Annotated in this window: 98 protein-coding genes, 4 tRNA genes and 1 rRNA gene (1 of these 103 running past the window's edge); 59 read left to right on the top strand and 44 right to left on the bottom strand. The window is 49.3% G+C overall.

Going from position 1 to position 115,343, the window contains the following annotated elements; translation table 11 throughout:
• Window positions 1-87 (top strand): 5S ribosomal RNA (gene rrf / locus KRX19_10330); the annotation flags it as partial.
• A gap of 81 nt (window positions 88-168) precedes the next feature.
• Here rrf and KRX19_10335 read toward each other — a convergent pair.
• The gene (locus KRX19_10335) at window positions 169-450 is read right to left on the bottom strand and encodes a helix-hairpin-helix domain-containing protein (GenBank protein ID MBV7435422.1); all 282 of its coding nucleotides are present in this window, start codon (window positions 448-450) and stop codon (window positions 169-171) included.
• Window positions 451-658: 208 nt separating this feature from the next.
• On the opposite strand from KRX19_10335, the gene acnA reads away from it, so the two are divergent.
• Window positions 659-3,298, top strand: coding sequence for an aconitate hydratase AcnA (acnA, locus tag KRX19_10340; protein ID MBV7435423.1), 2,640 nt, complete (start codon window positions 659-661; stop codon window positions 3,296-3,298).
• Window positions 3,299-3,447: 149 nt separating this feature from the next.
• Window positions 3,448-3,798: an iron-sulfur cluster insertion protein ErpA gene (erpA, locus tag KRX19_10345; protein ID MBV7435424.1), complete on the top strand. Its 351-nt coding sequence runs from the start codon at window positions 3,448-3,450 to the stop codon at window positions 3,796-3,798.
• A 33-nt stretch (window positions 3,799-3,831) separates the two neighbouring features.
• Here erpA and KRX19_10350 read toward each other — a convergent pair whose 3' ends face one another.
• Window positions 3,832-4,506 (bottom strand): recombination protein O N-terminal domain-containing protein, encoded by a 675-nt coding sequence (locus tag KRX19_10350; GenBank protein ID MBV7435425.1) that lies wholly within the window; start codon window positions 4,504-4,506, stop codon window positions 3,832-3,834.
• A gap of 167 nt (window positions 4,507-4,673) precedes the next feature.
• On the opposite strand from KRX19_10350, the gene pilB reads away from it, so the two are divergent.
• The 4 genes from pilB to coaE are packed head-to-tail and all read left to right on the top strand — an operon-like array spanning window position 4,674 to window position 9,090.
• Window positions 4,674-6,365 (top strand): type IV-A pilus assembly ATPase PilB, encoded by a 1,692-nt coding sequence (gene pilB / locus KRX19_10355; GenBank protein ID MBV7435426.1) that lies wholly within the window; start codon window positions 4,674-4,676, stop codon window positions 6,363-6,365.
• A 12-nt stretch (window positions 6,366-6,377) separates the two neighbouring features.
• A complete protein-coding gene (locus tag KRX19_10360; GenBank protein ID MBV7435427.1) occupies window positions 6,378-7,598 on the top strand; it encodes a type II secretion system F family protein in 1,221 nt (406 codons plus the stop codon).
• Window positions 7,598-8,455 (top strand): A24 family peptidase, encoded by an 858-nt coding sequence (locus tag KRX19_10365; protein ID MBV7435428.1) that lies wholly within the window; start codon window positions 7,598-7,600, stop codon window positions 8,453-8,455. Before KRX19_10360 ends, KRX19_10365 begins: the two co-directional genes overlap by 1 nt.
• Window positions 8,455-9,090, top strand: a complete 636-nt coding sequence (gene coaE / locus KRX19_10370; GenBank protein MBV7435429.1) for a dephospho-CoA kinase — start codon at window positions 8,455-8,457, stop codon at window positions 9,088-9,090. Before KRX19_10365 ends, coaE begins: the two co-directional genes overlap by 1 nt.
• 73 nt (window positions 9,091-9,163) lie before the next feature.
• On the opposite strand, the gene KRX19_10375 is transcribed toward coaE, so the two are convergent.
• Window positions 9,164-10,081, bottom strand: coding sequence for a helix-turn-helix transcriptional regulator (locus tag KRX19_10375; GenBank protein MBV7435430.1), 918 nt, complete (start codon window positions 10,079-10,081; stop codon window positions 9,164-9,166).
• A gap of 100 nt (window positions 10,082-10,181) precedes the next feature.
• Between KRX19_10375 and KRX19_10380 the strand changes: the two genes are divergently transcribed.
• The 8 genes from KRX19_10380 (at window position 10,182) to KRX19_10415 (ending at window position 18,775) form a co-directional block, all read left to right on the top strand.
• Window positions 10,182-12,302, top strand: coding sequence for a TonB-dependent siderophore receptor (locus tag KRX19_10380; protein MBV7435431.1), 2,121 nt, complete (start codon window positions 10,182-10,184; stop codon window positions 12,300-12,302).
• Between the two features lies 1 nt (window position 12,303).
• The gene (locus tag KRX19_10385) at window positions 12,304-13,194 is read left to right on the top strand and encodes a hypothetical protein (protein ID MBV7435432.1); all 891 of its coding nucleotides are present in this window, start codon (window positions 12,304-12,306) and stop codon (window positions 13,192-13,194) included.
• Window positions 13,195-13,353: 159 nt separating this feature from the next.
• Window positions 13,354-13,692, top strand: coding sequence for a 50S ribosomal protein L21 (rplU, locus tag KRX19_10390; GenBank protein ID MBV7435433.1), 339 nt, complete (start codon window positions 13,354-13,356; stop codon window positions 13,690-13,692).
• 12 nt (window positions 13,693-13,704) lie between these two features.
• The gene (gene rpmA / locus KRX19_10395; GenBank protein MBV7435434.1) at window positions 13,705-13,968 is read left to right on the top strand and encodes a 50S ribosomal protein L27; all 264 of its coding nucleotides are present in this window, start codon (window positions 13,705-13,707) and stop codon (window positions 13,966-13,968) included.
• 248 nt (window positions 13,969-14,216) lie between these two features.
• Complete coding sequence (gene obgE / locus KRX19_10400; GenBank protein MBV7435435.1) at window positions 14,217-15,245, top strand: GTPase ObgE; 1,029 nt, start codon at window positions 14,217-14,219, stop codon at window positions 15,243-15,245.
• The gene (proB, locus tag KRX19_10405; GenBank protein ID MBV7435436.1) at window positions 15,226-16,353 is read left to right on the top strand and encodes a glutamate 5-kinase; all 1,128 of its coding nucleotides are present in this window, start codon (window positions 15,226-15,228) and stop codon (window positions 16,351-16,353) included. Before obgE ends, proB begins: the two co-directional genes overlap by 20 nt.
• Window positions 16,354-16,510: 157 nt before the next feature.
• Window positions 16,511-17,449 carry a DoxX family membrane protein gene (locus KRX19_10410; GenBank protein MBV7435437.1) on the top strand — a complete coding sequence of 313 codons (939 nt, stop codon included), beginning with the start codon at window positions 16,511-16,513 and terminating at the stop codon, window positions 17,447-17,449.
• Window positions 17,450-17,620: 171 nt separating this feature from the next.
• Window positions 17,621-18,775, top strand: a complete 1,155-nt coding sequence (locus KRX19_10415; protein MBV7435438.1) for an NnrS family protein — start codon at window positions 17,621-17,623, stop codon at window positions 18,773-18,775.
• 5 nt (window positions 18,776-18,780) lie between these two features.
• On the opposite strand, the gene KRX19_10420 is transcribed toward KRX19_10415, so the two are convergent.
• A complete protein-coding gene (locus KRX19_10420) occupies window positions 18,781-19,656 on the bottom strand; it encodes an EamA/RhaT family transporter (GenBank protein ID MBV7435439.1) in 876 nt (291 codons plus the stop codon).
• Window positions 19,657-19,816: 160 nt separating this feature from the next.
• Between KRX19_10420 and KRX19_10425 the strand changes: the two genes are divergently transcribed.
• From KRX19_10425 to KRX19_10445, 5 genes are all read left to right on the top strand, one after another.
• The gene (locus KRX19_10425; protein MBV7435440.1) at window positions 19,817-21,370 is read left to right on the top strand and encodes a bifunctional GNAT family N-acetyltransferase/carbon-nitrogen hydrolase family protein; all 1,554 of its coding nucleotides are present in this window, start codon (window positions 19,817-19,819) and stop codon (window positions 21,368-21,370) included.
• A 38-nt stretch (window positions 21,371-21,408) separates the two neighbouring features.
• Complete coding sequence (locus KRX19_10430) at window positions 21,409-23,244, top strand: NAD(P)-binding protein (GenBank protein MBV7435441.1); 1,836 nt, start codon at window positions 21,409-21,411, stop codon at window positions 23,242-23,244.
• A gap of 170 nt (window positions 23,245-23,414) precedes the next feature.
• The gene (glk, locus tag KRX19_10435) at window positions 23,415-24,380 is read left to right on the top strand and encodes a glucokinase (protein ID MBV7435442.1); all 966 of its coding nucleotides are present in this window, start codon (window positions 23,415-23,417) and stop codon (window positions 24,378-24,380) included.
• On the top strand, window positions 24,377-25,264 hold the full coding sequence (locus KRX19_10440; GenBank protein MBV7435443.1) for a cation diffusion facilitator family transporter: 888 nt from the start codon (window positions 24,377-24,379) through the stop codon (window positions 25,262-25,264). Before glk ends, KRX19_10440 begins: the two co-directional genes overlap by 4 nt.
• Before the next feature lie 366 nt (window positions 25,265-25,630).
• Entirely contained in the window at window positions 25,631-26,209 is a 579-nt protein-coding gene (locus tag KRX19_10445) for a DNA-3-methyladenine glycosylase I (protein ID MBV7435444.1), read from the top strand.
• Between the two features lie 237 nt (window positions 26,210-26,446).
• Here KRX19_10445 and KRX19_10450 read toward each other — a convergent pair whose 3' ends face one another.
• From KRX19_10450 to KRX19_10470, 5 genes are all read right to left on the bottom strand, one after another.
• On the bottom strand, window positions 26,447-28,036 hold the full coding sequence (locus KRX19_10450; protein MBV7435445.1) for a YdgA family protein: 1,590 nt from the start codon (window positions 28,034-28,036) through the stop codon (window positions 26,447-26,449).
• A 73-nt stretch (window positions 28,037-28,109) separates the two neighbouring features.
• The gene (locus KRX19_10455; GenBank protein MBV7435446.1) at window positions 28,110-28,739 is read right to left on the bottom strand and encodes a bifunctional tRNA pseudouridine(32) synthase/ribosomal large subunit pseudouridine synthase RluA; all 630 of its coding nucleotides are present in this window, start codon (window positions 28,737-28,739) and stop codon (window positions 28,110-28,112) included.
• Window positions 28,732-29,727 carry an NAD(P)-dependent glycerol-3-phosphate dehydrogenase gene (locus KRX19_10460; protein MBV7435447.1) on the bottom strand — a complete coding sequence of 332 codons (996 nt, stop codon included), beginning with the start codon at window positions 29,725-29,727 and terminating at the stop codon, window positions 28,732-28,734. Before KRX19_10460 ends, KRX19_10455 begins: the two co-directional genes overlap by 8 nt.
• Before the next feature lie 2 nt (window positions 29,728-29,729).
• Complete coding sequence (gene secB / locus KRX19_10465) at window positions 29,730-30,209, bottom strand: protein-export chaperone SecB (GenBank protein ID MBV7435448.1); 480 nt, start codon at window positions 30,207-30,209, stop codon at window positions 29,730-29,732.
• A 59-nt stretch (window positions 30,210-30,268) separates the two neighbouring features.
• Window positions 30,269-31,072, bottom strand: coding sequence for an undecaprenyl-diphosphate phosphatase (locus KRX19_10470; protein ID MBV7435449.1), 804 nt, complete (start codon window positions 31,070-31,072; stop codon window positions 30,269-30,271).
• Between the two features lie 45 nt (window positions 31,073-31,117).
• Between KRX19_10470 and KRX19_10475 the strand changes: the two genes are divergently transcribed.
• The 3 genes from KRX19_10475 (at window position 31,118) to hemN (ending at window position 33,661) form a co-directional block, all read left to right on the top strand.
• A complete protein-coding gene (locus tag KRX19_10475; protein ID MBV7435450.1) occupies window positions 31,118-31,372 on the top strand; it encodes a glutaredoxin family protein in 255 nt (84 codons plus the stop codon).
• A gap of 243 nt (window positions 31,373-31,615) precedes the next feature.
• Complete coding sequence (locus KRX19_10480; protein MBV7435451.1) at window positions 31,616-32,164, top strand: hypothetical protein; 549 nt, start codon at window positions 31,616-31,618, stop codon at window positions 32,162-32,164.
• Between the two features lie 120 nt (window positions 32,165-32,284).
• On the top strand, window positions 32,285-33,661 hold the full coding sequence (gene hemN, locus KRX19_10485; protein ID MBV7435452.1) for an oxygen-independent coproporphyrinogen III oxidase: 1,377 nt from the start codon (window positions 32,285-32,287) through the stop codon (window positions 33,659-33,661).
• Window positions 33,662-33,721: 60 nt separating this feature from the next.
• Here the strand turns inward: hemN and KRX19_10490 are convergent, their stop codons facing one another.
• From KRX19_10490 to KRX19_10520, 7 genes are all read right to left on the bottom strand, one after another.
• Entirely contained in the window at window positions 33,722-35,668 is a 1,947-nt protein-coding gene (locus KRX19_10490) for a hypothetical protein (GenBank protein MBV7435453.1), read from the bottom strand.
• Window positions 35,578-36,240 carry a response regulator transcription factor gene (locus KRX19_10495; GenBank protein ID MBV7435454.1) on the bottom strand — a complete coding sequence of 221 codons (663 nt, stop codon included), beginning with the start codon at window positions 36,238-36,240 and terminating at the stop codon, window positions 35,578-35,580. Before KRX19_10495 ends, KRX19_10490 begins: the two co-directional genes overlap by 91 nt.
• A gap of 441 nt (window positions 36,241-36,681) precedes the next feature.
• Window positions 36,682-37,224, bottom strand: a complete 543-nt coding sequence (locus tag KRX19_10500; GenBank protein MBV7435455.1) for a YcnI family protein — start codon at window positions 37,222-37,224, stop codon at window positions 36,682-36,684.
• 112 nt (window positions 37,225-37,336) lie between these two features.
• A complete protein-coding gene (locus KRX19_10505) occupies window positions 37,337-38,527 on the bottom strand; it encodes an acetyl-CoA C-acyltransferase (GenBank protein MBV7435456.1) in 1,191 nt (396 codons plus the stop codon).
• 78 nt (window positions 38,528-38,605) lie between these two features.
• Window positions 38,606-40,981 carry a 3-hydroxyacyl-CoA dehydrogenase/enoyl-CoA hydratase family protein gene (locus tag KRX19_10510; GenBank protein MBV7435457.1) on the bottom strand — a complete coding sequence of 792 codons (2,376 nt, stop codon included), beginning with the start codon at window positions 40,979-40,981 and terminating at the stop codon, window positions 38,606-38,608.
• A 125-nt stretch (window positions 40,982-41,106) separates the two neighbouring features.
• Window positions 41,107-43,575, bottom strand: a complete 2,469-nt coding sequence (locus KRX19_10515; GenBank protein MBV7435458.1) for an acyl-CoA dehydrogenase — start codon at window positions 43,573-43,575, stop codon at window positions 41,107-41,109.
• 16 nt (window positions 43,576-43,591) lie between these two features.
• Window positions 43,592-44,242, bottom strand: a complete 651-nt coding sequence (locus tag KRX19_10520; GenBank protein MBV7435459.1) for a TetR family transcriptional regulator — start codon at window positions 44,240-44,242, stop codon at window positions 43,592-43,594.
• A 375-nt stretch (window positions 44,243-44,617) separates the two neighbouring features.
• Between KRX19_10520 and KRX19_10525 the strand changes: the two genes are divergently transcribed.
• Window positions 44,618-46,069, top strand: coding sequence for a hypothetical protein (locus KRX19_10525; protein ID MBV7435460.1), 1,452 nt, complete (start codon window positions 44,618-44,620; stop codon window positions 46,067-46,069).
• Complete coding sequence (locus tag KRX19_10530; protein ID MBV7435461.1) at window positions 46,056-47,411, top strand: DUF459 domain-containing protein; 1,356 nt, start codon at window positions 46,056-46,058, stop codon at window positions 47,409-47,411. Before KRX19_10525 ends, KRX19_10530 begins: the two co-directional genes overlap by 14 nt.
• Window positions 47,412-47,417: 6 nt before the next feature.
• Here the strand turns inward: KRX19_10530 and mvaD are convergent, their stop codons facing one another.
• From mvaD to rplM, 10 genes are all read right to left on the bottom strand, one after another.
• Window positions 47,418-48,407, bottom strand: a complete 990-nt coding sequence (gene mvaD, locus KRX19_10535) for a diphosphomevalonate decarboxylase (GenBank protein MBV7435462.1) — start codon at window positions 48,405-48,407, stop codon at window positions 47,418-47,420.
• Window positions 48,400-49,275 carry a mevalonate kinase gene (locus KRX19_10540; GenBank protein ID MBV7435463.1) on the bottom strand — a complete coding sequence of 292 codons (876 nt, stop codon included), beginning with the start codon at window positions 49,273-49,275 and terminating at the stop codon, window positions 48,400-48,402. Before KRX19_10540 ends, mvaD begins: the two co-directional genes overlap by 8 nt.
• A gap of 35 nt (window positions 49,276-49,310) precedes the next feature.
• Window positions 49,311-50,342, bottom strand: a complete 1,032-nt coding sequence (locus KRX19_10545) for a hypothetical protein (GenBank protein MBV7435464.1) — start codon at window positions 50,340-50,342, stop codon at window positions 49,311-49,313.
• 18 nt (window positions 50,343-50,360) lie between these two features.
• The gene (locus KRX19_10550) at window positions 50,361-51,410 is read right to left on the bottom strand and encodes a GHMP kinase (GenBank protein MBV7435465.1); all 1,050 of its coding nucleotides are present in this window, start codon (window positions 51,408-51,410) and stop codon (window positions 50,361-50,363) included.
• A gap of 2 nt (window positions 51,411-51,412) precedes the next feature.
• On the bottom strand, window positions 51,413-52,573 hold the full coding sequence (locus KRX19_10555; protein ID MBV7435466.1) for a hydroxymethylglutaryl-CoA synthase: 1,161 nt from the start codon (window positions 52,571-52,573) through the stop codon (window positions 51,413-51,415).
• Between the two features lie 2 nt (window positions 52,574-52,575).
• Window positions 52,576-53,604 (bottom strand): type 2 isopentenyl-diphosphate Delta-isomerase, encoded by a 1,029-nt coding sequence (gene fni, locus KRX19_10560; protein MBV7435467.1) that lies wholly within the window; start codon window positions 53,602-53,604, stop codon window positions 52,576-52,578.
• Entirely contained in the window at window positions 53,601-54,644 is a 1,044-nt protein-coding gene (locus KRX19_10565) for a hydroxymethylglutaryl-CoA reductase (protein ID MBV7435468.1), read from the bottom strand. The genes fni and KRX19_10565 overlap by 4 nt, the downstream gene beginning before the upstream one ends.
• A gap of 134 nt (window positions 54,645-54,778) precedes the next feature.
• A tRNA-Ser gene (locus KRX19_10570) sits at window positions 54,779-54,868 on the bottom strand.
• A 353-nt stretch (window positions 54,869-55,221) separates the two neighbouring features.
• Window positions 55,222-55,611 (bottom strand): 30S ribosomal protein S9, encoded by a 390-nt coding sequence (gene rpsI, locus KRX19_10575; protein ID MBV7435469.1) that lies wholly within the window; start codon window positions 55,609-55,611, stop codon window positions 55,222-55,224.
• 9 nt (window positions 55,612-55,620) lie between these two features.
• Window positions 55,621-56,052 carry a 50S ribosomal protein L13 gene (gene rplM, locus KRX19_10580; protein ID MBV7435470.1) on the bottom strand — a complete coding sequence of 144 codons (432 nt, stop codon included), beginning with the start codon at window positions 56,050-56,052 and terminating at the stop codon, window positions 55,621-55,623.
• Between the two features lie 274 nt (window positions 56,053-56,326).
• On the opposite strand from rplM, the gene KRX19_10585 reads away from it, so the two are divergent.
• From KRX19_10585 to KRX19_10610, 6 genes are all read left to right on the top strand, one after another.
• Window positions 56,327-56,887 carry a septation protein IspZ gene (locus KRX19_10585; GenBank protein MBV7435471.1) on the top strand — a complete coding sequence of 187 codons (561 nt, stop codon included), beginning with the start codon at window positions 56,327-56,329 and terminating at the stop codon, window positions 56,885-56,887.
• Window positions 56,887-57,501 carry an NAD(P)H-dependent oxidoreductase gene (locus KRX19_10590; protein MBV7435472.1) on the top strand — a complete coding sequence of 205 codons (615 nt, stop codon included), beginning with the start codon at window positions 56,887-56,889 and terminating at the stop codon, window positions 57,499-57,501. The genes KRX19_10585 and KRX19_10590 overlap by 1 nt, the downstream gene beginning before the upstream one ends.
• Window positions 57,494-59,542, top strand: a complete 2,049-nt coding sequence (locus KRX19_10595) for a monovalent cation:proton antiporter-2 (CPA2) family protein (protein ID MBV7435473.1) — start codon at window positions 57,494-57,496, stop codon at window positions 59,540-59,542. Before KRX19_10590 ends, KRX19_10595 begins: the two co-directional genes overlap by 8 nt.
• 72 nt (window positions 59,543-59,614) lie before the next feature.
• Window positions 59,615-59,689, top strand: a tRNA-Gly gene (locus KRX19_10600).
• A gap of 49 nt (window positions 59,690-59,738) precedes the next feature.
• Window positions 59,739-59,813 (top strand) — tRNA-Cys (locus KRX19_10605).
• 4 nt (window positions 59,814-59,817) lie between these two features.
• Window positions 59,818-59,892 (top strand) — tRNA-Gly (locus tag KRX19_10610).
• Between the two features lie 153 nt (window positions 59,893-60,045).
• Here KRX19_10610 and KRX19_10615 read toward each other — a convergent pair.
• The 3 genes from KRX19_10615 to KRX19_10625 form a co-directional block, all read right to left on the bottom strand.
• Window positions 60,046-63,744, bottom strand: coding sequence for an AAA family ATPase (locus KRX19_10615; GenBank protein MBV7435474.1), 3,699 nt, complete (start codon window positions 63,742-63,744; stop codon window positions 60,046-60,048).
• Window positions 63,745-63,747: 3 nt separating this feature from the next.
• Entirely contained in the window at window positions 63,748-64,977 is a 1,230-nt protein-coding gene (locus KRX19_10620; GenBank protein MBV7435475.1) for an exonuclease SbcCD subunit D C-terminal domain-containing protein, read from the bottom strand.
• Window positions 64,978-65,112: 135 nt separating this feature from the next.
• Window positions 65,113-66,366 carry an acetyl-CoA C-acyltransferase gene (locus KRX19_10625; protein ID MBV7435476.1) on the bottom strand — a complete coding sequence of 418 codons (1,254 nt, stop codon included), beginning with the start codon at window positions 66,364-66,366 and terminating at the stop codon, window positions 65,113-65,115.
• A 200-nt stretch (window positions 66,367-66,566) separates the two neighbouring features.
• On the opposite strand from KRX19_10625, the gene aroG reads away from it, so the two are divergent.
• From aroG to KRX19_10660, 7 genes are all read left to right on the top strand, one after another.
• Window positions 66,567-67,613 carry a 3-deoxy-7-phosphoheptulonate synthase AroG gene (gene aroG / locus KRX19_10630; GenBank protein ID MBV7435477.1) on the top strand — a complete coding sequence of 349 codons (1,047 nt, stop codon included), beginning with the start codon at window positions 66,567-66,569 and terminating at the stop codon, window positions 67,611-67,613.
• A gap of 84 nt (window positions 67,614-67,697) precedes the next feature.
• Complete coding sequence (locus KRX19_10635) at window positions 67,698-68,192, top strand: flavodoxin (protein ID MBV7435478.1); 495 nt, start codon at window positions 67,698-67,700, stop codon at window positions 68,190-68,192.
• Between the two features lie 74 nt (window positions 68,193-68,266).
• Window positions 68,267-69,430, top strand: a complete 1,164-nt coding sequence (locus tag KRX19_10640) for an MFS transporter (GenBank protein MBV7435479.1) — start codon at window positions 68,267-68,269, stop codon at window positions 69,428-69,430.
• Window positions 69,431-69,440: 10 nt separating this feature from the next.
• Window positions 69,441-69,830 carry a hypothetical protein gene (locus KRX19_10645; protein MBV7435480.1) on the top strand — a complete coding sequence of 130 codons (390 nt, stop codon included), beginning with the start codon at window positions 69,441-69,443 and terminating at the stop codon, window positions 69,828-69,830.
• A gap of 3 nt (window positions 69,831-69,833) precedes the next feature.
• Window positions 69,834-70,547, top strand: a complete 714-nt coding sequence (locus KRX19_10650; GenBank protein ID MBV7435481.1) for a YafY family transcriptional regulator — start codon at window positions 69,834-69,836, stop codon at window positions 70,545-70,547.
• 45 nt (window positions 70,548-70,592) lie between these two features.
• Window positions 70,593-71,225 (top strand): glutathione S-transferase family protein, encoded by a 633-nt coding sequence (locus KRX19_10655; protein ID MBV7435482.1) that lies wholly within the window; start codon window positions 70,593-70,595, stop codon window positions 71,223-71,225.
• A complete protein-coding gene (locus KRX19_10660; GenBank protein MBV7435483.1) occupies window positions 71,225-71,644 on the top strand; it encodes an EVE domain-containing protein in 420 nt (139 codons plus the stop codon). Before KRX19_10655 ends, KRX19_10660 begins: the two co-directional genes overlap by 1 nt.
• Before the next feature lie 9 nt (window positions 71,645-71,653).
• Here the strand turns inward: KRX19_10660 and KRX19_10665 are convergent, their stop codons facing one another.
• The 7 genes from KRX19_10665 to KRX19_10695 form a co-directional block, all read right to left on the bottom strand.
• Window positions 71,654-71,854 (bottom strand): hypothetical protein, encoded by a 201-nt coding sequence (locus KRX19_10665; protein ID MBV7435484.1) that lies wholly within the window; start codon window positions 71,852-71,854, stop codon window positions 71,654-71,656.
• Between the two features lie 18 nt (window positions 71,855-71,872).
• Window positions 71,873-72,460: a sigma-70 family RNA polymerase sigma factor gene (locus KRX19_10670; protein MBV7435485.1), complete on the bottom strand. Its 588-nt coding sequence runs from the start codon at window positions 72,458-72,460 to the stop codon at window positions 71,873-71,875.
• Window positions 72,461-72,471: 11 nt separating this feature from the next.
• Window positions 72,472-73,113 carry a DoxX family protein gene (locus KRX19_10675; GenBank protein MBV7435486.1) on the bottom strand — a complete coding sequence of 214 codons (642 nt, stop codon included), beginning with the start codon at window positions 73,111-73,113 and terminating at the stop codon, window positions 72,472-72,474.
• Between the two features lie 18 nt (window positions 73,114-73,131).
• Window positions 73,132-73,938 (bottom strand): putative DNA-binding domain-containing protein, encoded by an 807-nt coding sequence (locus tag KRX19_10680; protein MBV7435487.1) that lies wholly within the window; start codon window positions 73,936-73,938, stop codon window positions 73,132-73,134.
• Window positions 73,935-74,831, bottom strand: coding sequence for a DUF692 domain-containing protein (locus KRX19_10685; GenBank protein MBV7435488.1), 897 nt, complete (start codon window positions 74,829-74,831; stop codon window positions 73,935-73,937). The genes KRX19_10680 and KRX19_10685 overlap by 4 nt, the downstream gene beginning before the upstream one ends.
• A gap of 120 nt (window positions 74,832-74,951) precedes the next feature.
• On the bottom strand, window positions 74,952-75,419 hold the full coding sequence (locus KRX19_10690; GenBank protein MBV7435489.1) for a hypothetical protein: 468 nt from the start codon (window positions 75,417-75,419) through the stop codon (window positions 74,952-74,954).
• 233 nt (window positions 75,420-75,652) lie between these two features.
• Window positions 75,653-76,297 carry a histidine phosphatase family protein gene (locus tag KRX19_10695; GenBank protein ID MBV7435490.1) on the bottom strand — a complete coding sequence of 215 codons (645 nt, stop codon included), beginning with the start codon at window positions 76,295-76,297 and terminating at the stop codon, window positions 75,653-75,655.
• A gap of 174 nt (window positions 76,298-76,471) precedes the next feature.
• Between KRX19_10695 and groES the strand changes: the two genes are divergently transcribed.
• The 3 genes from groES to KRX19_10710 all read left to right on the top strand — a co-directional run bounded on the left by groES (window position 76,472) and on the right by KRX19_10710 (window position 79,576).
• Window positions 76,472-76,759 carry a co-chaperone GroES gene (gene groES, locus KRX19_10700; protein ID MBV7435491.1) on the top strand — a complete coding sequence of 96 codons (288 nt, stop codon included), beginning with the start codon at window positions 76,472-76,474 and terminating at the stop codon, window positions 76,757-76,759.
• Window positions 76,760-76,806: 47 nt separating this feature from the next.
• A complete protein-coding gene (gene groL / locus KRX19_10705; GenBank protein ID MBV7435492.1) occupies window positions 76,807-78,447 on the top strand; it encodes a chaperonin GroEL in 1,641 nt (546 codons plus the stop codon).
• Between the two features lie 175 nt (window positions 78,448-78,622).
• Entirely contained in the window at window positions 78,623-79,576 is a 954-nt protein-coding gene (locus tag KRX19_10710) for a TAXI family TRAP transporter solute-binding subunit (protein MBV7435493.1), read from the top strand.
• A gap of 152 nt (window positions 79,577-79,728) precedes the next feature.
• On the opposite strand, the gene KRX19_10715 is transcribed toward KRX19_10710, so the two are convergent.
• Entirely contained in the window at window positions 79,729-80,529 is an 801-nt protein-coding gene (locus KRX19_10715; protein MBV7435494.1) for a Cof-type HAD-IIB family hydrolase, read from the bottom strand.
• Window positions 80,530-80,807: 278 nt separating this feature from the next.
• Here KRX19_10715 and KRX19_10720 point away from each other — a divergent pair, with 278 nt between their 5' ends.
• The 6 genes from KRX19_10720 to KRX19_10745 all read left to right on the top strand — a co-directional run bounded on the left by KRX19_10720 (window position 80,808) and on the right by KRX19_10745 (window position 87,724).
• Entirely contained in the window at window positions 80,808-81,836 is a 1,029-nt protein-coding gene (locus KRX19_10720; GenBank protein MBV7435495.1) for an ABC transporter substrate-binding protein, read from the top strand.
• 346 nt (window positions 81,837-82,182) lie between these two features.
• A complete protein-coding gene (locus KRX19_10725; GenBank protein ID MBV7435496.1) occupies window positions 82,183-83,055 on the top strand; it encodes a proline/glycine betaine ABC transporter permease in 873 nt (290 codons plus the stop codon).
• Window position 83,056: 1 nt separating this feature from the next.
• On the top strand, window positions 83,057-84,229 hold the full coding sequence (locus KRX19_10730) for a glycine betaine/L-proline ABC transporter ATP-binding protein (protein MBV7435497.1): 1,173 nt from the start codon (window positions 83,057-83,059) through the stop codon (window positions 84,227-84,229).
• A gap of 81 nt (window positions 84,230-84,310) precedes the next feature.
• Entirely contained in the window at window positions 84,311-85,300 is a 990-nt protein-coding gene (locus KRX19_10735) for a YeiH family protein (GenBank protein MBV7435498.1), read from the top strand.
• Window positions 85,301-85,307: 7 nt separating this feature from the next.
• Window positions 85,308-86,258, top strand: a complete 951-nt coding sequence (locus KRX19_10740) for an AEC family transporter (GenBank protein MBV7435499.1) — start codon at window positions 85,308-85,310, stop codon at window positions 86,256-86,258.
• Window positions 86,259-86,491: 233 nt separating this feature from the next.
• Window positions 86,492-87,724 carry a dicarboxylate/amino acid:cation symporter gene (locus KRX19_10745; GenBank protein MBV7435500.1) on the top strand — a complete coding sequence of 411 codons (1,233 nt, stop codon included), beginning with the start codon at window positions 86,492-86,494 and terminating at the stop codon, window positions 87,722-87,724.
• 167 nt (window positions 87,725-87,891) lie between these two features.
• Here the strand turns inward: KRX19_10745 and ppc are convergent, their stop codons facing one another.
• The gene (gene ppc, locus KRX19_10750; protein ID MBV7435501.1) at window positions 87,892-90,672 is read right to left on the bottom strand and encodes a phosphoenolpyruvate carboxylase; all 2,781 of its coding nucleotides are present in this window, start codon (window positions 90,670-90,672) and stop codon (window positions 87,892-87,894) included.
• A 308-nt stretch (window positions 90,673-90,980) separates the two neighbouring features.
• On the opposite strand from ppc, the gene KRX19_10755 reads away from it, so the two are divergent.
• Together KRX19_10755 and KRX19_10760 are read left to right on the top strand one after the other, a co-directional pair.
• Window positions 90,981-91,814: an FTR1 family protein gene (locus KRX19_10755; protein ID MBV7435502.1), complete on the top strand. Its 834-nt coding sequence runs from the start codon at window positions 90,981-90,983 to the stop codon at window positions 91,812-91,814.
• 100 nt (window positions 91,815-91,914) lie between these two features.
• Window positions 91,915-92,757 carry a GIY-YIG nuclease family protein gene (locus KRX19_10760; protein MBV7435503.1) on the top strand — a complete coding sequence of 281 codons (843 nt, stop codon included), beginning with the start codon at window positions 91,915-91,917 and terminating at the stop codon, window positions 92,755-92,757.
• Between the two features lie 26 nt (window positions 92,758-92,783).
• On the opposite strand, the gene KRX19_10765 is transcribed toward KRX19_10760, so the two are convergent.
• Window positions 92,784-93,803 (bottom strand): hypothetical protein, encoded by a 1,020-nt coding sequence (locus tag KRX19_10765; protein MBV7435504.1) that lies wholly within the window; start codon window positions 93,801-93,803, stop codon window positions 92,784-92,786.
• A gap of 177 nt (window positions 93,804-93,980) precedes the next feature.
• On the opposite strand from KRX19_10765, the gene KRX19_10770 reads away from it, so the two are divergent.
• From KRX19_10770 to KRX19_10815, 10 genes are all read left to right on the top strand, one after another.
• On the top strand, window positions 93,981-96,290 hold the full coding sequence (locus KRX19_10770) for an NADP-dependent malic enzyme (protein ID MBV7435505.1): 2,310 nt from the start codon (window positions 93,981-93,983) through the stop codon (window positions 96,288-96,290).
• On the top strand, window positions 96,287-98,896 hold the full coding sequence (gene pepN / locus KRX19_10775) for an aminopeptidase N (GenBank protein ID MBV7435506.1): 2,610 nt from the start codon (window positions 96,287-96,289) through the stop codon (window positions 98,894-98,896). Before KRX19_10770 ends, pepN begins: the two co-directional genes overlap by 4 nt.
• A complete protein-coding gene (locus KRX19_10780) occupies window positions 98,893-101,052 on the top strand; it encodes a bifunctional (p)ppGpp synthetase/guanosine-3',5'-bis(diphosphate) 3'-pyrophosphohydrolase (GenBank protein MBV7435507.1) in 2,160 nt (719 codons plus the stop codon). Before pepN ends, KRX19_10780 begins: the two co-directional genes overlap by 4 nt.
• 335 nt (window positions 101,053-101,387) lie before the next feature.
• On the top strand, window positions 101,388-106,022 hold the full coding sequence (locus tag KRX19_10785) for an autotransporter outer membrane beta-barrel domain-containing protein (GenBank protein ID MBV7435508.1): 4,635 nt from the start codon (window positions 101,388-101,390) through the stop codon (window positions 106,020-106,022).
• Window positions 106,023-106,103: 81 nt separating this feature from the next.
• Window positions 106,104-107,054, top strand: a complete 951-nt coding sequence (locus tag KRX19_10790) for an FAD:protein FMN transferase (protein ID MBV7435509.1) — start codon at window positions 106,104-106,106, stop codon at window positions 107,052-107,054.
• Window positions 107,055-107,221: 167 nt separating this feature from the next.
• Window positions 107,222-109,258: a M3 family metallopeptidase gene (locus KRX19_10795; protein ID MBV7435510.1), complete on the top strand. Its 2,037-nt coding sequence runs from the start codon at window positions 107,222-107,224 to the stop codon at window positions 109,256-109,258.
• Window positions 109,255-110,355, top strand: a complete 1,101-nt coding sequence (locus KRX19_10800) for a hypothetical protein (protein MBV7435511.1) — start codon at window positions 109,255-109,257, stop codon at window positions 110,353-110,355. Before KRX19_10795 ends, KRX19_10800 begins: the two co-directional genes overlap by 4 nt.
• A 6-nt stretch (window positions 110,356-110,361) precedes the next feature.
• Window positions 110,362-110,583 carry an HIT domain-containing protein gene (locus tag KRX19_10805; GenBank protein MBV7435512.1) on the top strand — a complete coding sequence of 74 codons (222 nt, stop codon included), beginning with the start codon at window positions 110,362-110,364 and terminating at the stop codon, window positions 110,581-110,583.
• Window positions 110,584-110,601: 18 nt separating this feature from the next.
• On the top strand, window positions 110,602-110,748 hold the full coding sequence (locus KRX19_10810) for a hypothetical protein (protein ID MBV7435513.1): 147 nt from the start codon (window positions 110,602-110,604) through the stop codon (window positions 110,746-110,748).
• Between the two features lie 44 nt (window positions 110,749-110,792).
• Window positions 110,793-111,371: a DJ-1/PfpI family protein gene (locus tag KRX19_10815; protein ID MBV7435514.1), complete on the top strand. Its 579-nt coding sequence runs from the start codon at window positions 110,793-110,795 to the stop codon at window positions 111,369-111,371.
• A gap of 182 nt (window positions 111,372-111,553) precedes the next feature.
• Here KRX19_10815 and KRX19_10820 read toward each other — a convergent pair whose 3' ends face one another.
• The 5 genes from KRX19_10820 to mltG form a co-directional block, all read right to left on the bottom strand.
• A complete protein-coding gene (locus tag KRX19_10820) occupies window positions 111,554-112,588 on the bottom strand; it encodes a DUF475 domain-containing protein (GenBank protein ID MBV7435515.1) in 1,035 nt (344 codons plus the stop codon).
• Between the two features lie 170 nt (window positions 112,589-112,758).
• Window positions 112,759-113,121, bottom strand: a complete 363-nt coding sequence (locus KRX19_10825) for a PilZ domain-containing protein (protein ID MBV7435516.1) — start codon at window positions 113,119-113,121, stop codon at window positions 112,759-112,761.
• A 7-nt stretch (window positions 113,122-113,128) separates the two neighbouring features.
• Window positions 113,129-114,082 carry a DNA polymerase III subunit delta' gene (locus tag KRX19_10830; GenBank protein MBV7435517.1) on the bottom strand — a complete coding sequence of 318 codons (954 nt, stop codon included), beginning with the start codon at window positions 114,080-114,082 and terminating at the stop codon, window positions 113,129-113,131.
• Entirely contained in the window at window positions 114,079-114,693 is a 615-nt protein-coding gene (gene tmk / locus KRX19_10835) for a dTMP kinase (protein ID MBV7435518.1), read from the bottom strand. Before tmk ends, KRX19_10830 begins: the two co-directional genes overlap by 4 nt.
• Window positions 114,690-115,343: the 3' portion of an endolytic transglycosylase MltG gene (mltG, locus tag KRX19_10840; protein MBV7435519.1), read on the bottom strand. It continues 378 nt past the right edge of the window; only the last 654 of its 1,032 coding nucleotides appear in the window; its start codon lies beyond the right edge, outside the window; the stop codon is at window positions 114,690-114,692. The genes tmk and mltG overlap by 4 nt, the downstream gene beginning before the upstream one ends.

Below are 115,343 nucleotides of genomic sequence, written 5' to 3' on the forward strand. Positions count from 1 at the left end.
TGATCCCATGCCGAACTCAGAAGTGAAACGCAGTATCGCCGATGGTAGTGTGGGGTCTCCCCATGTGAGAGTAGGTCACCGTCAGGGCTTTACACAGCCCCTTAGCTAGCGCTAAGGGGCTTTTTTAATGCAAAAAATAAATAGACCCAAAAGCTCAAAAACTCCCGCTTACTGGCCAACGTCCGATAAATCCGTCTCGCCTTTAAGCTTGATATCTGCTTTTATTTTATTGACCGTGGAATCTCCTATTCCTTTGATATTCGTCAGTTCTTCAATACTTTTGAACTCGCCGTGTTCAGTCCGGTATTTGATGATGGCTTCTGCTTTGACTTCGCCGATACCTTTAAGTGCAGAGAGTTCATCTACATTGGCAGTATTGATGTTTACTTTTGCGAATGATGTGGACGCTAGAAGGATGGTTGTAACAATAATTGACTTGAAAAGTTTCATATTCTTTCTCCTTATTATTTTGCCATATTGGCTCAATCATAATAATCAAAATCAATAGTATTTGCACATTATCTCTTTATTTTTCTTAAATAGCAATTGATTTCATTTGCTTACGGGTGAAGGGGCTTGTATTTTTTTTGTGTTTATACTCTGCTTAACGTAAAATGTCGCCTCTAAAAAACATGTTTTTCTAATTTCGCGAGGCAATATGACTAATAATTCTGATGTGCAAAATTTGAAGGTTGGGGATAAAGAATACCTTTACTACCCTCTTACGTCAGTAGCGTCCGAAGAGCATTTGGCAAAGCTGCCTTATTCAATTAAAATTCTTTTGGAAAACTTGCTGCGTTTTCAAGATGGTGAGTCGGTTAAAGCAGATGATGTCGAGGCCTTGGCAACATGGGCGCCTGGAAGTGTCATTGATAAAGAGATTGCATTTACGCCTAGTCGTGTTGTTTTACAGGACTTCACAGGAGTTCCCGCTGTCGTCGATTTGGCTGCGATGCGAGATGCGATGACGCAGTTGGGTAGTGATCCTCAGCAAATTAATCCTTTGGTTCCTGTAGATCTAGTTATTGACCACTCAGTAATGGTTGATCATTTTGGAACTGATAGCGCTTTGGAGCAAAATGCGGAATTAGAGTTTGAGCGTAACAATGAGCGCTATAAGTTCTTGCGCTGGGGGCAGAAAGCTTTTGATCAATTCCGTGTAGTACCACCAGATACAGGTATTGTTCATCAGGTTAACCTTGAGTTTCTTGCTCATGTTGTTTTCCGTCGTGAAGAAGGCGATAAGACGGTTATTTACCCAGATACTTTGGTGGGGACAGATAGCCATACCACAATGATTAATGGCTTGGGTGTGTTAGGCTGGGGTGTCGGTGGTATCGAAGCAGAAGCTGCTATGTTGGGTCAGCCGATTACAATGCTTGTCCCTGAAGTAGTTGGTTTTGAATTGACCGGGAAATTGCAACCAGGTGTTACCGCGACAGACTTGGTTTTGACAGTTACGCAAATGCTGCGTGAACATGGCGTTGTAGGTAAGTTTGTTGAGTTCTTTGGTGATGGTCTTGCTGATTTGCCTTTGGCTGACCGCGCTACGATTGCCAATATGGCACCTGAGTATGGTGCGACATGCGGTATTTTCCCGATTGATGAAGAAACATTGAATTACATGCGCCTTTCAGGCCGTGATGATGACCTGATTGAGCTGACGCGTGAATATGCTAAAGCACAGCATATGTTCCGTGAAGAAGGTGCTCGTCCTCAATACAATGCAACTTTGACTTTGGATATGGGCGAAGTAGTTCCTTCAGTTGCAGGGCCTAAGCGTCCACAAGACCGTATTATCCTTGATGAGTTGAGCGCAAAAGTACAAGACTTAATTCCTGATGAGCCGAAGTCGGCGGAAGTTACACTGGATGGTGAGACGTTTACACTTGAAGACGGTGATGTTGTGATCAATGCAATCACGAGCTGCACCAATACTTCAAACCCATCGGTTATGCTTGCAGCAGGTTTGGTTGCTAAAAAAGCTGTCGAGCTAGGCATTACTCGTAAACCTTGGTGTAAAACATCTTTGGCACCTGGCTCACAGGTGGTCACCGAGTACTTGGAGAAAGCAGGACTTTTGCCGTACTTGGATCAGATTGGTTTCAACGTTGTTGGTTACGGCTGTACAACTTGTATCGGTAACTCAGGACCTTTGCCAGATGAAATTGGTAAAGCAATTGATGAGAACGACCTAACTGTAGCTTCTGTACTCTCAGGTAACCGTAACTTCGAAGGTCGTGTACATGCCAAAGTAAAAATGAACTTTTTGGCTTCGCCTCCTTTGGTTGTTGCATATTCTATTTTGGGTAGCGTGCGTAAAGACATTACCAAAGATCCGATTGCAACAGATAAGAATGGTAATGACGTTTATCTGAAGGATATTTGGCCGACATTTGACGAGGTACAGCAGCAGCTTAAAGCCATTGAACGTGAGATGTATGTTACTGGCTATGAGGATGTCTTCAAAGGTCCTCAGATGTGGCAGGATATTCAGGTCGAAGCTTCAGAGACTTATTCTTGGGATGAGGAGTCAACTTACATTAAGAATCCACCATATTTCGTGGGTATGCCTAAAGAAGCTCCAGATCATCTTGAGTCAATTACAGGTGCACGTGTATTAGCTCGCCTTGGCGACAGTATTACAACTGACCACATCTCACCAGCAGGTTCTATTGGTGAAGATACTCCAGCTGGTAAATACCTTAAGTCTCGCGGTGTTTCGGTCAAGGACTTCAACTCCTATGGCTCCCGTCGTGGTAACGATGATGTGATGGTTCGCGGAACATTTGCCAATATTCGACTGCGTAATGAGTTGGCACCTGGTACTGAGGGTGGCTTTACTACTCACTATCCTAGTAATGAAGTGACGACGATCTATGAAGCGTCACAGCAGTATCAGAAAGACAATGTTCCTTTGGTTGTACTTGCTGGTAAAGAGTACGGTACTGGTTCTTCTCGTGACTGGGCCGCTAAAGGTACTTTGTTGTTAGGCGTTAAGGCTGTCATTGCTGAAAGCTATGAGCGTATCCACCGTTCCAACCTTGTTGGTATGGGGGTGTTGCCTCTGCAGTTTGATGATGGCGAATCTCGTGAAACACTAGGGCTGAAAGGTGATGAAATTTTCGATTTCGAGCCTATCGAGAAAGGTGCGAAGCGCTTGAAAGTTACCGCTAAGAGTGAAGATGGAGACGAAAAACACTTTACTGCTATTGTGCGTATTGATACGCCAAAAGAGTGGGCTTATTATCAGCATGGCGGTATCCTGCAATATGTATTACGTCAGCTAGATAAGTAAATCAGGGTATTTTGATGAGAAAAAGCAGGCTCTGGTCTGCTTTTTCTTTTTGGGTGCAATTGATATGATGCTTTATCTTTGATGTCCTAGGTGGGCGAGTTTTCTACAAGTGATTAGATCGCAGTTACCTTTTAAGAGATTTTTATATAATGAGTGCTATTGAGACATTTATTGCAGAAGTGAACTTTACGGATGCCGCTGCAGAAAAAGTATTCGATTTAATTGAAGAAGAGGGTAACAATGATCTGAAATTAAGGGTTTTTGTTACAGGAGGCGGCTGCTCCGGATTTCAGTATGGCTTTACTTTTGATGAGGCTATTCAGGATGGAGATGCTGTTGTTGAAAAAAATGGCGTGACACTACTTATTGATAGTATCAGCTATCCGTATTTGGAAAATGCAGAAATTGACTATAAAGAAGATCTTAGTGGTGCCCAGTTTATTATCCGTAACCCTAATGCGCAGACGACTTGTGGGTGTGGTTCTTCGTTTTCTCCATAGGATGAAATGACTGCTTTGTAAGTACTTTCTATTTTACTTGGACCTGGTAGATAGCTGGTGTAGTTCGCGCGAGATATTCCGGGTTTTATGCGATAGAGGGCATTGGTGATGGAGGATTTGCTGGAAGAGGGATTTCGTCTGTATGTGGCTTCCTAATAGGTCAGTATTTTTGCGCTTAATTGCCTCAATTAACTTTCCGTCAAATCCACGGTTTGATACATTCAAAATAGGCATTGAGTGCTCAAAAGACAATAAATAGTAGTCACCATCTCCATTAATTTGAGGCACTAGCCCAAGGTGTTCTATAAGTTGGAATTCTAGCAGGCGATATGAATGCCTAGAGGGCTCTGTTAACGCAGAAATATAAGCCTGATATATTTCTGGTGCTGGGTCGTCAGCAGGTAAGTAACCCAGCAGTAGCTCATTAAGATAATAAGCTGCTAGGTGTTGTGCTTTGGCTAAGGGGAAGTTGCGATAAGGTTCACCTCTCCATACACTTGCCAGATCAGATTTTCGATGCCCATCAATCAATATTTCTTGAAATAGTGCCCATTGATCTGTGAATCTATAGGAAGCAGTTTTTGCTATTCGGGCACTTGCTCTAAATCGACCTAACTCAGAATGAAATAGATCGAGTAAATAGTGTTGTTCACGATAAAAGGTGCGCTTTAAGACAAAAGTCCGGTCATTATTGAAACTGATAGCCATGGTCGCGCATATTTTGGTGGTATGATGGAGACAGTGTACTTTTCATGATACCACCTAATAATATAGCTGTTTGCATTGTACGTTAAGAGCTTATATGCGTTCTTTTCTTTATTTAATGACTAGCATATTATGGATTGTATTTTAAATATAGGGTTAAGGCATAACGAATGAGCCAATATGATTTGCTTGTTTCTTATATGGTGCAACATAAAATTTGCACTGCAGAGCAGTTACGTGAAGCACAAAATAGCGCACAAAAAAAACGAGCCCCTTTTATTCACCAACTATTGAGTGATGGTTTGTTGGATGCTTCTCGTCTTTCTGAGGTTAATCGTGCGGTTTACAACTTGCCTGTAGTGGCACTACGGGAAATGGATATTCGCCGTGAGCTTACTGCGCAATTTAAAGAAGAAGTTGTCCGTAAACATCAGGCTATCCCAGTCTATGTTCTGGGTGGGCGGCTATACTTGGCAACGTATGATCCTAGTAATCGTATGATGTTTGACGAATTCAAGTATCAGGGTAATTACAATGCTGTGGAGCCGATTATAGCCAATATTGATGCTATTGAAGCGATGATCGAGGATCATTATTCAGGTAGCATTAATATGGATGATTTATTGGCCGAAGAGAATCAAGATATAGATCTTGATGCTATTGGTGATGCGATTGGTTCAATTGCTGGAGAAGAAGAAGCACCTGTCGTACGATTTGTCACTGGTATTTTGCTTGATGCTATCCGCAGCGGTGCTTCAGATTTGCATTTTGAACCCTATGAAAATACATACCGTATTCGCTTTAGGCGGGATGGTGTTCTACAGGAAGTTGCGACGCCACCACCAAGTATTGCAAATCGTATTACTGCAAGACTAAAGGTTATGGCAGATCTGGATATTGCCGAAAAACGGGTTCCCCAAGATGGTCGTATAAAACTTCAAGTATCTGAAAGTAAAGCGATAGATTTTCGTGTAAACTCTCTTCCGACGCTATTTGGTGAAAAAATTGTATTGCGTATACTAGATAGCTCAGCAGCGAAATTAAATATTGATGTCTTGGGTTTTGAGCCAGAGCAGAAGAAAAATTATCTAGATGCTCTTGCGAAACCGCAGGGATTGATTTTGGTTACAGGACCGACCGGGTCGGGGAAAACAGTTTCGCTGTATACTGGGCTAAATTTGCTTAATAAGCCGACCGTAAATATTTCTACTGCTGAGGATCCAGTAGAGATAAATCTCCCTGGTATTAATCAGGTTAATGTAAATCCAAAAACAGGGCTGGATTTTGCAGCGGCATTGAAGGCATTTTTACGTCAGGATCCAGATATTATTATGGTTGGTGAGATTCGAGATATTACAACCGGTGAGATTGCTGTCAAAGCTGCACAGACTGGTCACTTGGTATTATCTACGCTGCATACTAATGATGTGCCTCAGACTATTGCACGCTTGGTGAATATTGGTATTCCTACATATAATATTGCGGCGAGTGTTAATTTAATTATGGCACAACGTTTGGCACGTAGATTATGTAATCATTGTAAAGTCCGTGATCGTAAGCACCACCATGAAGAGCTTGTTGCGTTAGGTTTTGATGAAGAGGAAATAGATGATCTGCGTATCTATACCGCTAAAGGATGTGAAAGATGCAGTTATCAAGGCTATCGAGGGCGCGCAGGTATCTACCAAGTGGTGCCTATTTCAGAGGATGTAGCTGATTTAATTCTTCGCAATGCTTCAGCGGCTGATATTGAGGAGCAATGTCGTAAAGAGGGGCATTGGGATCTGCGACAGTCAGCATTGAATAAAGTGCGTCAGGGTATGACGAGTATTGAAGAAGTATTGCGAGTGACGAGTGAATAAAGGAGTTTGTTCATGGCAGAAGTAAAAAAGAAGCTTAAGACGTACCAATGGAAGGGCGTTAATAAGCAGGGAAAGCAAATTAAGGGCGAGAATGATGCGCAAAGTGATGCTATGCTCAAAGCCTTTCTGGTCAAACAGGGTCTACGCAATATTGTCGTAAAAGAAAAGCCAAAGGATATTTTTGAGAGTAAAGGGCGTATTAAAAGTAAGGATATTTTATTTTTTACTCGACAAATGGCGACGATGCTTCGTGCTGGTATGCCAGTTATGCGCTCTCTAGACTTGGTAGGGCAGAGTATCGAAAAACCTTTACGTATGCGTGAGTTGGTTTTTGACCTATATGATCGTATTCAAAATGGAGCATCATTTGCCGAAGCGCTTGCTGCGCATCCGCTGCAATTTGATCACCTTTATACCAGCTTAGTTGCAGCTGGTGAAGATGCGGGTATGCTTGAAAGTACCATGGATAATATTGCAGTGAATATGGAAAAAGGTGAAGCGACTAAGAAAAAAGTGAAAAAAGCGCTGACTTACCCAGCTATTGTTATGGTATTTGCCGTAGTTGTGACAGCAATCTTGTTGATTAAAGTGGTTCCAGTTTTTGCGGAATTCTTTGAGTCAAATGGTGGTGAATTACCAGCGATTACACAAATGGTCGTGACCATTTCTGATTTTATGGTTAATACCGGTGTTTATCTTCTGGTTGGGCTGGTGTTATTTATTATTGGCTTTGTCTTTTTTAAAAAGCGTAATCGTAAACTTCAGGAAGCGTCGAATAAATTTGCGTTTAAAGTGCCTATTATTGGCGGTATTTTGAAATGTGGTGCTAATGCCCGCTTTGCACGTACGATGTCAACTTTATTCAACGCTGGTGTGCCCCTTATGCGTGGATTGACAGCTACTGCACCAGCAACGGGCAGTCCGATCTATGAAGAGGCGGTGATCGATATTCGAGACAACGTGCAAAATGGTCAGCAGTTGAGTTTTGCGATGAAAAATACCCAGCTTTTCCCAACTATTGCTGTGCAGATGACAGCTATTGGTGAGGAGTCTGGTAACCTAGGAGAAATGCTGGGACGAGTAGCAAATTTTTATGAAGAAGAGCTCGACTGGCGAATTGATAATTTAACTGCGATGATCGAGCCTTTTATTATGGCTTTTCTTGCGGTAGTCGTTGGTGGCTTGCTGATCGCCATGTATATGCCAATCTTTAATCTGGGGCAAATGTTCTAATGTTTGATGTTGCTTTTTTTCAAAGCATTCCAGGTATTGTGTTAGTTGCAATTCTGGGACTGCTCGTGGGCAGTTTTTTAAATGTGGTTATTTATCGTTTGCCCAAAATGATGGAACAAAGTGACCAGTTTTATTGTCGTTCTTTGCTTGCTGGAGAGGAAATTACAGAAATTGAGAGTGCAAAGTTTAATTTGCTCTATCCTCCTTCAGCATGTCCTCATTGTGGGCAGCGTATTCGCTTTTGGCAAAATATCCCAGTACTGAGTTATATGCTTCAGCGCGGGCGTTGTGCCAGCTGCCATGAAAAAATATCAGCCCGCTATTGGATGGTGGAGATGTTGACGATGATCGTCAGTGTGTTGGTGGTTTTAAACTATCCTGACCCAATACAGCTTGGCTTTGCACTGATATTAAGCTGGGGATTAATAGCACTTATTTTTATCGATGCAGAAACGCAGCTGCTGCCAGATATTATTACGTTACCACTTATGTGGTTAGGCTTTATTGCTGGCTTTATGGGCTTGTTTGTCTCACTGGAAGCCAGTGTAAGCGGTGCGATGATTGGCTATATGAGTCTGTGGTTGGTCTTCTGGGCGTTTAAACTGATCATGGGTAAAGAAGGCATGGGTTATGGTGACTTTAAGTTGCTCGCTGCCTTGTGTGCTTTTCAGGGCGCCTTTATGTTGCCGATTATTTTGTTTATGGCTTCAATCGTTGGCTTGCTAGTCGCAGTGTTCAATCGCATTGGCTTTGGTGTTGCAATGGCATTCGGGCCTTACTTGGCAATCGCAGGGTGGATCACCTTCATGTATGGTGGTGCCATTGCCGCTTATTTAGGTTGGGGTGTGGTGTATTAATGATTGTCGGGCTTACTGGTGGTATAGCCAGCGGTAAAACATTTTGCACTGACTATTTGTCATCAACGTACGCTATCCATATAGTCGATGCTGACTTGTTGGCACGAGAGGTGGTGCAGATAGGCAGTGAGGGGCTGGCTCAAATTCGTGCAGAATTTGGTGATATTGTCATCACTGATGATGGTAGCCTTAACCGCGCAAAAATGCGTGAAATTATGATAGCGGATGCTCAAGCCCGACAAAAGTTAAATGAGATTACCCATCCGCGAGTTAGGCAATTAATGCGGGATCGGTTGGCACAATATACATACGATGAGGCTAACTACCAAATCATGAGCGTACCGCTTTTATTGGAAAATAAACTGGAGCGTTATGCTGACGTGGTTGTGGTCATAGATGTGGATAGAGATACCCAGATTAAGCGCCTGCACTCCCGAGATGGTAGTGATGCAACGGTGGCCAGTAAGATGCTGGCGGCGCAAACGAGCCGCGAAGGGCGTATCACACGGGCGAATTATGTGATTGACAACAGCCGTGGAAAAAGTGAAACCACTCAGCAGTTAGATAGCTTGCATCAAATACTGTGTGGCTTAGGCGCAGTTAGGTGTGGCACGAGATCATCTTTTGAGGTGTAATCTGGTCGTCAACTTGGTATTTGCTAAAAGTCTTCTTGCATTTATGTCGTCATTGCAAGTCAGTTGATCAGTCCTAGTGAAGATGGCTGAAATGCTGTTGGCTATGCTTTTGAATTACGGTTGCAGGGGTAATTCCAAAATGCTGTTTGAATGCATGGATGAAATTTGATGGATGACGATAGCCAATATGGTAGGCGACTTCGCCAATTGTCATTTCCCCGCTAGCAAGGTACTCCATAGCCTGCTGCATTTTTGTAGCTAACAGCCATTGTTGTAGAGGAATACCCAGCGCATCTTGTACTCGGCGTTGTAGCGTACGCCGGCTGATGTGCAGTGCATCAGCAATATCATCAATATTGCTGGCACCGTTGGCATAGACTCGCTCAAGCTCATCAATTAAGCCCAACTCTTTAATACGTATTTTTGTGGGGCAAGTACTCTCATCGCGGTCTAACTCCTGACGATATGTTTCCCAGCAGGTGTTTAGAATCTGTAGTGCATGCGTGTTGCCAGCGAGATCATTAGTAAAAGGCTGGCTGACCCATTGCTTGGCAAGCCGTTTAAGTGTCGGAGAGAGTGCCCAGTGTTGGACTGCATTGCTCGGTAAATTTGCAGTATTTTTAGGCAGCCACTGTTCCAAGCCATTGAGCGTCAACTTTGTCAGTTTTTCTCCTTGGCTCAGGAAGCGTGTAAATAGCGCTTCTTTGCTAAGGTTGATGAGGACTGCTTGACCTTGCCCTTGTGCGGATATTTCATGGTAATCAGATCCGATGCCGAAGCGCAAAGTGCCTTCGATAAGTAAGACAAAAGCAATATAAGGCTTGGCCATCCGTCGGCAAGTAACGTTGCTGCGTGCGCGTAGAGAGCCGCCATGTATGTGAATGCCACATTGCAATTGGTAAAAATGATAGTCCCCATCGTAAAGATCTGTCTGATGACGACTAGCCTGAATCATTTGCTCACTGGTCAGTGGTAGCGCTGCTCTGTCCATTTATCACTACAGTTTGGCGTTTAATCAATGCCAATTTAGGTATTTAAAAAGAAACGACATTATAAAATAAAATCATTGTTATTACGTTTTGGAGCATATCATGATTCGTCGAGTCTTAAGTGTTGCAGTTTCTTTAGCTATTTTAAATACAGTGGCCCAAGAAGCGGCTCAAAGTGTAAGTCCGGAAAAGCCAATTCGACTGGAAATGATCACGGTTGAGGGTAATCAGCTATACAGTGTACTACCTAGTGAGAGTAGCAGAGATTATACAATGGAGGCTGCGACGGTTGGCACAAAAATCCCAGCGTCATTGAGAGATATTCCTCAATCAGTCAGTATCGTGACGCAGCAGGCGATTAAAGAGCGCAATGTTCAAACCTTTGACCAGCTCGCAGCCAAAACGCCCGGGTTACGTGTATTGGCAAATGATGATGGACGTTCATCTGTATACGCGCGTGGCTATGAGTACGATGAATACAACATTGATGGTCTACCGGCACAAATGCAAAGTATCAATGGCACGTTGCCGAATTTGGCTGCCTTTGATCGTGTTGAAATCATGCGTGGACCTTCAGGGTTGTTTGACAGTTCGGGAGAAATGGGCGGTATTGTAAACTTTGTCCGTAAGCGTCCAAGCGATGTGTTTAAAGGCAGTGCTTCTGTCGGTGTGGGAACACTGAAGCAATATCATCTGGGGACTGATGTTGGTGGACCATTAAATAGCGACGCTTCCATCCGTGGTCGTGCGTTAATTGATGCTAACGGTAAAACACCAAAGGTATCAGATAAAAATAATCGCTCTGAAGTACTGTATGGGGCGCTGGATTTTGATCTAGGTGAGCAGACGATATTAGGTGCCGGTTATCTTTTCCAGCAACGCCATTTAAAGCCTGATAACGGCTTACCAACACTAGGTGCAAATAAAACATTGCCAAGCCTGCCCGATAATACATTTTATGGCGCGAACTGGAATAAATTTGCCATGCAGAGTAATGATGTATTTGCCGACCTAAAGCATGAGTTCAATAATGGTGGATATGGTCAGGTGGGTATGCGTTACTCCGATCGTGATAGTGACATGAACTATGCATTTAGCCGTAGTGCCGTTAAGGGAGATGGTACTTTTGATGGTGCCGGGTTGGGCGCTAATGTTAAACAAAAAGCTTTTGCGCTTGACGCAAGTTATAGCCAACCATTTGAAGCTTGGGGTAATGTCAGCGAATACGTTGTTGGGGCTGATTTTAATCATATGACAACCCGTACCCAGCGTGGCCGGGCAATGTTTAAGGGGCTAACTGTATCTAAGCTAAATAACTTGCCGTATCGTGATTTATTATCTGCGGCAAAGCAGAATGGCAAGGGTTTTTCAGACCAAGAAACCGAGCTAAATGATTTTGGCATATATGGAAAGCTGACTTTGCGTCCCATTCAGCCTTTAGCGGTTATTGCCGGTGGGCGTTTGAGTAATTGGTCTATTGAGGCAAAAAACAACGTCAATGGTCAAAGCAACAGTCGTGATGAAAAAGCACGCTTTACCGGTTATGGCGGTGTGGTCTTTGATCTTGATGACAATCACAGTATTTATGCCAGTTATTCCTCTCTTTATGCACCACAGGATGATATTGGTAGTGACGGGAATCTGCTTAAAGCACGGCAAGGGCAGCAGTACGAGGCTGGTATTAAAGGCAGCTACTATGGTGATAAGTTACAAACTCGCCTGTCTGTCTTCCGACTTGATGACAAAAATGCAGCTGCACCAGTCGTCAGCCAGAATTATTCTGCAGCTATTGGTAAGCGTAAAGTCAAAGGCATTGAAGCTGAGATTAATGGTGAAGTCGCACCAAACTGGCAAGTTAGTGCTGGCTATACCTATATGAAAACAGATATTGACCGTGAAAAGGATAGCCAGGAAACCTTTTTCTTGTTGATGCCCAAGCATATTGGTACTTTGTGGAGCAGCTATCGTGAGAATGACCACTTGACCGTGGGCGGTGGCATCAATGCTATGAGTGGTTTTGAGTCTATCCAAGGCGTCAAAGCTTCCGGTTATGCTACAGTGGATGCGATGGTCAGCTATGATATCAATGACAATCTGCACGCGCAGTTCAACGTCAATAACTTACTGGATCGAGATTACTACAAGCGTGTCGGTAGCCCGGGAACCTTTAACATGCCAGGAGAAGAGCGCACCTTTAATGCGTCACTGCGTTATGATTTCTAAAATGAAAAAATACATCTTGGGGCTTATGATTGCATGTGCATCATCTTGCGTACTGGCTGCCGATTGGCAGCCAGCTTTATTAAAGCCTGTCGAGGAGACGGCTATCTATTCGCCACTGACTGATCAGACCTACCGTATCCAAGTAGCTGCACTGGGTGAGCCGGATGCGCAAGGCTATCCGGTGCTTTATTTGCTTGATGGTGATGCGATGATGCCGATGGCGTTATCAATGGCTCAAGGCCTGATGGCTGGCCCTAACGCATCGCGGAAAGGCGTTGTATTGGTTGCAGTCGGTTATCCTGATGCTGACCCACTTGACCTCGCCGCGAGGGCACGTGATTATACGCCGCTATCGCCAAGTAATAATGACCCCAAATACGGCGGTGCAGAAAAGTTTCATCAATTTTTCATCGATACACTAAAGCCGATGATTGCTGAGCAGTATTCATTGAACGAAGCCCGGCAAGGTATTTATGGTCATTCATTTGGTGGGCTTTATGCGCTCTATAGTCTATTTAATTACCCAGAGGATTTTCAGTATTATCTGATTTCCAGCCCGTCAATATGGTGGGGGAAAGAAGCGGTGCTTGGCGATGAAGACAAGCTAACTACAGCACCACACGGGCTTTGGCTCAGTGTTGGCTCAAAAGAGCAACCTCGCGACCAAAATGAGGCTGACTCAGCCCGTGCAAAAAAGCAAGCATCGCGTAAAATGGTCGATAATGTTGTTGATCTTTCCTCGCGGCTTAAGCAACGTTTTCCTGAACAATTCATCGACGTGCAAGTCTATGAAGGAGAGACACACGGCTCTGTTATTCACCGTGCACTGTATACCGGAATAGCGAGTTGGTTAGATGCCGTTGCACCTGTTACCAAGCAGGAAGCCCAATAGCTTTTCCGTGATGCGGGCAGCGAATGTACTTGGTGTATAACGTATTTTTATATTTGCGTTGCACAGTTTTGCTTGCGTTCATTCATGCTTTTATGTATGATGCAGCGCCTTTATGGATTCGTGGCGTGGCAAGCGCGCCGATACTTTTGGAGAATAATCATGTTTGCAGTTATTGAAACTGGCGGTAAGCAGTATAAGGTCAAGCCCGGCCAGCGTTTGCGCGTAGAAAGCCTCAAAGGCGAAGCGGGTGACAGTATTTCTTTTGACAAGGTTCTGCTGATTGCAGCGGGCGACGACGATGTCAGCTTTGGTGCGCCATACCTCGACGGCAAGACCGTCGGCGCAACAATTGTCGGCCACGGTCGTGGTGAGAAAGTTAAAATCATCAAGTTCCGTCGTCGTAAGCATTCTATGAAGCAGCAAGGTCACCGTCAGAACTACACTGAAGTCGTTATTGACGCGATTGACGGTCAAAGCAAAGAAAAGAAAGAAGCATAAGGAGCGTAAACAATGGCACACAAAAAAGCAGGCGGTTCCAGCCGCAACGGACGCGATTCAGAGTCTAAACGCCTAGGCGTCAAGCGCTTCGGTGGTCAGGAAGTCACAGCAGGCAGCATCATTGTTCGCCAGCGTGGTACCCCTTTCAATGCTGGCGAAAACGTCGGCGTTGGTCGTGACCACACACTGTTTGCAAAAGCAGATGGTAAAGTTGTTTTCAGTATCCGTGGCCCTAAAAAGCGCAAGTACGTCAGTATTGAAACAGCTGAAGCTTAAGCACTGCTTAACGCATCGCTATAGACCCCGCGTTCACCGCGGGGTTTTTTATTTATGGGCAATGAACTGCGCGTCTTGCGCAGATTTTTTGCAGTATTCATGGCAAAATAACCGTTTGCCTCGGTTGAATTGCTGGGCTTTTAGCAAATAAGACCATAAACTGGCTGAAAGTGGCGTGGTCATGGATGAAGGCCCATTCAATTGTGAACTAATACGGCATTATGCCTGTAACTGGCTCGGAGAGAGAAATGAAATTTGTAGATGAAGCAGTGATTTACGTGCGTGCCGGCAAAGGTGGTAATGGCGTAGTCAGTTTCCGACGGGAAAAGTATATTGAATTTGGCGGCCCTGATGGCGGTGATGGCGGTGATGGCGGCAGTGTGTATCTGCGCGCGATCAATGGCGCCAATACGCTGGCAGATTTCCGCTTCGAGCGCAGCTTTCAGGCCGAAAGTGGTCAGCCTGGAGAGGGGCGCAACAAGCGCGGGAAAAGTGGTGAAGATTTGTATATCGACGTGCCAATTGGTACGCAGGTATTCGTTGATGAAACCGATGAATTGCTCGGTGACTTAACCGAAGACGGTGAGACATTGCTAGTTGCGCAGGGCGGTTTTCACGGTTTGGGCAATACCCGCTACAAAAGTTCGACCAACCGTGCGCCGCGACAAAGCAAGCCGGGTACAATGGGTGAGGAATACCACTTGCGACTTGAGCTAAAACTGCTCGCTGATGTCGGTTTGTTGGGTATGCCGAATGCCGGTAAATCAACTTTGATTAGCCGCGTCTCGGCGGCAAAGCCGAAAATTGCCAATTATCCTTTTACCACTTTGTACCCCAACTTGGGAGTGGTGCGCGTTGGTGCGTTGCAAAGCTTTGTTATGGCTGATATTCCCGGCTTGATCGAAGGTGCAGCAGAAGGTGCGGGTCTGGGGCATCAATTCCTCAAGCATCTTTCACGTACGCGCTTGCTCTTGCACCTTATCGATTGCTCGGGCTACAGCGATTCTGGTGATCCGGTTGCTGATTTCAATCAGGTCAGTGCTGAGCTGGAAAAATACGACAGTGTCTTTGCCGATATGCCACGCTGGCTGGTGCTCAATAAGATGGACATGATGGACGCTGAGGCGCAGAAAGCGTGTGAGCAAGAAATTGTCGAGGCGATCAATTGGACGGGACCGGTATACGCGATTTCTGCTGAAACCGGCCAAGGTACAGAAGCCTTATGCCAAGACATCATGCAGGCATTGGAGCAAATGGATGACGACGCTGATTTCTGAGCGCAGTCAGCTTGCTGATGTTGAGCGCTGGGTGGTAAAAATTGGCAGTGCGATGCTCACAGGCGGCGTTGGTATTGATAAAGCGGCACTCGCTGATTGGACGGCACAAATGGCTGCGCTGCAACGTGCTGGTAAGCAGGTCGTGGTGGTCTCATCTGGCGCAATTGCAGTCGGTATCCAGGAACTTGGCTGGACGAGCCGCCCCAGTGAATTGAGCCGCTTACAAACCGCAGCCGCAGTTGGGCAGATGCGTCTCACTTATGCATGGCAGGAAGCATTTGCGCGTCATGGCGTGCAAGTTGCACAAGTCTTGCTTACCCATGATGACGCGGCTGATCGCAAGCGCTATCTCAATGCCCGCTCAACTTTGCAAACCATGTGCCAACTCGGCATCGTACCGGTGATTAATGAAAATGACACCGTGTCGTATGACGAGATTCGCTTTGGCGATAACGATAACCTTGGTGCGATGGTCGCCAATATTACCGCCGCTGGTGCCTATATCATCCTTACCGATCAGCAGGGCATGTACAACAAAAACCCTGCTGAATACAGCGATGCGCAATTGATTGAACAGGCTGACGCTAATGATCATAGCTTGCTTGATATGGCGGGTAAGCGCGGTGGGGCACTGGGTTCTGGTGGTATGTTTACCAAGGTATTGGCGGCGCAAAAAGCCGCGCGCTCAGGTACGCATACTTTGCTCGCCTTTGGTCGAGAACCTGATGTCATCGCGCGCCTCGCTGCTGGTGAATCGTTGGGTACATGGTTTGTTGCCGGGAATGATGCGCAGCATGCGCGCAAGCAATGGCTTGGCAGTCAGTTGCAGGTGCAGGGGCGTTTGGTGCTTGATGCCGGTGCGGTAAGCGCGCTGACTCAAGCAGGGAAAAGCTTGCTTGCCGTTGGCGTTACCGCAGTTGAAGGCAGTTTTGCGCGTGGTGCGTTGCTTGAGTGCGTCAGCCAAAGTGGTGAAGCTGTTGCGCGCGGTCTGACCAATTACAGCAGCGAAGATTGTCGTGAACTGCTCGGTAAGCACAGCGATGAAGCCGCAGAACTACTGATTCATGGGCAGGCGCTTATTCACCGCGATAACCTTGTTTTAGCCTGAGTAAAACCTAGTTAGGTTGTTGTTAAAAAAATAAAATAAGACTATTTTTGTATTAAATTAACTTTATGTTATAAACTGTAGTTTTTATAAAAATCGATTGTTTGCTCCAGTGCTTATTGATACATTGACATTTGTCAATTTAAGCGAGGGTAGCATCATGACACATAAAACATTAGGCACAACATTGAGCACGACCATGCAGACGTTAGCTGTTCGTGCTATTTCCATTTCTATGGGCTTTGTCTTTTTTACAGGCGGTTGGCGCCGTTTTTACAATGCACCGGCAAAGCACGATATTGAAAGCCCGGCACACTTGGCGAACAAGCTGGTCGCAGCGGCACCTGGTTCACCGATTGAGGGCTCGGTGCATTGGGTGCTGTACAATCCGTGGGCGGCAGAATGGTCAACCTACATGATGTCGACAGCAGAAATCGCGGTTGGTGCTTGTCTGATGCTCGGTTTACTGACGCGGTTAGCAGCAGTTGGCTCAGCCATAATCAACATCTGTCTGATGCTCATTTTTGGCTGGATGGGCTATGAATGCCTTGATGAGTGGACGATGGCGGCATTGGGTTTTGCCATCTCGGTAACCATCATGCTGACCGGTAGTGGTACTTGCTCAATCGACTCTGCCATGGGGCGCGATTGGTTTGCGCGTTTCTTTAGGCCATTACCCGTGCAAGCGACATTGGTCGTTGCTTCTGTGCTGATGACGGTCGGGTTCTATAGCTATTACTTTGGCTTCTTTAATTTCCAGAAGCGTACCAGTACCCATCAATACAGTATCGTCGCTGAGCCGGTCTCAGGCATGAATGACCGGATTACGCTGTACGTCAATGCCGGTGGTTCATCTACTGCTGCATACGTCAGAGAAATCACCTTTGACTTGCTAAATGGTGAACAGGTCGTTCAACAGCCGGATGAAATTCAGGTACTGCGCAGCCACTTTGCGCCGTGGTCACATTCCGGTAAAGTCGTTGACGGTACACTCAAGCTGCGCCTTGGCTCTAAAACCGATATCGCCATCCCTGAAGGTGCTGTTGGTGCAACGGTAGACATTATTGATGCGAAAAAAGATCCGGTATTGAGTTGGTAACATGCGTGGATATATCGGGTGTTAACCTGAATCCATAAAACCAATACTTTCTACTATGGTTATTTGGAAGCCCCGCCTACGCGGGGTTTTCTATTACTGTGTGATTTGATATAAGTCATGGGTTATATACTTAGAGCCTGCTAGGCTACGCTTTTTCATCCGGAGGCACTCATGAACAACGCGCTGTTTGCGCTGGGATTCCGCATTTTCTTTGCCAGTTCGGCGGTATTTGCCGTACTGACGATGACGTGGTGGATGGGCATTTTCGGATTTGGTATTGGTGCGGGCAAGCTGAATATGGCACCATTGTATTGGCATGGTCATGAGATGGTCTTTGGTTACAGCATGGCTGTTGTGGCTGGATTCCTGCTTACCGCAGTGCAGAATTGGACCAAGCAACCGATGCCGCACGGGCGTGCGCTGTTTGTCATATGGCTACCGTGGCTATTGGCGCGACTGTTGTTTGCCTTTGGCACATGGATTGGCTTGGCGATGGCGCTTGATGTGCTATTTGGCTGCTTGCTGGTCTATGCGGTAGGTAAGCCGGTCTTTGCGGTCAAGCAGTGGCGGCAAATGGGTATATTGTCGAAGCTGGTGTTAATGGTGATCGCGAACTTGCTATTTATTGCTGGCACCTATCGCTGGTTGGCTTTGGGGCAGCACTGGGGACTGTATCTCGGTGTATTTGTCATCCTCGCGCTGCTGTTGACCATTGGACGGCGCGTTACGCCATTTTTTATTCAAAATGCGACTGGTGCGACACTGCGTAATAGTGCTTTGGTTGACCGCTTGAGCCTGTTCAGCTTCTTCGCTTTCTTTGTTTTGGAAGTGTTTACACCGTGGCACACGCTGGCTTCATGGTGTGCGCTCGCTGCAGCGTTGGCAAATGGTTATCGCTTGATCGGCTGGCATACGCCAAAATTGTGGCGCATACCGCTGTTGTGGAGTATGTATTTGTCGCTGTGGGCGGTGGTTGCCGGATTCCTGATGTATTTCCTGCGCCTGTGGTTGCCGATTGCACCATCTCTGGCGATGCATATGCTCGCGCTCGGCGGCATTGGCATCATGACCTTTTCGATGATCGGGCGGGTTAGCCTCGGGCATACCGGGCGCAATATTCACGCACCGCCGAAGCGCTTGGTGATTGGTTTTTATCTGCTGCTGTTAGCATTGCTGTTCCGCGTGATCATGCCATTGTTCTTGCCGTCTCAATATTTGGTGTGGATGATCCACGCACAAGCATTGTGGATCATCGCATTCATATTAATGGTCACGGCTTATGCGCGGATTTGGGCGACGCCACGTCCTGACGGTCGCCCCGGTTAAAAGGCTCAATTGAAGGCTGAGAGTAGCGTCTGTCCGTAGAACAATACGACGATAGCGGCAATAGCCAAAGCAATGCCGATTGCGTTAATCGCGCGTACGCGCTCACGGAATAGTACTGCACCGACCAAAGTACCAAGGCAGATAACGCCAAGGTTCATGCCGGCAAAGACCAGTGAAGGGTCTTCTTTCATCGCCTGATGTGCGCGGATGTAAAACAGAATATTGGCGAAATTCAGTCCGCCGAGAATGATGCCGGCGATGAGATCGCGTGCAGACCAGCGTTGCCCTTTAATTGCGAGGTAAATGAACATGCAGATACCGGCAAGCACAAAGCTGACAAACAGTATTGCGGAAAAACCAGCACCGGTTTTGGCCATTTGCTTGAACAAAATATCAATCACGCCATAGCCAGTCCACACGCCGAACAGCAGTAATGCACTACGCAGCAGGTTTGTGCCGCTGCCACTACCAGACTTTCCTCCATAAACTAGTGCGCAAAGGGCGATAAAGGCGAGCACGATACCGGTTAATTTGATACCAGTCAGCGGTTCACCAAACAAGGTAAATGCCGCAAGAATTGGCAGGAACAATGACAGGCGCTGCGCTGCGTCGGATTTAACGATTCCCACGTTCGCGACCGCTTTGCCCATGATGATGAATACGCTGGGCAGTAATACGCCAAGTGTGGCAAAGATTGGCCAATTCGCTACCAGCACTTCACTGTTGGCAAAAGACGGGCGCAGGAACAGCCAGCAGCAAACTGTCGCAACAACATAGTTGATCGCGATGGCGTGGCTAATGGCGAAGCCTTGGCGGCGGGCAACTTTGAGCAATATCGAGACGCTGACGCTGGCGAGTACCGCAAGAATGAGAAACTGCATGGTGAATATAATCCCAAAAACGCGTGAGCATAAATCGTTTTGATGGTATTGACAAACATTATCAATAAGGGAATTGGATTGCCAAGTGGATAAGATCATGGATTTTATTGATTAAAGTTTTACAATGCGCACTTTGCGCAATTCAAACACAGAGGCAAAAATGATTGAAGATCTTCATCTTAAGATACGCGAAATCAAGCACGAGGATTATCCGCAGATTAAATCGTTGATGGACCGTGTTTATTACGACATTGGCGGTGCATGGCCGCAGCACACCATCGAGCAACTGGTTGATGAGTTCCCGGAAGGGCAGATTGCGCTGTTTGACCATGAGCGCCTAATCGGCATGGTGCTGTCGGTGCAAGTAGACTATAAGACGTTTTCTAACCCGCATACTTATGACGACTTGGTCGATCAGCGTGAACGTGTGCGCAATAATCCTGAAGGTGATGCGATTTACGGACTCGATGCACTGATTGACCCGGATTACCGCGGTTATCGCTTGGGTCGTCGCTTGTATGACGCGCGCAAAGAGCTTTGCCGTCAGCATAACTTCCGCGCGATCCTGACTGGCGGACGGATGCCGAACTATCATCAAGAGAGCGAGATGACGCCCGCTGAGTACATCGAAGCGGTCAGTAGCCGTGAGATTTACGATCCGGCGCTGTCATTCCAGCTGGCCAACGATTTTATCGTCAAGCGCGTCTTGCACAAATACTTACCGGAAGACGACAAGTCCAAAGGTTTTGCGACTTTGCTTGAGTGGAACAACATCTACTACGAGCCGCAGGATTACAGTACCCAGACGCGCAAATCGAGTGTACGGATTGGCGGTATTCAGTGGCAGATGCGCGAAGTCGAATCTCCAGAAGAACTGCTGCAACAGGTCGAGTTCTTCGTCGACGTCATGGCCGATTACAACGCTGACTTCGCTTTGTTGCCAGAGTTTTTCAATGCGCCATTGATGGGGCTGTGCGACTCGACTGACCAAAACGTCGCGATTCGCTTCCTCGCCGGCTTTACCGAGCAATTCCGCGACGCGATGTCGCATATGGCGGTGAGCTATAACGTCAACGTCATCACCGGCTCAATGCCACTGCTTGAGGATGACACGCTGTATAACGTTAGCTATCTGTGCCGCCGCGATGGTACGGTTGAAGAGCAGCGCAAAATCCACATCACGCCACACGAACGCAGTGCATGGGTTATTGAAGGCGGCAACAGCGTACGTGTGTTTGATACCGACGCCGGGCGCATCGGCATTCTGATTTGCTACGATTCCGAATTCCCTGAACTGGCGCGCCTGATGGCACTGGAAGGCATGGAAATTCTCTTTATTCCATTCTGGACAGACACCAAGAACAGCTATCTTCGTGTACGCCACTGCGCCCAAGCACGCGCGATTGAAAATGAATGTTACGTGATGATTTGCGGTAGTGTCGGTAACTTGCCACAGGTTGAAAGCCTCGACATTCAGTACGCACAGTCGTCGATCTTCTCGCCTTCGGACTTCCCGTTCCCGCATGACGCCATCATGGCGGAAACCACGCCAAACACCGAGATGATTTTCTTCTCAGATGTGGACTTGGACAAGCTCAAGCACGTCCGCGCAGAAGGATCGGTACGCAACTTGAAGGATCGCCGTAGCGATTTGTTCAGCGTCAGCTGGACCGGTAAAAAAGAAGCGTCAGACCGTAAATACGACGAAGAGTAAAACGGCATTGACGTCATGAGGCAATAACGGGGCAATTTATGAGTATCACCAGACGCGACTTTCTCAACGGCTTTGCTTTGACGGTTGGTGCGGGATTGACCCCGTGGCAGCAGCTCATGGCGCAAGAGCAATCTGCACAAGCGGCGGGGAAATATTATCCGCCGTCGCTGACCGGGCTGCGCGGCAACCATCCTGGCAGTAACGACATCACCCATCCGATCGCCTTTGGTGCGCTTCAAGTAGATATGGACGGTTTACCAGTTAGCGAAGATTATGATCTTGTGGTTGCCGGTGCTGGGATCAGTGGCTTGGCGGCTGCATGGTTTTACCGCAAGAAATTCCCCGATGCCAAAATCCTGATTCTGGATAACCACGATGACTTTGGCGGCCATGCCAAGCGCAATGAGCTGGGCGAGGGCGACAACTTCCGCATCACCTATGGCGGCAGTGAATCACTCGACAGTCCCAAAGCGCATTTCAGTAACGTGGTTGAGGATTTTCTCGCGGATTTGGGCGTTGATTACCAGCGCTTCAATACCTACTTTGATGACGAACTTTATGCCGATCAAGGTCTGAGCGCGGGTGTGTTCTTTGATGCGGCCAACTTTGGCGAGAACCACGTTGCCAAAGGTGAACCATTCTTTGGTGAAGCTGATCCCGCTGAGGCGATTGCCAATTTCCCATTGAGCGAGAGCGACAAGCAAGCATTGCTGGCACTGTTCAACGAACCGGAAAATTATTTGCCGGAAATGAGTGCCGCAGAGGTCGAGGCCTATCTCGGCACAATCAGTTACGACACATTTTTGCAAAAGCACGTCGGTTTGTCGGCGAAAGCACGGCGTTATTTCCAGTCGTACTCTTGTGATGTGTGGGGCTATCCGATAGATGGGCGTGCCGCACTTGAAGGCTATTACGACGGCTATCCTGGCTTTGATGCAATGCCGATGCCAGTGCTTGACGACGAGGAAGAGCCGTATATTTACCACTTCCCCGATGGCAACGCTTCGGTCGCACGTATGCTGGTGCGGGCAATGATTCCCGGTGTTGCGCCGGGTGAGACGATGGAAGACATCGTCCTCGCGCCGTTTGACTACAGCAAGCTCGACCAGCAAGCAAACAACGTACGCCTACGCGTCAATGCCACGGTCGCCGATGTGCGCAACCGCGATGGCGGTGTAGACGTACTTTATTTTCAGGACAATAAAGAGCCGGTGCGCGTGCGCAGCAAGCATTGTGTGATGGCCTGCTATCACCGCATGATGCCGAGCTTGATGAAAGAAATTGGCGAAGAGCAGCGTGCGGCGCTTGATCTGAACGTCAAAACGCCGATGATCTATACCAAAGTTCTGCTGAAAAACTGGCAGGCATTTAAGGATATGGGCGTGTATACGTTTTATTGCCCGACCGCGCCATATTGCTTGGTGCAGCTCGATTATCCGGTCAATATGGGCGGCTATGAATGCCCGAAGAACCCCGAGCAAGCGATCGTTGTGCACATGGTACGCACGCCTTCGCCATATGGCACCATGGCGGGTATCCGCGATACCGCTAGCCTTGGCCGCAAGCTGGTTTACGGCTTGCCGTTTGAAGCATTGGAAGCTGAAGCACTGAATCAGCTTGATGCGATGCTTTCAACAGTTGGGCAAAGTGCGCGACCATTGGTCGAAGCGATTACCATCAACCGCTGGGCGCATGGTTACAGCCACGAAACCGCGATGCTGGCCGATGATCTCGACGCAGTCGACGGCATACTGAATACAGCGCATGCGCCGATTGGCAACGTCCATATTGCCAATTCGGATTCCGGCTGGAGTGCGTATATGCACACCGCCATTGATCAGGCGTGGCGGGCGGTAGAGGAAATACAGGCTTAATTGTTTTATGTACAATATATGGTGTTTAAATTATTTTTTAAATCTATATATTGTGCTTTCTGTGCTGATTTCTTTAGCCAGTTAACAAAATGGCAGGTATAATGGCGCTCTTTTGCCAAGCCACAATATTGGCAATTGACAAGATATTTTAATTTTATCAGGAGTGCGCCATGCCTTATCCTTACCTCGTCGCCGATGTTGGCGGCACCAATGCCCGTTTTGCACTGGTCGATGAATATGGCGAGCTGAGCCATATTGACAGGCTGGCAACTGCCGATTTTCCAACCCTTGAAGCAGCGATCCGCGCTTATCTTGAACCGCTGAATGTGCAAGTCGTGCATGCGGGCATTGCGATCGCCAACCCTGTTACTGGTGACGAAGTGCGCATGACCAATCACCATTGGTCATTTTCCATTCGTGGCATGCAAGCCTCGCTCGGCTTTGATACCTTGCACGTGATTAATGATTTCACCGCGCAGGCATTGTCGATCTTACAGATTAAAGACAGCGAACTGCGCCAAATTTGCGCCGGTCACGCAGCGGCCGATGCGCCTAAAGTCGTAATTGGTCCGGGCACCGGACTCGGTGTATCCGGGTTGATTCCCGATGGGCGTGGGCAATGGATTGCCTTGGCGGGTGAGGGAGGGCATGCCAGCTTTGCACCGCGTAGCGCCGCAGAAGGGCGCATCTTTGCCTATGCGCGCAAACATTTTCCCGATCATGTCTCGGCCGAGCGCCTGATTTGCGGTAGTGGACTGGCATTGATTGATGCAGCCTTGGCGGCAGAAAATGGCATAGTGCAACAGCGCAGTCCAGCTGAAGTGACAGCAGCGGCATTGGCTGGTGAAGCGCGGGCGCTTAGCTCGGTCAATCACTTTTCGGCGATGCTGGCCACGATCGCCTCGGATGTCGCGTTAACGCTTGGTGCGCACGGCGGCGTGTATCTCTGCGGTGGTATCTTGCCGCGCATTGTCGATTTGTTTGTCGCCAGTCCGTTTGCTGAGCGTTTTAGCGATAAGGGCCGCTTTGGTGACTATCTTGCGGATGTGCCGGTCTGGTTGGTAATGGACGCACAAGAGCCGGGATTAAGTGGTGCGGCAATTGCCTTGCAGCAAGTATTGAATGGCCGTGCATGAGTGATGCTCAGCGTCATGCAGGGGTAATCCAAACTGCGTTGCTGAGTATTGTCGGCAATACGCTGCTGGCGATCATCAAAGGCGTGGCAGGATTTTTCGGCCATTCGCATGCGCTTATTGCCGATGCGATTGAATCGACCACAGACGTCTTTTCTTCGGTTTTACTGTTGTTTGGGCTGCGCTTTTCACAACGCCCCGCAGATGACAATCATCCTTACGGCCACGGCCGAGCTGAATCACTGGCGACTTTTGTGATCGTCGGCTTTTTACTTACCTCGGCGACCATTATCGTCATTGAAAGTATCCATCAAATCATTACGCCGCATCAAATGCCCGCACCGTTTACATTGTGGATATTGGCGGGCGTGGTGATTGCCAAAGAAACCTTGTTCCGAATCTTTGTACGCCGTGGTGCGGCGCATGAAAGCAGTGCACTGACTGCTGAGGCGTGGCATCATCGCAGCGATGCGCTGACGTCATTGGCCGCATTCATTGGTATCAGCGTCGCGCTGGTAATGGGCAAAGGCTGGGAAGCAGCTGATGATTGGGCGGCATTGTTTGCTGCGGCGATTATTTACTTCAATGCGTGGCGGATTTTTCGTCCGGCTTTAGGTGAGGTAATGGATGAAGACAATCACGAAGACTTGCGCCATAGCATCATCGCGATTGCCGCTGCGGCACCGGGCGTGGTTCAGGTTCGCGATTGCCTGATCCGCAAAATGGGCAGCGAGTATATTGTCGACTTGCACATTATCGTTCCTGCAACGTGGCGAGTTGGTGACGCGTGTCATGCCAATGACCACTTGCGTACGCAGATTCTGCACAGTAACCCGCGTATCGCGAGGGTATTCATTGAAGTGTGTTCGGATGATCCTGACTGCTGATTGTATCGGCTTAAATACTATCCGCGATCTGCTTTAGTGTCTGTCGTGAGGATATACAGGTATAGCCAAACACTTTTAAACTTCATGCTGCGTTGCATTGTTTTGCCGTACTACTTGTACTGTCTGCGCCAATGCGCCTTGTATGAAATGTAAAATTGCTTCACTATAAATCCTGATTATTCGACAAAATGATTGTGTGATAAATGGGGCATTTATAAAAAAATCTAAGAAAGTGCACATAACTCAAATCATTTAATATCTGATAGGAAAATAAGAATTCGATGAATTTACTGCTACTTACGTCTGTAACTCTGGAAGAGATAGGATTATTGTAATCATCCGTAGTTTTAATTTTGGAGGTTTAAAATGGGGAACGTGCTATATCGTTGTGCCTGGGCAAATAATCATCCTTTAGAAACGGAATATCATGATGCTGAATGGGGAATACCAATTAATGATGATAGATTATTTTTTGAGATGTTAACGTTAGAAAGTGCTCAATCAGGGTTAAGCTGGTTAACTATTTTAAAAAAACGTGAAGGGTTCAGGCAAGCTTTTGATAATTTTGAAATCGAAAAAGTTGCAGAATATAAGGATGAAAAAGTTTTATCTTTATTAGACGATACTCGGGTTATTCGCCATAAACAAAAAATATTGGCAACCATAAATAATGCTAAATGTATTTTGGCATTACAGTCTGAATACGGCAGTTTCTCTTCTTATTTGTGGAAGTTTGTTGATAACCAACCTATTATAAATTGTTGGGAAAATGAACAAGAAATACCTGCATCCACACAGTTATCTGATTTGATAAGCAAAGAGCTTAAACAAAAAGGATTTAAATTTTTCGGAACGACAACTTGTTATGCTTTTATGCAAGCTACAGGAATAGTTAATGATCACGTTGTTGATTGTTTTAGATTTAACGACAATCAAAGAGTGTAAATTCCCAAAAATAGCACAGTTTGGAAGTAGAATTTCTTTCAAGCAGAGGCAACGCTGTTTTAACTTTTTATGAATGGCTAGCCAGGTACGGCGGTATGACAGTCTCTGATGCCCTACGTCCGCACTTCTACATTTATGTGCTGTAACCGTTTTTCTGGAATGAGACTGTAAACGCTATACACGCGCAAAAAAGCCGGGCATTGCGCCCGGCTTTTGTGCGTGTCAGCAGGATTGAAATTACTGCTGTGGCAAAGGCATTACGTTACCGTTAAGCTCAATACCGTCGTCGGTATTTTCGATGTGCAGGACGTAGTCGCTGCCTTCTTTAACCACGTAGCCTGCAGTCATCGCCATCATGCCTTCCATGCCAGTGGCTTGAATCAGGCTTTCGGGTACGGTCAGCTTGATGTCGAAATCAAAGCTCTGCTGTAGCAGGTTGATCATGGCAGTTGGTTGCTGACTATCCATGGCTGCTTGCCATTGCTGTACGTCAGTAACTGCATCATCTTTGGCCTTGATGTCTGCGACGAAGGTTGCGTCACCTTGGTCAGTATTAAAGGCAATATCAATATCCAGCTCTGTTTGGTTGTTCGCCATGTCGCTAATCAAGCTCTGCATATTTTGCTGCAGGCGCTCTTGATCCTGAGTTTCAGTAATAGCTGGCAGCTCGTAATTGACGAGTTTGAAAGCATCAGCAGACAGGTTTTCAAAGCTTGCTTTAATTTCAATATTTTCAATTTCCAGACCAACCATGCCGGTCAGGTTGCGGATGCTTTCGCCATTGACGTCGACATTAATGCCACCGCTGAAATCATAGAGGTCGCCATCTTTTTCTGCATCAGTGTCGTAGCGGATGCTGTCGATGATGATTGGTGAAGGCATGGTGTCGTCTTTGATCTGAATATTGTCAAAGACGAATTCCTGCTCACCAATGAATGTGCCAAGCTCATCATCAAAGTGGATGTCGTCACCTTTACCTTGAACACCGTCAATGGTGATCAGCATGTTGTCTTCGCTGTTTTCGATTTTGATTGGCGATGTTTTCAGGGTCAGATCGCCGTCTTCGGTCAGCTCGTAGTTAGCCGTTAGTGGGTGGAAGGTAACTGTTGAGCCTGCAGGTTGCTCTTCAGATTGTGCGGCTTCATCTGATGGTGCGTTGGTGATGGTGAGTTTGCCGAATGCCAGCTCTACTTTACCTGCACCATCAGCCAGTGAGCTTTCATTGCTTTGTGAGGTCAGGTTGAGGCCGTCAAATTGAACGGTTTCTCCATCTTCATTGAACTCAAATGGCTTGATTTGTACCAGCTGATTGATTCTGCCATCGTTATATAGGTCTGAAGTGATGGCAAGGTATTCCAGTGCTTTGTTGAGCTTTTCTACGTCTTGGTGGTCTGCAACATCAAGCAAGTTCTTGAGGTCTTCATTGGGCACAACTTCTCCGTTGATACGGGCAAGAATACCTTCGTTGCTCAATTCATCGTTGAAGATAATGTTGTCTTTCATTTCCAGTACGATATCTGGATTTTCGCCTTCTTCAAGGTATGCCGAGTTGCGGGTGATGGTCACTTTGCTGACAGCATTCAAGCCCGTCTCAGTTGCTTGGTAGTCACCTGTTTCAACCGTGATGGATTGCAATACTGGTGACTGACTGAAAAAGCGCTGATAGGTTTGCGTGGTGATTTTGTCCAGATTAGCAATGCGTGCTTTGACTTGCTCAGCCTGCGCTTGCATTTCCATATCAGCGGCTTGGGCTTGGCTGATCAGTAGTGGCGTCGATACGCTACCGAGGCCGAGTAATACTGCAGCAGTAAGGTTGCGGATTTTCATCTCTAAACTCCTTGGATGATAAAAATTATTGGTGGATATATTAAACAAAATTGACGGCAAAAGATGATATTTCTCAGAATGGTAAGGGAGCATTCAGATCGAGAAGCTGATTTTGAGGAGTGTGGATGCTGAGTGCGGCAGCGTGCAAGTGCAAGCGTGCTTCGTATTTGTCGCTTTCGTGGCCGTAGAGATTATCGCCGATGATCGGATGGCCGATAGCCATGAGATGCACGCGAAGCTGATGGCTGCGTCCGGTATGTGGGGTGAGCCGGACGCGGCTGCGGCCATCACCGCTGGCGATGACCTCATAATGGGTCAGCGCAGGTTTGCCCGTCTCATAGCAAACTTTTTGCCGCGGGCGATTTGGCCAATCGGCAATCAGTGGCAGCGCAATACTGCCAACTTGCGGTTCAGGGCAGTCGTGAACAATAGCGTAGTAGGTTTTCTCGACACGACGCTCTTCAAATTGACGTTTGTAATGGCGCTCAGCATCTTTGTGCTTGGCAATCAGCATCAGGCCGGATGTGCACATATCAAGGCGGTGAATAGCGATAGCACCGGGGCATATGGCGGCAATGCGGCTTTGCGCGCTGTCGGCTTTTTCCGGTCCGCGCCCGGGTACGGATAATAGCCCGGCTGGCTTATCAACGGCGACGATGTCGTCGTCTTCATAAATCACGGGGATATCGTAGTGCTTAGTCATCTTCGGCTTTGATGGTTCTGTCGAGTAAGCTGAGGATGGCTTCTTTGAGTGAGGCTTCACCAGAAAGAATGGCGTGCAGGTGGGTGGTGATCGGCATGCGAACGCCAAGGCGGTTGGCGAGTATCCATGTGTCGAAGGTTGCGCCTTCTCCCTCGACGACTTGTCCAATCTCGGCTTTGGCTTGCTCGGGTGTAATGCCTTTGCCGAGCGCGAGACCGAAGCGGCGGTTGCGCGATTGGTTATCTGTTGCAGTGAGGACCAGATCACCCATGCCTGCGAGCCCACTCATGGTGGCTGGGTCAGCGCCAAGGGCTTCGGCAAGGCGGCTGATTTCGCGTAGGCCTCGGGTAATTAATGCGGCACGTGCGTTGGCACCACAGCCGATACCATCGGCAATGCCGGTTGCAATGGCGATGACGTTTTTAACTGCACCGGCAATTTGTACACCGATCAAATCGCAGCTGGTGTAGCAAAGAAATACAGAGCCGTGAAAATGGGCGGCAAATTGTTCGGCAAGTTCGAGGTTGGGCGCGGCAATGGTGACCGCTGTGGGCTGGTTGGCCGCGACTTCTTTGGCAAAGCTGGGGCCTGCGAGCATGGCGTGCGGATGATCTGCGCCGATGATGTCGGCAAATACATCGCTGAGTAATCGGCCGCTACCTGCTTCAAAGCCTTTGATTGCCCACATGAATGGGCGCTTGCCGAGGTGAGGCTTGACGGCTTTGAGTAAATCAGCAAACGCGTGACTTGGGACCACAGCGAGGATCACGTCGTTGTCAGTGATGCTTTGAACGAGATCACTACTGACATGCAAATTATCTGGGAACGGGATGCCGGGTAGGTAATGAGTGTTTTCACGCGCATTTTGCAGTGCGCTAATGTGTTCAGCACGATGCCCCCAGAGGGTGACATCGTGCTGATTGCGGGCGAGTTGTAGTGCCAGAGCGGTGCCCCAGCTGCCCGCACCAAGTACGGCAATGCGTTGCATGCTTAGTTGGCGTCTTCCGGAGAGGCTGGCGCTTCACTTTGTGCTTGTGCTTCTTGCGCGAGCTTCTGCTGGAACAGGCCTTCGAAGTTGACCGGTTGCAGGTACAGCGATGGGAAGCCAGCGCGTGCAATGGCTGAAGAAACTACTTCGCGTGCATAAGGGTAAAGCAAAGTCGTGCAGTAGACGTTCAGCGCATGGCGCAATTGCAGCTCTTCCAAACCGGCGATTTCGAAGATGCCGCTTTGTGCCGCTTCGACCAAGTAAATGGTCTTGTCGCCACCTTTAGCGGTAACAGTCAGGCGCAGCTTGACTTCGTAATAGTTTTCTGGTGGCAGCTTGTTGTTTTCAAAAGCAACGTTGAAGCTGATTTCAGGGCTTAATTCTTCTTGAAAGATGTCTGGTGCGTTAGGGACTTCAATTGACAGGTCGCCAACATATAGCTTGCGCACTTCAAGGATGACTTGTTGCTTTTCTTCGCTCATAAATACTCCATTAATGGGTTAAAAATTCTCGCACAGTATAACAAAGTTGTGCGTGGGGTTTAGAGAAACACCCACAGCAGCACAATGGCAAGAACAATGCGGTAAATGACGTACGGCATCATGCCGGTCTTTGCCAGCAGCTTCATAAATGCGGCTATACACAGATAGGCGGATAATGCTGAGACGATTAGCCCGACGAACAAGGGCGCCATATCAACAGCTTGCGGCTGTTCGATCAAGTCTTTGGCTTTGAGCAGCCCGGCAAGGGTGATGATTGGAATCGACATCAGGAAGGAAAAGCGCGCCGCTGCTTCGCGGGTGAAGCCCATCATTAGTCCTGCGGTCATGGTGATGCCTGAGCGCGAGGTGCCGGGGATCAGCGCGATGGCTTGCGCAAGGCCGTATACGACCGCTTGCAGTGGTGTGGTTTTGGCGATATCCATCAGGCGCTTGCCATAGCGATCAGCAAGCCCCAGCGCAATACCAAACACCAATGTACTTGCTGCGATGACCAATGGGCTGCGCAAATAAAGATCGACGTAATCATCCGCGAGCAGGCCGATGATGCCGGTCGGAATAGTAGCAAGAATAATCAGGTTGCCAAGGCGTGCATAGCCGTTTGGGTCGTGGCGATTGCGGCTGAATTGGGTGAACCAGTGGCGAATAATTTGCCACAAATCGTGGCGAAAATAGGCGATGACGGCGACCAGCGTGCCGACGTGTACGATCACATCAAACGCCAATCCCTGATCCGGCCAACCGAACAATTTTGGCACGAGGATGAGATGCGCCGAGCTGGAAACCGGCAAAAATTCAGTCAGCCCTTGTACGAGGGCAAGAACGATGGCTTGGGTAATAGTCATGGTTATTGAGGCAAGTTAATAAGCGCGCTATTGTACGCTTTTTAAATGAGGAAAATCATGTCCCGTACCTATCAATTGATGAGCCGACAAGGCTGTCATCTTTGCCAGCAGGTCGCACAGCAATTGATGCTGATGAATGTAGATTTCCGTATCGTGGATATTGATCGCGATATGGCACTGCGAGAGAAATACCATACTTTGGTACCGGTGCTTTACTGCGCGGCATGCGATGAAGAGCTGCTTTACCCATTTTCAGAAGTGGATTTGGTGGCGTGGCTGGCGCGTACTCATGGACAATAATTTAATAATGTCGTCGCTGCGATAAGGTTATCTTTTTAAGATTTATATTTGTTCAATATATTGATATATAAGTTTTATTTTGAATTTCTTGTTGTGTTTTTGGCATTTCTTTTTATGTGATTACTGTAGTTGATTGTTTCCTGTACAGATTACATCTGCTTTAGAGTGCTGGCTTCAGCCAATAAACATTGGTTAAATAGCCCCCGCTATCAGAAACACAACAGTAACTATTGGAGAAACATGATGAAAAAAATGACAATGACAAAACTTGGTCTTGCTGCAATGATCGCTGCTGGTTCTATGACAGCAATGGCTGACGACGCTGATCTGCGTAAGCAACTTGCGGATGCGCAAGCAGAAGTAGCAGAGCTGAAGGCTCAGTTGGCTGAGCATGACCATGCATCTGCTGATCATGCAGTAGCAGGTACAACTGCAACCAATGCTGATCATGCCGCTGCAGATCAGCATTCAACTGCAAACTTGCCAGCAGGTTTCTACGTGCCAGAGAATCTGACTAAAGTGAAAGTTGACCGTGATGACGACGGTGAAGAAGTTGAGCTGAAAGGCGAGCTTGAAAGTGCGGACATCAAGGCATTGGCTAGTGAAGCCCAGAAAGCATTGCAAGAAGCAGGCTACACTGTCGTTAAAGAAGAGATCGACAAAGACGATGAAGCCAAGCTTTCTTATGAGAAAGTGACTGGTAATATGCGCGAAACCATTGAAGTCGAAATTGACAAGTCATGGTTGAGCGACAAAGTTAAGTACGAAGTAGAGTACGAAAAGCACGACTAATCGTTACGCTGCTTTAGCAAAAACGGACGCTTCGGCGTCCGTTTTTCGTTTGCGGTCATTGTTTTCAGGGCATGATGAATACAGTAGAATAGCGCTAAAATTTTATAAAAAGAGAACATCATGACGGCATATTTTGACGCGGCACTGATCGAAAAATACAGCATCAGTGGACCGCGCTATACCTCTTATCCGACCGCAGTTCAGTTCACTGAGCAATTTGATGCGGATGATTATGTGCAGGCACTCAAAGACAGCAATGCCAGCGGGCGTGATTTGTCACTTTATGTGCATATCCCGTTTTGCCGCCACGTTTGCTACTACTGCGCGTGCAATAAAATCATCACCCGCAATACCGCGCAAGCCGCAGAGTACTTGCGCTATTTACGCATGGACATAGAGCGACAGGCTGCGCATATAGACCGCGGTCGCAAGGTGATGCAGCTGCACTTTGGCGGCGGTACACCAACGTTTATCAGTAAGGAAGAGCAAAGCGAATTGCTCGGTATGTTGCAATCGCATTTTCAATTTGCTGATGATAGCGAAGGTGAATTCAGTATTGAAATTGATCCGCGCACAGTCGACCACGACTACCTTGCGCACCTGCGCCAACTTGGCTTTAACCGCCTTAGCTTTGGCGTACAGGATTTTGACGAGGAAGTGCAGAAAGCGGTTAATCGTGTGCAACCACTCGATGAAGTTGCGTCGGTGATGCAGTCCGGGCGTGATCTTGGCTATCACTCGATTTCGGTTGATTTGATTTATGGGCTACCACTGCAAACGGTAGATAAATTTCGCAAAACCTTGCGTGAAATTATTGCCTTGTCGCCGGATCGCATTGCCGTATTTAATTACGCACATATGCCGCAGTTATTTGGCGCACAAAAGCAGATCAATGCCGAAGACTTGCCCGATGCAGCAACCAAGCTCGCGATTCTCGAAACCACAATTGCCATGCTCACTGAAGCTGGTTATGAATTTATTGGCCTTGATCACTTTGCCAAGCCCGATGATTCACTGGTGCAGCACCAAAAAGCGGGCACGCTGTACCGCAATTTTCAGGGCTATTCGACCTTTTCAACCTGTGACTTGCTCGGCTTTGGCATCAGCGCCATTTCCATGCTTGAAAACAGCTACAGCCAGCATCAAAAAGCGCGCAGTAAGTACTACGCTGCATTAGATGCTGGTGGCTTGCCGGTCGAGCGTGGCGTGCGCCTGAACAAGGATGACCATATTCGCAGCTATGTGATCACTGAAATCATGTGTAACCTTGGTTTATCGCTTGACGCCGTATCTCAGCGTTTTGATATAGACGCCAAGGCATACTTTGCTGATGAGTGGCAGCGGCTAGAACCACTTGCCGCAGATGGATTAATTACCTTGGGTGATGACAGCCTGACCATCGAGCCGATTGGTCGCTTGCTGATCCGCAATGTAGCCATGATATTTGATGGTTATTTGGCAAAAATGCCACAAAAGCGCTTTTCAAAAGTGATTTAACCTGCCGTGATACCAGCATACGGGCGATACTGGTTGAAATCATTGCGTTATGGTGTGACTTCAATCAGTGTTGTCTTTGTTATCGGCCAGATTGAACTTTAGCGCCAAGCGGGTTTTGCCGGGGCGTGAGTAAATCCACACGTGCCCATTTTGCCTTGCACAGCGGCGCTGAATACTGCTCAAGCCAACGCTTAATCCACTGCGCTTTACGGCGCCTACATCAAACCCAACGCCATTATCAGTAATGCTCAAAAATAATGCAGATTGATTTTGCCGTACGGTGACTTGGACCAGTGAGGCACGGCTATGCTTGATGATGTTGGTCAAGCATTCTTCCAGAATCCGTGACAAGGTCAGGCATAGAACAGGTTGTGGTCGTGTTTGCCAACTGCTTGGAATGCTCCACGATGCTGATATATCTAAAGCATCAAACAGTGTATTGAAGCGTTGGCGTGAAGGTGCCATCCAGATCACCGGCGTTTCAGGCGTGACAGAGGATTCGCCAAATGCGTTATCAATGACTTGCCTAAGGTCATCGCGTAAAAGCTTTAAAAGGGCGAGAAAAACGTGGTTTGGTACTGAGTCTTTTTGGCGTTCGATCTCGGCAATTGAGCGAATGATGCTACTGCCAATGCCATCATGTAATTCATGGCTGACCCTCAGGCGCTCTTGGAGTAGCGTATTTTCAAGGCGTACATTTTCTTGCTCGAGCATCTGCTGGCGTAGTGAGGCTTTAGCGATGACTATTTCCTGCTCAAGCCGGGTGTTGTAATCGCGCAGTTGGCGGAAAATTCTGCGGCTATAGACAGAAAAGATAAACGACATGGCCAGTACAGAACCAATTGTCGCGTAGGAAAACCAAATATGATCGGTTTCACGAAGATTGATGCCAATGTATATGTCGTGAAAGAAGACCACGATAAAGCCAATCAGAGATATGGCGGTAATAATGTATTCATGGCGAGGGTTACGCCAGGTATGGATGATGAAAAATACAAAATTACCCAAAGTGATGACCAAGAGGCTCAATAGTAATATGAGCGAAAAGGTGACGATCCATTCTTCTGGTATCAGCAAGAAGGCGAGTGAACTCATGCCCGCGGCGATAAATTGTAGGCGTTCCCATACAGGGAAGCGACGTTCGCAAAATCGATATAAGAACGTATAAAAAAATACGGCTACCATGGGTAAGAGCATATTTACCGCCCTTACCAACGCTAGCGTATTTGGCAGGAAATATAATGACGTCGTATACATCATCGAGGCTAGAAGTACCCAGCTTAGGCTGCTTGCCGCGTACCAGCCAAAGACGGTTACTCTGCGGTTACAAAGCCAGACGAACAGCCATGGCAACCCAGTCGCCAATGACATAATGATATTGCTCCACGGCAAGGTGAAATTTTGTAATCGCCACTGCTCGTAAATTTGATTAGCCTCGTCATAGGGCGCAATGATGACTTTCCCCAAGCCAGGCTGAAACTTTTGATAAATACTCACCACATAGATGTCTAAATAGTTATCTTGCCTGATTAACGCTTTCGGAACGGCCAAAAAGCGCGGAAGTGCCTGACTTTGGCTTAAGGGCTCCACCAAGGACTCATCGCGGAACAGTAGCGCATCATTTAAGTAAATAGCGCCAGCTGAATTGAGATACTTCACCGCGATGGCTAATGTTTGGTCGTCACTATTGTCGTCATCACAATCAGCCTGCCAACGCAGCCGATACCACGCACCACCACTGTATAAAGGCCAGCGTGTCGTCCATTGATAATCGGACAGCTCCACCGGTTGCCATTGGTCATCAGATTGTGCCGGATCTTGTGGGTCAGCTTTACTGACCTCACTGCTGAGGATCTTTGCTCGACAAGCTGCGGATGCTGGTTCTGCGATAGCAAAAGCGGATAAAAACAGGGTTGCTAAGGCAATAATCCAAGCGAACGCGCGACTGAAACGGCATTGATACGATTGCTGGCGCTGAGCTTTTGATAGATGTTTTTGATGTGGCATTCGACGGTATATTTAGAGATAAATAGATGTTCGGCTATTTCACGGTTGCTCATACCGTCTGCAACCAAATGCAGAATTTCATGCTGCCTTGAGGTCAAGGTGGCTTCGGGAGAGGCTTGAGCTTCAGGAGTACTATCGCTTGGTAAAGCATCAATAATTTTACGTGCCAGAAAAGGATCAATAGGTGCGCCACCACTGATCACGCTTCTGATCGAGATAGAAAGCTCGAGATCGTCACGTTCTTTGAGGAGGTAACCATTTGCACCAGCACGCAATGCAGAAAGAATCGCTTCTCTGGTTGACCATCCGGAGATGACCATGATCAGCATATTTGGATCATTCTCACGGTACGCCTGGATCACTTCTACGCCATTGCCATCAGGCAGGCCCAAATCGATCAAGGCCAAAGCGATTGGCTTTTGCTTACTTTTCAGTGCTTGCTGAACAGTAGGTGCTTGTTGTATTTGATCTGCTTTATAGCCAATCTCATGCAGTAGGCGGGTTGTCCGGCGCATCATTTCCGGATCATCTTCCACGATCATGACAGGTGATGGTAATGACGCGTTCATCATGAGTTAACCAGTATGGTCCGAAGCAACATAATTTTTTCCATAATAGAATGAGCGAACAAGCCAAGAGGCTTATATCTTTCTGATTGTAGTATTGATGAGATATGATCAAGCGTCCAGTATCACAAGAAATATCGTGATAAGCCATACCTGAATGCAGTGATTTTGTGGTTAGGGGGAGGCATTGTGCTAACATTTTGCAACATTTATATGGCAATAGCCAAATTATAAACGTGGAACAACGCGTTATGGTTTATTTACTCTATTTGATGAGTTTACTGTTGCCTAGCCAATTCGTTTGAAAGTAAATATTCAGCTAAATGGAGATTAGGCGATGCCTTATATGGGGCAGATGAGGGCACTACAATATGCACAAACTTTCCCTCAATTTAAGGGCTAAGTTGATGAGGAAATAGTGCCCGTGGAAATAAGAGAATTATTTAGTTAGTGTTTGTGCTCGCCATGGTTATGGCCATGATGATCATCACTATGTTGGTCATGGGTAATGGTCAGGACAGCGGCTGGATGTGGTTCATCGTGGCTTTCAGCAGACCATGATACGCTTTGATCGCCGCATTGCTGGTCTACTTTGAGCAGCAGTGTTTCAGCATCGGTGGATACTTTGGCCCGGAAGACAAATTCACCATAAAAATCGTTGGGTAAGTCGCCATTTGCCCAAGTAATGGCACTGACGTATTCAGTGTGTTCTTTGCCGTGTGCCGTGTAGGGCTGCTTTAGCTTGCTTTTTTCAGTGCTGATGTCCCAGCCTTGAATATAAAGTGGCTTTGCGCCCTGAATGCCTTCAGGAATATGAACAGTAATGGCGGTCGTCGGCGCACCTTTACAGCCGTGTGGAACGTTAAGAGTAAAGCGGTGGTAGCTACCATTTTCAGCTTTGCTATCAGCGAGTGTGACATGCGCTAGTGTCAGCGAACTGACGCTGGCTAGTGTTGCGACAAGCAGTAGGCGGGTGGTTGTTTTCATCATTATCCTCTCTCAGTAGTGCAATTACAGATAAAAATATAATAATAGTGATATATTTATCATAACAAAAAACGCAGCAAGTGCTGCGTTTTTATGTGATTTTTAAATCAACAAATTAGAAAATTTCAAATGTACCTGCTGCGCCCATACCGCTACCGATACACATGGTGACCATGCCGTAGCCGCTTTGTCCTTGCTGGCGCATGCCGTGGATAAGGCTTGCGGTACGGATAGCACCAGTTGCGCCGAGTGGGTGGCCGAGGGCGATTGCGCCGCCGTTGGGGTTGACGCGTGCTGGGTCGAGATCGAGGTCGCGCATGACGGCAAGCGATTGTGCAGCAAAGGCTTCGTTGAGCTCGATCCATTGCAGGTCGTTTACATTGATACCGGCTTGTCGGCACGCTGCGGGGATGGCTTCTTTAGGGCCGATGCCCATGACTTCTGGTGGTACGCCTTTGACTGCGAAAGTGCAATAACGCGCGAGTGGTGTAAGGCCGTATTCTTTCAGTGCCTTTTCAGAAACAAGCAATACTGCACCGGCACCGTCAGACATTTGTGAGCTGTTACCGGCGGTAACGCTGCCTTTGGTATCAAAGACGGTGCGCAGTTTAGCCAGTCCTTCCATGCTCGTGTCAGGGCGTGGGCCTTCGTCCTTGTCCTGCACTTTGGTAGTAATTTCCACTTCACCGGTTGCGAGGTTAGGCTTGCGGTAGGTGACTTCGATCGGGCTGATTTCGTCAGCAAAGCGGTTTTCTGCCTGAGCTTGCAGGGCGCGGCGGTGAGATTCGACAGCAAATGCGTCCTGATCTTCGCGGCTGACGTTCCATTTTTCAGCAACTTTTTCAGCGGTGATGCCCATGCCGTAGGCGAGAGCAAGGTGGTCATCTTCAAAGATGCGCGGGTTAAGCGAGACTTTGTTGCCCATCATCGGCACTTGCGACATGGACTCTGTGCCGGATGCAATCATCACGTCGGCCTCGCCGAGGCGGATGCGATCAGCAGCAATTTGTACGGCATTGAGGCCGGATGAACACCAGCGGTTAATGGTCAGGCCGGGAACCGTGTCAGGCAAGCCTGCGAGTTGTGCAGCGTAGCGCGCGACGTTCAGCCCTTGCTCGGCTTCGGGAAATGCGCAGCCGGTGATGATGTCGCCAATCGCTTCTGGTGGTACTGATGGTGCTTGCGCGAGGACAGATTGGATGACGTGCACCAGCATGTCATCAGGGCGTAGATTTTTGAACATGCCACGCGGGGCTTTGCCGACCGGTGTGCGGGTCGCGGCAACGATGTAAACGTTTTGAGTCATTTTGTGCTCCTGTTGTAGGAATTCAGTTATGGTTGGGCGCTCTCAATATCGAGTTAGCGCCCTAACTTATTTGTTGTATTAATTTCTTAACGGCTTGCCTGTTTTCAGCATATGCGCAATACGCTCGTGCGTTTGCTTGTTGCCGACCAGTTCCATAAAGCGTTCGTGCTCGATTTTCAGTACCCAGTCTTCGTTGACGGTGGTGCCTTCATCGACGTTGCCGCCGGTCATGACATCGGCAATCGCGCTGGCGATGTGGTAGTCGTATTTGCTGATCATGTGCCCTTCGAGCATGTTGACCAGCTGTCCTTTAAACGTCGCTGCGGTGCTGCGTCCGCCAACCTTGAACGGTTTGCTTACCGGTGGACGGTAGGCAACCGCGAGCGCGCTGGCGTGCTTGAGTGCGGTGTAAAGCAGCTCGTAAGGGTTGAAGACGACCACGTCGCTGTCCTTGAGGTAGCCGAGTTCGCGTGCATTTTCAGCGCTGGTGCTGACTTTGGCAGTGGCGATGGTCATGAAGCTGTCTTTCAGCGCAGCGGCAAAGTTGCCGTTGGCGTGCTTGGCGGCGCGCATGGCAAATTCTTTGGTACCTGCGCCGCCGGGCAGTAAGCCGACGCCGACTTCGACCAGTCCGATGTAGCTTTCCATTGCGGCGATGACGCGATCCGAGTGCATCAGGAATTCACAGCCGCCGCCGAGTGCGAGGCCTTGTGCAGCCGAGACGACTGGTACGCGGCTGTAACGGATACGCATTGAGGTGCGCTGGAAGTCGCGGGCAAATTCGGTCGCGGCGTCGTAGTTGCCGGCGAGTACTTCGTCCTGTACCGAGGCAAGATCCGCACCAGCCGAGAATGGACCTTCTGCACCTTGCCAGATAACCAAACCGCTGTATTCTGCTTCGGCGCGGTCAATCGCCGCCATCAGGTCTTTGAGCAGGGCGTGGCTACAGGTGTGCATTTTGGTTTTGAACGAGGCAATCAGTAAGCCATCCGCCGCAGGATGCTCAAGAGTGAAGCAACGCAGGGTGTCGGTTTCGTGCACAGTGTTGCCGAGCTCACCGCGGGTTTCGCCGTAAACGGTGGCAGGGACGATTTGGCGCTGATAAACCGGCAGGTTGCTGCGCGCAACGAGGGTGTCGTGGGCAGCATCGTAAGAGCCTTCCGGCGTGTGTACGCCGTCGCGCTGGCTGACCCATTCTGGCAGTGGCGCATCGGCGAGGGCTTTGCCCGCTTTGATGTCTTCACTGATCCATTGTGCGATTTGTTGCCAGTCGGCTTTTTGCCATGTTTCAAATGGGCCTTCGTCCCAGCCGAAGCCCCAACGCAGGGCGAGGTCGATGTCGCGTGCGCAGTGGGCGATGTCGGCGAGGTGGTAGGCAGCGTAGTGGAATGTATCGCGCAATACTGACCAGATGAATTGTGCCTGCGGGTGATCGCTGTCGTGCAATGCCTTGAGGCGCTCGGCGGCGTTTTTGTTTTTCAGAATCGCGACCACGTCTTTATCGGCTTTCCCTTCAGCCGGCTGGTATTCGCCACTTTTCGGATCGAGCTGCTTGATGGTTTTGCCTTCTTTTTTGTAGAAGCCAGCGCCGGATTTTTGCCCAAGTGCGCCATTGTCGATCAGCTTTTGGATGTAGTCAGGCAGGGTGTAGTGTTTGTGCCATGGGTCGTCTTGCAGGCGTTCCTGCTTGGTGTGTACGACGTGTGCGAGTGTATCAAGGCCGACGACATCAGCGGTGCGGAAGGTCGCAGATTTGGGGCGACCGAGCAGGCGACCGGTGAGCTGGTCAACGACGTCAAAATCAAGGCCGAATTGTTCGGCGTGCTTGACCGCTGCGAGCATGGCGAAGACGCCGACACGGTTAGCGATGAAGTTCGGGGTGTTGCGTGCGCGTACGACGCCTTTGCCAAGGCGGGAAACGAGGAAGGTTTCGAGATCGTCAAGGACGTCCGCTTCGGTGCCGTTGCAAGGAATGAGCTCGACGAGGTGCATATAACGTGGTGGGTTAAAGAAATGCACGCCGCAGAAACGGTGGCGGATGTCTGCCGGTACAGACTCGGCGAGTTCCTGAATCGACAGGCCGGAAGTGTTGGTGGCGAGGATAGCGTCCTGACGCACAGCAGGGGCGATGCGTTCGTAGAGGTCGCGCTTCCATTCCATTTTTTCGGCGATGGCTTCGATGATCAGGTCGCAGTCTTTGAGCTGCTCGAGGTCATCTTCGTAGTTGTGCGCGGTGATTAGGTTTTCAACGCCTTGTTCCGCCAGTGGCGCAGGCTTGAGTTTGGCCAAGCGCTTGAGCGCGTTGTGGACGATTTCATTGCGGTCTTTGCTGTCTTTGGCTGCGAGGTCAAAGAGTTTGACCGGATAGTGGGCATTGGCAAAGTGGGCGGCAATTTGTGCGCCCATGACACCTGCGCCGAGGACGGCGACGGTTTGAATCGGTTTTTGGTTCATAATTATGCTCCTTATCGTTAGTACAACCGCACGTATAGTGCGGCGCCCTCGTTGATTGTGCTCATTCGTCTGTGGGGTGTGAAATGACCCGCCGTGGCGGGTCATTTCAGGGTTTGTCGTTCTGCTTAGCGTGCGAGGAAAATGACGCGATCAAATAGATCCTTGTCGTACTCGTTGAGCTCCATGTCGAAGTCGTCAACGGTGATCGCAAGGCGCATCAGTTTGCGTGCTTCGCGCACTTGATCACGCTGCTCGGCTGTAATCAGGCCTTTTTCAGCAGCTTCATCGAGGCGCTCGTCCGGTGCAAATGCGGTTAGTTCACCGCTGCGCTCTGCGTGGCGAATAGTGCGTTCGGCGTCTTCCGTTGCGCGGATGGCATCAAGCGCTGGCTTGAGTACGGCGAGTGGTTCAGTCACCGTACGTGGATCACATTCCGGTACGTAGATGAATTTGGTCAGGCGCTCCATTGCTGGGCCAAAGTCCATCATGGTGCGGCTGACTTCAGTGCCAAGTTTGTCTGATGGTGGCTGGCAACGGCGGCCGAGTGGGAAAACTAGAACTTTGAGCAGCCATGCAACCGGGCGCGAAGGCAGGTTGGCAATGACGCCGTGCAATGCGGTTTCTACGTCGTAAAGCGCTTTTTCAACCGCCCATTTAGCCAGTGGTAAATCGCTCTTGGGCGCACCGTCGCGCTGGAAGCGCTTGAGGACGGCGGTAGCGATATAGAGGTTTGAAAATGCATCACCAAGACGCGCAGAGATTTTCTCACGGAATTTTAGTGAACCACCGAGGCTTGCCATGGCCATTTCTCCAGAGATAGAAAAAGCAGCCGATAGGCGGTTAATACGGCGGTAATAAGCAGCCATTTCGCCAGCATGCGCAGGTGCTTTGCTCAGTGCTCCGTTGGTAAAGCCAAGGAAGAAGCTACGCATGCTGTTGCGCAATGCTTGGCTGATGTGTCCAGCCAGTGCTTTGTCGAATTTGTCAAGGTTGTTGTCACCAGCGGCAAAGATTTCGTCGAGTACATAGCGGTGGCATCGGAACGCACCTTGGCCGAAAATCATCATCGAGCGAGTGAGGATGTTCGCACCTTCAACGGTAATCGCGACCGGAATCGCGTTATACGCTGATGCGAGGTAGTTACGCGGGCCGGTGACGACTGCGCGGCCACCGTGAATATCCATCGCATCATTGATGCAGTGGCGCATACGCTCGGTGTTGTGATATTTGAGAATGGCTGAGATAACCGATGGCTTTTCACCACCGTCGAGCCCGACCAGTGCCAAGTCTTGCGACGATTCCATTTGATAGGTATAGCCGCCGATGCGTGAAAGGGCTTCGTCAACGCCTTCAAATTTACCGATAGGCAGGCCGAACTGATGACGGATGCCAGCAAATGCTGCGGTGGTGTAGCTGCACGCTTTACCAGCAGAGACTGACAGCGCAGGCAGGGAAATACAACGGCCAACAGAGAGGCACTCAACCAGCATACGCCAGCCCTGACCGGCGTATTCTTTACCACCGATGATCCAGTCGACTGGGATGAATACGTCTTTACCCCAGACAGGGCCGTTCATGAATGGTGAATTGTTCGGGTAGTGGCGGCGCTTGTGCATCAGACCTTCGGTGCCTTCCGGCAGCAGGGCACATGTGATACCAACGTCTTCAACGTCGCCAAGCAGGTGGTTTGGATCTTTGAGTTTGAACGCAAGGCCGAATACGGTTGCGACTGGTCCGAGCGTCATCCAGCGTTTCTCAAAGGATACGCGAATACCGAGGACATCTTCGTGCTTTTCGCCGGTGCGCGGATCAGTGTAGCTACCGCGCTCGACAACGCCGTAGTCAGGGATCGCGCCTGCGTCTGAGCCGGCATAAGGACTGGTCAAGGCAAAGCAAGGAATATCGATACCCTTGGCAAGGCGAGGTAAGTAGTATTCACATTGTTCTTCGGTGCCGTAGTGTTGCAGCAGTTCGCCAGGGCCAAGGGAGTTTGGCACCATGACGGTGACTGCTGCCGAGCCACAACGGCTGGCAATTTTGCCGACTACTTTGGCATGCGCATAGTTGGAGAATTCGAGACCACCATATTTTTTCTTGATGATCATGGCCAGGAAGCCGTTGTCACGGATGTACTGCCATGTTTCAGGAGTGAGGTCGTGGTCTTTGTGGACGACTTGCCAGTCGTTGATCATCGCACACAGTTCCTCTACTGGGCCATCAAGAAACTCTTGCTCTGTCTTGCTAAGCTTGGGATCAGCAATGTTTTCAAGAATTTCCCAGTCTGGTTTACCTGAGTAAACTTCGGCGTCCCACCAGACTGTACCGGCGTCGATTGCCTCTTGTTCAGTTTTTGATAACGGCGGTAATACTTTTTTGAAGATAGCCATGACGCGTTTGCTGATCAATGCTTTGCGGATCGACGCAACACCAAATACCAAGCACAAACCCAAACCGATAATGAAGAATATCCAGTGCGCTTTGACGATGGTCAAAAACAGCACGGCGCCGATAGCCCATAGCCACACGGGGGAGCCAAAATAAGCAAGCGCACCAAAGATCGCGAGTGCGGATAAAATAGCGATAATCCAGGTCATATATCCTCCAATAGTTTTAAATGCTAGGTTCTGGAGCGGTTAATGCACCTGTTAAATAGGGCATTAATTGTTGGGCAATTTGTTTTGGGTTACGCGCTGATCCTGCTTCGCCGGGCATAAATAATTTAAAAATGTCATTACCAGCAAATGCGTGGAAAATCAGGTTGAACATAAAGTGAATACGCCAGCGCAGAGTGCTTTCACTATAAGATGGCAAAAGTGGCTGTAAAACATCGAGAATACTGCTGATCAGCGTTTTGGCTTCGGCGCTCATGGTGTCGCGTACGAGGCGGTGGTTATCGACCATCATGCGTGAGACAAGACGCACAAAAATAAGCCCTTGTTTATTGGGTTGGTTGGCAAGGTTGAGCGCGGGTTTGAGCAGTACGCGTACGACGTCTTCAGCATTGTAGTCTTGGTCGAGTACTTTGAGTGCCTCAACTTCACGAGTACACTCGTGCAGATAAGGGACGAAGCGACGGGTAAAAACCGTTTTGATCAAGGCATCCTTGCCGCCAAAATGGTAGTTTATAGCGGCCAAATTGACCCCTGCATCATTGGTGATTGTACGTAGTGATGTACTTTCAAATCCATGTTCGACAAATAGTTTCTCAGCGCTGTTAAAAATGCGGTTAATTGTGTGTGCTGACTGTGATTCATTAGTCATAATTATCTTCCTTGATTTCAATCATACGTTTAATATCATGAAACGTCAATTGAATAGTTGTGATTTTATTTCATACTCTTAGCGGCATGCCGGCATTATAAGCAGAAGATTAAAAAAAATAAACATACGTCGGAAAGTTATGTTTTGAGTTTTAAATAACTTGTATATGGTTATTAATTGTGGGGGTGTTTTTGGTGTGCTGTCACTGTAGTACTACTGTTTAATATTTGACCGATCTGAGAATAAATTCGTGGAATCCACGAGGTAAAAGTGTAGTGCGTATATATTTATAAAATATTGATAAGTTTTTCTTTGCATTATCGCGTCGTTATTTTGATTAGCGTATAGTAACTAGCAACAAGAGATGGAAGTGTGATGCCTTTTTTATCAATTGAGTTTGCAGTCTTCTTTTTGCTGTTTTACCCACTGTATTGGTGGTTGCAACCTGCGCCATCAATGCAAAACAAGTTACTCATTGTGGTTTCTTTAGCGTGGCTGGCATTTTTGCACGTTATTTTTGCGCTGGTTGTGGTCGGGTTCAGCATAATAGTTGCCTGGATTTCTCTGCAAATACAGCAAGCTGCGGATATTGCAGACAAGCGTCGCTGGCTGGTCATCGGGATTGTATTGGTTGTGCTCAATTTGGTCGTATTCAAGTATTTTGACGACTGGCGAGCGTTAATACAGCAGACATGGCCGATGCCTATTCTTGATTTGCTGTTACCACTCGGTATTTCTTACTACTCTTTTCAGGGTATTGCTTATTTGGTTGCGTTGTATCGTGAGCAGTGTTCATCACGGCCAGCGCTGTTTTCTTGTCAAATGAGCGCATTAGATCTGTTGCTATATTTCAGTTTTTTCCCGACCATTACCGCAGGCCCAATTGCACGTGCAGCACCGTCGCGCTATTTTCACGGTCAGCATATTGGTATGGCTTTGCAGATTACTGCGCCAAAGCGACGCGTGGTTTTTCGTCCGGCATTGGCTTTGGTGCTGGTGTTGCTCGGTGTGGCAAAGGTGTGGTGGTTTGCCGGGTCGATCAATCTGCATTGGGTTGTACCGGTATTTGATAATCCGCTGCAATATGATCGTGCCTCGCTGTTGTTGGCAATTTATGGTTATACCCTTGAGCTATTTTTCAATTTTTCTGGTTATACAGATTTGGTCATTGGTTTGGCAATGTTGCTTGGTTTTCAGTTGCCGCCTAACTTTGATCAGCCGTTGAGAGCGGTGAATATCCGTGATTTTTGGCACCGTTGGCATATGTCGTTATCGACTTGGATTCGCGATTATATTTATATCCCGCTCGGAGGAAGTCGATGTGGCTTTTGGCGTACTCAGGGGCACGTGATGGTGGCGATGGTGCTGTCGGGTATTTGGCATGGTAACGGCTGGCCATTTCTGCTGTGGGGCGCGATACATGGTGTGGCGTTGGTCGTGCTCAATATCGCTGAGAAGGTTAGTGGTCGTCGGGCATTGTTCGGGCATTCCGTCATTGCCCGTGGTTTCTCAGTATTATTCACGCTTAGCTTTGTTGCCTTTGCTTTCGTGTTCTTCCGCGCTGAACGGCTTAGTGATGCGTGGATGATGTTTGAGGCATTGTGCTACAGCAATGAGGCGCTGAACCCTTGGGCATTACTGTCGTTGTTTATTTTACTGCTGTTGTTGTGTGGCTATGGGGTATTGGCTCGCACTTTTGCTGGATTTGTGGTTTTACTCAATCGTACGCCATATTGGCTGTGGCCTTTGTTTTTGGGCGTAATATTGGCTGTGGTAGTGATTTGTGCGCCGTCAGGTATTCCGGGATTTATTTATGCAGGATTCTAAAAAGACTTCAAAGCCGGGCGCTATACAGCAACTCCAAAAACGATCAGTCAAGGCTGGCGCAAAGCGTGTATGGCTGATTTTAGTAGTGTTGATCGTTGCGATGGTGTGGTTTGCTCAGCAGTCAATCAATGCCTATTGGCTGCAGACCTATCAGCGGAAAAGCCCGTTGCAAGCTTTGGATCAGTATGCATGGTGGCGAGCTGGGGCGGAATTCTACGATACGGCTGAAACGGGTTATCAGATGGTATTGACCGATACCGCAGAGTGGTTTGAGCAAGTAACTGCCTCATTTAATGAAACAAGAGGTGAGGTCGTCACAGGGCGGAGTAGCACGCTTGAGCGAACGTCAGCAAATTTGTCATCCGTGGTAGAGCGCGTACCTGAAGTGTTGGCGCAAGAATCAGCACAGAAGTCAATTAAAGAGAAAGAACAAGAATTGAGAGACGAATTGCCGCCAACTGTGACAACTCAAGCAGAGTCTTCCTTATTAACTACTCAGCCGCCGTATTATAACCAAGCTGTGAGGACATTATTGGTTGATACAGCTGCTGGGCTGATCGGTTTGGCACAGAAAAGTGAAAAACTAACATCTGCAGAGCAACGGCTGGAACCACCTAAGAATGATCAAGTATTGGTATTGGATGGTACACAGGCAACTGACGGCGCTACAACGTCAGATTGCATGGGGGTGGATGAACCGCAACAAGTGGTATTACGTGATGGCGAAAAAGTATTTTTTGCAGGCGATTCGCTGATGCAAAGTATTGCACCGCACTTACGCCAGCGCCTGAAGAAAGAGTATGACATCGATTCGATTAATTTGAGTAAGCCCAGTACAGGCTTGTCTTATGCTGGTTTCTTTGATTGGCCAGCGACGATTGAGGACACACTAGCCAACAATAGCGATATCGGTGTGATGATGGTATTCATTGGCGCTAATGATGCACAGGCATTTATCGATACGAAAGATGCGCAGCAGCGGCCGGTCAAGTTTCGCAGTGAGCGCTGGACTGAAGTCTATCAGCAGCGGATTACACGTATTCTGGATGCAGCAGAAGCAGCGGGTGTACAGGTGGTATGGATTGGGTTACCGCACATGCGTAACGCACGTTATCAGGACAAAATGGCTTATATCAATACGCTTCTGCATGACAGCGTTACTGGTCGTGCCCTGTGGTTACCTATTGCGGATTTGCTTGGTGGTGATACTTATCTTGATAGTATGGCTATTAACGGCAAAACCGTACGTATTCGCCGGAAAGATGGCATTCATTTATCGCGTGAAGGTGATGCGTATGTTGCTGACTATATTTGGCCGTATTTATGCTACGCCTCGCAGTAGTACGATCTATATGGTTGTAAATGGATTGATGCACTGTACTTGCGGAAAGACGGTGCGGATATCGTCTTCGTCTTGAGCTTGGTAGAGTAGCTTGACGTTCGGGCCTGCGTCGATGGTGAGGTAAACTGCGAGGCCGTCGTTGCGGTGCTGCTGTACTTTGAGAATGGTCGCTAGCGTTTCTGGCTGGAAATAGGTCAGTAGTGGTCGAGCGGCGAGCATGGTTGCGTGCATGGCGAGCGCATTACCTTCGGCGGTCTTGCCTAGGGTATGAAAGTCCTGATTGAGAATTGCATTGCGGATGGTGATGAGGTCATGCTCGGCCTGTTGTGGCCATTGTGCAAATAGTGGGCTGGTTTCAGCAGTATGGGTCATGCCATCACGTGATGAGGTATGCTTTTCTGCGCTGTTAAGCTCAAGCAGGCCGATGCGTAAATCCTGCCATGTGCTGGAGATTGGCTGGGCGATACTGTCACTACCATCATTGTGTTCACCACGTTGCCACTCGACAAAGCCGTGCCATAAAGAGCGTGATGCACTGCCGCTACCAATGCGCGCAATGGCAGAAAGTGTTTGCTCAGGTAGGTTGAGTCGGAAAAACTGGTTTAGTGCCAGTGTCAGTGCAGCAAAGCCAGAGGCAGATGAGGCTAGCCCGGCTGCGGTGGGAATAGTGTTATGGGTATTGATGTGCATTGGCAAGTGCTGCTCTCGACGAAATAGCTCGATAAAGGCGATGACTTTGCGCGTGAAAGGGTGCTCAGCAGGTAAGTTATTGCCGTTGAGGGAGACTTGATCTTGCTCAGCTGCGGTTATGGTTGTTCGTGTGCCGAGTTTACCAAGTGAGATAGAGAGGCTACCGTTAGTTGGCAAGTTTAGCTCTGCATCACGCTTGCCCCAGTATTTGGACAGTGCAATATTGCTCGGTGCGTAGGCTTCGGCATGCTCAGCTGTGGTCAGTTTGGTGGGCAAAAAAGTGGCAAAAAATTCGGCTTTAGTCATGGTAGATCAGGCCATCCTCTGCAATTGGGGCTGCGCTAAAGTTTGTTGGAGTTGTGTTAGCAAGAGCGAGGACACAGTCGCCAAGACCACTGCCGCTGATTTTAGCTGCGTGGCAGTCGCTGTGTTCGTGAGCGCTAGTGATGATGTGCTCCAGAGTGTCGTCACTGACGCCAAGTTCGCGCATCAGCTGTTGATAGCGGTTGAGTTGTTGATAGAAAGTTGCCCAGTTGTGCTGTTGGGCAGCAGTGATTGCAGCGGCGCTGCATTTGCCCATGTCCTGATACAGTTGCTCGTAGTGCTCAGGTTCATCGGCCATCCGTGCGGCGATTAGTGCAAGCACTTCTGCGGTGGGCGTTTTGTAACCAGCATAACGGAGGTGAAAGGCTGTTGGTGGTAAGGGCAACGCCTTAGTTTGTGTATGTGGCAAGTTACGGTAGGCAATCATGCCTCCGTGTAGGCTGGCGGCAAGGTCGGCACCACTACCACGCCCTTGTAGGCTACGAATGATGGTTAGTGCTTGTGTGTGCAAGGTAGCTAGGCTTTCGTCACTGTTGCTATGGCGGGCGAGTGCGCCAAGTAGGGCAATGGTGACGGCCGCGGATGAGCCGAGGCCGAGGGTGTGATCAATGTCGCTGTTGATGCTGATGTCGACACCACCACTGTGCGGGTAGCGTTCGAGGCAGGCTATTGCAAATCGTAGACGTGGGTCAGGCCTGAGCATCATCACTGGAGATTGGTATTCACCGAGTGCGCTGTGAATGTACACAGTATCGTCATTGGTGGCTTGTAAGCGTACATGAATGCGCTGCTCGATCGCGGCGACGATGGCTGCATGACCATAGACAACGGCGTGTTCGCCGCTGACCATGATCGAGCCAGGTGCAGAGGTGTGGATAATTGGCGTCAAAACTGATACCACTGCCAAGCAGGGTCGTAGTCGCTACGTGCGCTGCTGTCGAGTTGTGGAAATGCATCCATGGCGCTGAGAGCAGCGGCAATGCCGTGTTTTGGGTTACGGCAGTAGGCGTGGATACTGCGTATGCCTTGGGTGAAGTTGACGATACTGAGCACACCAATGCCATGCTGGTCTTTGCTGATTTGGTTGTAAAAGTGTTCCTCGAGATCCTGTGCGGTGTCGAGATCTTCCTTGCAGGTCAGTTCGCTGTCGATGATGATGCACCATGCCATATCAGGTCGGCCGAGCAATGAGGCGGCACTTTCATTGCGGATGAGAACGAGTGCATCTTGTTCTGCAGATTCTTCACTTTCGGCAGCAGCCCATTCACTTTCTTCGGCTTGCGGATATTCGCCGTCATGGTTGAGTGTATTTTCCCATAGGTCATTGATGAGCTCGGGCAGTTGGTCGGCACGAACGGCATTTTCTGCTGGGGTATCAGCAAATTCAACACTGCGAATTTTGACTGCTAAATCCCATTCGCCGAGGATGTGGTCGAGCATAATGAATGCCATGTTTTGCAAGTGCGGCAATTGTTCTTCATCGGCTTGCTTTTGCAGCGTGACGTCTAGGTCGATGAGTTGGTCAGTGGCGCTGGCACTGATAAGCAGGTCTGTGGCTAAAAGCTCGATATCGTCATCCATACGCATGACGAATTCATTGATGTATTCCGCTGGAATAGGCTGGCGGAAAGCAATCAAATCGTAGTCGCGAGTAGTCGCAGTTTGCAGCAGGATATCGATGGCTATGAATTGATCGAGCATACCATTGGCACTAAAAATGAGTAGGTCGCGAGGCTCATCTTCTTGTATTTCGAGAAAGACCCCTTCGATGTATTGGTGCAATAACTCATTGCCGGCTTCGACACGCTCCACAGAACTCAGCGTACTGAGTTGTGCTGCTTGTTTGTCCCATGCTTGCCAAAAAGCTTGGGCTTGTTGGCGAATGCTTTCAGGGGTGGTCGCTTGAGTATTAGTCATATGGTGTCCAGATGTGGGTCAGGTAATTAGGGTCGCACCTTGTTCGGCAAGATGCAGCTCGCCCCATGGTAATGTGTGGTTGGTCAGTAATTCGGGGATGGTGTTAGGCTCAGGATGCCAAGCAAGGATGATACCACCACCGTTGCCACGGTGTGCGCCTGCGCCACTGATTTTGGCACTGCCGCCGTGATGATTGATAGTCGTAATGAGTGCCTTGGCTGTTTCAGGAACGATACCAATATGCTCAAGTAAATGTTGGTTTTCATTGAGGCAGTCTGCCGGTGAGGCATTGGTGAGCAGCTGTTGGCGTAAGGTGTCACTACATGCAGCAAATTGTTGCCATAGAGGTTGGTCGTTACCATGTTTACGACGGACATGTGCAACTACTTCGCCTGTACTGGCTTCAGGATAGCCGTGCAATATCCAGTACCAGTGCCCGTTACTATTAAGGCTGGCGGCAAGTGGCTGTGGTGTGGCGTCTTCGAGGTATTGCAGGCCACCATAGGTGACTGCTGCTGCGTCGATGGCGCTGCCTTTACCGTGTTGCAGGCGTTCGCAGAAGCGTACACGCTCGAAGCGTTCACTGATGGTCAGTGGTTTATCGAGCAAGTGTTCGTAAAGGCGAATACTTGCGGCGATTGCTGAGGCTGATGAACCCATGCCGGCCCCAAGCGGTAATTCAGATTCACTGCGCAAGCGACCGGGCATTGGTAAGTGCTTGCTACTGGTGCGGCCGGGCAGTGGGATGTGCTGGGCAAAGGTAGCAAGGGTGTAGATCAGCAGGTCGTCAGGGCGGTTTAGGATGTGCTGTACTTCACGCTGGCCGCGGCTGAATTGCTCAAAATGCTCATCGAGGGTTTGCTTGAGTTTGTGCAATGCATGCAGCGGGTAGGGCGGTGCTTTGGGCAAGCCTTTGAAGATAGTACGGATACTTTTGCTACGGTGCAGTGGGGTGAAGTGGACGGTGGTATAGCGGGCAATGGCCGCAACGAGCGCCGGCGCGCCATAGACGACGCTGTGTTCACCACTGAGGATGAGTTTGCCAGGGGCGCGCGCTGCGTAAGCCATGGTCAGCAACAGCGAGTGTACTGGCGCTTGTGCCCGTCGATACCGGCAAGGCGGAATGTACCGCGGTTACAAGTCGGATTGGTGACACTGCTGCCGTCGGTTGGGTCAGGGTGGTGCCAGTATTCGAGATAGGTATCGTAGTCTAGCGCTTCGCGTTCGCTGATCAGGCGCTGATGGCGTGTGCGGAAGCGGTGCTCAAGATAGTCATCACTGACAACGCCGCTGAAAAACTCGGCCACGCACCCCGAGCCGTAGCTGAACAAAGCAACAGGCTGGCCTGCGAGGTCGTCGCGGTTGTCGAGTAATGAAATCAGGCTGAGGTAAAGCGAGGCTGTATAGCTGTTGCCGATGACGCGGTTGTAAATCATGCCAGCATCGGTATCACTTTCTTGTACTTCTTGCTCGTTGATGCGGGCAAGATGCTGGTGAGCCTTGATACCCATCTTTGAAAATGGCAGGTGATAGCAGTAGTGCGTAAAATCGCTATAAGCGTGGCCGCCGTTGTCTTGGTAGTCCTGCCATGCGTGCTCAAGTGCACGAAGATACATCTGGGTTGAGAATTTGCCGTCAACCAGCGCAGTTTTACGGTAATTTGGGCGCCAGAAGTCCATCACATCTTCAGTGTGAGTACCGGTAGCCAGATCAAGTGCGATCATGCGTGGATTCTCTGCAATTAACATGGCGACAGCACCACAGCCTTGGGTGGCTTCTGCGGGGGAGTCAAGGTCGTAGCGTGAAATATCACTAGCGATCACCAGTACTTTCTTGCCCGGGTGGCGGGCAATATAACCGAGTGCCATTTGGATGGCAGCTGTTGCACTGTAGCAGGCTTGCTTGAGCTCGACAGCACGGCAGTTGGCTGGCAGATCGAGCAGCTTGTGTACATAAATCGCTGCGGCCTTAGATTGATCGATACCGGTTTCTGTGGCAAAGAGAACGGTGTCGATGTTATCGCGGCCATATTGCTCAACGATAGGATAGGCTGCATTGGCCGCAAGTGTGACGATGTCTTCGTCGTGTGGCGGGATCGCCATTTGCTCTTGGCCAATCCCACGGTGAAATTTGTTGACGTCAATGTTATTGCGTTCAGCTAGAACGCCAAGATCCAAATAATACTGTGGAATGTAGAAGCTCAGTAAATCAATGCCTATAGATTGGGTCATGGTCATTCTGCCTTTTGTAGTAATTCTTGATGATCGCGTAAAGCGGCGTTATTTTTGCAGCCAAGTAAAAATAAGGCGGTGCGGTATTCTCGTTCGAGGCGCTGGATAGCCGCAATGACGGCTTCAGTCGAGCGCATCGCTGGCTTAAGTAAAGGCGCTGCAATGCCGCATATTGTCGCACCGAGTAATACAGATTTGGCCATGTCGATACCACTGCGAATACCGCCACTGGCAATTAGTGTAACGTCAGGATGGGACGTTCGTGCCTGCTTGAGTGCTGTAACCGTAGTCAGCCCCCAATCTTGAAAAATGAGGCCAATGTCGTCGTCGGGATCAGAGCGACGATGGTGCTCGATACGGCTCCATGAAGTGCCACCGCGTCCAGCAACATCAAAATACGTTATACCCGCTTTTTTGCCGAGAGTAATGTCTTGCACTGATAGTCCGCAGCCAACTTCTTTAAGCAGTAGCGGTGCGGTTAGGGCATCGCTAACAGTGGCAATTTTATCTGTGAGATTGCTGAAATCAGTATCGCCTTCAGGTTGAACAGCCTCTTGCAACGGATTGAGATGCAGATACAGGCCATCAGCCTGCAAAATATCAACCGATGCCTGACAGTGTTCGACAGTGAAACCATCATTGAGTTGCACCGCGCCTATATTGCCGAGTAAAACAGCATTTGGGGCATATTGACGTAAATCGAAGCTGGTCTTGCTTGCAGGATGAGTGAACATGATGCGTTGCGAACCAACAGCCATGGCGACGCGGCAATATTCTGCAGCTTCTGCAAGGCGTTGGTTGATTACGCGGATTGTCTCACCATCGCCGCCAGTCATCGAGGAAATCAATAAAGGAAACGACAAAGTTTTGCCGAGGAATTTCGTTTGGGTATCAATGTCAGCAAAATTGAGTTCGGGCAGCGCACGATGAGTAAGCTGAATACGGTCGAAGCCGCTCATGCGTCGTTCAATTTCTGCATCACGAGCGATTGCAGCAATATGCTCACGCTTGCGTGCGGCGATACTATTCACCCCTTGCGCTCCATGGCAATATGCGAACGCATCAGCTCTCCGGGGTTGGTCTGAGCAGCAAGCAAGGACAGTTCACCACACAGTACAGTAGCCGCACAAATAGCCGCAAGGCGGCGAGCATTAGCGCCTGGCTCGCGTTCTTCACGGCAGCCAAGTGCTGTGAGGTGCTCTTCAACAACATCGAGCCCCTGACCTTTACCATTACCAACCGTGCCAACAATCAGATTAGGCAAAGTGCACGAAAAATACAGTGCATCGTTGCGCACTTCGGCATGAACGATTCCCTGTGAACCCTCAATGATATTGGCTGCGTCCTGTCCAGTTGCGAGATAAAACGCGAGCAACATATTGGCAAAATGTGCATTGGCACTGCGCAGGCTGCCGGCAATATTACTGCCGATGTGGTTTTTACGCGTATTGAGTTCGACCATTTTTTCTGGTGTGGTACGCAGGCGCTTTTCGCAAATGTCACGCGGAATAGTGATTTCAGCAATAACATTTTTGCCTCGGCCAAGAATGCCATTTACCGCACTGGCTTTTTTATCAATACAGTAGTTACCAGAAATTGAGCCGTAATTGAGCTCAGGACACCACGACAAAATCGCAGCGATCAAAGCATCAGCAGCCTTGGTAACCATGTTGTGACCCGAAGCATCACCTGTTGCGCATTCAAAGCGCAAAAATAGCAGATTTCCAACAATCTGACTGTGCAAGTCAATCAGGCGTGCAAAACGGCTGGTTTCTCTAACGACTTTTGCCAAATCATCAAAGCGATCACGTAAAAGAGATAGGGCGTTGTAAGCGGCTTCTGCATGCTCAGCTTCAAGCACAATTGAGCGACTCATGCGCTCATCAACAACCGTTGCACGAATACCACCACACAAACGTGAAATTTTTGCTCCACGACCAGTTGAAGGCCATAACGGGCTTTCATAAGTTGCTAAAGGTACGCGAACTTCTTCATTATCAAGAGCATTGCCTTGAATTAAAATTGGACCGACCCATTGGGTTGGTATTGGCGTAATATGCGGTATTGGCATGGGCTCAAACTAAAATAATAAAAGCCGAGATTATAGCATTATTGGGCACTTCTTGAGCAGATTGACGGAAAAATCGTTATGAATTTGTGGGATAAACCTACAAAAAAAGCGCCTATGTGGCGCTTTAATGATAGTGGCGGAGGGACAGGGATTCGAACCCTGGAAGGGCGTTAACCCTTGCCGGTTTTCAAGACCGGTGCATTCAACCGCTCTGCCATCCCTCCGCGATTGAGGCGCGTATTTTATGGATTTTTGCGCTGCTTGTCCAGTATTTGGGTAAGTTTTTTTATTGGCTGTCGATGTATCAGTTTGGTGGTTGATTTTTATGGACTTATTTTTGATTTGTTGTGACTGTCTAGTCTGGGGTAAAGAGGTGATGGTGAGGGAATAGTGATTTCAAAATTTATCTAGATGATCTAAAGGTGCTGAGATAGAGGATTCCCTTTCGCAGATAGATTTTTATGATCCGATTCGTTGAGAGAGAAGCAGGAAGATGTGTGGCTTTTTGTGGTGAGGTTTTGTATTAGGCAAACAAAAAGCCGGTCGAAACCGGCTTTTGTGTTCGGGAAGCGAAAAATTAACGCTTCGAGAACTGAGTCGCGCGACGTGCTTTGTGCAAGCCGACTTTTTTACGCTCAACTTTACGAGCGTCGCGAGTCAGGAAGCCTGCTTTGCGCAGTGGCTCACGTAGATCTTCATTGTAGATGCGCAGGGCACGAGCGATACCGTGACGGATAGCGCCAGCTTGGCCTGAGTTACCGCCGCCTTCTACAGTGATGTAGAAGTCAAAGTTGTCTTTCATGTCGACAGTTTCGAGTGGCTGACGGACGACCATACGAGAAGTTTCGCGGCCGAAGTATTCGTCAAGTGGCTTTTGGTTGACAATGATGTTGCCAGTGCCGCGGCGCAGGAATACGCGCGCAGATGATGTTTTGCGGCGGCCTGTTGCGTAGTATTGTTCTGTCATGCTTCGTCCTTAGATTTCAAGTTCGATTGGCTGCTGTGCAGTATGAGTGTGCTCATTGCCTGCAAAGATTTTCAGCTTCTTGATCTGTGCACGACCTAATGGGCCGCGTGGCAGCATGCCCTTGACCGCAAGTTCGATGACTTTGGCTGGGTTTTTCTGCTGCATTTCATTGAATGTGGCGCTTTTCAGGTTACCAATGTAGCCTGTGTGGCGGTGGTACATTTTGTCTGTACGCTTTTTACCGGTAACTTCGATTTTTTCGGCGTTGACGATGATGATGTAATCGCCAGTGTCGATAGTCGGGGTGTATTCCGGCTTGTGTTTGCCGCGAAGACGCTTAGCTACTTCGCTTGCGAGGCGGCCGAGGGTTTTGCCTTCGGCGTCTACCACATACCAATCACGCGTGATGGTGCTTGGGGTGGCTGTGAATGTTTTGGACATGACTGTCTCTCCGAACACGAAAATTAAAGGCGGCAGACTATACCGAATCGCGTCACATAAGGCAAGAAATTTATGATTTTCTTGATCTTGCGCGATTTCTTCTGCAGCCACGAGGCGTTGGAATGATTTACAGGGGACGGGCATTATAGCGGGTTCTTTATTTAATGCCAATGTGTTGTTTATTTTACGATGTGGTGATGCTGCTTTGTTAGTGAGGGGAAAGCGGCTAGAATTAATGGTGTTTATAATTCTCTAATATATAAGGAATGGTTTTATGCAGGATTTTTTGCCGGTAGTTGCATTTATCGGCGCGTATGTGGCTGCGCGACTGATGGGTTATACGGAAGGGGCGATGTATATCGCGACAGTCGCACTAATGGTGGCTGTGGTTTTGCAAATTATTTGGCTCAAAGTACGTGGGAAACCGGTTGAGAAGCGCTTGTGGCTGACGGCATTGGTTATTTTGGTGTTGGGTTCGGTGACATTGATCTTCCATAATCCGCTATTCGTTCAGCTTAAGCCGACGATTCTGAATATCGTTATTGCTGCGGTCTTTCTGGGCAGTCAGTGGGTTGGAGAAGCGAATTTAACCAAGCGTATGCTTAAAGGTGCATTCGATATGCCTGCGCGGCTTTGGATGCGCTTGAACTTGGCATGGGTTGTATTTTTCCTGATTGAAGGGGCAATTAACGCTTGGATTGCGTTTTCGTTCTCATATGACTTTTGGGTCGGGTTTAAGCTCTGGGGGCTTATGGGGATGACATTTGTCTTTTTGATTGCCCAATTTCTTATATTGCGCCGTTATCTTAAGTCCGATAAGCAGGAAAATGTCTGATGCCAAAAAAAGTATTGTGCCTTTTTGCTCATCCCGCTTTGCATGTTTCAAGAGTACACGCGCGTTGGCGTGAGATTGCAGAAGCTGCGGACCATGTGACGTTAAATGACCTTTACGCACATTATCCGGATGACTTTATCGATATTGCTCGCGAGCAAACGTTATTACGTGCCCATGATGTGATCTTGATGCAATTCCCACTGTATTGGTTCTCAACCCCGGGTATCCTCAAGAATTGGCAGGATGTGGTGCTTGAGTATGGTTTTGCATTTGGTGAAGGAGAGCAGGCGCTCAAGGGTAAATATTTCGGCGTGGTGACTTCTACTGGCGGGCGTGACTATATGTATGCGCGCGGGCAGGGGTATCGTTTTGCTATTCGTGATTATTTGTTGCCGATTGAGAGTATGGCCAAGATTTGTGGGATGAAATACATTCCGCCATTTGTGCTGCACAACAGCCATCAGATCGATGATGAAAAGTTTGATTTACATACACGCAATTACCGCTTTTACCTCGATAGCCTGAGCAGCATTCAGCAGCATTATGGTGGCTGGCGAGATGCGGTGAATGTCAATAGTTCATTGTTTAACAGCAAGGAAGAAACTGATGAGTGAAATGCTGTTTAAGTTCGCGGTGTTGTTGCTGGCGGCGATTATTGTTGTGCCACTGGCTAAAAAGCTCAAGCTGGGCTCGGTGCTGGGCTACTTGGTTGCTGGTGTGGTGATCGGCCCTTATGTATTGGGTCTGCTTGGTACGGGTGACCAAGCTGCTTTGCTGCACTTTTCCGAGTTTGGCGTGGTGATGATGCTGTTCCTGATCGGTTTGGAGCTTAAGCCTTCTTTTCTCTGGAAGTTGCGTGTGCCTATTTTGGGCATGGGCGGCTTACAAATGGTTATCACGACTTTGGTGATAGCTGGGGTTGCAATGCTATTTGGTTTGCCGTGGCAATCCGGATTAGTGATCGGGATGGTACTTGGGCTTTCGTCAACGGCAATTATTATCCAAACGCTGAGCGAGAAAGGGCTGCTTAGCGGACGGGCGGGACGCTCTGCATTTTCAGTACTGCTGTTTCAAGATATTGCGGTCATCCCGATTTTGGCTATTCTACCGCTGCTTGCGGTTGGCGGTATCGTTGATGGCGCACATGACTTTTCTGAAGATGGGCAAATCGCGTATTGGATGTCGCAACAGCCAGGCTATTTGCAGTTTTTGATTACCCTGTCTGCAATAGCAGTGGTGATCGTTCTTGGTCGCCTGTTGTCTTCTCAAGTATTTCGTTTGATCGCTCGAACCGGTATCCGCGATATTTTTACCGCAACGGCACTATTTTTGGTGATCAGCGTTGCACTATTGATGGAAGCGGTTGGTTTGTCTGCAGCTCTAGGCACGTTTTTGGCGGGCGTGATGCTGGCAGACAGTGAGTACCGGCATGAGGTTGAGCTGAGTATCGAGCCATTCAAAGGCATTCTGCTTGGTTTATTCTTTATTTCGGTTGGTGCTTCACTCGATTTTGATTTATTTATGAATAAGCCATTGCTGATTGCTGCGTTGGTGGTGATTTTGGTGGTGGTGAAGTGGATCGTTTTGTATGGTTTAGCGGCATCCTTCCGCTTGAATAATTCGCAACGCCTGTTATTTGCCTCGGTTATGGCTCAAGGCGGTGAGTTCGCGTTTGTGCTGTTTGCTTTTGCTTCACAAAATAGCGTACTTAGTACCGAACTAACGGACTTATTAATCTTGGTCGTGATCATCTCCATGCTGGTTACGCCATTGATGATGTTGGCACTTGAAGCCATTGAGCGCTCAAAAAGCATCAGTAGCCAGCCGATGCAGCGAGATTATGATGATATTGATGAGCACAATGATGTCATCATTGCGGGTTATGGCCGATTCAATCAGATCATTGGTCGTCTACTGATTGCCAATGGGCATAAATGTACTATTTTGGATAGTAATCCGGAAGTGATAGACATGCTGCGCCGTTTTGGGCAAAAAGTGTTCTATGGCGATGCGACGCGCCCAGATCTACTACATGCGGCTGGTGCGGAGCATGCAAAGATCCTCGTCATAGGGCTCAAGAACCGCGAGCAGATTGATCTGCTGATCGAAACCGCGCGCAAGTATTTCCCACATTTGAAAATTATTGTACGTGCCTTTGACCGTGTTCATGCCTATCACCTGATTGAGCAAAAAGTGGATCACTTCCAGCGTGAACAAGTCAGCTCTGCATTAGAGCTGGGCGAAAAAGCTTTGGTTGAGCTTGGCTATCATCCTTACACGGCACACCGTCAAGCACGTATATTCAAGCAATACGATGAAGATATGCTGCAAGAGCTGTATAAAACATGGGCAAAGAATCCACACAATTCGCTATTGACCAAACCTGGTGATCAATACGTCAGCCATAGTCGTGAGCTGCAAGCAACGATGGAGAAGGTTATGCGTACTGACCGCTACAACCGTAAATTGACCGTAGAGCATGATCACGCATGGGAGCCAGTACCGGATGAGCAGATTAAGGTAGATAAAAATGAGGTAAAAGTCGGTACAGCTAAAGCTGAAAAAGAAGCCGATACAACTACACCCTTAGATCATTCTAAGACCGATTCGCCAGCTGCAGCTGCTGATGGAGATGAAGGGAAAACAGAAACTTAGCAAAAAATGGCAAAAGGGGCGTAAAAAAAGTTGACGAGAAGCAAAAAAAACCTATAATACGCCCCACGCCAAGCGGGAATAGCTCAGTGGTAGAGCACAACCTTGCCAAGGTTGGGGTCGCGAGTTCGAATCTCGTTTCCCGCTCCAAATTTTAAAGCGCTGACAAGCGCTTTTTTTGTCTGGCGACGTATTTTATGGCTGGGTGGCAGAGTGGTGATGCAACGGATTGCAAATCCGTACTACGCCGGTTCGATTCCGACCCCAGCCTCCATATCGCGGGAATAGCTCAGTGGTAGAGCACAACCTTGCCAAGGTTGGGGTCGCGAGTTCGAATCTCGTTTCCCGCTCCAAATTTTAAGAAGCTCCTTTTCAGGAGCTTTTTTATTACCTGAAATTTGCTTTGCCTATTAATCGCTCGTGGTCTATCTCGCATAATAAGCGATGGTAATCGGTAGTTTAAAAGCCATATCCTCAGGGCAAATGAGTGCGTTATGGGTGGATGACTATCGCGCATCGGCTATTTTATGGCATCCGGGGCCGGTGAGTTTACTGCGCCCGCTGCTGGTCGGGGTGACGCGGATTTGTGTGCTGATGCGTTCTTTGAGTGCGCCGACGTGCGAGATGATGCCGATGAGTTTGCCTTGCTGGTTGAGGTTAGAGAGGGTATCCAGCGCGATGTCGAGTGCGTCTTCGTCAAGTGTGCCGAAGCCTTCGTCGAGAAACAGTGCATCAATACGGACTTTCTGGCTCGCCATTTGCGATAAACCAAGTGCAAGAGCGAGGCTGATAATAAAGCTTTCACCGCCGGACAGGTTGCGTGTAGCGCGAATTTCGCCAGCCTGATAATTGTCGATGACGTTGAGCACCAGTTGTTCCTCGGGATCGTCACTGCGGATAAGCAGATAGCGGTCGGTCATTTTGCCCAGTTCCAGATTGGCGTGACCAATCATGATGTCGAAGGTTAGCCCTTGTGCGAAATTGCGGTATTTCTTGCCGTCTGCCGAGCCAATCAATCCGTTGAGATTTTCCCAGCGTGTGCATTCACGCTGCTGGGCACTGATGCGTGCGAGTTGTTCGGCGTGGCTCGCCTGGCGCTGCTGATTGGTTTTGAGTTGCTGGTCAATCGCGCCGAGTTGTTGCTGTGCGGTGCTTTGTGCGGCTTCGAGTTCTTGCTGTTCGCTGCTCAATGCTTCGCGACTGGCACTGGTCAGTGCTTTTTCGCGTTCTTGCTCAAGTGCCGTCCTTACTTCCTGTTCTTTGGTGTTCAGGCGTAGTTGCTCATCGTGTAGTGCTTTGGCCTGTGTACTGAGCTGTTGTCGTACTTCATATGGCAACTGTGCAGCAAGAAAGGCGGCTTCGTCGCTGAATTGTTGTGTCTGACATTGTTCGAGGAAATCTGCTTCGAGATGAGTAATGTGTTCACTGCGCTGTGTGATGGCGCTGCGCAATTCGTCGATGCGTTGTTGCAGGTTGTGTACGTCTCGTTGCAGCTGTTGTGCACTGTCTTTAGCGCTATCAAGTGCTTGCCGTGCATGCTGGATATTTTGCTTGAGTTGCTGTTCTTTGCTGTCCGGTTGTTCATTGCCGAGCAGTGCTTGCCGCTTGTTGATACGCCGCTGCTGCGTGCTTTGCTGTTCGTCGTGATTGCTTTGCTGGCGTTGTAACGCTTGGCTGAGTTCAGTGATTTGTTCGTTGAGGTATTGGGCACGCTGTTCGGCTTTGGCATATTGTTCACGGGTTGCTTGTAATTGTCGTTGGCGGTTTTGCCATTGCTGGCTGCGCTGTTCGAGGTCGTCAAGTACTGGCGCGAGTTGTGCGCTGTCGTTTTCGATGCGTACGCCATAGGGTTGCAGCAGATCTTTTAATTCGAGCAGGGTGTGTTGTTGTGCCTGTTGGTATTGCACCAGTAACGCCTGTTCACGTTGATGGTTATTGGCGCATTGGCTTTGCGTGCTTTGTGCCTGTTGGTGGACACTGTGTGCTTGCTGCACGCTGGCTTGTGCTTTGCTCAATGCTTCTTGCGCCTGCTGCAGGCTTTGTTCGCTATGCTCGCCTTGCCGGATGCGCGTGCTGATGTCAGCAAGGTTGCGTTGTTGCTCGTCAAGTAAGGCCATGACCTGTGCGGTGAGTTGCGGGTCATCGTGGTCAAGGGTTGTTTTGATGTCGCTGAGTCGTTCGGCAATATGTTGTTGTAAATCAGATAGGCGTTGTTGCTGTTCGTCGAGTTGTTGCTTGTGTTGACTGTGCTTCTCGATAAGCTTGGCGAGGTCGATACGACTATCGTTGAACTGTTGTTCGGCTGCTGCGTGCTGCTGTTGCGCGTCGCTAAGGCGCTGTTCGATGTCGCTGGCAATCGGGTTGCTGTCGTCGTGGTAGGGGTGGTGTTCACTGCCACATAACGGACACGGTTCGCCGTCTTTAAGTGCGCTGCGCAAGTCGCTGAGGTTGTCAAAGGCTTGGCGAAATCCGACCAGCGGTTCGAGTAGCCTGATTTGTTTTTTCCAGTGGTCGCGTGCGTCGCGGTATTGTTGCTGCGCCGCTTCGAGAGTTTGCTGCTGTTGGGCGAGTTCTGCGAGGCTGGCATGGATGCGCTGTCGGGCTTGGTTCGCTTGGTCGTGCTGTGCGAGATTTTCTTGCAGGCGTTCAAGGGCGTGGATGTGTTCGCGGGTTTGCTCACCCTGTTCTCGCCAATGATTGAGGGTGTGTCCGTCGAGTAATTTTTGGTGTTGTTCGTGTTGCGCGGCGAGGTGTTGCTCGGCTTGTTGCTGTGTGTCCTTGGCGCTTTGCCATGCCTGCTCACTTTGCGCTACAGCAATAGCGGCCTGACGCTGCTGTTGCGCACAATGGGCGACTTTTTCTGCTTGTGTGGTGTGCGGTTTTTGCCCGGCTTGATAATGGTTGATCTGCTGGCGTATCGCGGCGAGCTGTTGGTTGAGATCAGCGTCATGCGCACTGGATTCGAGTTGTGCAGTGAGGGTTTGTTGTTGCTTGTCGAGGGTGTCAAGAGCCGTATTGTTTTGCCCGGCATCTGTTTGCTGCTGTTGCAGCTTGGTGCGTTGGGCGCTGAGCTGCGCTTGGCTTTGTGCGAGTGGTTCGGCTGCGTCGCTGATTTGCTGGTCGAGCAAGCGCACTTGTTGCAGGGTGGGCTGGATGTCGTCGTAAGTTTTTTGTTGTGCGGCGAGGTGCGTGGTGGCTTGTTCAACTTTTTTGCTTGCGTTATCCAGTGCTTTTTGTTGTATGGGTAGAGTTTCGTTGGCTTGCTCAAGAGCAGTTTGTGCTTGCTGTTGGTTGCGCCTTTCGCTGCTGAGTTCGCTGTATGCGGCGATGAGGTTTTGTGCGCGTTCGGCTGCGTCGAGGCGTTGTTGTTCGGGGATGAAGGCTTGCTGACGTTGCGCCAGCTTTTGTTGTTCTTGTTCGATGTTGCCGAGTTGCTGGCCGAGGGTATCGAGGCGCTCGAGCCACTGGCGTGCGTTGCGGTTGTGTTCGATTTTGGGTTGCAGGACGGCGAGCTGCTGTTGGTGGGTTTGCTGTTGCTGCTTGAGTTCGGCGAGTTCGTCGTCACTGAGTAACTGGATGCCGGATAGTTGCTTGCTGAGGTCTTCGAGGATGAGGCGCTGTTCGCGGCTGCACTGGTGGATGTGCATGGATATGCGGCTGTAGATGTCGGTGCCGGTGATTTGCTCGAGGATGGGCGCGCGCTGGTCGGGGCTGGCTTGCAGGAAAGCGGCAAAGCTGCCTTGTGCGAGCAGCATGGCACGGGTGAATTGGTCGAAATTCATGCCGGTGACCGTTTCGACGCGCTGCTGGACGTCGCGCAGCTTGCTTTCGAGGATGCGACCACTGTCGGCATCGGCAATTTCGTGCTTGGGGTTTTGCAGCTTGCCGTCGGGTTTGCGTCCGGCGCAGTGCTGGCTCCAGTGGCAACGGTAGGTGCCGCTGTTGGTGGCAAAGGTGACTTCGGCAAAGCATTCGCCGGTCTGGCGTGAGAGGATCTGGTTGTCGCTTTGCGTGATGCGCTCAAGGCGTGGGGTGCGGCCGTAGATGGCGAGGCAAATAGCGTCGAGGATAGTGGTTTTGCCCGCGCCGGTAGGGCCGGTGATGGCGAAGATGCCGTCAGCACTGTAGGCGGGGTCGGTAAAGTCGATGTGCCATTCGCCGGTTAGCGAGTTGAGGTTCTGGAAGCGCAGTTGCAGGATTTTCATGGTTTATTCAGCAGTATCTTGTTCGTAGAAGCTGGTCAGTGCTTCCTGATAGGTGTCGCGCAGGGCATTTTGTTCGTCGTCACTGAGTGGGGCACTGGCGGCGAGGCGGCGCTCGAAAACGTCGTACACGTCGAGGTCAGCCAGGGTTTCTTGGCTATGCTGTTGGCTGAGTGCGGCTTGGTTGATGCGGGTATTTTTGATGCGCAGAATGCGCAGTTTGCTGTTTGCGCTGAGGTCGTCGAGGCGCTGGCGCAGATCGCTGGCGATTTTGTCGCCGTTGTAGATGATTTCCAGCCACGCATTGCTGTCGGCGGCGATGAGGGTGTGCAGTTGAGTGGTGATGGCTGGCCAGTCGCCTTTAATGCTTGCCAGTGACTGAAAGCAGGGCACGGGGATGAGCGAATGCTCGATTTTGCGTCCTTGGGTATGCAACAGGCATAGGCTTTTTTGCTGCTTTGCTTCGCCAAAGCCCATCGCGATCGGCGAGCCGGAATAGCGGATGTGCGGATTGCCGCCGACAATTTGCGGGACGTGCAAATGACCGAGGGCAACGTAATCGAGTTGCGATGGAAAGATGCAGCCGCTAACGTGCCCCAGTGTGCCGATGTAGAGTTCGCGTACGCCGTCATCGTCGGTGGTTTGTCCGCCAGCGGTGAATAGGTGCCCCATAGCGATGACGGGTATATCGGCATCGAGACTTTTACGCGCCTCTTCGGCGATGGCGCTGACGGCGGCGTAGTGTTCGCGAATACCGTTGATGATATTTTCGGCTTTGTCGGCGGTGCTCTCGCCCGCGTTGGCGGTGCGGATGTCGCGATCGCGCAGATAGGGTACGGCGCAGACGATCAGCACGGGTTCACCGTTTGCGTCGTGCAGGGTGATGACTTCATCGGCTGGATCATCCGTGGCTTGACCTGTCACATAGACGTTGAGCGATTTGAGCAATGCTTGTGGCGCGTCGAGAAAGGTCGGCGAGTCGTGGTTGCCGCCAGTGATAACGATGTGCTGGCAGCAGGAAGCAGCAGCGCGGTGCAGGAAGTCGTAGTACTGCGCCTGCGCGCGATTTGATGGCGTGGTGGTGTCGAAGACGTCGCCGGCTATCAGCAATACGTCGATATGGTGTTCGACGATGGTATCGAGCAGCCAGTCGAGAAAAGCGCTAAATTCGTCGTCGCGCCGCTGGCCGTAGAGGGTGCGCCCTAGGTGCCAGTCCGCTGTATGGAGAATGTTCATGCCAACATGCCTGTTTGTATTATGGGGACTATGATAACGGAAGCCGTTTTATCGGATATACTTTCCTGGAATATCCGATAGACATAAAAAACCCGCTGGTGGGCAGCGGGTTTATGTTTTTGTTGTGTAGAAAAATTATTTCGTCGCCGTAGGGTTTTCGAGCAGGAATGCACCAGCTGTTGCGCCAGCGCCGCAGATGCTGATCAAGCCGTAGCGCTTGCCGCTGCGTTGTAGTTCATGAGCAAGGGTGGTCATGATGCGTGCGCCGGTGGCGGCAAATGGGTGGCCAAGTGCAATTGAGCCGCCGTGGATGTTCACTTTGCTGCGGTCAACTTTGCCGATGGCTGGTTCTTTCCAGCCTTCTTCCCATGCTTTGATGTTGCACAATACTTGCCCGGCAAAGGCTTCGTGGATTTCGAGCAGGTCGATGTCTTCGAGGGTGAGGTTGTTGCGTTGTAACAGGCGCGGTACGGCGAGTGCCGGTGCCATCAAGAGACCTTCTTCCGGCTCAATAGCGGCAAATTCCATGTCTTTAATGACTGCGAGCGGGGTGAATCCGTCGCGTTCAGCTGCTTCACGGGTGGCAATCAGGACGCTGGCTGCACCGTCAGTCAACGGGCTGGAAGAGCCGGCCGTAATCGTGCCGCTGCCGCTTTTGTCGAAAGCAGGCTTGAGTTTGGCGAGTTTGGCTTGCGTGGTGTCGGCGCGGATGGTGTCGTCGTGGTCGAGACCATCAAGCGGGGCAATTTCATCTTTGAGTGGGCCTTGCTGGGTGGCATAGGCGGCATTTTGATGGCTGTTAAAGGCAATTTCGTCCTGCGCATCGCGCGGAATATGGAATTCCTTGACCATCTCTTCGCAGTGTTCACCCATTGATTTGCCGGTGGATGGTTCTTTGACGCCAGGCGCTTTTGGCGTGAGGTGACGCGGACGCAGCTTGAGGAAGGTTTTGATGCGGTCGCCAGTTGTACGGGCAAAGTTGGCATCGAGGAATATACGGCGCGCGCTGTCCGAGAACATCAGTGCGGGGTTGGACATCGATTCAACGCCGCCGACGATGGCATATTCACGCTCGGTATTTTGCAGCATCCACACGCCGTATTCAGCAGCAGATAGCGCGCTGATGCAGTTGTCATTAAGCGATACAGCACGGATTGATGCGGGCAATTTGCTTTGCAGGACGATTTCGCGCGCGAGGTGCGGCACACGTGGATCGAGCACAACGTGACCATAAATCAGTGCGCCGAGTTTATTGGGATCAATGCCGCTGTCCTTGACCAGCGCTTTGACGCTGTGTGTGGCGAGGTCGAGGTTATTGTATTTTTTGAAGCGACCATGGGCGCGTACAAATGGGGTACGGCGACCTTCAATAATGACGATTTCTGACATGGTGGATAACCTTATTTATGATAATGGATAGGGTAAAAGTGACTTTATCATACAGTTGTCTGAATCGGAAATAAGCACAGCTGTACGTTGATGATTTTAAATTATTGTTGCTGGCTTTAGTGCAAAAGTAAAAGAAACGCTACCATATCCGCTTTGATTACGGTAAGTTTGCTGATTCAAATAATGTAAGGAGGCAATAAATGCACCAAACAGATGATGTGCGGATCAAGCAAATTAAAGAATTATTACCGCCTGTCGCACTGCTGGAAAAGTTCCCAATTAGCGATAAAGCGGGCGAGACGACGTTTCAAGCACGCCAAGCGATTCATAATATGTTGACTGGTGAGGACAAGCGCTTGCTGGTAATCATTGGCCCATGCTCGATTCACGATATTACAGCGGCAAAAGAGTATGCCGAGCGTCTGGTGCCACTGCGTGAACAATATAAAGACTCGCTGGAAATCGTCATGCGCGTTTATTTTGAAAAGCCGCGCACCACAGTGGGCTGGAAAGGGCTGCTTAACGATCCGCATTTGAATGATACGTTTGCGATTAACGATGGCCTGCGCATGGCGCGCAAGCTGTTGCTCGATTTGACTGAGGCGGGTATGCCTGTGGCGGTCGAGTATCTGGATATGATTACCCCGCAATATATTGCTGATTTGGTTGCTTGGGGGGCGATTGGTGCGCGGACGACCGAAAGCCAGGTGCATCGCCAATTGGCATCGGGTTTGTCGTGCCCGGTTGGGTTTAAAAATGGCACCAACGGCAATGTGCAGATTGCGCTTGATGCGATTGGCTCGGCTAATGCGCCGCACTCGTTCTTATCAGTGACCAAGTTCGGCCATTCGGCGATTGTTGAAACCACGGGCAATGAAGATGCCCACATCATCCTACGTGGTGGTCGTGAACCAAATTATAGCGCCGAGCACGTTGCAGATGTCGAAAAGCAGCTCGCCAAATCCGGTTTGGCTGAGAAAATCATGATTGATTTCAGCCACGCCAATAGCCTCAAAGACCACAAGCGCCAGAAGCTGGTGGCGGATGATGTTTGTGCGCAAATTGAAGCGGGCAATCAGTCAATTTTCGGCGTGATGGTGGAAAGCCATTTGGTCGAGGGCAATCAAAAGCTGGTTGACGGCAAAGCAGCGACCTATGGGCAGAGCATTACTGATGCGTGTATCGGCTGGGATGAGTCGGTCGAGATACTGGCGCAGTTGAGCAAGGCCGCCAAGGTACGTTTGTAAAAAATATGGATAAAGTTTTATTCATGTTTTTGTTAAAATACTGTGCCATGATAATTAGATTGTTTTTTATTTGGAGAACAAAACATGAGTAAAATTGCCGTTTATGCCAGTAATCTTGGTTTTGCAGCGGATATCGCCAAGCGTATTGCGCCAAAGCTCGGGATTGATGAAGTCGTTGATGTGCAAGATATTGAGATGAGCAAACTCAATGATTACGACAAGATCTTGCTGGTGGTTTCGACCCACGCTGAAGGCGAAATCCAGCGCGATTTCAACGAAAAAATTGATGACTTCCGCGCCCTTGATTTGAGCAGCAAGACCGTTGCATTGGTCGGTCTGGGTGATGGCATTGGTCATGGCGAAACCTTTAACAACGCACAAGGTCAGCTCTATGATATCGCCAAAGCAGCTGGCGCAACGCTGGTCGGTAGCAGTGATCCTGAAGAGTACCGCTACGAAGAAACTGAAAGCATCCGCGATGGCAAGTTCCCTGGCTTGGTGCTCGATGTGGAAAACGAAGATCATCTGACCATGCGTCGCATTAACCGCTGGCTGGAAGAAGTGCAGTCTGCATTTTAATGTAATCAAAGAGTATCTTTCTTTGACGAGCGGTGAGGTGATACCTCGCCGCTTTTTTTTGTGTGGAGTAGAGCATGAAACGTTTGCTACCTTTGTTTGCTGCCAATGGTTTGGTCATGGCAGCGATGTTTGCCTTTGTGCCGCTGGCCGGACCATTGATTCGTGCTTTGTCATTAAAAGAATGGCATGCCGGTGTGATAGTGGCAGTAGCATCGTTGCTGTGGATGATTGCCGCGCCGGTTTGGGGGCAGATTAGCGACCGTCGCGGGCGTCGCCCGATTATCATTGCCGGTGCAGTCGGTTTTGCGATCAGCTACGTGTTACTTGCTCTGTGGCTGCAAATCAACCTCGATGCGTTACAGCCACTGTGGTTGCTGCTCGGTATCTTCATTGTATTGCGCGTATTGAGTGGTGTCTTTATTGCTGCGGTGTCGGTCGGAGCGATCGCCTATATTGCTGATGTGACGACGCCTGCGCAGCGTACCAGTGCGATGGCATTGATTGGTATGGCGGCCGGTTTGGGGATTACACTTGGCCCTGCGATCAGCGGCGCATTGGCTGTGTATGGTTTGGTAGTGCCGATGTTTGCGGTTAGTGCTTTACCACTGCTTGCGGTTGTGCTGGTTCTGTTCTGGTTGCCGCCCAGCCCAAAGCTTACTCATGAGGATTTGCCACCATTAAGCGCGTTTGATCCGCGTATTTTTGCCACGACGGTAAAAATGTTCCTTACAACCTCAACCTCAATTACCGCCAATATGGTTGTTGGTTTTTATGCCATTGACCGTCTTGAGCTGGATGTTCAGGCGGCGACAGTGGTTGCCGGTTATGCCATGACTGCAGTCGGGGTGACGATGATTGCCGTACAGATGGTGATGATGCGTTTGCCGCAGGTCAAGCCGTGGCAATGGCAGCGCTATGGGGCATTGCTCGGTGCGCTGGGTTTCGTTGCGGTGCTGTTTGTGCATACCTCTAGCGGATTTATTTTGTCGTATGCGCTGATGGCTGCCGGTATCTGCGTTATTTTTCCGTCTTTGCATGCAGAAGTGACGATGGCCGTAGAAAAAGGCGAAGTTGGTGCGGCGGCCGGTCGTCTCTCGGCAGCTGAAGCGCTGGCCGCAGTGGTCGTGCCGTTGCTTGCCACGGGGATGTATGGCGTATCACCACTGTTGCCGTATATTATGGCACTGCTCGCGGCACTGGCAGTTTCTGCATTATCGTGGCGAAAAATGACTCAATAAGGAATGAACTATGAATAAAACCATCAAAGTAACATTTTGTGCATTACTGGCAACACTGATTGGCGGCTGCGCTGGCGGCACAGGTGCGGGCACAAATAATGCCGGTACGGGCGGTATCGGCTCGTCAGTAGTTGCATCGTGGCTGGAAGGTGCGTGCCATGATTATTTGGACAAGCAGGATATTTGGCAGATCGCCAAAATCGCTTTGGCACAGCAGGCCGTGCCAATAGCCGATATCGAGCGCGATGTGTGCCAGTGTGCGAGCAGCGCCGCAGCGCAGAATATGAGTACCGAACAAAAGCTGTCATTAGTGTCGCCACAGTCGCGGCAAAAGGTATTGCTTGAGATGATTGCCCCCGCCGCGTTGTCCTGCTATCAGCGCTTTGAAGGGCGCTTTTAAGCGATGACCCGCACTGAACGCCTGTTTGCCTTATTGCACGAATTGCGTGCGCGGCAACGTGCGGTCAGTGCGCAGGCTTTGGCCGATACGCTTGGCATCAGTGTACGCTCAGTGTACCGCGATATTGATACGTTGCGCGGTCTGGGCGCGGATATTGATGGTGAGGCGGGCGTCGGCTTTCAGCTGCGGCAAGGATTTTTCTTGCCGCCATTGGCGCTCAATGACGACGAACTCGAAGCGATGCTGCTCGGGCTGCACTGGGTGCGGCAAAATGGTGATTCTGCTTTGGCAGCGGCGGCAGATGATGCTTTGGTCAAGCTGAAAACGGTGATTAATGTGCAGCAGGGGCAGGCGGTTGCCGCACACGGATTGCTGATTCCGCCAGCGTCGAAATTAGCTGACGACACGCTGGAAATTGATTTTCGCTTGGCAGTGCGTAAGCAGCGGCAAGTGCGGATGACGTATTGTCGTACGGATGGTGAAGTTTCCGAGCGCGTCATCTATCCCATTGCGATTGGCTATTTTGACGACCGCCACTTGCTTGCCGCATGGTGTACGTTGCGCGAGTCATTCCGCCATTTCCGCTTGGACCGTGTTGTTGAATACGAGGTGTTGGCGCAGCAATACAGCGGCAGTCGTGAGACGTGGCTCTCAAAGTGGATGAAAGTGACCGGTATTCCCGAGCAAGTTCGTGTACGCACTACTGACAAAAACTGACACGAGGTGCGCTTATCCTGTCTGCTTTCGAACCGAGGAAGCAACATGAGCCAACCCAATATAACTTTTTACACCAACCCTTTATCACGCGGACGCTTCGTGCGCTGGATGCTCGAAGAATGCGGTGCGGATTATGAAACCGTCGTCGTGGCATTCGGGGCAGAGATGAAGGACGATGCCTATCTTGCCGTTAATCCAATGGGCAAAGTACCGGCGTTGCAATGCGATGATACGGTGATCACCGAAACCGTTGCCATCATCATGCATCTTGCCGACCTGTTTCCCGATGCGCAGCTTGCACCCTCTGTCGCGACGGGTGAACGCGGCTCGTATTACCGTTGGCTGGTTTTTGCGCAGCACCTTGAGTACGCCATGCAGGACAGATTCTTTGCCGTGCCGGATAGTGCAGAACGGCGCAAGTCGCTTGGCTACGGGGATTTTGACAGTATGCTGGCAACGTTACGCCAAGCTTTGACGGGCAAGGATTATCTGGTTGGCGGACAGTTTAGCGCTGCGGATTTGTTTTGTTGCAGCATGCTTGGCTGGGGCTATCAGCGCGCGCAGGTTTTGCCGCCAGATGACGTGTTTCAGAACTATATGCAACGTATCGCCTCGCGGCCAGCCTTTGCGCGCGCTGCGGCACTCGATGATGCGTTGATTGGTGAAATGCCTTCGTAATGCAGGTTGCACAACCACAATATTGGCTGGCGGTGGCGTGTGCCGAACACGTTACCGTCGGTGTGGCTGGTGGCTTTATGCAGGTGTGCCACGGTAAGCAAGCGCCACTTAAGCGGATCAAACGCGGTGATAAAGTCGTTTATTATTCGCCCAGCGTGGTGATGGGTAAAGCCGATGGCCTGCAATCGTTTACTGCTGTTGGTGAAGTGGTAAACGATCACCCGTATCAGGTTGAAATGTCGGCTGGATTCAAGCCTTTTCGCCGTGATGTTTGCTGGCAGCCGTTTGCGCCGTTAGCAATCAGGGCATTGCTCGATGAACTGAGCTTTACCCGTGGACGAAAAAATTGGGGTTATATGCTGCGCTTTGGCTTGCTTAAGATAGAGGAAGCAGATTGGCAGTGCATTTTGAGTGGGTGAGGCAATGCCTTACCCGTTTTCGTTTGAGTCGTTGCTTTGGTGTTCGCGGTGCAGTTGCAGCAGCTCGTGCAGGCTCTGCGTGTTCTTTTTGAATTGGCGGCACGGGCGGCACATGCCAGTGTGGATAAAAATTTCGGCTTTTTCCCCAAGGGTGAGCGGGCGTTCCATGCCGTCGGAGAGCAATTTGGTCATTTCGGTGCAGTTGCGCATGTTTCTTCCTTGTGAGTATTAGTGGTGCAGCCAGTTGCTACCGAGGCAGCTTTGTAGCTTGAGGCGTGCGCGGTGCATGAGGACGTAGAATTTATTGTCGCTAATCTTACTTTCCGCGCAAATGGCTGGCGTATCCATGTCCAGATATTCGCGCATGAGGAAGACGCGTGATTGTTCAGCGGGTAAGGCATCGAGGCAGTGTTCGAGGACGGTGAAAAAGGCTTCGTTCTCGTAGACTTGATGCGGGTTGGGTAAAGGTTGCGGTGTGCAGCCTTCTTGCCAGTGGCCGCTTTGGTCGAACAGCCTGTCGACGACGTCATCATGGGCGTCGTCGGCATACTCGGTGTCTGAGAAGTTGATGCTTTGTTTGCGCCGGAAGTGATCGTTAATGGTGTTTTTCAGGATGCTGAATACCCACGTTTGATAGGCGGATTTGCCGTGGAATTTGTCCTGATAGGTGAGGGTTTTGATCAGGGCTTCCTGCACGAGGTCTTCAGCGAGACCGTGGTCATTGACCTGATTGTAGGCAAAACGCAGCATAAGCTGATGAATGTCGTTGAGCTCGTCGTCGCTGAGGTGGGGATGCTGCGTTTTGCGGGTAGTCATGTGCGTTTGTCTTATTTATAAAGTGAGCGGTTGAGCCAGTAATCTACGCTAAGGTAGCGTCCGGCACCGTAGATAAATAATACCAGTAACATGATGAAATAGGTGGCAGCAAATTCAATGCCGTTATTGAGGATAACGTAATTGCCAGCCTCGGTGAGCCAATTGTAGTTGCCGTGCTGTTGCAGAATGCTGCGCGCCATGTCGAGCTTTTGCGCGACGGCGGCGCTGTTTTCAAGGCTGGCTTGGCTGCCGGGGATGTTGAGCCAGTTGAGGACGGTGGCGGGGCTGGTGGCAGGGTCGCTTGGAGCGATAGCGAACCAGCCATGTTGCCAATGGACGGTGGCTGCGGCAATGGCCATGGTAATCATCAGGGCGAAGCTGGTCAGGCGTGTAAACAGCCCAAAGACGAGCAACCAGCCGCCAACGAGTTCCGCAGCGGTGGCGAGGAAAGCGAGCAGTGTCGGAAAAGGCAGGCCAAGCCCCCAGTCTGGATTGCCGAACCACGCGACGATATTGTCAAACGATTGGTATTTGTTCCAGCCGGAAATAATCATGATTGGCGCGAGGTAGAGGCGTAGGGCGAGCAGAGGGATGAAGTCGAGCTTTTGCAGGGCAGTGGTGGCGCGATTCCAGCGGTGGGCGAGTGTGTTCATGGGTTTCCTTTATATAGATTATTTGGGTGTTTTTTGGATAAGGGTAAAGAGATTCTGCTGCACAAAATCAGCGAGCAATGGCACGATAAATGACAACAGCTTTTGCTGGTCGGCAAAGCCGATGTGGTTTGCGAATTGCGCGAGTAAGCTGCTTTCGTGGCGCGATGGCGCTTCATCGAGGAAAGCGACCAATGCGGCGGTCATGGCGTTGGCAGCAATGAAGCGCACGCGGTGGTCATGGTCGCGGAAGACGAACAGATAGGTGTCTTGCGGGGTGTCGGGTTGGTTGTCGGCGCTGATGCGGTGTACCGGCCAGTGATAGTGAAGGCTGTGCAGGGTCGGATTGGTGACGAGGTCGAAGCTTGCGGGGCTGGTTTCACTCAAGTAGGTGGTGATGTGTGTCGCTGCGTTGTCGAGCAGTGCTGTGTCGGTGGCTTGGGGATCGCCGCTGTCGGTATCGACCGCGAGTTCAATCCATTCGTAATGGGCAAGCGCGGCAAACCACGGTGGCAAGTCAAAGCCTCGCGGTTCACTTTGCAGATAGGCGACAAATTGCGCCGGTATCGAGGTGAACATCGGGTCGTCAGTCGTGCCGCTGCGGAAGAAGTCGCGCACCAGTGCTTGCCATGTGTCGCGGCTGACGATTTTCCGGCACACGGGAAAGCAGGCATCGGTGAAGCTGCGGATGTTATTGAAAATCAGTTCCTGATAGGTGTTGGCGGCACGGTCAGGGATGCCACTTGGGCAGGCTGCGTGTTCGGGGTCGCGCAGGTAGCGCCCGAAGTCGCGCTGGAATTGTTGCAGGGCGATGGGTGGGGTAGTCATGCGTGGATTGTCTGCTTATGGAGGGCAAGGGCGATACGGTGTGGCTGCTGCGTAGCCTTGATTTGCCGTACTTCGTTGAGCAGTAATTCGATGTGCGGGAAGTTGAAGTCGCGCTCAAGGCAGACCGGCGTGTGTTCGGATAGCTTCGGTTGCAAGTTGTAAACGTAGTCGAGCAGTTTCCATACGTCTGTAATGACGTCTGCACCGTGGGTGTCGATGATGAAGCCGTCTTCTTCGACGTAGTGCCCTGCAATGTGCATGTAGCCGGTTTTGACCAGTGGCAGTTGGCGCAGGTGTTCGTAAGGGTCGTAGTTGAAATTCTGGCTGTTGACATAGACGTTGTTGACGTCGAGATGCAGATAGCAGCCGGATTCTTCAATGACCGCAGTGATGAATTCGGCTTCGCTCATGTCCGAGCCGGGCGGGGTGAAATAGACCGAGGCATTTTCCAGCCCGATTTGGCGCTCGAGGATGTCTTGCGTTTGGCGTACGCGTGCGGCGACCCAATGCACGGCTTCTTCGTTGAGCGGAATGGGCAGCAGGTCGTAAAGCTGGCCGTCATCGGCCGTCCACGATAGATGCTCGGTAAAGTGGGCAATGTCGTAGTGGGCGAGAAATGCCTTGACGCGCTTGAGGTGCTTGACGTTCAGCGGTGCAGCACTGCCAATCGACAGCGACAGACCATGTGCCGCAAAAGGCTTGTACGCGGCAAATTCGTCGAGGATGGCGCGGTAACGGCCGCCCATGCCGAGCCAGTTTTCCGGCGAGACTTCAAAAAAGTCGATGGTATTGGCGCGCTGCGGGTCTTTCATCACTTCGCGCAGAGGCTCGACGAGGTCACGGCGCAGGCCGAGGCCTGCATGGCCGATAAAGGGACGGGGTGAGGTGGTCATTGTGATTCCTTGCTTGTTATTGGCCAGGTCGCTTGGCAATGGACTATATGGGTAAATGCATTGCCAAGCCCCCTGAGGGGGCAGCCATACACTGGTATGACTGCCGGCTGTGAATGCTACTTACTTTTTGTCGCCGCCGCATTTGCCTTCGCCGCACTTGGCTTCACCGGCTTTAGTGTCGCTGGCTGCCTTGTCGCCGCCGCATTTGCCTTCGCCACACTTAGCTTCACCGGCTTTGCTATCGCTGGCTGCCTTGTCGCCACCGCATTTGCCTTCGCCACATTTGGCTTCACCGGCTTTGCTGTCGCTGGCTGCCTTGTCGCCACCGCACTTGCCTTCACCACATTTGGCTTCGGCTTTTTTCATGTCTGCCATGCATTGGTCTTTATCGGCTGCTGCGTCACAATCCATTTTATGGTCGCCGCCGCATTTGCCTTCACCACATTTTGCTTCGCCGGCTTTGGTTTCGTAACCGCCATCAAGTGCTTCAGCGTTGAACAGGTTTTCAGCGTGGGCCATACCAGACAGCGCCATTGCCAGTGAAGAACCGAGTGCCAAAGTGTTAAGTGTCATTTTTTTCATCGTCATGTTGTCTCTTGTATTCGTGTTTATTTAAACGAAGGAGAGCAGATCGCGGTCAACTCCGTTTGGTGCGATCCGTTTTTCTCCCTTCAAGTGGTTAGACGCAGTGAAGAGACGGTTTCTTACATTTTAATTTATTTTAGTTTTAAAAATATTTTATGTATTTGAAATTAAAGTGTAATTAAATAATAAAAAAGCCCACAATCATTGTGGGCTCGGCATTTTGGGCAAGATTCAGGTTAGCCGATAAATGCTTCGGGGGTGAATTTGGGCATGATGTTGATCGCGGCGTCATCGCGGCCAGTTTGCCAATGCAGGCGGAATACAGCGGTATTTGGCACCGGCATATTGATTTGCCAGTCGTGGAATAAGCGTAGGTGATGCGCAGTATGCATAGGATAGCCAAGCAAGCGCCACATGATTAGTTTGATAAACATGCCGTGAATAAATAAGACGCTGCCATCCTCGCGTGTATGTAATGTGTCGAGGAATTTGCTGACGCGTGCCGAGAATTCGGCAAAGGTTTCGCCGTCCTCACCGACGCGCTCTTGCAGGCTGCATTTGCGCCAATAGCGTTGACCAACAGGTTGGCGTTGTTTACCAGTCATGCCTTTGACGACGCTGTAGCCGAGTACGTTAAATTCATTGATCAGGCCATCGACTTCCGGCTCGATACCGAGCTTGTCCAGCCAAGGCTGTGCGGTTTGGCGGGTACGGATGAATTCGGATACGACGACCTTGCTCGGCTCTAGAGTCAGGCGTTCGGCAAGTTGGCGTGCTTGTGCGCGGCCTTTGGCTGTGAGATCGACTTCGGGATTGGGTTGCGAGATTTCACCCGCATTGGCGGTGCTTTCGGCGTGGCGAATGAGATAGATGGTAGGCATGGGGCGTCCATTTAATGAATAGATTGGGTGATGATAGCGGGATTGCATGAGGCTGCAATAAAGATTAAATATAGTTAACCTTACTTGAAAATAGCACTTGTGACCCGACTAAGGGTTACAGGTTTACAAATGCCGACGTGTGTCGGAGTTTTTATCTTAATTTCAGGAGTATTTATGAATCTGCGTCCTTTACATGATCGTGTGATCGTCAAGCGTCAAGAAGAAGAAACAAAAACAGCTGGCGGCATCGTCCTGCCAGGTAGCGCTGCCGAGAAGCCTTCACAAGGTGAAGTTATTGCAGTCGGCAACGGCAAGAAGCTGGACAACGGCGAAGTTTGCGGTCTTGACGTTAAAGTCGGCGACAAAGTGCTGTTCGGCAAGTTCTCCGGCTCTGAAGTGAAGGTTGATGGTGAAGAGTACATCATCATGCGTGAAGAAGAAATTTTTGCAGTCATCGGTTAATACCGGTCATTGATTGTTACCCGATTTATTATTAAAGGAGTTTGACTATGTCAGCTAAAGAAGTACGTTTTGGTGAAGAAGCGCGTAAAGAGATGCTCAAGGGCGTCAACGTGCTCGCAAATGCAGTTAAAGTAACGCTTGGTCCTAAAGGCCGTAACGTTGTTTTGGACAAGGCTTTTGGCGCACCGACTGTAACCAAAGACGGTGTTTCTGTTGCCAAGGAAATCGAGCTGGAAGACAAGTACCAGAACATGGGCGCACAGATGGTTAAGGAAGTTGCTTCCCAAACCAACGACATCGCTGGTGACGGTACTACTACCGCAACTGTTCTGGCACAAGCCATCGTAACTGAAGGTTTGAAGTCTGTTGCTGCAGGCATGAACCCAATGGACCTCAAGCGCGGTATCGACAAAGCAGTTATCGCTGCGGTTAAGACCCTGCACGACATTTCCAAGCCTTGCGAAGACCACAAAGCCATCGCTCAGGTCGGCACTATTTCAGCCAACTCTGACAGCACTGTCGGTGACAAGATTGCTGAAGCGATGGAAAAGGTCGGCAAAGAAGGCGTCATCACCGTTGAAGAAGGTCAAGGCCTGGAAGATCAGCTGGAAGTGGTTGAAGGTATGCAGTTTGACCGTGGCTACCTGTCACCTTACTTCATCAACAACCAGCAGAACCAGAACGTCGAGCTCGACAACCCATACATCCTGCTGCACGACAAGAAAGTGTCCAACATCCGTGACTTGCTGCCAACTCTGGAAGCCGTTGCTAAGTCTGGCCAGCCACTGTTGATCGTTGCTGAAGACGTCGAAGGCGAAGCACTCGCGACTTTGGTTATCAACAGCATGCGCGGTATCGTTAAGGTTGCTGCGGTTAAGGCACCTGGCTTCGGCGATCGCCGTAAGGCAATGCTCGAAGACATCGCTATTCTGACTGGCGGCCAAGTGATTTCTGAAGAAGTCGGCATGACTTTGGAAGGTACAACGCTTGAGCAGCTTGGTACTGCGAAGCGCGTTGTGATCGGTAAAGAAAACACTACCATCATCGATGGCGCTGGTGACAAAGGCGCGATCGAAAGCCGCGTTGAAACCATCCGCACTCAAATCGAAGAGTCTACTTCTGACTACGACAAAGAAAAACTGCAAGAGCGCGTTGCAAAACTCGCTGGCGGTGTTGCTGTGATCAAGGTTGGCGCTGCGACTGAAGTCGAAATGAAAGAGAAGAAAGCACGCGTTGAAGATGCGCTGCACGCAACCCGCGCTGCGGTTGAAGAAGGTATCGTACCGGGCGGCGGCGTTGCATTGATCCGTGCGGTCATGGCAATCAAAGACCTCAAGGGCGACAACTACGACCAGCAAGTTGGTATTGACATCGCACGTCGCGCCATGGAATACCCACTGCGCACCATCGTTCAGAATGCTGGCGGTGAAGCTGCGGTTGTTGTTGACAAGGTCAAGGCTTCTTCAGGCAACGAAGGCTTCAATGCTGCAACCGGCGAATACGTCGACATGGTTGAAGCTGGTATCATCGACCCAACTAAAGTAACCCGTAGCGCATTGCAAAATGCCGCTTCTGTTGCTGGCCTGATGATCACCACTGAAGCAATGGTTGCTGAAATTCCTAAGGAAGAGCCTGCTGCACCTGATATGGGTGGCATGGGCGGTATGGGCGGCATGGGCATGATGTAAGCCTTTTGGCTAATCACCCGTAGCTCATACTTACCGGTTCGCCGGTAACGTCTGATCAAAGCCGGTACGCGTAAGCGTACCGGCTTTTTTATTATGGCCTAATCTGCTTTGCTTTTTGTTATTCATTAACTATAATCAAGATCTATTACTAACGAGAAAGGGATAGACCTCAACCATGAAAAAAACACTATTGGCTCTCTTAATGACAAGTGCGATGACCACAGCACAAGCCGCAGAGACTTACCTGAATTTTGGCACTGGTGGCCAAAGTGGCGTCTATTACGTGGTGGGGCAAAGCGTATGTAAGCTGGTTAACCGCAACACCGCCAAGACAGGCGTGAAATGTAGCCCGTCAACTTCGGCCGGCTCTATTGCCAATTTACGCAGCATTGAAGCCGGGGAAAATCAGCTCGGTATGGCGCAGTCTGATTGGCAATATCATGCTTATAACGGCAGCAGCGAGTTTGCTGATGCAAAAAATGACAAATTGCGCGTGGTCTTTTCCGTCTATCCTGAATTGTTCTCAGTGATTGCGCGCAATGATGCCGGTATTGAGCATTTTGATGATTTAGCAGGTAAGCGCGTCAACGTTGCAGAGCCTGGCTCTGGCACGCGTGCAACAGCTGATCTTTTGATGGCTGAGAAAGGCTGGACGACCGATGATTTTTCACTGGCATCGGAACTGAAAGGTTCGGAAGTGGCGGACGCGCTTTGTGACAATAACATTGATGCATTCTTCTACAACGCCGGCCACCCAAGTGCAACAGTCGAATCAGCAGTAGCGGCTTGTCAGCCACAAATCGTGCCTGTTACTGGCGAATACGTAGACAGCTTGCTCGAAAAGCATCCCTACTATGCCAAAGCAAGCGTCCCGGGTGGTCTCTATGGCGGCATGCCGGATGATGTGCCGACGTTTGCCGTGTATGCGACATTGGTCAGCTCGACTGATGTGCCGGATGAAGCCATTTACCAAACGGTCAAAGCGGTATTTGAAAACTTCGACCGCTTTAAAAAGCTCCATCCTGCGTTCGCTAATTTGACCCCACAGGATATGCTGGAAAAGGGCGTGACAATCCCATTCCATCCCGGTGCTGAGCGCTACTACCGCGAGCAGGGCTGGATTGAATAACTACCAAGTTCACGAGCTTGATGAGCCGGATGCAGAATATGCGTCCGGCTTTTTATTGGTGTAGGAGAAAGGCGACGACATATAGAGCAAGATATTGTTCTTGAATCTATATTTACTTATCTCAGTGGCCGATTTTGTGAAATGAAGTTGTATTAATCAGCGAGGCCGTAGCGGCGCAAGGCATTGAGGATGCCGTTTTCTTCCAGTGGGCCAGTGCTGTCTTTCGCGGCGTTGCGGGCTTTTTCGTGACCATCACCCATCGCGACGCCGATGCCAACACCTTGCAGCATTTCGACATCGTTAAGCCCATCGCCAAAGGCCATGACGTTTGCCATATCAATGTTGAGTGCATCACATACCGCTTCGATGCCGCGAATTTTGCTGCCGTCAGCTGGCAACATATCCATACCTTCTTTATGCCAGCGAATGGTTTGATAGTTTGCTGGCAGCATATTGTCGCGTATCTGCTGTTCGGCATCTGCTTCGCAGAATATCAGCATTTGATAGACGGGGTTGCTGTGGTGGTAGTCAGGGATTATTTCATATCTGCCAATGGTTGCTAAAGCACGGCGAACCACAGGCGTGTCCGCTGATACAGCCATATGCTCGTTGGCAATGAGCCCATAAGCTATCCCCGCTTCATCGAGCTTGGCGATGACGGCGTTGAGGTCTTGCAGGTCAATTGGGTGGTCCGTTAGTGCTTTACCTTGATATTGATTGTATTGACCGTTGATGGTGACAAACAGCTCAATACCTTCGGCATCAATCAGGTTGCGGATTTTATCCGGCAGGGCGGCGAGTGTGCGCCCTGTAGCTATAGCGGGAATGATGCCGCGCTTTTTTAATTCACGGATGGCAGTGGCGACACTGCTTGGCAAAGTATCGGTTTCCTTGCGGTATAAGGTGCCGTCAATATCAAAAAAAACAATACGTATATTGGCTTGTGTTGGCATAGATGTGCTCGATTGGAAAATGAAGGAGTAATCCGGTTGAGTTGCTTGGTTATGGCGTTTTCTGTTTTATGCCATAACAGCAGTAGCAGAGCAGTATGGCAAAGCACCAGCGTAAATTCAATGATGGATAAATAGGCGTTATAACGGTACATTGTTTTTATTTACCAATCAAAATTAGTATTTTAATTGAGATAAAAAAGATATCTTAGCTTGTTGATTTTATTTTATGTGTTACAGTAAGGATTGATGAATTTTTGACCATTAAATAGGGTGATTCCATGAAAAAAATGCTACTTTCTTTAGTGTTGGGTGCAGCTGCTTGTGCTCAGGCTTATGCAGATGATGCCCAGTGTGAAGTAAATAAACCCGTGGTTTTCGCAGGGTTTGACTGGGACTCTATTGCTTTTCACAACAGCGTTGCACGCTATATCATTGAAGAAGGTTACGGCTGCGATACGGATGAAATCCCGGGTTCAACGATTCCTTTATTCAATGGTATGTTCCGCGGCAACGTCGATGTGGCAATGGAAATTTGGACGCAGGCTGTGGATCAGATGTGGCACGACGCAGTGGATCAAGGCGTGGTGAAAGAAGTTGGGGTTAATGTAGATGATGCAGTGCAGGCATTTTTTGTACCGCGCTATATGGTTGAGGGTGACGATGCCGTAGCGCCAGATTTGAAGAGCGTGGCTGATCTGCCCCAGTACGCCAAGTTATTTGCTGATCAGGAAGAGCCTGAGAAGGGGCGCTTCTATAACTGTGTACTCGGTTGGTCGTGTGAAAAAATCAATACAGCCAAGCTGCATGCTTATGGCATGGATGAAGATTTCGTCAATTTCCGCCCGGGGTCAGGCAATGCGGTTTCCTCAGCTGTGGAATCAGCATTACTGCGCAAAAAACCGATTTTATTCTATTACTGGACGCCATCATGGCTGATGGGCAAGTTTGGTGATCAGTTGGTGCGCATTGAAGAGCCGGCTTATGATGAAGCCGTGTGGGATAAGGTCATTGCGGCTACGGCTGATGATGGCGATCTTGCCAGCGTCAGTGAGGCAACTGCCTATCCTGATACGCAGCTGGCAATCGGCGTCAACTCTCGCTTTACGGATAAAGCCCCGCAATTGACGGAGTTCCTCTCCAATTACCACACCAATAGCCAGATCGTTTCTGAAGCACTGGCCGATATGCAGGAAAACGATACGCGCGGTGAGGACATTGCCAAGCGTTTCCTGACTCAATACCCTGATGTATGGACGCAATGGGTACCTGTAGAGGTGGCTGAGCGTGTTCAGAATACTTTGAACTGATGATTTTGTTTGAGTGAATAACGGTTGGGCTTGCGTCATGTATGGCGTAAGCCTGCCACTCAGGGTTGGCTGGTTATCGCTTGCCAGCCTTTTAGTATGATTTTTCTGTGCTGTGTTACGGCGTATTGACTTGATATTTATATTGTAAATTCGGCTATTTATAGTTTTGCATAAGCGTGTGCATTGCATGAGTGCGCTGTGACAACTTTGTGCCGTAACGATATAACCGCAACCTTATAAAAGATAAGAGACCATCTTGTGTGCTTAAGACTAAGCCTCACTTTGGCTTTTTCTCCGCAGTATTGTGGTTTTATAGGGTATTCACCAGCACACTTACGGAGTGACCATGAACGATTTCTTTTTTAACATCGGCGACGCTATCCGCGATAACGTCAATGATGCTATCCGCTATTTGGTGATTAATTACGCTGATGGATTTGAGCAATTTTCCGGCTTTTTCATCACTATTCTGATTGCCATTGAAAAGGGGCTACGCTGGGTGCCGGCCCCCGCACTTATTGCAATCATTATGGCGCTGGCTTTTGTCGCGAGCAGGCGTTGGCTGCTGAGTATCGGTGTTGGTGTGGGTATGTATCTCATCGGGTGTCTTGGCCTATGGGATCAGGCTTTGCAAACTATTGCCATTATGCTGGTGTCGATGCTGATCTCGATCGGCTTTGGCTTGCCGCTGGGTATTCTTGCGGCACGCAGTAATGGGTTTCGCTCGGTGATGGCGCCGGTACTTGATCTGATGCAGACAATCCCGAGCTTTGTGTATCTCATTCCGGCTGCGATGTTGTTTGGGTTGGGAAAAATGCCAGCCATTCTCGCTACGGTGATTTATGCGACACCGCCGCTGATTCGCTTGGTTGATCTTGGCATCCGTGGTGTAGATAAGGAAGTTGTTGAAGCGAGCCGAGCTTTTGGCGCGACGCGCTGGCAAGTGCTTTCAGGTGTGCAGTTCCCGCTGGCTATGCCGTCGATCATGCAGGGTATTAACCAGACGATGATGATGGCGCTGGCAATGGTTGTGGTCGCATCGATGATCGGTGCACGCGGATTGGGCGAGACGGTCTTGCTTGGTTTGCAGCGTAATGATGCAGGGCAGGGCTTGATTGGCGGTATTGCCATCGTGATTTTGGCGATTGTCTTTGACCGTATCACGCAAGCAGCCGGCACTCGGGCACAAGCACACCATCAAGTCAGCAAGGGGCAATGAGATGAGCAAGATTGAAGTCAAACACGTATCCAAAATATTTGGCGCCAACCCTCAGCAGGCATTAAAGAAAGTAGAAAATGGGGTTGGCAAGCAAGAGCTGATGGCTCAGCACAGTCACGCCTTGGGGCTTTTCGATATTAATTTGAGTATTGAAGCTGGTGAGATATTCGTCATTATGGGCTTATCTGGCTCAGGGAAATCCACACTGATTCGCCATTTTAACCGCTTGATTGAGCCGACGGCTGGGCAGATTATTGTTGATGGTGAAGACGTCACAGCGATGAATAAGGCCAAGTTGCGCGAATTTCGCCGCCGCACCATGAGCATGGTTTTCCAGCATTTTGGGCTGATGCCGCACCGCAGTGTACTTGATAATGTTGCTTATGGGCGCAAAGTTCGTGGTGAGAGTAAAGCTGAAGCACAAGAGAATGCTAAAAAGTGGCTGGAGCTGGTCGGCTTGGCAGGATTTGAAGGGCAGTATCCGTCGCAGCTTTCTGGCGGTCAGCAGCAGCGCGTTGGGCTAGCGCGAGCACTCGCTTCGGATAGTGATATTTTGCTCATGGATGAAGCTTTTTCAGCGCTTGATCCGTTAATTCGTTCGCAGATGCAGGAGCAGCTACTGGAGTTGCAGGAGCAGCTGCATAAAACCATCGTCTTTATTACTCACGATCTCGCTGAAGCATTGCGTATTGGCTCTCGGATTGCCATTTTGCGCGATGGCCAGGTCGAGCAAGTTGGTACACCCGAAGATATTTTGCTTAATCCGGCTAATGAGCACATTCGTGAATTCGTCAAAGATGTGAATCGTGCCAGTGTGCTTAATGTCGAAGCTGTGATGCGTAGCCCAAGAATTTATATTGATGAAATGCCTGTAGTAGAGGCGCTGCAAAAAATTCGCGAGCGTGGTTTGCGCTGGGCATGGGTCAAGCGTGGTGAAAATTGGCAGGGGCTGATTACAGAGAAGCAGCTTGAAACTGCAATAGAGCTTGGCAGTACAGCCAGCTTGGCTGAAATAGCGACCAAGCCAGCCAGTGTACGCGGCCATAACAGTATTGAAGAGCTATTGCCGATGGCTGTTGGCAATCAGTTTCCGGTGCCGGTGGTTGATGAGGATGGCCGCTTGAGTGGCGTTGTCGATCCGCAGGAAGTGGCAACATTAATTAACCGCTCCTGATACACAGTCCGTATAGCAGCTTTTATCTCTGATGGATGAGTGTAATTCTTATAGAATGCACTTTTCGCTTTGGAGAAGATCATGCAGAAAATGGTTCCGGGTTTAGTGATCGTTACGGTGATGGCTGCGCTGTCCATGGTGGCTGCAAAGCTGATTGGGCATTCGCTAAGCCCGCTGCTGGTGGCAATTGTACTGGGCATGATTTTGGGCAATACACTATACCCACGCTACGCTGCACCGTGTAGTAGCGGAGTGGAATTTGCCAAGAAGCGTATTCTGCGTACGGCGATCGTGCTGTACGGCTTTCGCCTTACTTTTGCTCAAGTTGCCCATTTGGGCTGGGCAGTGTTACTGCTTGATATTGTGATGGTCTTTGCGACGTTTATGCTGGCCCTATGGCTAGGGCGGCGCTTTTTCGGGCTGGATCGGGATACTTCTGCATTGATCGGCGCAGGTTCGGCAATTTGTGGTGCGGCAGCTGTGCTGGCGGTCGAGCCGGTACTCAAGTCACCAGCGTATAAAGTATCGGTAGCAGTCGCTACAGTGGTACTGTTCGGCACGATTGCGATGCTGCTTTATCCATTGTTGTATTCGCTCGGTGTATTGCCGTTTTCAGCGGATGTATTCGGGGTCTATATCGGTGCGTCAGTGCATGAAGTGGCGCAAGTGGTTGCTGCGGGCGGAGTGATCTCACCTGAAGTAGCAGATACAGCAGTACTGACCAAAATGGCTCGCGTTATGTTGCTTGCTCCGTTTTTACTGTTCCTCTCATGGATGATTGCTAAGTCCAATGGTGGCGCTAAGGAAAAAGCGCGTATCCAAGTGCCGTGGTTTGCACTGTGGTTCATTGTGATGATTGGCGTCAATTCCCTGCATGTTTTGCCCGAGGCACTGGTCGGCGCATTGGTGTGGATTGATACCTTGCTCCTCACCATGGCGATGGCTGCGCTGGGGCTCACCACGCGCTTCAAAGAAATGGCAACGGTTGGTGCTGCGCCATTTGCGTTAGCATCGTGTTTGTTTGCGTGGCTCGTCATCGGTGGCGGAGTCTTGACGTGGCTGTTTGTGTGAGCCAGAAATGAGCGAGTTCATCCGTGCTTTGGGCTTTTCAGTCAGTATCATTGCGCCAATTTTTGCGTTGATCTTGCTTGGTTGGTGGTTTAGGCGTCGTGATGAAATGCCACCATCATTAGTGACGGGGCTGAATTTGCTGCTATTTCGTTATGCTTTGCCCGCGCTACTGTTTTTCAGCGTACTCAATAATGAAGTAGAAATCTCCACCCAATGGCGTGCGATAGCTGCTGGTTATATCGCGGTATTGTTGCTTTATTTTGGTGCAAGCTGGTGGGGTAAGCGCCATATTGTGCGCAGTGCGGATCGTAGTGTATTTATTCAAGGCGTATTTCGCGGCAATTTGATCATCGTTGGGCTGGCACTGGCGACAGCTGTTTATGGTAATGATGGCGCGGGTATCGGTGCAGTAGTCGGCGGATCAATTGCTTTTTTGCTCAATATTTTGGCGGTGCTGTGCTTGCTGCAAGATGATGATGCACGACCAAGTTTGAGGCAGTGGGGTGGCAGATTTTTGCGCAATCCACTGATGGTCGCCATCACACTGGCGTTGATCGTCAAGGGCATTGGTATTCACCTGCCGGAAGTGGTGCTGCGCTTTGGTGATTATTTCACGCGCATGACTTTGCCACTGGCGCTGCTGTGTACTGGCGCGACGTTTGACCTGCGTGGTGTACTCGGTGCCGATAAGTTGGCGTGGTTGGCGAGCATCGGGCGGATGATTATCTCGCCATTGCTGTTTGTCGGCATTGGTCTGCTGCTCGGTGTGCGCGGTCAAGATTTAGGAATTTTGTTCTTGATGGGGGCTGCGCCTGCGGCAACTGCCGGTTATGTCATGGCAAAGGCGATGGGCGGCAATGATGTGATGGCGGCGAATATCATCGCCATCACCACAGCCGGCGCGTTACTTCTGCTTGCACCGACCATGGCGGTATTGCATATGCTTGGCTGGATGTAACTAGAACAGCGATCATGGCTTTATAGCACGTGCGATGAATGTGATTTTCTCCTTCGCTCGAGCTTGCTTGAAATGAATTCTGACTCTGAATTGTTTCGTGACTACTCTTTATGCTACATTTAATTTAACGAAATGCTAATGTTTGCTGCGCTTCTTTCTTTGAAGCAAGAGCAAAGAAGGCTTTTGATCGTTAGGTTGCAAATGCACCATCATTCACCAGGGAGAAATATTGTATGAAGATCAAACTTTGGCAGCAGATTCTGATTGGTCTGATTCTTGGCGTTATCGTCGGTAGTATCGCAGGGCAAGGTGTTCTAACAGACGAGATTCTTAAACCTATTGGCACGCTGTTTATTAATCTGATCAAAATGCTCGTTATTCCGCTTATTTTCTTTTCTCTGGTGGTTGGGATCATCAGTATGGGCAATGACGTCAAGCGGATTGGGCGTATCGGCGGGGCAACGTTCACTTTATATCTAGTCACTACAGCCTTTGCCATCACTATTGGCTTACTTATTGCCAATTTGCTTTCACCTGGAGATGGGCTTTCCATTCCAATCCCGGAAATTGGTTCGCATGATGGCGAGCAGCCAGGGACGTTACTCGGCAACTTTATGAATACTTTGGTTGGTATTGTGCCTGCTAATCCGATTAGTGCGCTTTCCAGCGGCAGTATTTTGCAAGTGATTTTCTTTGCCGTGATGTTTGGCATTGCGATTAATATCACAGGTGAAAAGGCTGAGCCTTTGCGTGGCTTTTTCAATGCCGGTGCTGAAGTTATGTATACCTTGACCCATATCGTCATGAAAGTTGCGCCTATTGGTGTGTTTGCATTGATGGCATGGGTTGCAGGTAAGTTTGGCCTCAGCGTATTGCTGCCACTGCTCAAGGTGATTATTGCTGTATATATCGCCTGTATTGTTCACGTTTTGATCGTTATCAGTGGTGGCGTCAAATTGTTGGGGCGTTTGTCTCCGGTGCGTTTTCTCAAAGATATGATTGAGCCCTTTAGTTTTGCATTTGTCTCGACCAGTAGCTCTGGTACGTTGCCGTTATCAATTGCTGCGGTGACAGATAAGCTGGGTGTTTCAAAGCGCATCGCCAACTTTGTTTTGCCACTTGGTGCGACGATTAATATGGATGGTACAGCTATCTATCAAGGTGTTTGCGCAGTGTTCATTGCTCAGGCATATGGTATTGATCTCAGTATGGCGCAATATGTCACGATTATCTTTACCTGTACTTTGGCTTCTATTGGTACAGCTGGTGTTCCGGGGGCCGGGTTGATTATGTTGTCAATGGTACTCAGTAGTGCAGGGCTGCCTTTGGACGGATTGGCCATGGTTGCAGGTATTGACCGTATCCTTGACATGGCGCGTACCAGCGTCAATGTACTTGGAGATTGCATGGTAGCGCTGATCATTGGTCGCCGTGAAAATGAGGTTGAAAATACACAAGCTGTTTAAGCCTGAAAAGTAGTTTTGGAATTGTCATGTAACGCTAAAACAATGCGTTATATTCTGTAACTGCTTTATCAATAATCTTCTATCATTGGTTTCAGCTGATGAATAAATAAAAAAGCAGGTGCGTTGAGCACCTGCTTTTTTATTACGCTATAAACGTGGCGAGTTAATTAGCCGGTGTTGCGCAATCCTGCTGCAAGGGCGTTAATTGAGCGTACCAGCGGGTCGTGAATGGCGACTTCGGCGTGTTCATCGCCGTTGTCTTGTGCCCGGCGCAGACGCTTGAGCAGCTCAATTTGGATGAGGTTGATCGGGTCGAGATATGGATCACGCCAGCGCAATGAGGCTGCGAGTTCGGGTTGGTGCGCGAGCAGGCTGTCTTGCTCGAGTAGCTGGTTAAGGCCGTCGAGGGTTTTGCTGTATTCGCCGTCGATAGCGTTCATGACAGTGCTGCGCAGGGCTTCATCGTGGCAGAGCTGGCTGTAGTCGTGCGCGATTGGCAGCTCGGCTTTGGTAAATGCCATCTCTATGTTGCTGATAAAGGCTTCAAAGAATGGCCAGTTGGCAAGCATGTCCTTGAGCAGTGGGCGTTCGTCCTCACTGACCGAATTGAGGGCACTACCAACGCCGTACCATGCGGGCATCATAAAGCGTGCGAGCGACCAGCCAAATACCCACGGAATGGCGCGGATGGTTTGCTTGGTTGGGTTGCCTTTTTTGCGGTGTGCAGGTCGTGAGCCAATATTGAGCAGGCTGATTTCCTTGACTGGTGTGGCTGCGGCAAAGAAGTCATAGAAACCTTCTGTGTGGTCGGTGAGTTGGCGGTAGGCTTCTTCGCCGGTGTTGGCGAGGCGTTCCATGAGTTTTTCGTACTCGGGCAGTGCCGCAGGGGTTGTGGCAAATTGAGTAGCGCTGGCTTTGAGTGCACCGGTGATGCCCATGGTGAGCTCGAATACGGCAGTTTCGGGGTTGGCGTATTTGGCATAAAGCACTTCACCTTGTTCGGTGAATTTGATTTGCCCTTGTAACGTACCCGGAGGTTGCGCTGCGATGGCTTTGTGAGTCGAGCCGCCACCGCGACTGACTGAGCCGCCACGCCCGTGGAAGAGGCGGGTTTTAAGTTTGTGGCGAGTGGCTATTTCGGTGATGTTTTGCTGGGCGCGGTAAAGCTGCCATGCGGAGGTGAGGATGCCGCCGTCTTTGGATGAATCCGAGTAACCGAGCATGATTTCCTGAATGTTACCTTGCTGGTGCAACAGTTCGCGGTAGCCTGCGTTGTCAAACAGAACAGGTAAGATATTATCGATGTTCTTGAGATCCTCGATAGTTTCGAACAGCGGTGCGATTGGTAGCGCAGCAAAAGGTTTGCCTTGTTCGTCGTGGCCAGAAAGGCCAGCGAAACGCATCAGGAAAAGTGCTTCGAGGATGTGGCTGGCGCGGTTGGTCATCGAGATGATGTAGCTGCCGAAGGTTCGCTTGCCAACCAATGCTCGCATGGTGGCAATGGTGCGCATGAGTGCGAGTTGCTCTTGAGTATCTTCGCTGAGATGTTCGGCGTAGAGCAGTGGTGCGCCGGGTTGGGCAATGAGTTTGCTCAGCTCTTCAAGGCGCTGTTCTTCGCTGAGGCTTTCGTAGTCTGGTAAGTTCGGGCAGTGCGCAAAGATATCGGCGATAACTTTGCTGTGGTGCGCGGATTCCTGACGAATATCGAGTGCCGCGAGGTGGAAACCACAGGTTTTGACCAGGCGGATAAGGTCAAGAATGTCGCCATCTGCTTGCTTGGGATCGTGCTCGGCAAGTGCGCTGCGGATTAGGCGTAGGTCAGCGAGTAGTTCATCAGGGTTGTGGTAAGCAAGTAGGGCAGCACGATCGTGTTTGCCGTTATTGCGGATATGCTTGAGGGTATAGCTGATTTTGCTGCCCATCAATCCAAGTAGGCGACGATAGGGTTCGTTGTTGTAGTCGTCAGGGTTGTAATCGTAATACTCGCGGTCAAGCTCGCCATAGTCATTGACGCGATTGCGCACCGCTGGGTCGATGTTGATCAGTGTGTCGCTATAGACGAGCTTTTGGCGTAGTGCTTTGAGGCGCTTTTTGTATTCGCTGAGTATGGTGTGGACGTGCATGTGCACAGCTTGAATGGTGGTTTCGTGAGTGACGAATGGGTTGCCGTCACGGTCGCCACCAATCCATGAACCAAAGCGTAAAAATGCCGGTACGCCGTCACTAGAAATATCGGGGTAGTAGGTGTCGCGGGCGCGTTGGAAATTGCGGTAAATTTGTGGGATAGCATCGAATAAGCTGGTTTTGAAGTAGTGCAGGCCGTTGTTGATTTCATCGTAGACCAGCGGCTTGCGGGTGCGAACTTCATCGGATGACCATAACATGTCAATGGCACTGGCGGTTTCATCAAATGCTTGTTTGTATGCTGCACTGTCGTTTGCTTTATCGGTCAGAGCATCGTTGTCTTGATAGATGCTTTGCAGCAGGTTCATGGTAGTGCGGCGGCGCGCTTCGGTAGGGTGCGCAGTGAATACAGGAATAAAGCGCAGCTGATCGATCAGGGTGCGGATTTGCTCGTTGCTGATATTGTTGTTCTTACACTGCGCAAAGGTATCGCGAAATGAACCTTCCCAATATTGGTCACTGTTTTGGCGCATGACGACGCGCGCTTGGTGCTGTTGGTCCTCTTCGGCGAGGTTGGCGAGAGAAAAATAAGTACTGAAGCCGCGAATGATGTGCTTAATGGTGTCGTTATCGAGCTCGGCAATGGCTTGGTTAAGCTGTGCCCGGCGTTCAGGGTTGGGTTGCATGCGCTCTTCGATAAAGCCCTTGCGCAGATACTCAATGGTATCGAGCGTTTCTTTGCCAGCTTGGCGGGTAATTGCATCGCCGAGCAGTTCGCCGAGTAAACGGATGCGGTCGCGCAGGTTTTGGGCTTGGTCACTCATTAAGGTTCTCCTGAAAGGAAAGAAATTCAACCAAGCATCATAGCGCAAGCAAGGCTGTAATTGAATGGATTTAGCTGCTATCAGCGCAATGATTCGATGTGGTAAAGGTATTTTTATCTACTGGACGTGAATGGCCGAGAAACTGGGGAGAGTTGATCAAATATCAATTAAATTCATGAAGTTGTTATATTTAATAATCATTTGTGTTTGTAACATGTTAACTCTATAATTACTTCCAGTTCATGTAGCAGTCATTTGACTGTTAATGCTTGGTTTTTAATGCGATCAGATGATCGGGAGACGTAATTATGTTAGTGACTTTTTTAATTATGCTGCGTGAGGGCGTCGAAGCGGCGCTGATCGTTGGCATTGTAGCGAGCTTTTTAAAGCAGAGCGGGCATCCGCAGATGATCGCCAAGGTATGGATTGGCGTCGTTTTGGCAGTAGTGCTGTGTGCGCTGTTTGGCTGGGTGATTTATAAGGGAACCGGTGAAATGCCAAAGCAGCAGCAAGGGCTGGTTGCCGGATGTATTGCTTTATTTGCGGTCGGGATGCTGACCTATATGATCTTGTGGATGAAAAAAGCTGCAAGATCGATGAAAAAGCAGCTGCAGGATTCAGTTGAGGCAGCACTTAACCACAGTAAGGGCTACGGCTGGGCATTGGTTGGCATGGCATTTCTCGCCGTAGCACGTGAAGGCATCGAGACGGTATTCTTCCTGCTCGCTATCTTCCAGCAGGGCTACTCTTCTAATATGCCACTTGGCGCGGTGCTCGGGTTGGCGGTGGCGATTGTCATCGGTTGGTTGATTTATGAAGGTGGCGTGCGCATCAATTTGGCGAAGTTTTTCCGCTGGACGGGTATTTTCCTGATTTTCGTTGCCGCAGGCTTATTTGCTGGCGCATTCCGTGGCTTGCATACCGCTGGACTGTGGAATATTGGACAGGAAGTATTGTTTGACTGGTCGCATGTGCTTAGCGAAAACAGTGCATTTGGTGCGTTGATTAGCGGTGTATTTGGTTACAAGGATCATCCGACGGTAAGTGATGTTGTGCTGTATTTTGCTTACTTGATTCCGGTGATGTTCTTGTTCTTGCGTAATAGTAGTCAGAAGCCACCCGCAGCGGTTGCGCAATCTTGATTATAGATATTTTTAGATCTATGTTTAAGGCCACCCTAGGGTGGCCTTTTTTATGAAAAATTCAAAGTAGATGGTCAAGAAAAGTATTGGTAAGGAGAAAATGGCTGAGAAGGGATATGTTTATGTATTGGCTTCTGATCATTGTGAGAGCGTAAAAATTGGCGGTAGCATTTATCCACCTGCCAAAAGGCTGAAGGAAGTTAACCAATCAGAACCGTATAAAAGCCTAGGACCTTGGCAGTTGGTGGATTTTAGAGAGGTCCTTGATTGGCGGAAAGTTGAGTACTTCTTACATTACGCATTTCGAGAGTTGCAAGACCGGGATATTGTCGGCCAAAGAGAATTATTTCGAGTGTCTCTTAAGCGAGTACGAGAAGCTTTATATCAAATTGATGATGAAGTTGTGGTTGCAAAGCCAAAAATAGAAAGGTTGTTCAATGATGTGGATTTTCTCCATTATCTATCCAGGCTATTTGTCCTTTCTGGTTTGACAAATTGGTTAAGTTATCAAGGTGCGTGGACACTGTGTTTGTATCCTTCTACGGAGGGAGGTCGTTATTTCACGATTAATATAGGTTCGCATGAGGTGGCTTTTACTACTTTGGGTCGGCGCGATAAATCCATGGAGCACTTTGTGGTTATGGATAAATTGATTATGGACTTTCCTGAGGTTCTTGAATGGGTTGAAAAACATCAAGGGTTTATTGTTAATAGCCACTATCGGTCTGCTTTAATGCGAGCTGTATCGGTGAGATTTGAAGGAGATTTTAATGATGCCCAAGCTTTTCTAAATCTGACTGGTGTCCGTAGGGCACTTCTTGCCTATTGGCACGATGGGCTATTTACCATGCAAGCTAGAAATAGCTTCAGTGTTTACGCAAAATCACATAACTACAATGCTGTGGCTGAGCTGGCTCAGTTTGTCCGTGATCAGGGCTACTGAGCCAGTCATCTTTTATAAGCTAGCAGTTAATCCCCATCGGCTTCGAGGATTTTTGCCATGACCGGCAATGCTTGAATAAGGTTGCTGTAGTAGCTGGTTTGCAGGTCATTGGTGGTGTCGTAAAGTGGTCTGGTTGCTTCAGTATTAAAGTCAAAGCCAGGTTTATTGAGTTTGATGGTTTGCTGCTGCGCTTGTGTGAGCAGTTGTTGGCTAGCGGTGAGTTGCTTTTCGGCGTCATAGAATGCTGCGAGCTGACGGAAGTTCGGGTATTCCTGCTCACCAATCAGTTGGTTCTGCGTCTCAAAAATAGCGCCAATGGCGGTTAGGCTTAAGCCACTGAGGTGGTATTCAGCGCGGCTTGGATCTGGGCGTCCTGCGTATTTTTTGGTTAGGCCAGCTGGGTCGCCAATGCGCCAGTCTTTGGTTTTGAAGGTCTGGCTGGCGAGTGCGTTGGCAAGTAGGGAGAGCGCTTTGCTTGGCTCGTTGATAAAGTCTTCCCGGTGTGTTTTGTAGGTGTCATCAATTTTATTCAGTCCGTCACAGATGTGGCTGATGATAACGGGAGAGAGTGCTAGCTGGCGCGCGTTAAGCTCGTCGTTTTGATAAAGGACGATTTGCAATGCGTTGATGGTCTTTGATTGATTGCTGAATAATGCCGTTTTTGGATCACTACTACTGCGTAAAATTCTTTCCATTTTCTTGTTGAAATCGCCTTTCCCGACGTGGAAAGTGTCTATGTAATATTGTGGGTAGTCGATGGCAGCTTCGTCCAAATCTCCGGCGATGTAAGTAGATTGTACGGCTGCCCAGCCGGTTACGAGATTCTTAAATGCATCGTCAATGGCTTTGCTGCGCTTGCCTGGCGTGGCTTGTTGGATTTGAGTTTCCATGTCCTGGCAGACGGCAACGGCATTATCGGCATTTTTTTGAATGATATTGTCGTAAATGGACGCTAGTGCTTCACCTTGTTGTTGGTTGGGATCTTTGATGAATAAAGCCAGTGCGGCGAGACCAATCAGTGCGGCGATAATGAGCAATTTTTTCATATTGATTCTCGAGTTGGCGAAGTGTTTGTTAATAAGGGGTAATATTATAAGTCATCACCTGAAGATTAAAAATCATTTTTGTTTATCGTTTGGATATTCTTGTCAGCTGTGATGAGGTGAGATTGCTATTCTGATAAACTATTGCAACTTAATTTCAGTACATCGGAGTCGTTGTCAATGAGTCATTCTTTTAAAGAGGAAGCACTGCGCTTTCACCGCTATCCCACAGCCGGTAAAATTTCGGTTGTTCCAACTAAAACACTGGATAACCAGCGTGATTTGTCGTTGGCGTATTCGCCGGGCGTAGCGTATGCCTGTGAGGCGATCGAAGAAGACCCATTACAAGCGGACTACCTGACTGCACGTGGTAATTTGGTTGCAGTTATCTCTAATGGTACAGCGGTGCTTGGTCTCGGTAACATCGGTGCGCTAGCTGGTAAGCCGGTCATGGAAGGCAAGGGTGTATTGTTCAAGAAATTCGCTGGTATTGATGTATTTGATATTGAGGTGAATGAAACTGATCCAGATAAATTCATCGAGATCGTTGCCAGCCTAGAGCCGACGTTCGGTGGTATTAACTTGGAAGATATTAAAGCGCCGGAGTGTTTTGAGATCGAGACACGCCTCAAAGAGCGTATGAATATTCCCGTGTTTCACGACGACCAGCACGGTACGGCAATTATTGCTTCCGCTGCTTTGATCAATGCATTGCGTATTCAGAAGAAGGAAATTAGCGAGGTTAAAGTCGTTGCTTCTGGCGCAGGTGCGGCTGGTATGGCATGCCTCGAGATGTTTATCGTGCTTGGGGTTAAGCGTGAAAATATCGTGGTTTGTGATTCTAAAGGGCCGATTTATGAAGGTCGTGAAGGCAAGCTTGATGGTAAAAAAGCCGAGTTTGTGAGCAATACCAGTGCGCGTTCGCTTGCTGATGCATTGGTTGGTGCTGATGTATTCCTCGGTGTGTCTAAGGCAGGCGTTGTTAATCAGGATATGGTTAAGTCGATGGCGAAGCAGCCACTGATTCTTGCCCTTGCTAACCCTGATCCAGAAATTCGCCCTGAAGACGTACACGCAGTGCGTGACGATGCCATTGTTGCGACCGGTCGTTCGGATTTCCCGAATCAGGTCAATAATGTTCTTTGCTTCCCGTATTTGTTCCGTGGTGCGCTTGATGTTGGCGCGACAGAGATCAACGATGCAATGAAAATGGCTGCGTGTTATGCATTGGCTGATTTGGCCAAATCACCAGCTGGGGAAGAAGTTATTGCTGCTTATGGTGGCCACCGTTTGGTCTATGGTAAAGAGTATGTTATTCCCAAGCCATTTGATCCTCGTTTGATTTCAACGCTTCCGGTAGCTGTTGCAAAGGCGGCAATGGAAAGTGGTGCGGCACGTCGTCCGATCAAAGATTTGGACGCCTATCGCGAGAAGCTTGAAAGTCTGTTTAACCGCAGCGGCTTCGTGATGAAGCCAATCATTGATCAAGCGCGCGAAAATCCGCTTAAAGTTGTCTTTGCCGAAGGTGAGGATCTGCGTGTGCTGCGCGCGGTGTACGCCTGTGTGCAAGAGGGAATTTGTAAGCCGATTGTGATTGGTCGCCGTGATACTATTTTGCAGCGCCTGGAGCAGAACAACATCATCCTCGATTTCGAGAACGATGTTGAGCTGATTGAACCGATGAACAATCCATATTATGCCGAGTGTTATCAGGGCTATCACAAATTGCGTGGGCGTGATGGTGTCACCGAACAAGATGCGCGTATTCATATCAATACGCGTCCGACCACTCTTGGCGCAATGCTGGTTAAGCTCGGCTACGCTGATACTATGCTTTGTGGCTTGACAGGGCGGTATGAGCGTCATTTGCGTCGTGTATGTGGCATTTTTGGCACGATTAAAGGTATGCATGAGCCAGCTGCTATGGAAATGATGGTCTCATCAAAAGGTACAATTTTCATCACTGATACGCATATCCATAAGCGCCCAGATGCGAAAGCAATTACCGAGATCACTTTGCAGGCTGCACAAACGATGGAGCGCTTAGGTATAGAGCCACGCGCTGCATTGCTCTCGCACTCTAATTTTGGCTCAAGTGATGATGCCAGTGCGCGTGTAATGCGCGATGCGCTGCCGATGATTCGCGCCGCTGCGCCGGATTTGATCGTTGAGGGTGAGATGCATGCTGATACTGCTCTGGCTGATGAGATCCGTGCAGGATTATTGCCACAAGGTGGTGTGGACGTGAATGCAAACCTGTTGGTCATGCCTAATATTGAAGCAGCAAACATCAGTTATAACCTGATGAAAGTCGTCTCCGACGGTAGCGTCATTGGCCCAATCATGATGGGCTTGCGTCGTCCTGTCGAAATCCTCACCTCCAGCGCTACGGCTCGCCGTATCATAAATATGGCAGCAATTGCTGTGGTTGAAACCCAGCATTACTACGAACGAGCCAAGCAACATATTCAAGACGGTGATATTGAATGAGTAATGTAACTACTATTCGTTTAGCAGACTACCAGCCACCGGCATTTAGCGTCGGTGAGCACAATTTGCGCTTTGTCCTTGAAGACGGCAAGGCGCAAGTACATCACGAACAAACCTTGACCCGCGAACAGGCAGGTGCACCATTAGTCCTTAATGGTGAGGCGCTGAAGGTCATTAGTATTGCTATTGACGGCAATCCTTTGCCTGATGATGGCTGGCAATACGAAGATGCCAAGCTGACTATTGCTGATGTGCCAGATCAATTCACTTTAAAAACGGTGGTTGAGATTGATGCAGATAGCAATAAAGAGCTTTCCGGCCTTTACCGCTCTAACGGCGTGTACTGCACCCAATGCGAAGCGGAAGGTTTCCGCCGCATTTCCTTTGCACTTGACCGGCCTGATGTCCTCGCCACTTATCGCGTGCGCATCGAAGCAGATAAGGCAACTTGCCCGATTCTGCTCTCAAATGGCGATTTACTCGGGTCCGGCGATTTGGACGACGATTGCCACTACGCAGAATGGCATGATCCGCACCCCAAGCCGAGCTATTTGTTTGCCTTGGTCGCTGGTGATTTGGGTGAAGTACAGCGTAGCATCACCACACCACATGGTCATGACATTGACCTGCGCATTTATACCGAACACGCCTTTATTGACCAGACTGATTTTGCGATGCAGGCACTTGTGGACTCAATCCATTGGGACGAGCAGCGTTTTAATCTCGACTACGATCTTGGGCGCTTTAACATCGTCGCGGTTAGCGATTTCAACATGGGCGCGATGGAGAACAAAAGCCTCAATGTGTTCAACACGCGCTACGTTTTAGGCGATATTGAAACCGCCACCGACAGCGATTTCCACGGTATTGAATCGGTCATCGGTCATGAGTATTTTCACAACTGGACCGGCAACCGCATCACTTGCCGCGATTGGTTCCAGCTGAGCCTCAAAGAAGGCCTGACCGTATTCCGCGACCAGGAGTTTTCCGGTGATCAGGGTGAAGCCGCACTTGAGCGTATTGCTAACGTCAATCTTCTGCGCCGAGTGCAGTTTGCCGAGGATGCCAGCCCAATGTCGCACCCGGTTCAGCCGCAGGAATATGCCGCAATTGATAACTTCTACACCGTCACCGTGTACGAAAAGGGTGCTGAACTGATCCGTATGTACCACACCATCATCGGTGAAGAAGGCTTCCAGAAAGGCATGAAGCTCTACGTTGAGCGCCACGATGGACAAGCTGTGCGTATCGAAGAATTTGCCAAGTGCATGGAAGATGCATCTGGTTATCCGTTCAGTGAACAATTCTTTAAATGGTATACCAGCAAAGGCACGCCGTACGTCCAATTTACCAGTGACTACAACGCCGACAGCCGTACTTTGACCCTACATGCCAAGCAGGACGTCAAGCGCCTGACGCCTGCTGAGCCGCTGGTTATCCCTGTGCGTTTGTCATTGATGAACCAAGATGGTGAGCACTACGCCTTTGACGACAGCGAGCAAGAATATTTGTGGTTGCTCAACGAAGCCGAAGAAAGCCTTGAATTCCACGATGTTGATAGCGGCTGGATGCCGGTGTGGATGCATGGCTTTACCGCGCCAATTTACTACGACTACGACTACAGCGACGACGACCTCGTGCGCATTGCCTTGCACGGCATTGACGGCTTTGCGCGCTTTGAGGCGATGCAGACTTGCTACCGCCGCCTGTTTTCTGCGGCACTCGCAGGCAACGATGATGCTTATCGCCCACGCCTTGCCCGCGTTACTACCTTGCTCAAGGACATCCTTGCGCACGAACAGCGTAGTGCCGGTGAAAAAGCCCTGTTACTCGACGTACCAACAGCGGCATCATTGATGAACGAGCTTGATCCGCCACTTGATATGGACGCCATCCTCGCCGCCGACAAGCGCTTGGGTGACGACATTTCGGCTGGTATTGCTGACGCCGCTGATGCTTGGTTGCAGCAGGATGATACTAAGACTCAGCCGGAATACAGTGTTGCCGATGCACAAATCCGTCGCCTGCGCGGCGTCCTCATGCAGCACCTTGCCAAAGCCGACGACGGCAAATGGCACAGCCGCTTTGCCGAAGCCTACCAGCAATCGCGCAACATGACCGAGCGCATGAGTGCCATGAACGCACTCAATCAGTGCCACGACCAAGCGCGTATGGATGCATTGGCAGACTTTGCCGAGCGCTTTGCTGAATATCCGCTGGTGATGGACAAATGGTACGCCTTACAAGCCTCGGCAGACGATAACGGTGCACTTGAGCGTATCCGTCGTCTGAGCGAAAGCAAAGGGTTTGTTATCACCAATCCGAACCGCTTCCGCTCGCTGGTTGGCGCCTTTGCGCAGAATCTTAAGCTGTTCCATGCCAAAGACGGCAGCGGCTATGCTTTTGTCGCAGATCAAATTCGCCGCGTGTTGACCATCAATCCACAGCTTTCCGCACGTATGCTCAACCTGTTCGCAATTGCTTCACGCCTTGACCAAGGCCGCCAGCAGCAAATCCGCGAGCAGCTGGAAAGCTTGCTTGCTGTTGATGGTATCAGTGTTGATGCGCGCGAAGTGATTGATCGCATCATCAGTGGGCTGTCATGACTTTGCTACGTCCACAATGGCTGCCCGGTCAGGCGGAATATCCTGACAGCAGCGCCCGTGAGTTGATCGAGCGTGCTTACGACCTCGCCAACGACACGGGCAACATTGCGGACGATCAGCAAACCCAATGGTTGATTCAATCGCTGCGTGGTTTGCACGGCGATGCAACTTTAGTTGCAGCTGGGCTGTTGGTCAGCGTGTGGCGCAGTGGCAAAGTCGATGCCGAGCGTATTGACAATGACGTCTCGCCAAAAGTCACCGGGGTGCTCAAAGCCCTTGATGACCTCGCGCTGATTGACGCCTTGCACGAGCAGGAAAAAAGCGACCTCGAACAACTGCGCAAAATGTTGCTCGCGATGGCGAGCGACATGCGTGCGGTGATACTCAAGCTCGCCTTGCAGACTGTCGCCATCCGCAGTGCAGGGCGCTATTCGCTTGCCGACCAGCAGCGCTTGGCTTTGCAGACCCGCGATCTATTCGCGCCGCTTGCTAACCGCCTCGGTATTGCACAACTCAAATGGGAACTCGAAGATCGCGCTCTGCGCATCCTCGAACCCGATATCTATCAGGAACTTGCCAACGCACTCGAAGAGCGTCGAGTTGACCGTGAGCGCTATATCACGCGAATTATCGCGATCTTGCGTCAGAAAATGGCGGAAGCCGGGATCGGTGCAAATAAAATTTACGGCCGCGTTAAGCATATCAACAGTATTTATCTGAAAATGAAGCGCAAGAATTTGCGCTTTGAGCAGGTTAATGACGTACGCGCGGTGCGGGTTGAAGTCGAGACCGAAGAAGAGTGCTACCAAGTGCTTTCGATCGTCAATGACATGTGGCAACCTATCCCTGAAGAATTTGACGACTACATCGCGCACCCGAAAGCGAACGGCTATCAATCTTTACACACTTCATTAATCGGACCGGAAGATCGTGTGCTGGAAGTGCAAATCCGCACGCGCAAAATGCACGAGCACGCCGAACTTGGTGTTGCTGCGCACTGGATATATAAAGAAAAAGGCGTGCGTCACTCACGCCAATTCGAGCAGCAAATTGAATGGTTGCGCCGTATGCTCGATGGCTCGGGCGATGCCGCGCGTGGTGACGTCGTCTTCGATCAATTCAAAAACGAAGCCTTCCGCGACCGCGTCTATGCCGTCTCGCCTCAGGGTAAAGTCGTCGATTTACCTGAAAGTGCGACGCCACTCGATTTTGCCTACCACATTCATACCAACCTCGGTCACCGCTGTCGTGGCGCAAAAATCAACGGCAAAATCGTCCCGTTAACCACGGCGCTAAAAAATGGCGACACCGTAGAAATTCTTACTCACAAAGAACCCAATCCTAGCCGCGACTGGCTTAATGACCATCTCGGCTATCTACAAAGCGCACGCTCGAAAGCCAAAGTGCGTAGCTATTTTAAAAAGCTTGAAAAAGAAAGCAGTGTCATTGCTGGGCAAGAGATGTTCGATCGCGAATGTAAACGCCTTGGCATCACTGCTATACCGGAAGATGTCGTCGCACTCGCCAAGCAATTCAACGTCACGAGTCCGCAGGATTTGTTTGCGCGCATTGGCTTTGGTGAAGTTGGCGTACTTACCGTTGTGCATGACCTTGCGGAAAAGCACGCTGCAAAACGGCAAAGCGAGCAGCCTAGCCTTGATGAGCGTCTGGCTCGCATTCCACTCAAAGCGTCAAAGCGCAATAAAAGTAGCAGCATTGAAGTAAATGGTGTTGATGACCTGATGGTTAATTTTGCCAGCTGCTGCCAGCCATTGCCGCCAGTTGACATCACTGGCTTTATCACCCAAGGGCGTGGCATAAATATTCACCGCAGCGATTGCCAGAATTTACAACACCTCGCCAATGCACACCCTGAACGCATTATCGACGTGCATTGGCAGGCTGATGTCGCTGGGGTATATACCCTTGATATCGCTATCGAAGCACATGACCGCATACATCTGCTGCGAGACATCACGCAAATTTTTGCCAATGAAAAAGTCACCATCACCAACGTCAATATGGGACACGATGACCGCCAGCGCCTATCTGGCACTTTCACCCTTGAAGTCGCTGACATGGCGCAGCTCTCGCGCGTCATCGACCGAGTCAGCCAAGTCAAAGACGTCAACAGTGTCCGCCGCGTTACCCGGTAGGAATTTAATAGACATACAGAAGTGATGCTATTGATCCACCCACGCTGCTTCTATGCTTCATGAGGATAATAATGGTTCAAGAGTATTTATAAGGCCTTGAGTAAGCTTTATAAATACTCGGAATTAGCTAAGATTTATCTCTAATTGGTTAGCCTTAACTTGAATGATAGCAATGTCTTTGTCTATGTACAGGAAGTGTATGTTTTGCTTAATTAATCAACAAAAAGACAATAATAATTGCTATTTATCATGGCTGTCTGTACAATTGTTAACCTTTTGCAATATTGTTATATAAGTTTCTAAAAAAATATAATAATTTCATATAGGTTCTATTAATGAATAATAAACATTTTCCGCTCAATAAAATGAGTGCCGCCATATTATTTTCCCTTGGAGTGATGAGTGTGTCCTCAGTAGCCGAAGCTAGCTATAAGCTTGGTGAGGGTGCCACGATAACAGTAGGGGCATTAGAAAGTATTGACCGCACAGATGTTATTGACGGGCATTTAGAAGATGACCCGAAAGACACCAATGCAACACAAGGTGTCCGTAATCGTTCAGGTAATGCCGTTCGGGTTATCTGGTACGGCAACCCTGCGCAAACAAATGTAGTCAACGAAGGTGCTATTCACGGCAAGTTTGAGTTTACCGGTGGTGAAGTCGTTGTAGACGATGAAAATGATGAAGCAGCAAAATGGCATAATGAAAATGCATCTGCTTTTTCCGATGGTCAAGGTAATGGTGTGGATGCATATGGCTGGACATCACGTAATAACTCCAATGATGTCAATTATAGTATCGATACCATAAAGAATCAGGGAACGATTACCGGTGAAGGCCTGCTCAAAGGTGGAGAAAGTGAAAAAAAGAGCTTTCTGTTCAGCAATGGCTCAGGTAACGGCATTGCACTTTTCTCACAAACAGAATATGGCAGCGAAATCAGTTTTGCCACGGGTAGTGCTGTTTCTGGAGGAAGTGGTGCACGTGTAGCAAAGGTGCGCAGCGCGCGTAGTGCTCCTGCAAGCATGGTGAGAGCGCTTAACGATAACACCAACTTACATGGCAAGTCGATTGATATCAATCTGAATGAGTTGGATAATGAGGGTGTACTACGTGGCGATATTGCGCTCAAGGGTAATACGAAAAAAAATGGTACGCCACAAAGCGCTCAGTATTTCCCTTCGGTTTCTTTCGGGTCAGGTAATGGTGCTAGCTTATTCGGCTATGTTTACACACCTGATCAATATACCTATTCACAAAGCAAAACAAATACGGTCACGCTCGAAAAACTTTCCAACACGGGCTGGATGTCGGGTAATGCACTTGTAGCTGGAGGTGCCAACCTTCATCCTAGCGTATTGGGCTGGAGCCATACTCGCAGCAAGGATACTGGTAATGGTTTATCGCTTGCGACAACTACTTTACGTAGAGCCAAGCATGCTACAAGTACACATCTTGGTGATGTTGAAAATAGTGGACGTATTTTAGGCTCATTGGTATCTAAAGCAGAAAAAAATGACTTTGTACCCAATACCAGTACGGGCAATTACCTCAATATTATTGATTCATCTGTAGAAGCTAAAGGCAGTGGTAATGGTATTAACGTCCGTACGGTGACAGAAAGCTCAAGTCCAAGCTCTAAAGTGAAGCTGGACTCTCTGAAAAATAGTGGTCGTATTGCAGGCGCTGCGTCGTTGAAAGCAGCAGAAACAGGTGTAGATAAAATCAATGTTAATGCTTACGGTGTAGGTGATGGTGTATCTGTATTCTTGAAAACAGATATTGGTGGCGATGACGAAGTGAGTATTGGCTCAGTCGATAACAGTGGCATCATTTCAGGAGATTTGTATACCAAAGCTGGTACTACTCTCAATACCAATAAGGCAGCTGATGGAGCACTAGTGCATCCTGATGAAGAAGTCATGCTGTTTGTTACAACACGAGCATATGGGCTAAACTCGTTTGCCGCTACTGATCAGACACCAGATAGACCTGATAATGCTTATGCGCCTAAAGGCTGGGATAATCGCAGTGGTGTTGTTCGAAGTACGGATGCAAAGACCACAGTCTATGGTGGTGGTAATGGTATTTCCCTATTTAGTGGTAAAAAGTCAACCGGGGGAGTTAAGCCGAAGCTTGGTGATATTAATAATAATGGTGTGATCAGTGGGTATAGCCGCATGATCCATGGCTATGGTGCTGATGGTTATGCTCGTGCCGATTTTCTGGGTACGGGAACAGGTATTGCTGTGAATGGGAAAATGACGGGTGGTATTACCAACACCGGCATTATTTCAGGTAACCAGACTGCGCTTTTAGCGCTTGGTGAAATTGCTAATCGATATGGTAGTTATGACTTCAATCCTGGATATGAGCAAGACATTAATAACTATGGCTTGATGGCTGGCATACTAATTGCGGGTAATTATGATAGAAGTTTTAGTGGTAATACTGAAAAACAAAGCTATCGCTATTTTGGTTTAGAAGACGTAAAGGACGAAGATAATCCGCTTAATAACCACGGTACATTAGTCTATTTGAAAAGAGGGCTGGTCAAGAAACCGAACGCATCATTTTATGATAATAAGCTAAAACGCAATAAAGATGCCGAAAGCATTGATAAAATTATTGTCGCTCCAGACGGTGAATCAACGATTAATGGCAAAACATATCAAGTTATTAATGCACCGTTAAAAGCTACTGGAAAAGACAGTGAACTGGTTGCGAAAGAAGCCTATACCAATACCATTATCAATGGCGTTGGTGTCGAAAATGCTGCTTTAATTGCGAATCAGGATTTGGCGCTGGAAGGCAGTATCGTCAATGGTTTTGTTAATGCCATTAAACTGGCTGATGAAGCGAAATTGACCGTTGATGATTCTGTGATCAACAGCAATGGCTTTAAGGTGCGCATCAGTGATAGTACTCAAGAGAAGGGCTATATCGAAAAAGATCCATATGCGATTACTGGTGCGGCTGATAAAAACAAAACACTACTGTTGAAAAATAATGCGACTATTAATGGTGATGTTGCACTTAATGGAGGCGATAATACGGTCATTATTTCTGATGAGACAGTACGTCTTAATGGTAAGGATTTTAATGTTGGCACAGGAAGCAACACGCTACAATTTGGTGAAGTGGTTGATCGTAGTAGTGACGAGACGATCACGCTCTATCAGCCATTCAGTGGCAATATTGATCGTTTGATCGTTAATAAGCCAACTGCTATTCATCAAAATGAAACTGGTATTGATGCGGTACACAATGCAGAACTGAATAGTAGACTGGATTATTATGGTGATTACGCCATGAATAGCGGTGATAGCCTTGTTATTGGTATTGCTGGAAAGGATGAGAATGAGCATGGTCAGCTCCATGTCATCGGTGGCTCAGCTGATATTAGTAATGGTAAGTTGTCAGTACAAGTAGAAGAGCTGGCAAAAAGTGCACTGGTTAAGGATGATAAAGTGCTAAATGTTGTCAAGGTTGACGATATTGCCGTACGTAACGTTGAGCATAACGAGCCTACGGCTGGTGAAGATGGCACGACGACGCATCCTTATAAAGTCATTGGTCAATTCCAGTCATTTGAGGATGACAGTACGTTGTTTGACTTTACGCCTGAATACGAAGATCATGCTGTCCACCTCAAGGTAGGTACAACTGGTGATACGACTGGTGGTTCAACTGGTGGTTCAACTGGTGGTTCAACTGGTGGTTCAACTGGTGGTTCAACTGGTGGTTCAACTGGTGGTTCAACTGGTGGTTCAACTGGTGGTTCAACTGGTGGTTCAACTGGTGATACAACTGGTGATACAACTGGTGATACAACTGGTGATACAACTGGTGATACAACTGGTGATACAACTGGTGGAGATCCTTTAATTGTCGATATCATAAAAAGTAGTGACCATGCTGATTTAAGTGATGCTGCAATGGCTATCAATAGTTCTCTGAAGGAAAATTCAACAAGTGAATTTGCTCGTAAGTTCTGGGCGTTAAATAGTAGAGAAGCTGTTAAAGTCGCTGTAGCTGAGTCCGTACCACTGTTCACCGGTGCTACCAGTAATATCGCATCTGATGTCATTGATAAGAGCCGGTTTGCTTTTGCTGACCATCGCCTGAATGATGTAGATTCACCTAATATTTGGGCTGATATTGGCGCCAGTAACAGTAGACAAAAAGGTGGTCATGGCCGATCAGGTTATGAAAATAATAGTCAGAACCTATATGTGGGTGCCAACAAATTTATCGATAATGGTATGGGGCTTGGTGTGTTAGTCGGCTATAACAATAGCGATATTGAGAGCCGTGATTTTGCTGCAAATGCTAAGGCAAAAATGAAAACCTTCAATATTGCGGCTTATGGCTCTATACCAATGAATGATAGGTTTGGTGCGGATTTTGAGCTTGGTTATGCGCATAGTTCAGTTGATGGCAAACGTTTTATTTCATTTACTAGCCCTGCACGTATCGCAACATCTGATTTTGGCATTAATACAGGTTATGCTAGTGCAGGTGCTCATTACCGCTTTGGCACTGATGATCGTATTGTTGAGCCTTTCGTGCGTTCTGACTTGGTGGTTAATAAGCGTGATGGTTACCATGAGTATGGCGCAGGTGCGCTTAATCTCATCATCGATCCGAAAACTCAGACTAACTTGGCACTGGAAACAGGCGTGCAAGTTGCCTATAAGCTAGGTCAACAATTCACCTTAAAAGGACGTGCTGCTATCGCTTATGACGTGATGGATACGCAGTCAGAAGTAGTTGCAGTCCATGAGGAAGGAGCTTCTCGTAAATTTACGAGTTATGCAGCTGATAGAGGTCGAGTCCAAGGTAGTTTGAGCTTTGAGGCGGGTTATCAGATAGCACCAAGCGCTAAGATTTCGGCACACTATCAAGGTAAAGTACGCAAAGGGTTGAGTGACCATAATTTGGGGCTGAACATTCGTGTTGATTTCTAAAAAGCATGGTATCTAAAATTATGGCCGGGCATTGTGCTCGGCCATTTTTGTATATATCTCTTGTTATCAGGTTGAAGTTTTATGAATGAATTAGTGAGATTACAAGGTCAGACCATGGGCTCTCCGTGGCAAATACAGATTGCCCATACTATAGCGAAAGATGATCAAAAGGTTATTCGTGATAGTGTTGAATTGCTGCTGCGGATGATCAACGGACGGATGTCTCTTCATCAAGAGACATCTGAAATCTGCGCTTTTAATGCTTATCGAGGGACAGATATCATCCTTATTAGTCCCGAAATGCGTTATGTCGTCTCTAAGGCACTAACGATCTGCGCTGAAACAGATGGCGTATATGACATTACAATTGCACCACTGGTTGATATCTGGGGGTTTGGAGCGCATCAAATCAGCCACTACCCTGAGCATGATGCTGTTACTGCGGCACTCCAAAAAGTTGGTTATCATTATTTACATTTGAATGAGCGCGGATTGTCGAAGGATAATCCCGAAGTCAGCATCGATTTGAGCTCCATAGCAAAAGGCTATGGTGTTGATAAGCTGGCCCAGCTTATTGAGCAATTTGGTTACCATAATTATATGGTGGATATTGGTGGTGAAATACGACTTAGTGGCGATTGCTATGGTCAGCCATGGAAGGTAGCGATTGAATATCCTCAGTGGGATGGTGGCACCTTTAATGAAGTCATGGCATTTAGTGGTATATCGCGAGCAGTAGCAACCTCTGGAAGTTATCGTAATTACTCACGCCTCGACAATGGATTTGCAGCTCATGAGATTGACGCTAAAACTGGCTATACCAAAGCTTCTCATCTACTGTCAGTGACTGTACTGGCTGATGACTGTATGAGCGCGGATGGTTATGCAACAGCCCTCTATCTTCTTGGTGATGATGCACGTTCATTTGCAGAGCAAAATCGCATAGCAGCGGTACTGATGATTGAAGATGAAAAGCAAGCTCAAGGTTATCGTCTGGAAATAACAACGTCACTACAAAAAATGCTTTCGTGAGGTATGGCGTGTGGTTATGTACTTTAGATGAGGCTTATACACGTCAGTCCTTTATTGGTTGGTAGCGGTATCAGCCTTTCCCATCAGTATAAATTAGATGCCCTTTAAAAAAGCCTACATTGTCACCATAATCTCTTATACCAAGAAACGTAATCAAAGGATTTACCATGACTGATTTTTCGTCAAACCCGCTTTACCATCCCCCCGCAGCGCCGGATTTTGCCGCGCTCAAGCCTGAGCATGCGAATGCGATTGCCGCGATCATTGAAGAGAACCGTCAGGCGCTCGATGTGTTACTCGGGCAAAGCAATTTCACTTGGGATAACCTGATGCAGCCTTTGGAGCGCATGGACGACCGCCTGTCGCGCGCATTTTCACCCATCGGGCATTTACAAGGCGTGAATAGCACCGACGAATGGCGCGCCGCGTACGAGCAGACTTTACCGGTACTGTCCGAATACGGCACGGACATGGCACAGCATCGCGGCTTGTACGAAGCGATTAAGTCTATCCGCGATGGTCATGAATACAACTCGCTTGATGCGGTCAAACAGAAAGTCATCGATGACGCGATTGAGGACTTTGAGCGCAGTGGTGTGGTATTGCCCGATGAAGACAAAGCCGAGTTCAAAAAGATGAGCCTGCGCCTGTCCGAGCTCTCGACCCAATACGCCAATAACGTCCTCGACGCGACCAACGCATGGCACAAGCTGATTACTGACGAAGAAGAGCTTGAGGGCTTGCCCGCGAGTGCCAAAGCGCTGATGGCAGACCTTGCCAAGCAGAACGATCAGCACGGCTGGCGCGTGACCCTTGATGCACCGGTTGTTATCCCTGTCCTGACCTACGCCGACAACCGTGGACTGCGCGGTGAAGTGTACGCCGCCTACAATGCACGCGCCTCGGAATTTGCCGACGAAGGGCGCTATGACAACGCCGCCATCATCCGTGAAATCCTCGAACTGCGCGAGAAAAAGGCCAAGATGCTTGGCTTTGCCGATTATGCGGCGCTGTCAGCCGACAGCAAAATGGCGAAAAACAACGACACCGTGCTGAGTTTCCTCGACGACTTGGTGAAATCGAGCAAAGCTGCCGGTGAAGCAGACATGGCCGCACTGCGCGAATTTGCCGCCGCCGAACTCGATTTACAGGACTTGCAGCCGTGGGACGTTGGCTATGCGTCGGAAAAACTGCGCCAGCAAAAGTATGCCTTGTCACAGGAAGACTTGCGTCCGTATTTCCCCGTATCCAAGGTACTCGAAGGGCTGTTCGCGATTACCGAGCGCCTGTTTGGCGCACGCTTCAAGCCTAATAATGAATTGAGCACATGGCATAAAGACGTCCTCGCGTTTGACGTGATTAACAAAGACGATGAAGTACAGGCGCGCTTCTATCTTGACCTTTACGCGCGTGCGAAAAAGCGCGGCGGTGCGTGGATGGACGGTGCCGTGCAGCGCTTCCGCGATGAAGGCAAACTGCAATTACCGGTTGCCTATCTGGTGTGCAACTTTACTCCGCCGGTCGGTGACGAAGAAGCGTACCTGACCCACGACGAAGTCACCACGCTGTTCCACGAATTTGGTCACGGCCTGCACCACATGCTCACGGAAATCGACGTTTATTCCGTGTCCGGTATCAGCGGCGTGGAATGGGACGCGGTCGAGCAGCCGAGCCAGTTCATGGAAAACTTCTGCTATACCCACGAAGCACTTGATGCACTGACCCGCCACAAGGAAACAGGCGAAAAATTACCTGATGAGTTGTTCGACAAACTGATTGCGGCGAAAAACTTCCAGTCGGCAATGGCGATGCTGCGCCAGTTGGAATTCTCGCTGTTTGATTACCGCCTGCACACCGCTGCTTCCAGTGGCAAAGACGTGCTGGACGTACTCAATAGTGTGCGCAGTGAAGTGTCGGTCACGCCATCGTACGAGAAAAACCGCTTCCCGATGCAGTTCTCGCACATCTTTGCTGGCGGTTACGCTGCAGGGTATTACAGCTACAAGTGGGCGGAAGTGCTTTCAGCGGACAGTTTCAGTGCGTTCGAGGAAGAGGGCGTCTTCAACCCTGAAACCGGCGCACGCTTCCGCGATGAAATTCTTGCAGTTGGCGGCTCGCGTCCGTCGATGGACAGCTTTGTCGCTTTCCGCGGCCGTGAACCGAAAGTTGATGCTTTGCTCAAGCACAGCGGCATTGCACAGTGAGATGCTGTGCTGTAGCGGGGCTGGTCACAGTATTATCAGCGACCAGTCTTGCTGCTCTTGAAAATCATCCCGCAGATCACTCGGCAAACCAGCCGTGGATTGCATTTGCAGAGGATGATAACGGGGAGACCCGTGTCGGCTTCAAGGATGCACACGGCAATGTCACCATCGAACCGCACTTTTCGCCCATGATCAGCGCGGTTGCTTTTTCGGATCTGATTGGTTTTATCGAGTTTGATGGAAAAAGTGCCAAAAGCGGCATTCTGCTCAAGGATGGACGCGAATTACCATACAAACCTTTCCTGTTTGATGCATTGCCCGATTGCGAGCACGAAGGCTATATTCGTGCTTATGGTGAAGAGGGCATGCTTGGTATGCTTGATCGTGATGGTCAGTGGGCAATAGCGCCACGCTACAATCATCTTGGCATCATGGAAAATGGCACCAGCCTTGCGCTGTCTGGCGCGACCCGATACAGCGATGGTGAGCATTCTTATTGGAGTGGCGGCAAGCATCAGCTACTCGATCAGCATGGCAACGTACTGATTGACGATTTCTACGATGCCGGTATCAGCATAAATTGGCACTCATTACGCAAAACAGAGTCCGAACCTGATATTCAAGCGCCGTGGCGAAGCTGGCAGGGTACGGATGGCTATTTTTACAGTGCCATAGATAATGACCGCGATTTCGGTCAATTTTTGTTTGATGATCTTCTGCAAGCTACTTTGCAGAACGATCAAAATAACTTTATTGCCGATGGCGTTTGGTGCGAAGGGGCTGTAGTCAAAGTCGGCTCGGCTAAAATCCGTGATGCGGTTAAGCATCTTGAATCTGCAATTAAAAGACGCCGTGCGCAGTTTAGGCAGGTAAGAGAATTTGATCCACTATTTGCTGCTGATACACACGACAATCCCGCGACCAAAGCCTATACGGAAAGTCTGCGCCACTATTCAGATAATTGTGGGCTGTTTTCAGCCTCCAACCATCCGCTGTATCGTGTCTATGACCCCGATGATCCACATCAGCACGCCATACTGTGGTTTTTACGCATGGATGATACTTACAAATTAATTGCTGTTTCAGATAAGAGATAAATATTGATGAGTATTTTTACCGATATGATGGCCGGAAAAATATCGGCTGTAACTGTGGTTGAGGACGAACAACACATCGCCTTTATGGAGCCCAACCCCAATGCGCGTGGGCATATTATTTGTCTGCCCAAAGCGGAAGTGCAGGATTTGTTTGCCATGCCGAAAGCGGATTACGATGCACTGATGGCATTTACCCGCCGTGTTGCCACAGCACTGCAATCTGCGTAGCCGTGTCGCAAAGTGGGTATGGCTTCCATCGGACTGGCTGTACCACATGTGCATATTCATCTCGTACCACTTAACGATGCCAAAGAGATGAATTTCATCGATAAAGTCTCTGTCGATGCGCAAGATATGCATGATATTGCAAAGCAAATTCAAGCATATTTATAGTACGATAAAGCTGCCGCATGTGCGGTATATTCATGGAGTCGATGATGTCGAAAAAGATTCTGATGCTGGTCGGCGATTACGCCGAAGATTATGAAACGATGGTGCCGTTCCAATTTTTGCTGGGGGTGGGGTATGAAGTACATGCGGTGTGCCCAGACAAAAAGTCAGGCGATAGCGTGGCGACGGCTATTCATGATTTTGAAGGCGAGCAGACCTACAGCGAAAAGCGCGGTCATAACTTTGCCTTGAATTATGATTTTTCTGCGGTCAATACTGATGATTATATCGGGTTGTTGATTCCGGGCGGCCGTGCGTCGGAATATCTGCGCATGAATGAAAAGGTGCTGGATATTGTGCGCGCATTTGATCAGGCGAAAAAGCCGATTGCTGCAGTATGCCACGGAGCGCAATTATTGGCTGCAGCAGGTATTCTGGAAGGTCGCAAATGCTCCGCTTATCCTGCTTGTGCAGCCGAAGTGCGGCTTGCTGGTGGTGAGTATGCCGATATTGAGGTGACGGATGCTGTGACTGACGGCAATTTGGTTACAGCGCCAGCATGGCCTGCACACCCACAATGGCTGGCGCAGTTTGTTGCTTTGCTTGGTGCGAAGATTACGCTCTAATCTGGGCTTGACCGTAGTGACGGCTGGTTTTGTCGTCTTAACAAAGCATTCGGAATCGGTGATGAAAATTGTATTGTCATCACCGATTTTTGCTTGGTTATTAGGCACTCAGAAAGTGAGCGAAAGTGCGTGCCATATACTCAAATACTGCGGTGATATAGCTAGCGTAGGGGCGTGTAGCTTCATAGTGCTTCATGGCGATTTTTACGCCAAGAGGCGAAAAGTGCCAGCAGAATAAGTGCAATACCGATGCTCCCCGTGACCAGTTCCGGGATATGGTATTTAACGGACAGTAGCATGATGACGGCTAATGCGCCAATGGCGTAATGTGCGCCATGTTCTAGGTAGGCATAAGTTTGTAGAGTACCTTTCTCTACCAGATAAATAGTGATAGAGCGCACGAAGATGGCACCGATGGCCAGGCCAAGCATAATAATGACGACATCGCTGGTAATAGCAAATGCACCGATAACACCATCGAAGCTAAAAGAGGCGTCAAGCACTTCTAAATAGATAAACCCGGCAATACCACCTTTCATGATGGCGCTTGTGCCGTTGCTTGCATTCTCTCTTTCGAGCAGGCCACTAAGTACCTGCACGCCAAGGTAGGTCACTAATCCCCATATGCCTGAGGTGAGGATCGCGGCGACTTCATGTTCCGCGGTGAGGAACTTGGCTGTGAGTATCAGTAAAATGAGGCAGATGAATAATGCCATGCCTTGAATGCTGGCAATGCTTTGCATCGGCTTTTCCAGCCAATGTAGCCAGTGCTCATCTTTGTTTTCGTCAAAGAAAAAGTTCAAGAAAACCATCATCAGGAAGATACCCCCAAAAGTGGCGACCTGACTGTGGTGTGCGAGTAGGCGTGCAGCGTATTCAGCAGGGTCGTTCAGTGCGAGATGGGCGACTTCTATTAAGCCCATATTGGCTGTGATGGCGACGATGGCCAATGGAAAGATAAGGCGCATACCGAAAACAGCGATAAGGATGCCAACGGTCAGAAACAGTTTCAGCCAAAAATCCGGCCACCCACGCAGGACAGATGCATTCACAACGGCATTATCGAATGACAGTGAAATTTCCATTAAAGCCAAGACAGCGGTGATAAACAGCGCCTGCCCAAGCATGGAGATGCCGCCTTGTTCGTAGCCCCACCATGCAGCAAGAGCCAAACATATTGCGCTAAAAAAGAATGAAAAGCCAAAGTGTTTGAGCATGAAGATCCTTAGTGAATAAATTTAGATAGATATATGAGAGCGCTTCGTGATGCGGTGAATGCATGATAGGATCATGCAACGCATCAAAATTCCCCGCCTTATTTTGATGGCCTAGGTATTTTGTTGAGTTTTGGGCTGACGTGACGTAGGTCGTATGGGGGCTTGTAGTATTAAAGCGTCATAGTTGGGAGTCCACTATCTTGCAGTTTTCCCAGCGCTTTTTCTACTGTCTCACGAATTTTAGGAACATCGCGACCGAGAAGCTGAATCCCGATACCTGGAACGCGTTTGCCGGATTTCTTAGGCGGATTGAGCCATACAATTCGGCCTGATACGGCAAATTTACCTAAATCATCGGGTAGGGTAAGAAAGACAAAAACATCTTGCCCCATCTGATAGGTTTCATCAGTAGGATAGAAGACACCACAGCCTTCAATAAATGGCATATACACTTGATAAAGGCTACGCGTATCAGCAGGAGCCATACGAATGACGCCTTTTTTTAACTTGGATTGTGGTGAAGAAGAGGTCATATTGTGCTCACAGTATAGGAATACGATTATCCATTATCTCAAGTAAATGGCCTTTGATGTTGGCCGCCATACCTACTTGCTGCACCTGCGGTTGACGCAATGCGGATATACGAGCATATAAGGTGTGCAGTTTAGGCAAGTCGAGGGCTTTGATTTGTGCTTGTATGGAAGCAAGGTGATTTTGCCAATATTCATCGTAGCTGTCCAGCTGTATATAGTTGATTAATGCAATCAGCTGAGCGCAGACGTAATCAACTAAATGGTTTTGATCAAGGCCGTCAAGGTGCATTAAATATGCCGTCTCATGCTTGGGCGAGGTTAAAAACATAACGCAGAGTGCGATTTCGGCTGCCGGATCAGGAATATCGCGCTGCGTGAGTACGCGGAAAGGATTGTCCTGACATAAAGCCAACGCACGCGTAGCATCTTGTACGGACCACTGATGCGTATGACACAGCCAGTTAAGTGCTTGATTATGATTGGGGGTAGGGACACTCAGGCAGCGTGCACGGCTGAGGATGGTTGGCTTTACAGCACGCCTGTTTGGTGCACTGAGAATAAAGTGATTGCTGGCTGGAGGCTCTTCCAAGGTTTTAAGTAGTGCATTAAGCGCATAATCATTGTAGCGGTCAATGTCGGGCAAAAAAATGATGCGCCGCTTGGCTATATTGGGTGTCTTTTGCGACTGCTCGGTGAGTGTACGAACATCATCTACTTTGCAGGGATCATCGCGCCAAATCAGATCTGGATGAGTATCTTGCTTGAGTAAGTGGCAGGATTGGCAAGCCTGACACGCTTGGCCATTATGTGGATTAAGGCACAACGCTGCCGCAGCGATACTTTTAGCGGCCACGATGGCGTTGCCACGCTGCGTATCGAGGAGCAGCGTGGTGGTCGGCAGGTTTTTTACTAAGTAGCTAAAGTCCTCAGTAAGTGCACTGAGCCATGGGAGCTCAGTCATAGCTGCGCCATCAGGTGGGGGCGAATTTGTTCAAATACGCTGTCGCTATCGCCATCTGCATCAATACTGACTGCATTTTCCCTTTGCGCGCGCACATGATAACCATGCGCGACGGCAGCAAAAAATTCTGCTTGTTCTTGCTCAAAGCGGTCTTTATGCGTATTGCGCTGATCAAGCCGCTGCATGGCGATCTCTGGGCTGACAGACATGATCAGGCGTAAATCCGGCTCAACATCAGGCATTGCCCAGCGTTCAAGTTCGGCTATGCGTGTGATGTTAATACCGCGTCCGTAGCCTTGATAAGCATAGGTTGAGTCGTTAAAGCGATCACAGATCACCCATTGACCACGGCTCAGTCGTGGCAAGATTTCAGCACTTAGGTGTTGACGCCTGGCGGCCATCATCAGCAATAACTCTGCATCAGCGTCAATGGTATTGGCTGGATTAAGCAAAATATTGCGCACTTGCTCGCCCACTGCTGTACCACCAGGTTCCCGAGTGAGCCAAAAATCAATATGGTGCTCGCTGAGCCAGTCGCGGATGTAGTTAATTTGGGTGCTTTTCCCAGCACCTTCACTGCCGTCAATGACGATAAAGCGACCGCGCTTCATTGCTTGGCCTTTTTCTCGCGCTGTATGCGAATGAGGTTTTGCACCGCTTTTTTGTGTGTTGCGTAGGTTTCACTGAATACATGGCCACCACGACCGTCAGCAACGAAAAAGAGGCTTTTTCCACTGTCTGGATGCACAGCTGCTTCAATGGCCGCTTGGCTGGGTAATGCAATTGGAGTTGGCGGCAGGCCGTGGCGAGTGTAGGTGTTGTAAGGTGTGTCTGTTGTGAGATGGGTGCGGGTGATATTGCCATTGTAATTGACTATACCGTAAATGACGGTTGGGTCCGTCTGTAAGCGCATGCCTTTTTTGAGGCGACGATTGAATACTCCGGAAACCAAAGCACGTTCGTTTGCCAGTTGAGTCTCTTTTTCAATAATCGAAGCAAGAATCAGCGCCTCATAAGGGGTTTTGATGCTGATCTCAGGATCACGATTTTCCCACGCCTGATTGAGTGCCTGTTCAAGCTTATTATGCAGGCGTTTTAAGATGGTGAAGTCTGAGTCATTAGCGGTATAGAAGTAGGTTTCAGGTAAAAACTGCCCTTCGAGGTGTCCTGCTTCAATGCCCAATTTTTTGGCCAGTTCTTCATCGGTTACGCCGTCGAGAGTTTGGGTTAGATCTTCAGCTTCGCGTAGCTTGCGGCGTAG

This window comes from Cardiobacteriaceae bacterium TAE3-ERU3, assembly GCA_019218315.1.
Taxonomy (GTDB): domain Bacteria; phylum Pseudomonadota; class Gammaproteobacteria; order Cardiobacteriales; family Cardiobacteriaceae; genus JAHUUI01.

What these genes read in the sequence shown, in the direction of transcription:
- KRX19_10335 (MBV7435422.1), bottom strand. Translation starts at nt 450, where the DNA reads ATGAAACTTTTCAAGTCAATTATTGTTACAACCATCCTTCTAGCGTCC.
- acnA (MBV7435423.1), top strand. Translation starts at nt 659, where the DNA reads ATGACTAATAATTCTGATGTGCAAAATTTGAAGGTTGGGGATAAAGAA.
- erpA (MBV7435424.1), top strand. Translation starts at nt 3,448, where the DNA reads ATGAGTGCTATTGAGACATTTATTGCAGAAGTGAACTTTACGGATGCC.
- KRX19_10350 (MBV7435425.1), bottom strand. Translation starts at nt 4,506, where the DNA reads ATGGCTATCAGTTTCAATAATGACCGGACTTTTGTCTTAAAGCGCACC.
- pilB (MBV7435426.1), top strand. Translation starts at nt 4,674, where the DNA reads ATGAGCCAATATGATTTGCTTGTTTCTTATATGGTGCAACATAAAATT.
- KRX19_10360 (MBV7435427.1), top strand. Translation starts at nt 6,378, where the DNA reads ATGGCAGAAGTAAAAAAGAAGCTTAAGACGTACCAATGGAAGGGCGTT.
- KRX19_10365 (MBV7435428.1), top strand. Translation starts at nt 7,598, where the DNA reads ATGTTTGATGTTGCTTTTTTTCAAAGCATTCCAGGTATTGTGTTAGTT.
- coaE (MBV7435429.1), top strand. Translation starts at nt 8,455, where the DNA reads ATGATTGTCGGGCTTACTGGTGGTATAGCCAGCGGTAAAACATTTTGC.
- KRX19_10375 (MBV7435430.1), bottom strand. Translation starts at nt 10,081, where the DNA reads ATGGACAGAGCAGCGCTACCACTGACCAGTGAGCAAATGATTCAGGCT.
- KRX19_10380 (MBV7435431.1), top strand. Translation starts at nt 10,182, where the DNA reads ATGATTCGTCGAGTCTTAAGTGTTGCAGTTTCTTTAGCTATTTTAAAT.
- KRX19_10385 (MBV7435432.1), top strand. Translation starts at nt 12,304, where the DNA reads ATGAAAAAATACATCTTGGGGCTTATGATTGCATGTGCATCATCTTGC.
- rplU (MBV7435433.1), top strand. Translation starts at nt 13,354, where the DNA reads ATGTTTGCAGTTATTGAAACTGGCGGTAAGCAGTATAAGGTCAAGCCC.
- rpmA (MBV7435434.1), top strand. Translation starts at nt 13,705, where the DNA reads ATGGCACACAAAAAAGCAGGCGGTTCCAGCCGCAACGGACGCGATTCA.
- obgE (MBV7435435.1), top strand. Translation starts at nt 14,217, where the DNA reads ATGAAATTTGTAGATGAAGCAGTGATTTACGTGCGTGCCGGCAAAGGT.
- proB (MBV7435436.1), top strand. Translation starts at nt 15,226, where the DNA reads ATGACGACGCTGATTTCTGAGCGCAGTCAGCTTGCTGATGTTGAGCGC.
- KRX19_10410 (MBV7435437.1), top strand. Translation starts at nt 16,511, where the DNA reads ATGACACATAAAACATTAGGCACAACATTGAGCACGACCATGCAGACG.
- KRX19_10415 (MBV7435438.1), top strand. Translation starts at nt 17,621, where the DNA reads ATGAACAACGCGCTGTTTGCGCTGGGATTCCGCATTTTCTTTGCCAGT.
- KRX19_10420 (MBV7435439.1), bottom strand. Translation starts at nt 19,656, where the DNA reads ATGCAGTTTCTCATTCTTGCGGTACTCGCCAGCGTCAGCGTCTCGATA.
- KRX19_10425 (MBV7435440.1), top strand. Translation starts at nt 19,817, where the DNA reads ATGATTGAAGATCTTCATCTTAAGATACGCGAAATCAAGCACGAGGAT.
- KRX19_10430 (MBV7435441.1), top strand. Translation starts at nt 21,409, where the DNA reads ATGAGTATCACCAGACGCGACTTTCTCAACGGCTTTGCTTTGACGGTT.
- glk (MBV7435442.1), top strand. Translation starts at nt 23,415, where the DNA reads ATGCCTTATCCTTACCTCGTCGCCGATGTTGGCGGCACCAATGCCCGT.
- KRX19_10440 (MBV7435443.1), top strand. Translation starts at nt 24,377, where the DNA reads ATGAGTGATGCTCAGCGTCATGCAGGGGTAATCCAAACTGCGTTGCTG.
- KRX19_10445 (MBV7435444.1), top strand. Translation starts at nt 25,631, where the DNA reads ATGGGGAACGTGCTATATCGTTGTGCCTGGGCAAATAATCATCCTTTA.
- KRX19_10450 (MBV7435445.1), bottom strand. Translation starts at nt 28,036, where the DNA reads ATGAAAATCCGCAACCTTACTGCTGCAGTATTACTCGGCCTCGGTAGC.
- KRX19_10455 (MBV7435446.1), bottom strand. Translation starts at nt 28,739, where the DNA reads ATGACTAAGCACTACGATATCCCCGTGATTTATGAAGACGACGACATC.
- KRX19_10460 (MBV7435447.1), bottom strand. Translation starts at nt 29,727, where the DNA reads ATGCAACGCATTGCCGTACTTGGTGCGGGCAGCTGGGGCACCGCTCTG.
- secB (MBV7435448.1), bottom strand. Translation starts at nt 30,209, where the DNA reads ATGAGCGAAGAAAAGCAACAAGTCATCCTTGAAGTGCGCAAGCTATAT.
- KRX19_10470 (MBV7435449.1), bottom strand. Translation starts at nt 31,072, where the DNA reads ATGACTATTACCCAAGCCATCGTTCTTGCCCTCGTACAAGGGCTGACT.
- KRX19_10475 (MBV7435450.1), top strand. Translation starts at nt 31,118, where the DNA reads ATGAGGAAAATCATGTCCCGTACCTATCAATTGATGAGCCGACAAGGC.
- KRX19_10480 (MBV7435451.1), top strand. Translation starts at nt 31,616, where the DNA reads ATGAAAAAAATGACAATGACAAAACTTGGTCTTGCTGCAATGATCGCT.
- hemN (MBV7435452.1), top strand. Translation starts at nt 32,285, where the DNA reads ATGACGGCATATTTTGACGCGGCACTGATCGAAAAATACAGCATCAGT.
- KRX19_10490 (MBV7435453.1), bottom strand. Translation starts at nt 35,668, where the DNA reads ATGCCACATCAAAAACATCTATCAAAAGCTCAGCGCCAGCAATCGTAT.
- KRX19_10495 (MBV7435454.1), bottom strand. Translation starts at nt 36,240, where the DNA reads ATGATGAACGCGTCATTACCATCACCTGTCATGATCGTGGAAGATGAT.
- KRX19_10500 (MBV7435455.1), bottom strand. Translation starts at nt 37,224, where the DNA reads ATGATGAAAACAACCACCCGCCTACTGCTTGTCGCAACACTAGCCAGC.
- KRX19_10505 (MBV7435456.1), bottom strand. Translation starts at nt 38,527, where the DNA reads ATGACTCAAAACGTTTACATCGTTGCCGCGACCCGCACACCGGTCGGC.
- KRX19_10510 (MBV7435457.1), bottom strand. Translation starts at nt 40,981, where the DNA reads ATGAACCAAAAACCGATTCAAACCGTCGCCGTCCTCGGCGCAGGTGTC.
- KRX19_10515 (MBV7435458.1), bottom strand. Translation starts at nt 43,575, where the DNA reads ATGACCTGGATTATCGCTATTTTATCCGCACTCGCGATCTTTGGTGCG.
- KRX19_10520 (MBV7435459.1), bottom strand. Translation starts at nt 44,242, where the DNA reads ATGACTAATGAATCACAGTCAGCACACACAATTAACCGCATTTTTAAC.
- KRX19_10525 (MBV7435460.1), top strand. Translation starts at nt 44,618, where the DNA reads ATGCCTTTTTTATCAATTGAGTTTGCAGTCTTCTTTTTGCTGTTTTAC.
- KRX19_10530 (MBV7435461.1), top strand. Translation starts at nt 46,056, where the DNA reads ATGCAGGATTCTAAAAAGACTTCAAAGCCGGGCGCTATACAGCAACTC.
- mvaD (MBV7435462.1), bottom strand. Translation starts at nt 48,407, where the DNA reads ATGACTAAAGCCGAATTTTTTGCCACTTTTTTGCCCACCAAACTGACC.
- KRX19_10540 (MBV7435463.1), bottom strand. Translation starts at nt 49,275, where the DNA reads ATGGTCAGCGGCGAACACGCCGTTGTCTATGGTCATGCAGCCATCGTC.
- KRX19_10545 (MBV7435464.1), bottom strand. Translation starts at nt 50,342, where the DNA reads ATGACTAATACTCAAGCGACCACCCCTGAAAGCATTCGCCAACAAGCC.
- KRX19_10550 (MBV7435465.1), bottom strand. Translation starts at nt 51,410, where the DNA reads ATGGCTTACGCAGCGCGCGCCCCTGGCAAACTCATCCTCAGTGGTGAA.
- KRX19_10555 (MBV7435466.1), bottom strand. Translation starts at nt 52,573, where the DNA reads ATGACCCAATCTATAGGCATTGATTTACTGAGCTTCTACATTCCACAG.
- KRX19_10565 (MBV7435468.1), bottom strand. Translation starts at nt 54,644, where the DNA reads ATGCCAATACCGCATATTACGCCAATACCAACCCAATGGGTCGGTCCA.
- rpsI (MBV7435469.1), bottom strand. Translation starts at nt 55,611, where the DNA reads ATGACAGAACAATACTACGCAACAGGCCGCCGCAAAACATCATCTGCG.
- rplM (MBV7435470.1), bottom strand. Translation starts at nt 56,052, where the DNA reads ATGTCCAAAACATTCACAGCCACCCCAAGCACCATCACGCGTGATTGG.
- KRX19_10585 (MBV7435471.1), top strand. Translation starts at nt 56,327, where the DNA reads ATGCAGGATTTTTTGCCGGTAGTTGCATTTATCGGCGCGTATGTGGCT.
- KRX19_10590 (MBV7435472.1), top strand. Translation starts at nt 56,887, where the DNA reads ATGCCAAAAAAAGTATTGTGCCTTTTTGCTCATCCCGCTTTGCATGTT.
- KRX19_10595 (MBV7435473.1), top strand. Translation starts at nt 57,494, where the DNA reads ATGAGTGAAATGCTGTTTAAGTTCGCGGTGTTGTTGCTGGCGGCGATT.
- KRX19_10615 (MBV7435474.1), bottom strand. Translation starts at nt 63,744, where the DNA reads ATGAAAATCCTGCAACTGCGCTTCCAGAACCTCAACTCGCTAACCGGC.
- KRX19_10620 (MBV7435475.1), bottom strand. Translation starts at nt 64,977, where the DNA reads ATGAACATTCTCCATACAGCGGACTGGCACCTAGGGCGCACCCTCTAC.
- KRX19_10625 (MBV7435476.1), bottom strand. Translation starts at nt 66,366, where the DNA reads ATGTCAGAAATCGTCATTATTGAAGGTCGCCGTACCCCATTTGTACGC.
- aroG (MBV7435477.1), top strand. Translation starts at nt 66,567, where the DNA reads ATGCACCAAACAGATGATGTGCGGATCAAGCAAATTAAAGAATTATTA.
- KRX19_10635 (MBV7435478.1), top strand. Translation starts at nt 67,698, where the DNA reads ATGAGTAAAATTGCCGTTTATGCCAGTAATCTTGGTTTTGCAGCGGAT.
- KRX19_10640 (MBV7435479.1), top strand. Translation starts at nt 68,267, where the DNA reads ATGAAACGTTTGCTACCTTTGTTTGCTGCCAATGGTTTGGTCATGGCA.
- KRX19_10645 (MBV7435480.1), top strand. Translation starts at nt 69,441, where the DNA reads ATGAATAAAACCATCAAAGTAACATTTTGTGCATTACTGGCAACACTG.
- KRX19_10650 (MBV7435481.1), top strand. Translation starts at nt 69,834, where the DNA reads ATGACCCGCACTGAACGCCTGTTTGCCTTATTGCACGAATTGCGTGCG.
- KRX19_10655 (MBV7435482.1), top strand. Translation starts at nt 70,593, where the DNA reads ATGAGCCAACCCAATATAACTTTTTACACCAACCCTTTATCACGCGGA.
- KRX19_10660 (MBV7435483.1), top strand. Translation starts at nt 71,225, where the DNA reads ATGCAGGTTGCACAACCACAATATTGGCTGGCGGTGGCGTGTGCCGAA.
- KRX19_10665 (MBV7435484.1), bottom strand. Translation starts at nt 71,854, where the DNA reads ATGCGCAACTGCACCGAAATGACCAAATTGCTCTCCGACGGCATGGAA.
- KRX19_10670 (MBV7435485.1), bottom strand. Translation starts at nt 72,460, where the DNA reads ATGACTACCCGCAAAACGCAGCATCCCCACCTCAGCGACGACGAGCTC.
- KRX19_10675 (MBV7435486.1), bottom strand. Translation starts at nt 73,113, where the DNA reads ATGAACACACTCGCCCACCGCTGGAATCGCGCCACCACTGCCCTGCAA.
- KRX19_10680 (MBV7435487.1), bottom strand. Translation starts at nt 73,938, where the DNA reads ATGACTACCCCACCCATCGCCCTGCAACAATTCCAGCGCGACTTCGGG.
- KRX19_10685 (MBV7435488.1), bottom strand. Translation starts at nt 74,831, where the DNA reads ATGACCACCTCACCCCGTCCCTTTATCGGCCATGCAGGCCTCGGCCTG.
- KRX19_10690 (MBV7435489.1), bottom strand. Translation starts at nt 75,419, where the DNA reads ATGACGATGAAAAAAATGACACTTAACACTTTGGCACTCGGTTCTTCA.
- KRX19_10695 (MBV7435490.1), bottom strand. Translation starts at nt 76,297, where the DNA reads ATGCCTACCATCTATCTCATTCGCCACGCCGAAAGCACCGCCAATGCG.
- groES (MBV7435491.1), top strand. Translation starts at nt 76,472, where the DNA reads ATGAATCTGCGTCCTTTACATGATCGTGTGATCGTCAAGCGTCAAGAA.
- groL (MBV7435492.1), top strand. Translation starts at nt 76,807, where the DNA reads ATGTCAGCTAAAGAAGTACGTTTTGGTGAAGAAGCGCGTAAAGAGATG.
- KRX19_10710 (MBV7435493.1), top strand. Translation starts at nt 78,623, where the DNA reads ATGAAAAAAACACTATTGGCTCTCTTAATGACAAGTGCGATGACCACA.
- KRX19_10715 (MBV7435494.1), bottom strand. Translation starts at nt 80,529, where the DNA reads ATGCCAACACAAGCCAATATACGTATTGTTTTTTTTGATATTGACGGC.
- KRX19_10720 (MBV7435495.1), top strand. Translation starts at nt 80,808, where the DNA reads ATGAAAAAAATGCTACTTTCTTTAGTGTTGGGTGCAGCTGCTTGTGCT.
- KRX19_10725 (MBV7435496.1), top strand. Translation starts at nt 82,183, where the DNA reads ATGAACGATTTCTTTTTTAACATCGGCGACGCTATCCGCGATAACGTC.
- KRX19_10730 (MBV7435497.1), top strand. Translation starts at nt 83,057, where the DNA reads ATGAGCAAGATTGAAGTCAAACACGTATCCAAAATATTTGGCGCCAAC.
- KRX19_10735 (MBV7435498.1), top strand. Translation starts at nt 84,311, where the DNA reads ATGCAGAAAATGGTTCCGGGTTTAGTGATCGTTACGGTGATGGCTGCG.
- KRX19_10740 (MBV7435499.1), top strand. Translation starts at nt 85,308, where the DNA reads ATGAGCGAGTTCATCCGTGCTTTGGGCTTTTCAGTCAGTATCATTGCG.
- KRX19_10745 (MBV7435500.1), top strand. Translation starts at nt 86,492, where the DNA reads ATGAAGATCAAACTTTGGCAGCAGATTCTGATTGGTCTGATTCTTGGC.
- ppc (MBV7435501.1), bottom strand. Translation starts at nt 90,672, where the DNA reads ATGAGTGACCAAGCCCAAAACCTGCGCGACCGCATCCGTTTACTCGGC.
- KRX19_10755 (MBV7435502.1), top strand. Translation starts at nt 90,981, where the DNA reads ATGTTAGTGACTTTTTTAATTATGCTGCGTGAGGGCGTCGAAGCGGCG.
- KRX19_10760 (MBV7435503.1), top strand. Translation starts at nt 91,915, where the DNA reads ATGGCTGAGAAGGGATATGTTTATGTATTGGCTTCTGATCATTGTGAG.
- KRX19_10765 (MBV7435504.1), bottom strand. Translation starts at nt 93,803, where the DNA reads ATGAAAAAATTGCTCATTATCGCCGCACTGATTGGTCTCGCCGCACTG.
- KRX19_10770 (MBV7435505.1), top strand. Translation starts at nt 93,981, where the DNA reads ATGAGTCATTCTTTTAAAGAGGAAGCACTGCGCTTTCACCGCTATCCC.
- pepN (MBV7435506.1), top strand. Translation starts at nt 96,287, where the DNA reads ATGAGTAATGTAACTACTATTCGTTTAGCAGACTACCAGCCACCGGCA.
- KRX19_10780 (MBV7435507.1), top strand. Translation starts at nt 98,893, where the DNA reads ATGACTTTGCTACGTCCACAATGGCTGCCCGGTCAGGCGGAATATCCT.
- KRX19_10785 (MBV7435508.1), top strand. Translation starts at nt 101,388, where the DNA reads ATGAATAATAAACATTTTCCGCTCAATAAAATGAGTGCCGCCATATTA.
- KRX19_10790 (MBV7435509.1), top strand. Translation starts at nt 106,104, where the DNA reads ATGAATGAATTAGTGAGATTACAAGGTCAGACCATGGGCTCTCCGTGG.
- KRX19_10795 (MBV7435510.1), top strand. Translation starts at nt 107,222, where the DNA reads ATGACTGATTTTTCGTCAAACCCGCTTTACCATCCCCCCGCAGCGCCG.
- KRX19_10805 (MBV7435512.1), top strand. Translation starts at nt 110,362, where the DNA reads ATGAGTATTTTTACCGATATGATGGCCGGAAAAATATCGGCTGTAACT.
- KRX19_10810 (MBV7435513.1), top strand. Translation starts at nt 110,602, where the DNA reads ATGGCTTCCATCGGACTGGCTGTACCACATGTGCATATTCATCTCGTA.
- KRX19_10815 (MBV7435514.1), top strand. Translation starts at nt 110,793, where the DNA reads ATGTCGAAAAAGATTCTGATGCTGGTCGGCGATTACGCCGAAGATTAT.
- KRX19_10820 (MBV7435515.1), bottom strand. Translation starts at nt 112,588, where the DNA reads ATGCTCAAACACTTTGGCTTTTCATTCTTTTTTAGCGCAATATGTTTG.
- KRX19_10825 (MBV7435516.1), bottom strand. Translation starts at nt 113,121, where the DNA reads ATGACCTCTTCTTCACCACAATCCAAGTTAAAAAAAGGCGTCATTCGT.
- KRX19_10830 (MBV7435517.1), bottom strand. Translation starts at nt 114,082, where the DNA reads ATGACTGAGCTCCCATGGCTCAGTGCACTTACTGAGGACTTTAGCTAC.
- tmk (MBV7435518.1), bottom strand. Translation starts at nt 114,693, where the DNA reads ATGAAGCGCGGTCGCTTTATCGTCATTGACGGCAGTGAAGGTGCTGGG.